The 113,061-nt window shown below is 67.6% G+C and carries 108 protein-coding genes, 4 tRNA genes and 1 pseudogene (2 of these 113 only partly in view); 67 read left to right on the top strand and 46 right to left on the bottom strand.

What is annotated here, in order from left to right:
- Positions 1 to 1,663 carry the 5' portion of an AfsR/SARP family transcriptional regulator gene (locus SL003B_RS10095; RefSeq protein WP_013652737.1) on the bottom strand. Its footprint begins 338 nt before the window's first position, so 1,663 of the gene's 2,001 nt are visible here — the first part of the coding sequence; its start codon is at positions 1,661 to 1,663; its stop codon lies off the left edge, out of view.
- Between the two features lie 215 nt (positions 1,664 to 1,878).
- Here SL003B_RS10095 and SL003B_RS10090 point away from each other — a divergent pair, with 215 nt between their 5' ends.
- Positions 1,879 to 2,109, top strand: coding sequence for a hypothetical protein (locus SL003B_RS10090; RefSeq protein ID WP_013652736.1), 231 nt, complete (start codon positions 1,879 to 1,881; stop codon positions 2,107 to 2,109).
- 288 nt (positions 2,110 to 2,397) lie between these two features.
- On the opposite strand, the gene SL003B_RS10085 is transcribed toward SL003B_RS10090, so the two are convergent.
- Both SL003B_RS10085 and SL003B_RS10080 read right to left on the bottom strand, forming a co-directional pair.
- Positions 2,398 to 2,474: transfer RNA gene (locus tag SL003B_RS10085), tRNA-Arg, on the bottom strand.
- A gap of 52 nt (positions 2,475 to 2,526) precedes the next feature.
- A complete protein-coding gene (locus SL003B_RS10080) occupies positions 2,527 to 2,832 on the bottom strand; it encodes an ETC complex I subunit (RefSeq protein WP_013652735.1) in 306 nt (101 codons plus the stop codon).
- A 313-nt stretch (positions 2,833 to 3,145) separates the two neighbouring features.
- Here SL003B_RS10080 and SL003B_RS10075 point away from each other — a divergent pair, with 313 nt between their 5' ends.
- The gene (locus tag SL003B_RS10075) at positions 3,146 to 3,370 is read left to right on the top strand and encodes a hypothetical protein (RefSeq protein ID WP_013652734.1); all 225 of its coding nucleotides are present in this window, start codon (positions 3,146 to 3,148) and stop codon (positions 3,368 to 3,370) included.
- A 50-nt stretch (positions 3,371 to 3,420) separates the two neighbouring features.
- A complete protein-coding gene (locus tag SL003B_RS10070; protein ID WP_013652733.1) occupies positions 3,421 to 3,942 on the top strand; it encodes a hypothetical protein in 522 nt (173 codons plus the stop codon).
- Here the strand turns inward: SL003B_RS10070 and SL003B_RS10065 are convergent.
- Entirely contained in the window at positions 3,902 to 4,603 is a 702-nt protein-coding gene (locus SL003B_RS10065; protein WP_013652732.1) for a hypothetical protein, read from the bottom strand. The two genes, SL003B_RS10070 and SL003B_RS10065, sit on opposite strands and share 41 nt — an antisense overlap.
- Before the next feature lie 133 nt (positions 4,604 to 4,736).
- Positions 4,737 to 4,813: transfer RNA gene (locus SL003B_RS10060), tRNA-Pro, on the bottom strand.
- A 338-nt stretch (positions 4,814 to 5,151) separates the two neighbouring features.
- Here SL003B_RS10060 and SL003B_RS10055 point away from each other — a divergent pair.
- The gene (locus SL003B_RS10055) at positions 5,152 to 6,444 is read left to right on the top strand and encodes a hemolysin family protein (RefSeq protein ID WP_013652730.1); all 1,293 of its coding nucleotides are present in this window, start codon (positions 5,152 to 5,154) and stop codon (positions 6,442 to 6,444) included.
- A gap of 54 nt (positions 6,445 to 6,498) precedes the next feature.
- Here SL003B_RS10055 and SL003B_RS10050 read toward each other — a convergent pair whose 3' ends face one another.
- The 3 genes from SL003B_RS10050 to SL003B_RS10040 form a co-directional block, all read right to left on the bottom strand.
- Positions 6,499 to 6,972: a DUF192 domain-containing protein gene (locus tag SL003B_RS10050; RefSeq protein ID WP_013652729.1), complete on the bottom strand. Its 474-nt coding sequence runs from the start codon at positions 6,970 to 6,972 to the stop codon at positions 6,499 to 6,501.
- A 104-nt stretch (positions 6,973 to 7,076) separates the two neighbouring features.
- Positions 7,077 to 7,658, bottom strand: coding sequence for a cold-shock protein (locus tag SL003B_RS10045; RefSeq protein WP_013652728.1), 582 nt, complete (start codon positions 7,656 to 7,658; stop codon positions 7,077 to 7,079).
- Between the two features lie 145 nt (positions 7,659 to 7,803).
- The gene (locus tag SL003B_RS10040) at positions 7,804 to 8,574 is read right to left on the bottom strand and encodes an SIR2 family NAD-dependent protein deacylase (protein WP_013652727.1); all 771 of its coding nucleotides are present in this window, start codon (positions 8,572 to 8,574) and stop codon (positions 7,804 to 7,806) included.
- 76 nt (positions 8,575 to 8,650) lie between these two features.
- On the opposite strand from SL003B_RS10040, the gene SL003B_RS10035 reads away from it, so the two are divergent.
- Both SL003B_RS10035 and SL003B_RS10030 read left to right on the top strand, forming a co-directional pair.
- A complete protein-coding gene (locus SL003B_RS10035) occupies positions 8,651 to 9,091 on the top strand; it encodes a VOC family protein (protein WP_041375483.1) in 441 nt (146 codons plus the stop codon).
- A 130-nt stretch (positions 9,092 to 9,221) separates the two neighbouring features.
- Positions 9,222 to 9,297, top strand: a tRNA-Glu gene (locus SL003B_RS10030).
- A gap of 102 nt (positions 9,298 to 9,399) precedes the next feature.
- Here the strand turns inward: SL003B_RS10030 and hpaR are convergent.
- Complete coding sequence (hpaR, locus tag SL003B_RS10025; protein WP_013652725.1) at positions 9,400 to 9,924, bottom strand: homoprotocatechuate degradation operon regulator HpaR; 525 nt, start codon at positions 9,922 to 9,924, stop codon at positions 9,400 to 9,402.
- Between the two features lie 120 nt (positions 9,925 to 10,044).
- Between hpaR and SL003B_RS10020 the strand changes: the two genes are divergently transcribed.
- The 7 genes from SL003B_RS10020 to SL003B_RS09990 all read left to right on the top strand — a co-directional run bounded on the left by SL003B_RS10020 (position 10,045) and on the right by SL003B_RS09990 (position 17,359).
- Entirely contained in the window at positions 10,045 to 10,434 is a 390-nt protein-coding gene (locus SL003B_RS10020; RefSeq protein WP_013652724.1) for a 5-carboxymethyl-2-hydroxymuconate Delta-isomerase, read from the top strand.
- Positions 10,435 to 10,443: 9 nt separating this feature from the next.
- Positions 10,444 to 11,964, top strand: a complete 1,521-nt coding sequence (gene hpaE / locus SL003B_RS10015) for a 5-carboxymethyl-2-hydroxymuconate semialdehyde dehydrogenase (RefSeq protein WP_013652723.1) — start codon at positions 10,444 to 10,446, stop codon at positions 11,962 to 11,964.
- Positions 11,965 to 11,991: 27 nt separating this feature from the next.
- Positions 11,992 to 12,846 (top strand): 3,4-dihydroxyphenylacetate 2,3-dioxygenase, encoded by an 855-nt coding sequence (hpaD, locus tag SL003B_RS10010; protein ID WP_013652722.1) that lies wholly within the window; start codon positions 11,992 to 11,994, stop codon positions 12,844 to 12,846.
- Between the two features lie 32 nt (positions 12,847 to 12,878).
- Positions 12,879 to 13,859, top strand: a complete 981-nt coding sequence (hpaD, locus tag SL003B_RS10005) for a 3,4-dihydroxyphenylacetate 2,3-dioxygenase (RefSeq protein ID WP_013652721.1) — start codon at positions 12,879 to 12,881, stop codon at positions 13,857 to 13,859.
- A 31-nt stretch (positions 13,860 to 13,890) separates the two neighbouring features.
- Positions 13,891 to 14,769 (top strand): fumarylacetoacetate hydrolase family protein, encoded by an 879-nt coding sequence (locus tag SL003B_RS10000; RefSeq protein WP_041376012.1) that lies wholly within the window; start codon positions 13,891 to 13,893, stop codon positions 14,767 to 14,769.
- A complete protein-coding gene (gene hpaH / locus SL003B_RS09995) occupies positions 14,766 to 15,581 on the top strand; it encodes a 2-oxo-hept-4-ene-1,7-dioate hydratase (RefSeq protein ID WP_013652719.1) in 816 nt (271 codons plus the stop codon). Before SL003B_RS10000 ends, hpaH begins: the two co-directional genes overlap by 4 nt.
- Before the next feature lie 221 nt (positions 15,582 to 15,802).
- Positions 15,803 to 17,359 (top strand): caspase family protein, encoded by a 1,557-nt coding sequence (locus SL003B_RS09990; RefSeq protein WP_041375482.1) that lies wholly within the window; start codon positions 15,803 to 15,805, stop codon positions 17,357 to 17,359.
- Positions 17,360 to 17,699: 340 nt separating this feature from the next.
- Here SL003B_RS09990 and SL003B_RS09985 read toward each other — a convergent pair whose 3' ends face one another.
- Both SL003B_RS09985 and SL003B_RS09980 read right to left on the bottom strand, forming a co-directional pair.
- Positions 17,700 to 19,655 carry an adenylate/guanylate cyclase domain-containing protein gene (locus SL003B_RS09985; protein WP_049792571.1) on the bottom strand — a complete coding sequence of 652 codons (1,956 nt, stop codon included), beginning with the start codon at positions 19,653 to 19,655 and terminating at the stop codon, positions 17,700 to 17,702.
- Entirely contained in the window at positions 19,652 to 20,338 is a 687-nt protein-coding gene (locus SL003B_RS09980; protein ID WP_242390362.1) for a hypothetical protein, read from the bottom strand. The genes SL003B_RS09985 and SL003B_RS09980 overlap by 4 nt, the downstream gene beginning before the upstream one ends.
- A 291-nt stretch (positions 20,339 to 20,629) precedes the next feature.
- Between SL003B_RS09980 and SL003B_RS09975 the strand changes: the two genes are divergently transcribed.
- From SL003B_RS09975 to SL003B_RS09905, 15 genes are all read left to right on the top strand, one after another.
- Entirely contained in the window at positions 20,630 to 21,481 is an 852-nt protein-coding gene (locus SL003B_RS09975) for a GNAT family N-acetyltransferase (RefSeq protein ID WP_013652715.1), read from the top strand.
- A gap of 227 nt (positions 21,482 to 21,708) precedes the next feature.
- On the top strand, positions 21,709 to 23,463 hold the full coding sequence (gene atzF / locus SL003B_RS09970; protein WP_041375481.1) for an allophanate hydrolase: 1,755 nt from the start codon (positions 21,709 to 21,711) through the stop codon (positions 23,461 to 23,463).
- A gap of 23 nt (positions 23,464 to 23,486) precedes the next feature.
- A complete protein-coding gene (locus SL003B_RS09965) occupies positions 23,487 to 24,455 on the top strand; it encodes an isopenicillin N synthase family dioxygenase (protein WP_013652713.1) in 969 nt (322 codons plus the stop codon).
- Between the two features lie 531 nt (positions 24,456 to 24,986).
- Entirely contained in the window at positions 24,987 to 26,099 is a 1,113-nt protein-coding gene (locus SL003B_RS09960; RefSeq protein ID WP_013652712.1) for a BMP family ABC transporter substrate-binding protein, read from the top strand.
- A 175-nt stretch (positions 26,100 to 26,274) separates the two neighbouring features.
- On the top strand, positions 26,275 to 27,387 hold the full coding sequence (locus SL003B_RS09955) for an ABC transporter permease (protein ID WP_013652711.1): 1,113 nt from the start codon (positions 26,275 to 26,277) through the stop codon (positions 27,385 to 27,387).
- On the top strand, positions 27,387 to 28,310 hold the full coding sequence (locus SL003B_RS09950; RefSeq protein WP_013652710.1) for an ABC transporter permease: 924 nt from the start codon (positions 27,387 to 27,389) through the stop codon (positions 28,308 to 28,310). The genes SL003B_RS09955 and SL003B_RS09950 overlap by 1 nt, the downstream gene beginning before the upstream one ends.
- An 18-nt stretch (positions 28,311 to 28,328) precedes the next feature.
- A complete protein-coding gene (locus tag SL003B_RS09945) occupies positions 28,329 to 29,348 on the top strand; it encodes a formamidase (RefSeq protein WP_013652709.1) in 1,020 nt (339 codons plus the stop codon).
- A gap of 6 nt (positions 29,349 to 29,354) precedes the next feature.
- A complete protein-coding gene (gene biuH, locus SL003B_RS09940) occupies positions 29,355 to 30,086 on the top strand; it encodes a biuret amidohydrolase (protein ID WP_013652708.1) in 732 nt (243 codons plus the stop codon).
- Positions 30,087 to 30,088: 2 nt separating this feature from the next.
- Positions 30,089 to 31,642, top strand: coding sequence for an ABC transporter ATP-binding protein (locus tag SL003B_RS09935; RefSeq protein WP_013652707.1), 1,554 nt, complete (start codon positions 30,089 to 30,091; stop codon positions 31,640 to 31,642).
- Complete coding sequence (locus SL003B_RS09930; RefSeq protein WP_013652706.1) at positions 31,639 to 32,313, top strand: cysteine hydrolase family protein; 675 nt, start codon at positions 31,639 to 31,641, stop codon at positions 32,311 to 32,313. Before SL003B_RS09935 ends, SL003B_RS09930 begins: the two co-directional genes overlap by 4 nt.
- Entirely contained in the window at positions 32,310 to 32,498 is a 189-nt protein-coding gene (locus SL003B_RS09925) for a DUF4089 domain-containing protein (protein ID WP_049792570.1), read from the top strand. Before SL003B_RS09930 ends, SL003B_RS09925 begins: the two co-directional genes overlap by 4 nt.
- The gene (locus SL003B_RS09920) at positions 32,495 to 33,904 is read left to right on the top strand and encodes an AtzE family amidohydrolase (RefSeq protein WP_013652705.1); all 1,410 of its coding nucleotides are present in this window, start codon (positions 32,495 to 32,497) and stop codon (positions 33,902 to 33,904) included. The genes SL003B_RS09925 and SL003B_RS09920 overlap by 4 nt, the downstream gene beginning before the upstream one ends.
- 16 nt (positions 33,905 to 33,920) lie before the next feature.
- Entirely contained in the window at positions 33,921 to 34,679 is a 759-nt protein-coding gene (locus tag SL003B_RS09915) for a 5-formyltetrahydrofolate cyclo-ligase (RefSeq protein WP_013652704.1), read from the top strand.
- 38 nt (positions 34,680 to 34,717) lie between these two features.
- Positions 34,718 to 35,101, top strand: coding sequence for an oxalurate catabolism protein HpxZ (hpxZ, locus tag SL003B_RS09910; protein WP_041375480.1), 384 nt, complete (start codon positions 34,718 to 34,720; stop codon positions 35,099 to 35,101).
- Between the two features lie 85 nt (positions 35,102 to 35,186).
- On the top strand, positions 35,187 to 35,861 hold the full coding sequence (locus SL003B_RS09905) for a GntR family transcriptional regulator (protein ID WP_049792659.1): 675 nt from the start codon (positions 35,187 to 35,189) through the stop codon (positions 35,859 to 35,861).
- A gap of 171 nt (positions 35,862 to 36,032) precedes the next feature.
- Here SL003B_RS09905 and SL003B_RS24110 read toward each other — a convergent pair whose 3' ends face one another.
- The gene (locus SL003B_RS24110) at positions 36,033 to 36,500 is read right to left on the bottom strand and encodes an SH3 domain-containing protein (protein WP_422613604.1); all 468 of its coding nucleotides are present in this window, start codon (positions 36,498 to 36,500) and stop codon (positions 36,033 to 36,035) included.
- Between the two features lie 496 nt (positions 36,501 to 36,996).
- On the opposite strand from SL003B_RS24110, the gene SL003B_RS09900 reads away from it, so the two are divergent.
- The 11 genes and pseudogenes from SL003B_RS09900 (at position 36,997) to SL003B_RS09850 (ending at position 50,666) form a co-directional block, all read left to right on the top strand.
- Positions 36,997 to 39,042, top strand: a complete 2,046-nt coding sequence (locus SL003B_RS09900) for a M3 family metallopeptidase (protein ID WP_013652700.1) — start codon at positions 36,997 to 36,999, stop codon at positions 39,040 to 39,042.
- A gap of 277 nt (positions 39,043 to 39,319) precedes the next feature.
- Complete coding sequence (locus SL003B_RS09895; protein ID WP_013652699.1) at positions 39,320 to 39,718, top strand: DUF423 domain-containing protein; 399 nt, start codon at positions 39,320 to 39,322, stop codon at positions 39,716 to 39,718.
- Positions 39,719 to 39,814: 96 nt separating this feature from the next.
- The gene (locus tag SL003B_RS09890) at positions 39,815 to 41,221 is read left to right on the top strand and encodes a cytochrome P450 (RefSeq protein ID WP_013652698.1); all 1,407 of its coding nucleotides are present in this window, start codon (positions 39,815 to 39,817) and stop codon (positions 41,219 to 41,221) included.
- Between the two features lie 36 nt (positions 41,222 to 41,257).
- A complete protein-coding gene (locus SL003B_RS09885) occupies positions 41,258 to 42,307 on the top strand; it encodes a lysophospholipid acyltransferase family protein (protein WP_158306631.1) in 1,050 nt (349 codons plus the stop codon).
- A gap of 176 nt (positions 42,308 to 42,483) precedes the next feature.
- Positions 42,484 to 43,737, top strand: coding sequence for a sarcosine oxidase subunit beta family protein (locus SL003B_RS09880; protein WP_013652696.1), 1,254 nt, complete (start codon positions 42,484 to 42,486; stop codon positions 43,735 to 43,737).
- A gap of 11 nt (positions 43,738 to 43,748) precedes the next feature.
- Positions 43,749 to 44,054 (top strand): sarcosine oxidase subunit delta, encoded by a 306-nt coding sequence (locus SL003B_RS09875; protein ID WP_013652695.1) that lies wholly within the window; start codon positions 43,749 to 43,751, stop codon positions 44,052 to 44,054.
- A complete protein-coding gene (locus SL003B_RS09870; RefSeq protein WP_013652694.1) occupies positions 44,051 to 47,071 on the top strand; it encodes a sarcosine oxidase subunit alpha family protein in 3,021 nt (1,006 codons plus the stop codon). The genes SL003B_RS09875 and SL003B_RS09870 overlap by 4 nt, the downstream gene beginning before the upstream one ends.
- Before the next feature lie 161 nt (positions 47,072 to 47,232).
- A complete protein-coding gene (locus SL003B_RS23820; protein ID WP_277914627.1) occupies positions 47,233 to 47,640 on the top strand; it encodes a sarcosine oxidase subunit gamma in 408 nt (135 codons plus the stop codon).
- A gap of 5 nt (positions 47,641 to 47,645) precedes the next feature.
- A pseudogene (locus SL003B_RS09860) lies at positions 47,646 to 47,873 on the top strand (transposase); the annotation flags it as partial.
- A gap of 205 nt (positions 47,874 to 48,078) precedes the next feature.
- Positions 48,079 to 49,746 (top strand): hypothetical protein, encoded by a 1,668-nt coding sequence (locus SL003B_RS09855; RefSeq protein ID WP_148259286.1) that lies wholly within the window; start codon positions 48,079 to 48,081, stop codon positions 49,744 to 49,746.
- A gap of 17 nt (positions 49,747 to 49,763) precedes the next feature.
- Complete coding sequence (locus tag SL003B_RS09850; RefSeq protein ID WP_013652690.1) at positions 49,764 to 50,666, top strand: hypothetical protein; 903 nt, start codon at positions 49,764 to 49,766, stop codon at positions 50,664 to 50,666.
- A gap of 160 nt (positions 50,667 to 50,826) precedes the next feature.
- Here SL003B_RS09850 and SL003B_RS09845 read toward each other — a convergent pair whose 3' ends face one another.
- Complete coding sequence (locus tag SL003B_RS09845) at positions 50,827 to 52,266, bottom strand: inorganic phosphate transporter (protein ID WP_083812168.1); 1,440 nt, start codon at positions 52,264 to 52,266, stop codon at positions 50,827 to 50,829.
- Between the two features lie 164 nt (positions 52,267 to 52,430).
- Positions 52,431 to 52,952: an NUDIX hydrolase gene (locus tag SL003B_RS09840; RefSeq protein ID WP_013652688.1), complete on the bottom strand. Its 522-nt coding sequence runs from the start codon at positions 52,950 to 52,952 to the stop codon at positions 52,431 to 52,433.
- Between the two features lie 306 nt (positions 52,953 to 53,258).
- On the opposite strand from SL003B_RS09840, the gene SL003B_RS09835 reads away from it, so the two are divergent.
- From SL003B_RS09835 to SL003B_RS09825, 3 genes are all read left to right on the top strand, one after another.
- A complete protein-coding gene (locus tag SL003B_RS09835; protein ID WP_013652687.1) occupies positions 53,259 to 54,083 on the top strand; it encodes an enoyl-CoA hydratase in 825 nt (274 codons plus the stop codon).
- A gap of 35 nt (positions 54,084 to 54,118) precedes the next feature.
- Positions 54,119 to 54,661, top strand: a complete 543-nt coding sequence (locus tag SL003B_RS09830) for a CoA-binding protein (RefSeq protein ID WP_013652686.1) — start codon at positions 54,119 to 54,121, stop codon at positions 54,659 to 54,661.
- A gap of 124 nt (positions 54,662 to 54,785) precedes the next feature.
- The gene (locus SL003B_RS09825; protein WP_013652685.1) at positions 54,786 to 56,075 is read left to right on the top strand and encodes an O-acetylhomoserine aminocarboxypropyltransferase; all 1,290 of its coding nucleotides are present in this window, start codon (positions 54,786 to 54,788) and stop codon (positions 56,073 to 56,075) included.
- A gap of 13 nt (positions 56,076 to 56,088) precedes the next feature.
- Here SL003B_RS09825 and SL003B_RS09820 read toward each other — a convergent pair whose 3' ends face one another.
- The gene (locus tag SL003B_RS09820) at positions 56,089 to 57,198 is read right to left on the bottom strand and encodes a COX15/CtaA family protein (protein ID WP_013652684.1); all 1,110 of its coding nucleotides are present in this window, start codon (positions 57,196 to 57,198) and stop codon (positions 56,089 to 56,091) included.
- A gap of 136 nt (positions 57,199 to 57,334) precedes the next feature.
- On the opposite strand from SL003B_RS09820, the gene SL003B_RS09815 reads away from it, so the two are divergent.
- Positions 57,335 to 57,550: a DUF2842 domain-containing protein gene (locus tag SL003B_RS09815; protein WP_013652683.1), complete on the top strand. Its 216-nt coding sequence runs from the start codon at positions 57,335 to 57,337 to the stop codon at positions 57,548 to 57,550.
- On the opposite strand, the gene SL003B_RS09810 is transcribed toward SL003B_RS09815, so the two are convergent.
- Entirely contained in the window at positions 57,510 to 58,610 is a 1,101-nt protein-coding gene (locus SL003B_RS09810) for a polysaccharide deacetylase family protein (protein ID WP_013652682.1), read from the bottom strand. The genes SL003B_RS09815 and SL003B_RS09810 overlap by 41 nt on opposite strands.
- 112 nt (positions 58,611 to 58,722) lie before the next feature.
- Here SL003B_RS09810 and SL003B_RS09805 point away from each other — a divergent pair, with 112 nt between their 5' ends.
- Positions 58,723 to 59,967, top strand: coding sequence for a GNAT family N-acetyltransferase (locus SL003B_RS09805; protein WP_041375477.1), 1,245 nt, complete (start codon positions 58,723 to 58,725; stop codon positions 59,965 to 59,967).
- 115 nt (positions 59,968 to 60,082) lie between these two features.
- On the opposite strand, the gene SL003B_RS09800 is transcribed toward SL003B_RS09805, so the two are convergent.
- Positions 60,083 to 62,284, bottom strand: coding sequence for a GumC family protein (locus tag SL003B_RS09800; RefSeq protein ID WP_242390361.1), 2,202 nt, complete (start codon positions 62,282 to 62,284; stop codon positions 60,083 to 60,085).
- Between the two features lie 206 nt (positions 62,285 to 62,490).
- Between SL003B_RS09800 and SL003B_RS09795 the strand changes: the two genes are divergently transcribed.
- The 5 genes from SL003B_RS09795 to SL003B_RS09775 all read left to right on the top strand — a co-directional run bounded on the left by SL003B_RS09795 (position 62,491) and on the right by SL003B_RS09775 (position 67,342).
- The gene (locus SL003B_RS09795; protein ID WP_083812076.1) at positions 62,491 to 63,048 is read left to right on the top strand and encodes a polysaccharide biosynthesis/export family protein; all 558 of its coding nucleotides are present in this window, start codon (positions 62,491 to 62,493) and stop codon (positions 63,046 to 63,048) included.
- Positions 63,049 to 63,152: 104 nt separating this feature from the next.
- Positions 63,153 to 64,382 (top strand): glycosyltransferase family 4 protein, encoded by a 1,230-nt coding sequence (locus SL003B_RS09790; RefSeq protein ID WP_013652678.1) that lies wholly within the window; start codon positions 63,153 to 63,155, stop codon positions 64,380 to 64,382.
- Positions 64,382 to 65,971 (top strand): undecaprenyl-phosphate glucose phosphotransferase, encoded by a 1,590-nt coding sequence (locus tag SL003B_RS09785; RefSeq protein WP_013652677.1) that lies wholly within the window; start codon positions 64,382 to 64,384, stop codon positions 65,969 to 65,971. Before SL003B_RS09790 ends, SL003B_RS09785 begins: the two co-directional genes overlap by 1 nt.
- On the top strand, positions 65,968 to 67,275 hold the full coding sequence (locus SL003B_RS22760; protein ID WP_013652676.1) for an O-antigen ligase family protein: 1,308 nt from the start codon (positions 65,968 to 65,970) through the stop codon (positions 67,273 to 67,275). Before SL003B_RS09785 ends, SL003B_RS22760 begins: the two co-directional genes overlap by 4 nt.
- Positions 67,266 to 67,342 (top strand) — tRNA-Pro (locus SL003B_RS09775). Before SL003B_RS22760 ends, SL003B_RS09775 begins: the two co-directional genes overlap by 10 nt.
- A gap of 64 nt (positions 67,343 to 67,406) precedes the next feature.
- Here SL003B_RS09775 and SL003B_RS09770 read toward each other — a convergent pair.
- The 6 genes from SL003B_RS09770 to SL003B_RS09745 all read right to left on the bottom strand — a co-directional run bounded on the left by SL003B_RS09770 (position 67,407) and on the right by SL003B_RS09745 (position 71,826).
- Entirely contained in the window at positions 67,407 to 68,039 is a 633-nt protein-coding gene (locus tag SL003B_RS09770) for a MerR family transcriptional regulator (protein ID WP_013652675.1), read from the bottom strand.
- A 21-nt stretch (positions 68,040 to 68,060) separates the two neighbouring features.
- Positions 68,061 to 68,375, bottom strand: a complete 315-nt coding sequence (locus tag SL003B_RS09765; protein ID WP_013652674.1) for an integration host factor subunit alpha — start codon at positions 68,373 to 68,375, stop codon at positions 68,061 to 68,063.
- Positions 68,376 to 68,525: 150 nt separating this feature from the next.
- A complete protein-coding gene (locus SL003B_RS09760) occupies positions 68,526 to 69,503 on the bottom strand; it encodes a beta-ketoacyl-ACP synthase III (RefSeq protein WP_013652673.1) in 978 nt (325 codons plus the stop codon).
- Complete coding sequence (gene plsX / locus SL003B_RS09755; RefSeq protein ID WP_013652672.1) at positions 69,500 to 70,564, bottom strand: phosphate acyltransferase PlsX; 1,065 nt, start codon at positions 70,562 to 70,564, stop codon at positions 69,500 to 69,502. The genes SL003B_RS09760 and plsX overlap by 4 nt, the downstream gene beginning before the upstream one ends.
- 160 nt (positions 70,565 to 70,724) lie before the next feature.
- Complete coding sequence (locus tag SL003B_RS09750) at positions 70,725 to 71,276, bottom strand: YceD family protein (RefSeq protein WP_013652671.1); 552 nt, start codon at positions 71,274 to 71,276, stop codon at positions 70,725 to 70,727.
- Entirely contained in the window at positions 71,269 to 71,826 is a 558-nt protein-coding gene (locus SL003B_RS09745) for a ubiquinol-cytochrome C chaperone family protein (RefSeq protein ID WP_013652670.1), read from the bottom strand. Before SL003B_RS09745 ends, SL003B_RS09750 begins: the two co-directional genes overlap by 8 nt.
- A 132-nt stretch (positions 71,827 to 71,958) precedes the next feature.
- On the opposite strand from SL003B_RS09745, the gene SL003B_RS09740 reads away from it, so the two are divergent.
- Positions 71,959 to 72,396 carry an outer membrane protein assembly factor BamE gene (locus SL003B_RS09740; RefSeq protein ID WP_013652669.1) on the top strand — a complete coding sequence of 146 codons (438 nt, stop codon included), beginning with the start codon at positions 71,959 to 71,961 and terminating at the stop codon, positions 72,394 to 72,396.
- A gap of 254 nt (positions 72,397 to 72,650) precedes the next feature.
- On the opposite strand, the gene SL003B_RS09735 is transcribed toward SL003B_RS09740, so the two are convergent.
- The 16 genes from SL003B_RS09735 to SL003B_RS09660 all read right to left on the bottom strand — a co-directional run bounded on the left by SL003B_RS09735 (position 72,651) and on the right by SL003B_RS09660 (position 88,314).
- Entirely contained in the window at positions 72,651 to 74,783 is a 2,133-nt protein-coding gene (locus SL003B_RS09735; protein WP_013652668.1) for a sodium-translocating pyrophosphatase, read from the bottom strand.
- A 188-nt stretch (positions 74,784 to 74,971) separates the two neighbouring features.
- Positions 74,972 to 76,198: an MFS transporter gene (locus SL003B_RS09730; protein ID WP_013652667.1), complete on the bottom strand. Its 1,227-nt coding sequence runs from the start codon at positions 76,196 to 76,198 to the stop codon at positions 74,972 to 74,974.
- Between the two features lie 67 nt (positions 76,199 to 76,265).
- Positions 76,266 to 77,264, bottom strand: a complete 999-nt coding sequence (thiL, locus tag SL003B_RS09725) for a thiamine-phosphate kinase (RefSeq protein WP_013652666.1) — start codon at positions 77,262 to 77,264, stop codon at positions 76,266 to 76,268.
- Positions 77,265 to 77,266: 2 nt separating this feature from the next.
- Entirely contained in the window at positions 77,267 to 77,782 is a 516-nt protein-coding gene (nusB, locus tag SL003B_RS09720) for a transcription antitermination factor NusB (protein WP_013652665.1), read from the bottom strand.
- A gap of 6 nt (positions 77,783 to 77,788) precedes the next feature.
- Entirely contained in the window at positions 77,789 to 78,238 is a 450-nt protein-coding gene (gene ribH, locus SL003B_RS09715) for a 6,7-dimethyl-8-ribityllumazine synthase (RefSeq protein WP_013652664.1), read from the bottom strand.
- 88 nt (positions 78,239 to 78,326) lie between these two features.
- Positions 78,327 to 78,932 (bottom strand): riboflavin synthase, encoded by a 606-nt coding sequence (locus SL003B_RS09710; protein WP_013652663.1) that lies wholly within the window; start codon positions 78,930 to 78,932, stop codon positions 78,327 to 78,329.
- Between the two features lies 1 nt (position 78,933).
- Positions 78,934 to 80,100, bottom strand: a complete 1,167-nt coding sequence (gene ribD, locus SL003B_RS09705; RefSeq protein WP_013652662.1) for a bifunctional diaminohydroxyphosphoribosylaminopyrimidine deaminase/5-amino-6-(5-phosphoribosylamino)uracil reductase RibD — start codon at positions 80,098 to 80,100, stop codon at positions 78,934 to 78,936.
- Positions 80,097 to 80,573, bottom strand: a complete 477-nt coding sequence (gene nrdR, locus SL003B_RS09700; protein ID WP_013652661.1) for a transcriptional regulator NrdR — start codon at positions 80,571 to 80,573, stop codon at positions 80,097 to 80,099. The genes ribD and nrdR overlap by 4 nt, the downstream gene beginning before the upstream one ends.
- Before the next feature lie 30 nt (positions 80,574 to 80,603).
- On the bottom strand, positions 80,604 to 81,911 hold the full coding sequence (glyA, locus tag SL003B_RS09695) for a serine hydroxymethyltransferase (RefSeq protein WP_041376001.1): 1,308 nt from the start codon (positions 81,909 to 81,911) through the stop codon (positions 80,604 to 80,606).
- Between the two features lie 207 nt (positions 81,912 to 82,118).
- Positions 82,119 to 82,319: a DUF6898 family protein gene (locus SL003B_RS09690; RefSeq protein WP_041375475.1), complete on the bottom strand. Its 201-nt coding sequence runs from the start codon at positions 82,317 to 82,319 to the stop codon at positions 82,119 to 82,121.
- Positions 82,320 to 82,466: 147 nt separating this feature from the next.
- Positions 82,467 to 83,771, bottom strand: a complete 1,305-nt coding sequence (locus SL003B_RS09685) for a L,D-transpeptidase family protein (protein ID WP_242390360.1) — start codon at positions 83,769 to 83,771, stop codon at positions 82,467 to 82,469.
- 293 nt (positions 83,772 to 84,064) lie between these two features.
- Positions 84,065 to 84,577, bottom strand: a complete 513-nt coding sequence (gene ldtR, locus SL003B_RS09680; RefSeq protein ID WP_013652657.1) for a transcriptional regulator LdtR — start codon at positions 84,575 to 84,577, stop codon at positions 84,065 to 84,067.
- A 154-nt stretch (positions 84,578 to 84,731) separates the two neighbouring features.
- Positions 84,732 to 85,622: a 3-hydroxyisobutyrate dehydrogenase gene (gene mmsB, locus SL003B_RS09675; RefSeq protein ID WP_013652656.1), complete on the bottom strand. Its 891-nt coding sequence runs from the start codon at positions 85,620 to 85,622 to the stop codon at positions 84,732 to 84,734.
- Positions 85,623 to 85,687: 65 nt separating this feature from the next.
- The gene (locus SL003B_RS09670; RefSeq protein ID WP_013652655.1) at positions 85,688 to 86,101 is read right to left on the bottom strand and encodes a DUF6163 family protein; all 414 of its coding nucleotides are present in this window, start codon (positions 86,099 to 86,101) and stop codon (positions 85,688 to 85,690) included.
- Complete coding sequence (locus SL003B_RS09665; protein ID WP_013652654.1) at positions 86,098 to 87,147, bottom strand: enoyl-CoA hydratase/isomerase family protein; 1,050 nt, start codon at positions 87,145 to 87,147, stop codon at positions 86,098 to 86,100. Before SL003B_RS09665 ends, SL003B_RS09670 begins: the two co-directional genes overlap by 4 nt.
- A gap of 27 nt (positions 87,148 to 87,174) precedes the next feature.
- Positions 87,175 to 88,314 carry an isobutyryl-CoA dehydrogenase gene (locus tag SL003B_RS09660; protein ID WP_013652653.1) on the bottom strand — a complete coding sequence of 380 codons (1,140 nt, stop codon included), beginning with the start codon at positions 88,312 to 88,314 and terminating at the stop codon, positions 87,175 to 87,177.
- Between the two features lie 299 nt (positions 88,315 to 88,613).
- Here SL003B_RS09660 and hemB point away from each other — a divergent pair, with 299 nt between their 5' ends.
- The 5 genes from hemB (at position 88,614) to SL003B_RS09635 (ending at position 94,175) form a co-directional block, all read left to right on the top strand.
- Positions 88,614 to 89,609 carry a porphobilinogen synthase gene (gene hemB, locus SL003B_RS09655; protein ID WP_193371741.1) on the top strand — a complete coding sequence of 332 codons (996 nt, stop codon included), beginning with the start codon at positions 88,614 to 88,616 and terminating at the stop codon, positions 89,607 to 89,609.
- 44 nt (positions 89,610 to 89,653) lie between these two features.
- Positions 89,654 to 90,895: a threonine ammonia-lyase gene (locus tag SL003B_RS09650; protein WP_013652651.1), complete on the top strand. Its 1,242-nt coding sequence runs from the start codon at positions 89,654 to 89,656 to the stop codon at positions 90,893 to 90,895.
- 59 nt (positions 90,896 to 90,954) lie between these two features.
- Positions 90,955 to 91,443, top strand: a complete 489-nt coding sequence (locus SL003B_RS09645; protein WP_013652650.1) for an RDD family protein — start codon at positions 90,955 to 90,957, stop codon at positions 91,441 to 91,443.
- A gap of 128 nt (positions 91,444 to 91,571) precedes the next feature.
- Positions 91,572 to 93,401, top strand: a complete 1,830-nt coding sequence (locus SL003B_RS09640) for an SLC13 family permease (protein WP_013652649.1) — start codon at positions 91,572 to 91,574, stop codon at positions 93,399 to 93,401.
- Between the two features lie 30 nt (positions 93,402 to 93,431).
- Complete coding sequence (locus SL003B_RS09635; protein ID WP_013652648.1) at positions 93,432 to 94,175, top strand: arginyltransferase; 744 nt, start codon at positions 93,432 to 93,434, stop codon at positions 94,173 to 94,175.
- Between the two features lie 103 nt (positions 94,176 to 94,278).
- Here SL003B_RS09635 and SL003B_RS23715 read toward each other — a convergent pair whose 3' ends face one another.
- The 3 genes from SL003B_RS23715 to SL003B_RS09620 all read right to left on the bottom strand — a co-directional run bounded on the left by SL003B_RS23715 (position 94,279) and on the right by SL003B_RS09620 (position 96,509).
- Positions 94,279 to 95,148, bottom strand: a complete 870-nt coding sequence (locus SL003B_RS23715; protein ID WP_013652647.1) for a hypothetical protein — start codon at positions 95,146 to 95,148, stop codon at positions 94,279 to 94,281.
- A gap of 108 nt (positions 95,149 to 95,256) precedes the next feature.
- Positions 95,257 to 95,925: a uracil-DNA glycosylase gene (locus SL003B_RS09625; protein WP_013652646.1), complete on the bottom strand. Its 669-nt coding sequence runs from the start codon at positions 95,923 to 95,925 to the stop codon at positions 95,257 to 95,259.
- Positions 95,922 to 96,509, bottom strand: a complete 588-nt coding sequence (locus SL003B_RS09620; protein WP_013652645.1) for a LabA-like NYN domain-containing protein — start codon at positions 96,507 to 96,509, stop codon at positions 95,922 to 95,924. Before SL003B_RS09620 ends, SL003B_RS09625 begins: the two co-directional genes overlap by 4 nt.
- Positions 96,510 to 96,865: 356 nt before the next feature.
- Between SL003B_RS09620 and rpoZ the strand changes: the two genes are divergently transcribed.
- From rpoZ to SL003B_RS09565, 11 genes are all read left to right on the top strand, one after another.
- Entirely contained in the window at positions 96,866 to 97,264 is a 399-nt protein-coding gene (rpoZ, locus tag SL003B_RS09615; RefSeq protein ID WP_013652644.1) for a DNA-directed RNA polymerase subunit omega, read from the top strand.
- A 73-nt stretch (positions 97,265 to 97,337) separates the two neighbouring features.
- Positions 97,338 to 99,545, top strand: a complete 2,208-nt coding sequence (locus tag SL003B_RS09610) for a RelA/SpoT family protein (RefSeq protein ID WP_013652643.1) — start codon at positions 97,338 to 97,340, stop codon at positions 99,543 to 99,545.
- 28 nt (positions 99,546 to 99,573) lie between these two features.
- Positions 99,574 to 100,155: an orotate phosphoribosyltransferase gene (gene pyrE / locus SL003B_RS09605; RefSeq protein WP_013652642.1), complete on the top strand. Its 582-nt coding sequence runs from the start codon at positions 99,574 to 99,576 to the stop codon at positions 100,153 to 100,155.
- A gap of 40 nt (positions 100,156 to 100,195) precedes the next feature.
- Positions 100,196 to 100,786: a DUF2062 domain-containing protein gene (locus SL003B_RS09600; RefSeq protein ID WP_013652641.1), complete on the top strand. Its 591-nt coding sequence runs from the start codon at positions 100,196 to 100,198 to the stop codon at positions 100,784 to 100,786.
- Between the two features lie 46 nt (positions 100,787 to 100,832).
- Positions 100,833 to 101,282 (top strand): holo-ACP synthase, encoded by a 450-nt coding sequence (gene acpS / locus SL003B_RS09595; RefSeq protein WP_013652640.1) that lies wholly within the window; start codon positions 100,833 to 100,835, stop codon positions 101,280 to 101,282.
- 100 nt (positions 101,283 to 101,382) lie between these two features.
- Positions 101,383 to 102,135, top strand: a complete 753-nt coding sequence (gene lepB, locus SL003B_RS09590; protein ID WP_041375474.1) for a signal peptidase I — start codon at positions 101,383 to 101,385, stop codon at positions 102,133 to 102,135.
- 21 nt (positions 102,136 to 102,156) lie between these two features.
- The gene (gene rnc, locus SL003B_RS09585) at positions 102,157 to 102,861 is read left to right on the top strand and encodes a ribonuclease III (RefSeq protein ID WP_013652638.1); all 705 of its coding nucleotides are present in this window, start codon (positions 102,157 to 102,159) and stop codon (positions 102,859 to 102,861) included.
- Positions 102,862 to 102,868: 7 nt separating this feature from the next.
- Positions 102,869 to 103,825 carry a GTPase Era gene (gene era, locus SL003B_RS09580; protein WP_013652637.1) on the top strand — a complete coding sequence of 319 codons (957 nt, stop codon included), beginning with the start codon at positions 102,869 to 102,871 and terminating at the stop codon, positions 103,823 to 103,825.
- A gap of 39 nt (positions 103,826 to 103,864) precedes the next feature.
- Positions 103,865 to 104,626 (top strand): DNA repair protein RecO, encoded by a 762-nt coding sequence (gene recO / locus SL003B_RS09575; RefSeq protein WP_013652636.1) that lies wholly within the window; start codon positions 103,865 to 103,867, stop codon positions 104,624 to 104,626.
- Between the two features lie 88 nt (positions 104,627 to 104,714).
- Positions 104,715 to 106,964, top strand: coding sequence for a DNA topoisomerase IV subunit A (gene parC / locus SL003B_RS09570; RefSeq protein WP_041375473.1), 2,250 nt, complete (start codon positions 104,715 to 104,717; stop codon positions 106,962 to 106,964).
- A 124-nt stretch (positions 106,965 to 107,088) separates the two neighbouring features.
- Positions 107,089 to 107,538, top strand: coding sequence for an acyl-CoA thioesterase (locus SL003B_RS09565; protein WP_013652634.1), 450 nt, complete (start codon positions 107,089 to 107,091; stop codon positions 107,536 to 107,538).
- Positions 107,539 to 107,604: 66 nt separating this feature from the next.
- Here the strand turns inward: SL003B_RS09565 and smpB are convergent, their stop codons facing one another.
- Complete coding sequence (gene smpB / locus SL003B_RS09560) at positions 107,605 to 108,084, bottom strand: SsrA-binding protein SmpB (protein ID WP_013652633.1); 480 nt, start codon at positions 108,082 to 108,084, stop codon at positions 107,605 to 107,607.
- A 59-nt stretch (positions 108,085 to 108,143) separates the two neighbouring features.
- Positions 108,144 to 109,022 carry a 4-hydroxy-tetrahydrodipicolinate synthase gene (gene dapA / locus SL003B_RS09555; protein WP_013652632.1) on the bottom strand — a complete coding sequence of 293 codons (879 nt, stop codon included), beginning with the start codon at positions 109,020 to 109,022 and terminating at the stop codon, positions 108,144 to 108,146.
- 293 nt (positions 109,023 to 109,315) lie between these two features.
- Between dapA and SL003B_RS09550 the strand changes: the two genes are divergently transcribed.
- Positions 109,316 to 110,242, top strand: a complete 927-nt coding sequence (locus tag SL003B_RS09550; protein WP_148259284.1) for an alpha/beta fold hydrolase — start codon at positions 109,316 to 109,318, stop codon at positions 110,240 to 110,242.
- 195 nt (positions 110,243 to 110,437) lie between these two features.
- On the opposite strand, the gene SL003B_RS09545 is transcribed toward SL003B_RS09550, so the two are convergent.
- Positions 110,438 to 111,628, bottom strand: a complete 1,191-nt coding sequence (locus tag SL003B_RS09545; RefSeq protein ID WP_013652630.1) for a porin — start codon at positions 111,626 to 111,628, stop codon at positions 110,438 to 110,440.
- 484 nt (positions 111,629 to 112,112) lie between these two features.
- Positions 112,113 to 113,061 carry the final stretch of a penicillin-binding protein 1C gene (gene pbpC / locus SL003B_RS09540; protein WP_422613603.1) on the bottom strand. The gene runs 1,136 nt beyond the window's last position, so the window shows 949 of its 2,085 coding nt (coding positions 1,137–2,085); its start codon lies off the right edge, out of view; its stop codon occupies positions 112,113 to 112,115.

The raw sequence follows: 113,061 nt of genomic DNA, 5'->3' as shown, positions 1-113,061 counted from the left end.
GAGGCACCGTGTTGAGCAGGCGGAAGGCCCGCTCGGCGTGGCTGCGCGCCGCGCGGACGTCGCCGAGATAGGCCATCGCCTCGGCGGCGGACATGACGTTCATCGGATCCAGCGGATTGAGCTTGAGCGCCTGGTCGAAAGCCCGCCGGGCGTCGTCATGATGTCCGCACTGCAGCGACAACCAGCCGAACATGCGATGGTTGATGACCTGCCAGGGGTCGAGCAGAACGGCCTTCTCCGCCTGCGCCAGCACACCGCGCAGGTCGATCGCCTCGACGCCGGCGGTCGGATAGAAACGCAGCTGCTTGAGGGTGATCGACGCCTTGCCGGCATAGATCAGACTGAAGCTGGAAAAGCTCTCCTCCAGTTCGCTGAGGATCGAGAACGCCTTCTCGTCCGCCTGGCGGTTGAACTCCCAGATCAGCGCCTCGGCCTGGCACCAGCGCGCGAACGGCGTCCGGCCGGGGCGCTGGCGCAACCGTCCGATGATATGCGAATGCACCCGACTGACGGTCCGGAACACCGCCTCCGCGCGATCGTCCGCATCGCGGATCGTTTCCAGATCGACGACCTCGTTGAAGGCGATCTGGCCGGACGAGCGGTTTTCGAGCTGAACGTAGATGCGGTTGATCATCCGGTCCTTGCGGAAGCGCAGGATGAAGCTGCCGAGCTCGCCGCCCTCGACGCGGGTCGGCGCCGGCGTTTCGTCGTCGCCCCAGTAAGCCGCCTCGTAGAGCTCGAAGCACCGGTAGGCGGACAAGCCCGCGATGACCTCGTCGCGCAGCGAATGGGCGCGGTAGTCGTAGTCCTTGCCGTAGGTCAAATTAGCGATCGAGATCACCGGCAGGACGATGTCGCGCCGCAGGCTGGGCAGGTCGACCTCCGCCGATCCCATCAGCGCCTCGGAGGCGCGCGTCGGCGCACGGACCGCGGCGCCGGCCCCGTCGTTCTCGACCAGCTGGCGGATTTCCGCGCTCGGCTCTATGTCGAGATGCGCCTTGAGCTCGCGTACGCAGTCCCGGTACTGGCGCAGCGCGCGTTCCTTCAACCCCTGGTCGATATACAGGCGGATAAGGGTCTTGTGAGCGAACTCGTGGGTCGGATCCAGCGCCAGCAGGAAGCGGGCCAGGGCCTCGCGCTGGTCGATGCCGGCCCGCGACCCGAGATCCTCCAGGATACGGATCGCCCAGTCGCCGAGATCGGATCGGACGCGATCCTGTTCGACGGACAGCCACTCGGCGAAGACCGGGTCGAGCGCATCGAATCCGTACAGGAAATCGCCTTCCCACAACCGCGCCGCGGCACGGATCGTCGCCGGATCGGCGTCACCGAGTCCGCGCGACAGCGCCTCGAGGTCGGTCGTCATGGTGTCGGGACGCAGCGAAAGGCTGGTCGGCGACGCCTCGACCAGCCGCATGCCGATTTCGTCCTCCGCCCGGCGGATGTGGCGCAGGGCCTGGCGCAGGGAGACCGCCGCCTTGGCCCGATCGGCGTCGCTCCACAGCAGCGCGCCGAGTTCACCGCGCGTTTCCGTCTGGCCCGGTCGGCGCACAAGATAGCCGAGCAGGGCCAGCGCCTTGCGCGTCTTCAGCGCGACCGGCGTACCGTCCGCTCGGATCAGCCGCGGTTGCCCCAAAGTCTGGAAGTAAAGCCTGTCCCCCATTGAGCTATCCGTTCAGGAGCATCGCCCCGCCCCAGTCATCGAAAACCGCCATCGGGCCGCACACACTCGGCGCTTCTCGTCAACCGTAGCCGGCAGGTCCGAGTCACTTCCACCGTATCACGCAAGTTTCACGCGGCAAAACCATCATCGCCGTGCAGGATGCAGTTTGGCGGCGTGCTCCTCGCTGCCACCCAGGGAAAGACGGTAGGAACCTCATGTCGAAAGTTGCCGAAGTGAAAAGTCCCGACGCCCTCGACAGCGAACTCGCGACCGATTCGCTCAAGCGGATGATCTATTTCACCCGTCGCGAGGCGGAAAAGGACGGACGTACCTTCTGTGCCTATCTTCTCGATCTGGCCATGAGCGCGCTCGACGAGGATTCCGAGGCGATCAACGCCGCACTGAAGGCCAAGCTGACCCCACTCGGCGGCAAGATCGCCAACTGACGGCGCGTCCCGCCCGATGGCATCGGTCGAGGTTCGGAATTGACGAAGGCGTCCGACCTGCCGATCCGTTGAACTCTCACGCGAGCCGCGAAAGCCGGTGCGCATCCGCGCCCCGGCTTTTTCTGTCGCATGGTGCCGACGATGTCCGCAGCGGGATCGAGACGCTCCGGCTTCCGCCTGCCTGCTCCCGCTCATCGGACCCACGCTCGGGCCAAGCAGCCGCGTCGGCGCGATCCCCGCAACGCTTCACGGATCGAGCGAAAATCTCGCCCCAACCCCTTGAAGGAATGGCGACCCCGGCAGGATTCGAACCTGCGACCATCGGCTTAGAAGGCCGGTGCTCTATCCAGCTGAGCTACGGGGCCGGCTATCCCGGATCGGCACGGCGCGACCGCCGCACCGGACCGGCATACGCCGTCAGTGCGTCCAGGGCGCGCTGCGGTCGAAGCGGAAATTGTCCGAATAGGAGGCGCCGCGCACCTTGCGCTCCTTTGCCGGCTCGACCCGGTAGGGGATGGCGTTGCGGCGGGCATAGGCCACCGCATCCTCGCAGCTGTCGAAATAGAGCCGGATCTGCTGCTTCATGTCGGCCGACGAGGTATAGCCCATCAGGGGCTCCACCGAACGGGCGATCTCCGGTTCGTAGTCGAGCACCCAGCGCTGGGTCTTCGCCTTGCCGGACTGCATGGCCGTCTTGGCCGGTCGATAGATGCGCGCAACCATTCCCGCATTTCCCGCTGACACGCCGCGCGGCCGGAGCGCCTCCGGACCGTTTGGATCCGAACCGTTTTTCCCGTCTTTGAGCCGGAAGTCAACAAGGCTTCGCCGCCCTGCGACGCTTTCGTGTCCCGATGACAGCGCAGTCTGGTCCCGACCGTACCTCCTCAGCGCTCGCCCTTTCGACCGCCGGCGAACACCGTACGAATTGCAACCTGCCCGCGCACCCAGGATTGCTGTCGCTGCGGCAGGCTTGCCGCTATTCTTGCGCGGCCGATAACCTGTCGTCGGTCGAATGCGCGCGAGAAGACCCCTAAGAATGCATCCGTCATCCGTCTCCCGGTACCTGCCTGAACACGCCTGCCCCTCCGATACCCGGCTCAGCCGGCTCCGACGCGAGGTCGAGGTCCATCAGCTGACCGACATGTGGGACATGATCCTGACGGTCGACTTCCAGGTCTGCGACGCGCGCAACCTGCCGCGCGCGACTCGGGACGAATTCTGCGATATCGTCGAACTGCTGGTGAGGGCGTTCACGCGCTGAGCACCGGCACTCGAACGGCCTGGAACCGTCCGCAAGTCCAGGTGAAAGGGATGAATTTGGCCACGCTGCTGAAGCCCCCGCAGGTGTTCACGGAGATCGGCCCGGCTGCAATCGAGCGCGGGCTTGCCGATCCGTTCCTGTCAGCGTTCTACGAAGCCATGCGCTCGTCCGGTGGCGTCGCCGACGCCCGCCTGCGCGCCCACATGCCCTATCTCAGCCTGTGTTCGGACACGACCGCCAGCGACGCCGCGCCGCCGATCTTCTATGTCGGACGCCACGCCTCCCAGAGGCGCCTGTTCGGCGAGGACTGGGCGCTGCAGAGCCGCGACGTGCTGCGCACCCCCGATCCGGACCTGGAGGCGGCTGCCGCGCGAGGCTATCAGGTCGCCCTGTCCGGGCAGCCGTATTACGGCTACGCCCGCACAAGCGTGACGCTCGCCGACGGCATCTATGACGTCGCCTTCGAGCGCCTGATCCTGGCGCTGCGCCCCGTTCCCGGAGCCCAGCGCCGTTTTTGCGCCTATTTCGGTGTCATTCAGGACCTTCGACGGCGATCGTCGCTGCCAGGGTGATCAGATCCGCCCGGGTCGAGTAGACCAGCCAGTCGTCGGGCCGGATGTGGGACGGGGCCGCGATCCAGTGCGTGCCGCGCGGCACGAAGCGCCGGTAGCCGACCCGCAGGCCGAAGCCCTTGAGCGCATTGGCCGCCGCCATCAGGCCGTAGAGATAGTCCGGCGACCATTTCGCCAGCGCGACCAGGAAGCCGATCTGGGTCAGCGTCTCGGCCAGGCCCCTGCCCCGGAAATCCTTCCGCAGCCAGAGATTGCCGTGATAGGCGATCCGCCCGTGCATGAAGAAGGCATCGCGGGCGTGGTCCGTGCCCAGTTCCGCCTCCGCCGCCGGATCGACGAACAGGCGCCGCTGCTGCTGGCGCCAGTGCTCCGCGAGCGTGCGGTCGCGCAGGTCCTCGACCTTGGCCGCCTGCACCGAGACGACCGCACCAGCCTCGTCGCGCGCGCCGATCCAGAATGCCTGCGCTCCATGCAGGTCGAAGAACCGGCTGGAGAAGTCCTCCATCAGGTAGCGGTCCTGCGTCGTCGCAACCGCCGCCTCGAAGGCGGCGAAATCGGCGCTTTCGCGTAGCGTCAGGCCGCACGCGCGCACGCGGCCTTCCAGTCGTGCGATCGCGCGGACCACATCGAGCGTTGTTTCCTCCGTGACATCGGCAAGCATGTGCAACTTCCCCCTTCGACAGATGCGCACCATCGCGCAGGGGATGCACTGTGAAGAGCCGTACCGGACGGGAAAAGGCCACGGTGACCGGGAGCCCGCGGAAGATGGACGGAAAAAGGCGGGTCTGTGGAAATGGTCGGGGCAGCAAGATTCGAACTTGCGACCCTCTGCTCCCAAAGCAGATGCGCTACCAGGCTGCGCTATGCCCCGACTCCTGAAGTTCTGCGGTTTATCCGGCTTTCCGGCCCGAGGCAAGGGCGAACAAGGACCGAAGCTCCGGCACGCGGGGCCCAGTGGCGCGCGCACCGCCGCGCCACCGGCCGATCCGCAGAGGCCGACCCGCGTCCTGCCACAGTTGCCCGGTCGACACGGAAAGCGTATGACACTGATCGATAAACATAGCGACCCGTCCCGGGATCCGCGCGCGGGCGGTGCAGGAGCGGTCCTGGGCGTTCCTGGATGTTGCGAACGCAGGCGCCCAACCATCGCTCGTTTGCCGCAGAACCGGACCACAAGCGAGCCCGAACAGCTTGGACCCTTCGGCAGTCATGCTCCTCGAGATTGCCATCGTCATTGGCCTGACGCTCATCAACGGCCTGCTGGCCATGTCGGAACTGGCCGTCGTCTCGGCCCGTCCGGCGCGCCTGAAGGCCGCGGCCGACCGGGGATCGCGGGGAACGGAGGTCGCCGTGCGCCTTGCCGGCGAACCGGGACGGTTCCTGTCCACCGTGCAGATCGGCATCACGCTCGTCGGGGTTCTGTCGGGGGCCTTCTCCGGCGCGACCCTTGGAATCCGCCTGTCGCATGTCCTGCAGGCCCAGGGCCTTGGCCAGACGCTCGCCGACGGTCTCGGCGTCGGCCTGGTCGTCGTTGTCATCACGTATCTGTCGCTGATCGTCGGCGAATTGGTCCCGAAACAGATCGCGCTGCGCAACGCCGAGGCGATGGCAGCGCGTGTTGCACCGGCCATGCTGTTCATCTCCCGGGTCGCCGCTCCGCTGGTCTGGTTCCTGGACGTGTCCGGCAAGCTCGTGCTGGGACTGCTCGGACAAAGGGGCGAAGCCGGGGAGCGGGTTACCGAGGAGGAGGTCCGGACCATCATCGCCGAGGCGAAGAGCGCCGGCGTTCTGGAAACCGCCGAGCACGACATGATCTCCGGGGTGATGCGCTTCGCCGACCGCACGGCCCGCGCGCTGATGACGCCGCGCCGGGAGGTGGAGATCCTCGACCTGTCGGAGTCCATGGACGCGATGCGGGCGCAGATCCGGCAATGCAGGCGCGCCCGCCTGCCGGCTCGCGACGGTGAAGCGGACGACATCATCGGTGCCGTCCTCGTCCGGGACCTGATCGAAGCCTTCGCACGCGAGGAGGCTCCCGACTTGAGGGCATTCGTTCGTCCGGCCCCGGTCGTGATTGACACCGCCAAGGCACTCGATGTGCTCAAGCGCCTGCGCGAATCCACTTTGCACATGGCGATCGTCTTCGACGAGTACGGCCATTTCGAGGGGATCGTCACCTCGGGGGACATCCTGGAATCGATCACCGGAGAATTCCAGGACGAGGACGACACCGACGAACCGGCCTTCGTCCGCCGGGCAGAAGGATCGTATCTCGTCGCCGGCTGGATGCCGATCGACGAGGCGGGCGACATGCTCGGACTTCCAGTGGACAAGGACCCTGCCTATGAAACCATGGCCGGTCTGGTCCTGAGCGAACTCAATCGCTTGCCCGAAACGGGAGAGGTGTTCGACTATCGTGGCTGGCGCATCGAGGTGATCGACCTCGACGGGCGGCGCATCGACAAGCTGCTGGTCAGCCGGTTGCCTCCGTCTCCATCCTGAGCCGCTCTGCGTGCCTGTCGTCGCCCGGCAACGGGCACCCGTCGACCCCGCGGATCATGGCATAACGCGAATGCTCGACGCGACGACCCGGTCCCCGGGCGCAAAGCCCAGGCGCGCCGAGGTGCCGGCCAGCACCTCCAGCACGTAGCGCGCCGGCCCGTTCGAGCCGACCACCTTCTCCGACAGCGGTACGGTGTTCTCGGCGATGTGGACGATGCGGCCGTCCGCGCCGATGAAGATCATGTCGAGCGAGAGATAGGTGTTCTTCATCCAGAAATGCTTCTCGCCCGTGTCCTCGAACACGAACAGCATGCCGGCATCGGCCGCCATCTCGCGCCGGTCCATCAGGCCGCGGGCGCGCGACGCGCTGTCGGCGGCCACCTCGACCTCGAAGCGATGCGGGCCGGACGCCGTCTCCACGCTCAGCCGCTCGCGCGGCAACTCCGACGCCTGCGCGGACGCGACGGCGACGGCAAGGACGAGCAGAAGGACGCGGAAAGGGATCGCGAGGACGGAAGGCAGAGGCATAGGCGGCTCCAGCAGGACCGGCATGGCCGGTCGGTCGACGGAGAAACGGTCCCTCCGATCCGCCGGATGTCAGCGGACCGGTGAACTGTGCCGCAACACAGGGGTCAATGCGAGGACGGAATGTGCGCGCCGGTCCCCGCAGGGCGGATCTCGGCGGCCATGCGGCCCTTGGGTCCGGTTCCGAAGCGCACCAGCACGTCCTGCCCCGGCCGGAGCTCGGTAATGCCGAAGCGGCGCAGCGTCTCCATGTGGATGAAGATGTCCTCGGTGCCCTCGCCCTGGGTCAGGAAGCCGAAGCCCTTGACCCGGTTGAACCATTTCACCGTGGCCTTCTCGAAGCCACCTTCCGCCACGACCTGCACATGGGTGCGCGACGGCGGCAGCTGGGAGGGATGCACGGCGGTCGATTCGTCCATCGACAGGATGCGGAACGCCTGCAGGCCGCGCGGCTTGTCGAGCACCTCGCAGACCACCCGGGCGCCCTCGTAGGCGGTCTGGAAACCGTCCCTGCGCAGGCAGGTGACATGCAGGAGGATGTCCGGCAGGCCGTTGTCTGGAACGATGAAGCCGTAGCCTTTCGCTATGTCAAACCATTTGATGGTTCCCGCGATCTCGATCAGGTCGACGGCGACATCGTCGGCCATCGCCTCGATCGTGCGGGGATCCTGAGCGGTCTTTCCCCCCATAGTCCAAAGCCCCATCTGAATCCGCATCACTCAGCGCGGGCCGCCGCAGACGACTCGAATCCGCACTGATTCTTAGTAAAAGGATAACACCGCATCTTCGCTCCACCAGAGGAAATCGTGCAACAAACCACAGACGTTTCTTGATTTACGTTCCGCCGGCCTGCGCCAGCGCCCGGAACGTCTCGGCGATCGGGGTGCGAATGACCACGCTCGCCAGCCGGTCGAGCGGCGTCGGATCGCGGTTGACGATCGCCAGCTCGGCGCCGGCGCGCGCCGCAGCCAAAGGCAGGTCCGCTGCCGGATGCACGACCAGGGACGAGCCGATCACGACGAACAGGTCGGCCGCCGCAGCAGCGGCGAAAGCGCGCGCCGTTTCGTCTTCCGGCATGGCCTGGCCGAAGCTGACCACCGCCGCCTTGAGCAGGCCGTCACAGACCCGACAACGGGGGCTGCGGCCGGCGGCGGCCTCTGCCTCCTGCTCCCGCAGCTCGGCCGGCGCGCCGCAGTCGAGACAGCGGGCATGGGTAGCGTTGCCGTGCAGTTCGATGAGCCGGTCGGCGGGCAGCCCAGCACGGCCGTGCAGCCCATCGATGTTCTGCGTCACCACCGTATCGATGAGCCCGGCGCACGCGAGCCGCGCCAGCGCCAGATGGGCGCAGTTCGGCTCGGCGCGCTCGAAGTCTGCGAGCATGACGAAGCGCCGGCGCCAGTCCTCCAGCCGGTCGGCCTCGCTGGCGACGAAATCCCGGTATTGAATCGGCCGCATCCTGGACCATATGCCGCCGGGCGAACGGAAATCCGGAATTCCCGACTCCGTCGAGATGCCGGCGCCGGTCAACACCACGACGCGTCCAGCGTCCGGCCCGAACAGCGCCGCGAGCTCGGTCCTAGCCTCATCGAGGGTTTCGATTTCCATCCGCACCGCCTTTACAACCGCCCTGCTGTCCGGCCAGCATCGGCGCCCTTTCACGCCTCAAGGACAGGGACATGCCATGAGATACCTGCACACGATGGTCCGCGTCACCGACATCGACGAATCGCTCGACTTCTACTGCAACAAGATGGGCATGGAGGAAGTCCGCCGCATGGACAGCGAGGCCGGCCGCTTCACGCTCATCTTCCTGGCCGCGCCAAAGGACAAGGACAGCGGCATCAAGACGCGCGCGCCGCTGCTCGAACTCACCTACAACTGGGATCCGGAGGTCTACACCGGCGGGCGCAACTTCGGCCACCTCGCCTTCGAGGTCGACAACATCTACGATTTCTGTGCCGCACTGCAGGAAAAGGGCGTCACGATCAACCGCCCGCCGCGCGACGGCAACATGGCCTTCGTGAAGTCGCCCGACAACATTTCCATCGAGCTGCTGCAGAAGGGCGAGCCCCTCGCCCCGGCCGAGCCCTGGGCCTCGATGCCCAACACCGGCACCTGGTAGGCGCCCGGCACGACCACGCACGGCCACAGGCCCGGCCGGTCCGGGCCTGTGGACATCGTGTCGATTCCCCTCTTGCAGCCTCATCCAATTCTGCCTATAAGCCTCCCCACGACGCAGCCGCGTCGTTTGCGCGCCCATCGTCTAGCGGTCTAGGACGTCGCCCTTTCACGGCGAAAACAGGGGTTCGAGTCCCCTTGGGCGTGCCACTCCCCCACTCGGAAATGCTCCACAAGACGATACCGATCGAAATCGGCACAGGCGGGATCCTTGCGGCCCTCGCGCGACGTCCTGCAGCCGGCGCGCGCCGCTCACGCCTCACCTGAATCCGGGTCCGGCGGCCCGGAACTGCGCGTCAGCGCGTCCAGCATCTCCAGCAGGCGGTCTATCTGATCCTTGCCGTAGCGCGCCTCAAGGCCGGCGTAGATGCGTCGGCTTTCGGGCGCGATCTCGTTGATCAGCGCCAGGCCCGGCGGCTCGATCCGGATCAGCGTGCGCCGCCCGTCCTCGGTATCCTTGCGGGTGGCGATCAGCCGGCGGCGCTCGAGCAGACGGATCATACGCGTCAGACTGGGGGCGAGGATCAGCGCGCGGGCGGCAAGCTGCGAGGCGTCCAGTTCCCCCGCCTCCGCGAGCACGCGGATTACCCGCCACTGCTGCTCGGTCACATCGTGGCGGGCGAGCATCGGCCGGAAATGTGCCATCACGCTTTCTCGCGCGCGCAACAGGGCGATCGGCAGCGACCGGCGCGTGTCGCGCGGCAACAGCGCATCGCGCTCGCCGCCGTCCCGGCCGGCGTCCGCTCCGCCTGCCACCTCGTTCCCTCGCTCGCTCATCCCCCCTCCCCGGATCGCCGTTTCGCTCTGCGCGTGGAATCGCAGCGTCTCACCATATAAAACATTTGACAGGGCCGTAGCGATTATTTAACATGTTAATTATAAAGGGAGGAAACGAAGGTGCCCCATCTGACGGTCGAGTATTCCGGCAATCTCGACGGCCATCTCGACATGGCCGCGTTCTGCCGCGCGTTGCGCCAGGCGATCCTGGATACCGGGCTGTTCGAACTGGGCGCGGTGCGCGTGCGCGCGCTGCGCGCCGAGCATTTCGCGATCGCCGACCTGCTGCCCGAGAACGCCTTCGTCGACATGTCGTTCAGGGTCGGCACCGGTCGCAGCGAGGCGGACCGCAAGGCTGCCGGCGACCGGATCTTCCGGGTCGCCGAAGATTTCTGCGCCGGCCTGCTGGCCAGTCCGCATTTCGCCCTTTCCCTCGAGATCCGGGAGATCAACTCGAGCTTTTCCTGGAAGAGAAACGCCATGCACCCGCGCCTGCGCGATCAGGCATAAGGACGATCGATGACCCAGTTTACCGACAACCTCGCCAGGGCCGAGGCCTATCTGGAGCGATTCCGCAGGGACGGAGTCCTGAACCACATTGCCGGCGAGGCCGTGCCGGCCGCTTCGGGCAAGACTTTCGACAGCCTGTCTCCGATCGACCGCAAGCCGCTCGCCCGGGTCGCCCAGGGCGGCGCCGAGGACGTCGACCGCGCCGCCAGGGCGGCCAAGGCCGCGTTCAGGGACTGGGCGGCCATGCCCGGCGCCGAACGGCGCAAGCTGCTGCACAAGATCGCCGACGCCATCGTCGCCCGCGCAGAGGAGATCGCCTTCGTCGAATGCATGGACACGGGTCAGGCGCTGCGCTTCATGTCCAAGGCTGCCCTGCGCGGCGCCGAGAATTTCCGCTTCTTCGCCGACAAGGCGCCGGAGGCGCGCGACGGCCGGGCCCTGCGCGCGCCCAACCAGATGAACATCACCGGCCGCACCCCGATCGGCCCGGTCGGCGTCATCACGCCGTGGAACACGCCGTTCATGCTGTCGACCTGGAAGATCGCGCCGGCGCTCGCCGCCGGCTGCACGGTCGTGCACAAGCCGGCGGAATTCTCGCCGCTGACCGCCCGCCTGCTGGTCGAGATCGCCGAGGAGGCCGGCCTGCCGAAGGGCGTTTGGAACCTCGTCAACGGCTTCGGCGAGGACGCCGGCAAGACGCTGACCGAACACCCCGACATCAAGGCGATCGCCTTCGTCGGCGAGAGCCGCACCGGTTCGATGATCATGGCCCAGGGTGCGCCGACGCTGAAGCGTATCCATTTCGAACTCGGCGGCAAGAACCCGGTCGTCGTCTTCGCCGATGCCGATCTGGAGCGGGCCGCCGATGCCGCCGTCTTCATGATCTATTCGCTCAACGGCGAGCGCTGCACGTCGTCCTCGCGCCTGCTGGTCGAGGCGTCGATCTATGACGACTTCACCGCCAGGGTCGCCGAGAAGGCCGCCCGCATCAGGGTCGGCCATCCGCTCGATCCGGACACGGTCGTCGGTCCGCTGATCCACCCGGTGCACGAGAAGAAGGTGCTGTCCTATTTCGACATCGCCCGCCAGGACGGCGCCACCATCGCGGCCGGCGGCGAGAAGCTCGGCGGTGACCTCGCCGAGGGCTGCTATGTCGCCCCGACCCTGTTCACCAACGCCACCCAGACGATGCGCATCGCCCGCGAGGAGATCTTTGGGCCGGTCCTCACCGCCATCCCCTTCGCCGACGAGGCGGAGGCGCTGGCGATCGCCAACGACGTCGACTACGGCCTGACCGGCTACGTCTGGACATCCGACGTCACCCGCGCCTTCCGCTTCTCGGAGGGCCTGGAGGCGGGCATGATCTGGGTGAACTCGGAGAACGTGCGCCACCTGCCGACCCCCTTCGGCGGCATGAAGGCCTCCGGCGTCGGCCGCGACGGCGGCGACTGGTCGTTCGAATTCTACATGGAAACCAAGAATATCGCCTTCGCGACCGCACCCCACACGATCCCCAGGCTGGGCGGCTGAACGCGACGGAGCAAGGGAGGAAACGGGATGGGCAAGATCGTTCTGGCCGCAAAGGTCACCCATGTGCCGACGATGCTCCTGTCGGAGCAGCCGGGCCGACTCCACGGCAAGCGCCAGCAGGCCATCGACGGCCACCGGGAGATCGCCCGCCGCGCCCGGGCGCTCGGCGCCGACACGGTCGTCGTGCTCGACACCCACTGGCTGGTCAATGCCGGCTATCACGTCAACGCCAACACCCGCTTCAAGGGCGTCTACACCAGCCACGAGTTCCCGCAGTTCATCCAGGGCCTCGAATACGACTACGAGGGCAATCCCGCGCTCGGCGACCTGATCGCCGCAAAGGCGATGGCCAGGGGCGTCTACACCCTGTCGCACCGGATCGACTCGCTCGACCTCGAGTACGGCACCCTGGTGCCGCTGCGCTACATGACGCCGGACGCCGACCTGAAGGTCGTCTCCGTTTCCGCCTGGTGCTCGGTGCATTCGGTCGAATCCTCGCGCAAGCTTGGCGAGGCGATCCGCGAGGCGATCGAGGCAAGCGACAGCAACGTCCTGCTGCTCGCCTCCGGCTCCCTGTCGCACCGGATCTGGGACAACGACCTCTACGAGGCCAATAACGGCACCTTCACCATCTCCTCCGAGTTCAACCACCAGGTCGACCTGCGCGTGCTCGAGCTGTGGCAGACCGGCCAAATCGACACCTTCCTGAAGATGCTGCCCGACTATGCCGAGCATTGCTCCGGCGAGGGCGGAATGCACGACACCATCATGCTGTTTGGCGCGCTCGGCTGGGACGCCTACCAGGGCAAGGGCGAACTGATCGGCGAATATTTCCCGAGTTCGGGCACCGGCCAGGCCAATGTCGTCTTTCCTGTCGGCTGACGCGTGACGATCCACTTCCAGCGAGACCACAGATGCCCATTCCCGCTCCCAACCTCTATCCACCCTTCAACATCGTGCGGCTCAGCCACGTCGAGTTCGTGGTCCGCGATCTCGCCGCCAGCCGCGCGTTCTACGTCGACACCCTCGGCCTGCAGGTGACCGACGAGAGCAAGGACGAGATCTATCTGCGCGCCATGGAGGAACGCGGCCACCACTGCATCATCCTGAAGCAGGGCGACCAGCCGCGCGCCGACCACCTCGGCTTCAAGCTGTTCGACGAGAGCGACCTCGACAAGGCGGAAGCCTTCTTCAGGGGACGGGGCCTGCCGGTGTCCTGGGTCGAGCGGCCGTTCCAGTCGCGCACCCTGCGCACCTGCGACCCGTTCGGCATTCCGCTCGAATTCTACACCCGCATGGACCGGCTGCCGCCGATCCACCAGAAATACGCCCTCTACCGGGGCGTCAAGCCGCTCAGGATCGACCATTTCAACTGCTTCACGCCGAGCGTCGACGACAGCGTCGCCTTCTACAACGAGATCGGCTTCCGGGTCACCGAATACACCGAGGACGAGGTGACCAAGCGCCTGTGGGCGGCCTGGACCCACCGCAAGGGCGGCGTGCACGACATCGCTTTCACCAACGGCCTGGGCCCCCGCCTGCACCACACCGCCTTCTGGGTGCCGACCCCGCTCAACATCATCGACCTGCTCGACCTGATGTCGACCACCGGCTATGTCGGCAACATCGAGCGCGGCCCGGGCCGCCACGGCATCTCGAATGCCTTCTTCCTGTACATCCGCGATCCCGACGGCCATCGCATCGAGATCTACTGCTCGGATTACCAGACCGTCGACCCGGATCTGGAGCCGATCAAGTGGGATCTCAAGGATCCGCAGCGTCAGACCCTGTGGGGCGCCCCGGCGCCGCGCTCCTGGTTCGAGGAAGGTAGCCTGTTCACCGGCGTGGAGCCCGTCCCCGCGACGCTCGACGCCCAGCCGATCGTCGCGCCGTGACCCGCGCCGCGACCCTTGCATGGAAGGCGTCATGACCGCTCTCACCCGTTTCGTCGGCTTCGTCCACGCCGGCGCCGAGAAATACGGCCTGCTCAGGGACGACGGCATCGTCGACCTGTCGGCGCGCCACGCCGCCCGCTGGCCGACGCTCAGGACCGTCATCGCCGACGGTGCCCTCGCCCGCCTCGCCGACGCCGCGACCGGCCTTGCCGCCGACGTCGATCCCGCCGCCGTCGCCTATGCCCTGCCGGTGCCGGATCCCGGCAAGATCCTGTGCGTCGGCGTCAACTATCCGGACCGCAACGCCGAATACAAGGACGGCCAGGAGGCGCCGCCGAACCCGTCGCTGTTCGTGCGCTTCCCGTCCTCCTTCGTCGGCCACGACGTGCCGATCGTGCGCCCGCCGGAAAGCCCGCAACTCGACTACGAGGGCGAGATCGTCATCGTCATCGGCAAGCCCGGCCGGCGCATTCCCGAGACCGACGCCCTGTCGCACATCGCCGGCCTCAGCCTCGCCAACGAGGGCACCATCCGCGACTGGGTCCGCCACGCCAAGTTCAACGTCACCCAGGGCAAGAACTTCGACCGTACCGGCTCGATCGGCCCTTGGTTCGTGCCCTTCGCCGACGAGGCCCAGATCGCCGACATCGCGCTTCAGACGCGTGTCAACGGCGAGTTGCGCCAGTCCGACCGCACCAGCCGGATGATCTTCTCGTTCCGCAGGATCGTCTCCTACATCTCGACTTTCACCACGCTGCTGCCGGGCGACACGATCCTGACCGGCACGCCGACCGGGGCGGGAGCGCGTTTCGACCCGCCGGTCTGGCTGAAGCCGGGCGACGTCGTCGAGGTCAGCGCCGACGGCCTCGGCACGCTGCGCAACCGGGTCGAGGACGAGGTACTGCCATGACCACCGTGACCCTGAGCGCACCGGACATCGCCGCTGCCGCCGCCGCCCTCGACGAGGCCGAGCGCAGCCGCGTGCAGACCGGCCTGCTGTCGCTGAAGCATCCCGGCATGACCATGGACGACGCCTATGCCGTCCAGGACGCCTGGGTGCGCCGGAAGATCGATAGCGGCCGCAAGCCGGTCGGCTGGAAGATCGGCCTTACCTCCAAGGCGATGCAATACGCCCTCGGCATCGACATTCCCGATTCCGGCGTGCTGTTCGACGACATGGCCTTCGACGACGGCGCGGTGATCGCCGAGGACCGTTTCATCCAGCCGCGCGTCGAGGCCGAGATCGCCTTCGTCATGAAGGCCCCGCTCACGGGACCGGGCGTGACCGTCTTCGACGTCCTCAACGCCACCGACTTCGTCACCCCGGCGCTGGAGATCCTCGACACCCGCATCCTGCGCAAGGACCCCGCGACCGGCAGGGCGCGCACCATCGTCGACACCATCTCCGACAACGCCGCCAACGCCGGCTATGTGCTCGGCGGACGCGCGATGCGCCCCGACGCCGTCGACATGCGCTGGATGGGCGCCATCGTGTCCAGGAATGCCGAGGTCGAGGAGACCGGCCTCGGCGCCGGCGTGCTCAACCACCCGGCGCGCGGCATCGCCTGGCTGGCCAACCGGCTGGCTGGCTATGGCATGGCGATCGAGGCCGGCCAGGTCGTGCTCGCCGGCTCGTTCATCCGCCCGATCGAGGCGCCGTCCGGCTCGACCATCGTCGCCGACTACGGCCCCTACGGCACGGTCAGCTGCCACTTCGCCTGATCTTCCTTGCTCCCACCGCAGCAAACTCGGGGCGGTCCGGCAACGGGCCGCCTCCTTTCTTTGCGCGCGCCCACGTCCGCGAAAGCGCGGCTTTGCCTCAATTTGTGATCTGGATTACAGAAAACGGAAGGGATTCCCTGTCAAATTGACGTATAAAGGGACATTGCCCTTTCGTTCAATTTCTCCTCGCGTCGGCGAGCGACTGTTGAGAGGATCGGAACATGTTTGGAAGAGCGATAGCCGTGGCAGCGATCCTGATCGCAGGCACCGCGCCTGCCCTCGCCAAGCGGGTTGCCCTCGTCATGGGCAACAGCGCCTATGAAAACGCTGTGCAGCTGCCCAACCCGGCCAACGACGCCCGAGCCATGACCACCAAGCTGCGCGATCTCGGCTTCGAGGTGGTCTCGGGCTACGACCTCGACTACACCGCCATGCGCCGCACCGTCGCCCAGTTCGCCAAGGAGGCCCGCGGCGCCGACGTCGCCCTGTTCTTCTACGCCGGCCACGGCATGCAGGTGCAGGGGCAGAACTATCTCATCCCCGTGGATGCCAGATTCTCTGACGAGACTGCGCTCGATTTCGAGACCATCTCGGCCGACTTCATCCTGCGCCAGATGTCCAACAACGTGAAGGTGCGCATGGTGTTCCTCGACGCCTGCCGGGACAACCCGCTCGCCCGCACGCTGGCGCGCAGCATGAGCCCGACGCGCTCCGCGGCAATCGGCGTCGGCCTGGCCGAGATCAAGATCGAGGAGACCGGCGGCGAAGGCTCGGTGATCGCCTTCGCCACCAGCCCCGGCGACGTCGCCCTCGACGGCGAGGGTTCCAACTCGCCCTTCACGACCGCCCTCTTGCGCCACATCGACGCCCCCGACACACCGATCCAGAACGTCATGACCCGCGTCACCGGCGACGTCTACCGCGAGACCGGGCAGCGCCAGCGGCCCTGGGTCAACGCCTCCCTGATCGGCGAGGTCTACCTGAACAAGACCGCCTCGACCGCCGCCGCAGACGGGGCCCAGGTCGCGGCGCTCGGCGCCCAGCCGACTTCCGAAACGCCGGCCGCGACGCCGACTCCGGTCAACGTGATCGCCTGGGAGCGTGAGAAGGCCACCTGGGATGCAGCCCAGAAGGGCGGCACTGTCGCCGACTACGAGGCCTATCTCGCCTCCTACCCTAACGGCAACTTCGCCGACTTCGCCCGCAATTCGATCGCGCGGCTGCAGGCGGGCGAGCCGAAGGGCGGCATGACCCGTCAGCAGGGAGCAGCCGACAAGGTCGCCGCCGTGGCCGTGAGCGCCGATGCCCCCGTTTCCGACCCTGACGCCGGTTCCGAAGCCACCGAGGCGGCCCTCGGCTGGTCCAAGGCGACCCGGGTCGAGGTCCAGGCCCGCCTCAACCTCGCCGGCTACAACGTCGGCCGTCCGGACGGCGCCTTCGGCCAGAACACGCGTTCCGGCATCCGCGCCTGGCAGACGGCCAACGGCCTGCCCGCGACCGGCTGGTTCAACGCCGCCCAGCACGCCCTTCTGACCAGCCAGACCCAGGCGCAATATCTCGCCTATGTCGCCGAGCTTCAGCGCCAGCAGGCTGCCGCCGCGGCGACCCGCAGCGCGGCCCGCACGCCCCAGCCGGCCGCCGCTCCCGAGCCGCAGCGCCGCGCGCCCCAACGCGCCGTTCCGGCCGAGGACACCGGCGGCGGGGTCGGCGGCGCTGCCGGTGCGGCGTTCCTCGGCGGCGTGGTCGGTGGCATCATCGGCGGCGCCATCGGTCGCTGACGCCCGGTCGAGGCGACACCTGCAAGGCCGGCGTCCGCGCCGGCCTTGCGCGTGACGACAAGCCCCCTTCCGCCGTCCTTCAGGCACGCGCAGGGCACAGCCCGGTTACACGCTCCGCCGTCACCCCGGACGAGCAGCGCGAGACCCGGGACCGACACGTTTGCAGAGCGGTGGATTTTGCTCGGCGGCGGCACGCAAGCATGTCCGTCCCCGCGGCAAGCCGATCTGCTGGTCACCTTGATTGCCGCTTCGCTAAGTGCGGGACGAAAAGGGTGGAGGTTGGCCTCGGCCCCGCGCAGGCGCCGACCTTTGTCGCGTGGCGCGATGCCGGTATGGGCAGTCAGCTTGCGCGCCCGGCCGACCGCCCCGGGGAACCGATGGCGTCCTCGAAGTCCTCGGCTTCGATCGCCTCAAGCGCCCTGGCCGCGCCGTCGATCCACACGCGCGGATCGTCGAGGGTAAGAACCGTCGTTTCGGCACTGAGGCCGCGCAGGCGACCCTGCCACAGCGGCACCATCCGCGTCTCCGGCGGCAGCGCCGCAGCCACCGGACCGCTGAATGCCAGACGCACGCCCGCGTCCTTGGCGATCGCCTCGATCCGGCTCGCGGTGTTGACCGTCGTACCCATGACCGTGAACGAGCGCCGGATCTCGCCGCCGATGTCCCCGACCAGAGCCGGGCCAGCATTGAGCGCGATGCGCAGATCGAGATCCGCCTGCCCCGTGCGCCGGCGCAGGTCCGGGATCAGGGCGAGGATCTTGAGCGCGCAGCCGACGGCCTGCTGTTCCGGCTCGGCCACGTCGTTGGGAGCGTTCCACACCGCCATGATGGCATCGCCGATGTACTTGTCGATATAGCCCTCGTCGCGGGTGATCGCCGCGCCGATCGCGCCGAAGCAGGCGTTGACGACCGAGACCACCTCGCGGTCCGCCAGCTTCTCGGACATCTTGGTGAAGCCGATGATGTCGATGAAGGCCACCACCACGTGGCGGGTCTCGCCGCCGAGGTCCGACAGCCGCTCCTGCTCGGCCATCCGCCTGATCACGTCCGGCGCCAGGTAGTGGCCGAACAAGCGCACCAGTTCGCGCTCGCGCCGCTTGAGCACGGCGACCTGGGCGATGCCGGCGACGACAAGCGCGCCGAGGCCCGCGACCGGAACCGCTGCCGGCGGCAGGAAGCGCCCGCCGGCGAGACCGGCAAGGGCAAGGCCGAGACCGGCAGCGACCAGCAGGATGCCCACGACCGGCAGGCTCGGCAGGGGCAGGTTCAGCCCGGCCAGCGCGCCGGCAACGGCAAAGGCCAGCGTCAGCCCGATCACGACGGCGAACGGCACGTCGATCGCGATCCGCCCGCTCATGGGCGCACCGATCAGGTCGGCCAGGATGTAGACGCCGGCCGTAGCGCCGCGCAGCGGCGGTCGGCCGGCCGGACCGGCAACCGCGCCAACGGCGTCGCGCACCGGCAGGAACCGGTCGAGATAGAGGTGCTCGTCCTCGTTCGCCAGCGTGCTGCCGAACAGCACGACGCGCCCGCGCGCGAAGGTCTCCAGCCCGGCACGGCCTTCCGGCGTCGTCATCATGTCGAGCACGTCGACCAGAGACAGATAGGGCGTGACCGATCCGAGTCGCGCCGACGGCAGCGGCATGTAGGGTCGGTCGATCGTCGCACCAGCCTTGTCGAGCAGCGCGTCGACGAAGGCGCCCGACTGGCCGAGCGGCGCCGTCGGCCTGTGCCGGCGCACCACCCCGTCGCTGTCGGTCACGATCTCGGTCGAGCGGATGCCATCGGTGCCGCCCGCAGCGGTGATCGACCGGTGCGGCACACCGCTCGACGTGCGGGCAACGAACACCCGGCCGCGGTTGTCATAGAGGAACTGCAGGAACGGCCGGTCGTAGCCGCGCAGCCGCGCCTCTCCGGTCTGCGGATCGGAGAAGGCGTCGGCGCTGAAGGCAAAGACGAAATCCAGGCCGATCGCGGTCGCGCCGGCCTCGAACAGCGCGCGGCCGGCCTTGGCGAAGGCCTGCGACATGAACACCCGGGGAATGGTCTCCAGCCGCTTGGAGGTCAGCGACGCCTGATCGAGCCCGACCACCGCGACCGGGAAGTCGGCCTCGACCGGAGGATCGAGCGCGATGGCGCGCACCTGCAGCAGCCGATCGGTAACCCAGCCTTCCCAGATCGCTCCGACCGCCCCGAGGCCGGCCGCGAAGCCGGCCAGGGCGGCCAGGATCACCATCGCTGCCTTGAGCCGCCGGCGGTCGCCGCCAGGCTCCGCGCTCCGCGCGGCTGCGCTCATTTCACCACGACGACCGCGGTGTTGCGTCCGACCTGCAACGGATCGACCGTGAACTGGCGCAGTTCGACGGTGCCGTCGCTTGCCTTGCCCTTCAGGAATATCTCGACCGGAACCTCCTCGCCTTCCGCGCTCCAGGCCGGCATTTCCGCCAGCACGCGGTCGTCCATCGGAAATTCGTGCGGCGGCCCGCCGGCGAAGGAAACCAGCACGGTGTCGAAGCGCGCCTTGAGGTCGTCGTCGAAACGCAGCATCAGCGAGGCGGCGACCTTGTTCTCCGGAACAATGCCGCGCATCGTCACAGCAAGGCCCTTGCTGTCGCTCGCGGCGGCCTTCTGGCCGAGGCAGTTGCCGGGCCGCAATTCCCTTTCCTCGCCGTTCTCGACCGTCAGGCCGTCGCCCGTCGCGGAGACCGTTCCGCCGGTGATACGTACCTCGCGACAGGTCGCGTAGTCGAGCAGGTCGACATGGCCCGTCTCCCCGAGCGTGACGACATCTCCCGGATAGAGTTCGGAGAAGGCCGCGAAGGTGACATTCTCCGAACGGTCGAGCACCATGGCGACCGGGTCGGCCTGAGCCGCCACCAGTCCCAGCGCCAGACCGATCGCGGCGCCTGCCGTGGTCTTGACGAGGTCGCATGCCATCCGCCGGCCACGCCCCTCCTGTCCTTTCACACGCATAGACATGCCATGCTCCTGTTGCTTCCGGTTGATTGCGGGAGCCGCCCGGCTCCGCCTTGTCCGATTGTTGCGACTATATCGCGAACATAGAGAGAAATAGAATCGGAACTGTGGCGAGGGTCACAGGCCGCGCGATTGCCGGCCGGCGGCGGACGCGGCAATGACGCTGCGGCAGACACGGCAAAGATGCGGCGGTTGTGCGGCGGCAATTGACGGCGGCCGGAAGCCGGCCCTATCACCGAAGGCAGACACCGCGCGGACCGGCCGCACGCCGGACCCCAGCACCAGGAGTGCACTATGGACGCCGGCTTCCGAATCGCCCCCATGTCGGCCGACGATCTGCGGCTCGCCCTCGACTGGGCCGCAAACGAAGGCTGGAACCCGGGCCGGGACGACGCGGAAGCGTTTATGGCCGCCGACCCGGGCGGCTTCCTCATGGGCTTTCTCGGCGACGAACCGATCACCTCGATCTCCGTGGTCGCCTACGGCGACGCCTTCGGCTTCCTCGGCTGCTACATCTGCGCTCCCGGCCACCGCGGCAAGGGTTACGGCTGGGCCACCTGGCAGGCGGGCATGGCACGTCTCGGCACGCGCGCCGTCGGCCTCGACGGCGTCGTCGCCCAGCAGGACGCCTACCGCAAGTCCGGCTTCGCGCTCGCCCATCGCAACATCCGCTACGGCGGCCTGTCGACCGCCGACACGCCGGTCGACCCGCGCGTGGTGCGCGCCGGTCAGGGTCTGTTTGCCTCCCTGCGCAACTACGACCGCGCCGTCTTCCAGGCCCCGCGCGAAGCCTTCCTGAAGGCCTGGCTCGACCCGATGGCGCCGAGCCGGCGCGCCTTCGCCCTGGTCGAGGACGGCACCCTCACCGGCTACGGCACGATCCGCGCCTGCCTCGACGGCTTCAAGATCGGCCCACTGTTCGCCGACACCGAGGCCGGCGCCGACCTGCTGTTCCGCGCGCTGGCCGGTCAGGTCAGGGGCAGCGAGATCTATCTCGACCCGCCGGAGCCGAACGCCGCCGCGATCGCGCTCGCCGAGCGCTACGACCTGTCGCCGGTGTTCGAGACCGCGCGCATGTACAAGGATCCCGCCCCCGAGGTGCCGCTCGCCCGCGTCTTCGGCATCACGAGCTTCGAACTGGGCTGACGATCCGGCCGCTTCGGCGCCAAGGTGCCGTGATTTTGTGCAGGGCCTGTTTTCAGGTCCTTCTCGCCGTCAGGTCAAGTAGGCCTTGTTTTCCCGCAGTTTTCGCGGAGAGACCGGAACATTTTCACCGGCAGAGCCGCTGGCACGGGCATTGCTTTGTGTTCCACATGGCGATTGCATACAATCCGGCCGATCCCTTCACCGCCCCCGCACCACGGACCATCCCGATGCCCAAGACCGCGATCGCCGCCCTGCACGAAGCCTATGCCTCCGGCCTGACGCCCGAGGACATGGTCGACCGCATTCTCGACCGCATCGCCGCGCTCGACGATCCCGGCATCTTCCTTCATGTCGCCGGCCGCGACGACCTGCTCGACCAGTTCGCCGCCATCGGCGCCCGTGACCTCACGCTCAAGCCGCTGTGGGGCGTGCCCTTCGCGGTCAAGGACAACATCGACGTCGCCGGCATGCCGACCACCGCCGCCTGCCCGGACTATCTCTATCACCCCGCCGAAGACGCCACCGTCGTCGCGCGGCTGAAGGCGGCCGGCGCCATCGTCGTCGGCAAGACCAACCTCGACCAGTTCGCCACCGGCCTGGTCGGCGTGCGCAGCCCCTACCCGATCCCGAGGAACGCCGTCGATCCGGCCCTCGTGCCGGGCGGCTCCAGTTCCGGCTCGGCGGTCGCCGTCGCGCAGGGCATCGTCACCTTCTCGCTTGGCACCGACACCGCCGGTTCAGGGCGCGTGCCGGCCGCGCTCAACGATCTTGTCGGCCTGAAACCCTCGCTCGGCTCCCTGTCGGCAACAGGCGTCGTGCCCGCCTGCCGCACCCTCGACACCGTCTCGATCTTCGCCCACACGGTCGAGGACGCCTATGCCGCCTTCGCGGTCGCCGCCGCCCACGATCCCGCCGACGCCTATTCGCGCCACCGCCCGGCCGGCCCGCTCGCCGCCTGGCCGGCCCGGCTGGCGGTCGGCGTGCCGCGCGCCGACCAGCGCCGTTTCTTCGGCGACGCCGTCCAGGCCGACAGCTACACCGCCACCCTTGCCGACATCGCCGCCCGCGGCGCGGAAATCGTCGAGATCGACTTCGAGCCCTTCTACGAGACCGCCGCCCTGCTCTACGAGGGCGCCTGGGTCGCCGAGCGCTATGCGGCGATCCGCACCATCATGGAGACCCGCCCCGAGATCCTGCATCCGACCACGCGCCTGATCATCGGCGGCGCGGCGAAGCTGAGCGCCGCCGACGCCTTCGCCGGCCTGTACCGGCTGGAGGCGCTCAAGCGCCAGGTCGAGCCGGTGCTCGCCGCCCTCGACTGCCTGTGCGTGCCGACCATCCCCTGCTTCGTCAGCCTGGACGAGATCGCCGCCGATCCGGTGACGCCCAACAGCCGGCTCGGCACCTACACCAATTTCGTCAACCTGCTCGATCTGTGCGGCATCGCCGTGCCAGTCGCACGGCGCCGCGACGGCCGCCCGGGCAACGTCACCCTGCTCGCGGCGGCCGGCCGCGACGGCTTCCTGGCCGGCCTCGCCCGGGCCATTGCCCGCGACCCGCGCCATCCCGACGCAGCCGCCCCCGTGACGCTGGCCGTCGCCGGCGCCCACATGCGCGGCATGCCGCTCAACGGCCAGCTCGAGGCGCTCGGCGCGCGCTTCCTCGCCGAGGCAACGACCGCGCCGGACTACCGGCTCTATGCGCTCGCCGGCCAGGACGTGCCCAAGCCCGGCCTGCTGCGCGTCGGGCCGGGCGCCGGCGCGGCGATCGCGCTGGAACTCTGGCAGCTGACGCCTGCCGCCTTCGGCGCCTTCGTCGCCGCCCTGCCCGCGCCCATGGCGATCGGCACCCTGCGCCTCGCCGACGGGCGCGCCGTCAAGGGCTTCCTGGTCGAGGCCGAAGCGACCCGCGGCACCGACGACATCACCGAATTCGGCGGCTGGCGCGCCTTCGTCGACCGCCTCGCCCCGACCGACCGCTGACCCGCACCGAAAAGGACCGCCCCATGAGCACCGAACGACTGCCGATCATCGACCTCACGCCGCTGCTGGAGCAGCGCCCCGGCGGCCTTGAGCAGGTCGCCTCGGACCTCGGCCATGCGGCGCGCGACATCGGCTTCTTCTATGTCACCGGCCACGGCATCGACCCGGCGCTGATCGAGGCGACCTTTGCGGCCGCGCGCACGCTGTTCGCTCAGCCGCTCGAGACCAAGATGGAGCTGACCAGGGACTTCTTCCGCACCAACCGCGGCTACGTGCCGATGAAGGGCGAGAACCTCGACCCGAGCAAGCCGTCCGACCTGAAGGAAGCCTTCAACATCGGCCTCGACCTTCGTGCCGACGACCCGCGCATCCTGGCTGGAGAGCCGTTCCGCGCCGTCAACCAGTGGCCGGCGCTGCCCGGCTGGCGCGACACCGTGCTTGCCTATTTCAACGCCGTCTGGCGACTCGGTCGCCAGATGCACCGGGCCATCGCCGTCGACCTCGGCGCGGCGCCCGACTTCTTCGAGGACAAGCTCGACGCGCCGCTCGCCACCCTGCGCCTGCTGCACTATCCGCCCCAGCCGCCGAGCGCCGAGGAAGGCCAGATCGGCGCCGGCACGCATACCGACTACGGCAACATCACCATTCTGCTGCCCGACGACGTCGGCGGCCTGGAGGTCCAGCGCCGCGACGGCACCTGGATCGCCGCGCCGACCATCCCCGGCGCCTTCGTCTGCAACATCGGCGACTGCCTGATGCGCTGGACCAACGACGTCTACGTCTCGACCCCGCACCGCGTGGTCAACCGCGGCGGGCGCGAGCGCTATTCCATCGCCTTCTTCCTCGACCCGAACCCGGACGCCGAGGTCGCCTGCATGCCGAGCTGCCAGGGTCCGGACACCCCGGCGCGCTACCCGCCGGTGCCCGGCGCCGACTATCTGAAGATGAAGCTCGACGCCAGCTACGAACCGGTCAGGCGCAAGAGCGCCTGAGGGCGGCGCGTCACGCAATCGCACGACAAACAGGCGGCAGCAATGCCGCCTCAGCGTGCCGACACACCCGCAGCCTCACCGCTGTCATTCCGGCCAAGCGGAGCCCGAGCCGGAACCGGAGAGCCACGGTGTCGATGGCTTCAACAATGGAGACCGAGAGGCCCCGGCTCGCCGATCCCGCATCTGCGCTTCGCTGCGTGCGGGATGACTCGCTTGGAGGGGTGTCGGCAGTCTGAGGCGGCGGCAATGCCGCCTATTTTTTTGGCATTCTCTGTTTGATTGTATGCAATTTAAGCGTCGAACGATGCCCCTGCCGCTGTTCCGTTCGCCCCGAACTCCAATCCACGAAGAATATTCCTTTTAAATCAGTAACTTGGATCGTATCTCCGCCGATAGCGCGTCGACACTTCAAGCTGGCACACCGGTTGCAAGATCGTGATCCGAGGCCGCCGCGTCGAGCGGATCGCCCCGCGAGATGCACTGCCACCAGATGCACTGGCAATGGTCTTCGGACCCGCAAAGGAGCGCACCATGTCGAAATTCGAACTCTCCCGCCGTTCCCTCCTTCAAGGCTCGGCTGCCGGCATCCTCGGCCTGGCCGCCGGCGGCATGCCCCGCCTCGCCTCCGCCGCCGGACTGACCGTCGGCATCGTCTATGTCGGCCCGCGCGACGACTTCGGCTGGAACCAGGCCCACGCGGTCGCCGCCACCGCGCTGAAGGAGGTTCCCGGCGTCACCGTGGTCGAGGAGGAGAACGTGGCGGAGACGATCGCGGTCTCCAAGTCGATCGAGTCGATGATCAACCTCGACGGCGCCAACCTGATCTTCGCCACCTCCTTCGGCTACTACAAGCCGTTCGTGCTCGATCTTGCCGCCAAGTACCCGGATGTCCAGTTCCGCCACGCTGCGCCGCTGTGGAGCGAGGCCGATCCGAAGAACGCCGGCAGCTACTTCGGCTACCTCGACCAGGCCCACTATGTCGACGGCATCGCCGCCGGCCTGTGCACGACCACCAACAAGCTCGGCTTCGTCGCCGCCAAGCCGATCGGCATGGTGCTGCGCAACATCAACTCGTTCCTGCTCGGCGCCCGCAAGGTCAACCCGAACGCCACCGTCCAGGTGATCTTCACCGGAGAGTGGTCGATGCCGGTGCGCGAGGCGGAAGCCGCCAACGCCCTGATCGACGCCGGCTGCGACGTGCTGACCTGCCATGTCGACGGCCCGAAGGTGGTGATCGAGACCGCGGAAGCCCGTGGCATCAAGTGCTGCGGCCACAATGCCTCGCAGGCACCGCTGGCGCCGAAGGGCTTCATCACCGGCGCCGAATACAAGTGGGCGACCATCTACAAGATGTTCTCCGCCGACCTGGCCGAGGGCAAGACGCTGCCGAATTTCTCTGGCGGCGGCTTCGACGTCGACTTCGTCCAGAACACTCCCTACGGCGCCGGCGCGACGCCGGAAGCGATCGCCGCCGCCGACGCCGCCCGCGAGGAGGTCAAGGCCGGCAAGCCGATCTTCGTCGGCCCGATCAACAAGCAGGACGGCACGCCGCTGCTCGCCGCCGGCGCCTCGTTCGACAACTACGAGCCCGCGCTCGACCAGACCGACTTCCTGATCGAGGGCGTCGTCGGATCGATAACCTGAGGTCGCCGACGGGCATCGCCCCGGCCCGCCTTGCCCCTCGGGAGAGGCGGGCGCGAAGCTCCGGGTGAGCAACCGGGGGCCGGCGGAGCATTCCGGCGCCCCCTCGCTCCCCCTCCCCGACGAGAGGAGATTTCCCGGCCCCTGCCGGGACCCATCGCAACCACCGGAGAGCGACATGCTCGACACCGCGCACCCATCAACGCTGGCGACGTCGTCCGGCACTGTTTCCGAGGCGCTCGACCGCCTCCGCCGGTCGTCCGAATACGTCGTCATGCCGTTCCTGGCGCTCCTCGTCTCTGCTGCCCTGTTTTCCGCCTTCCTGCTGGCGCTTGGAAAATCGCCGGCCGAATTCTTCTCCCTGGTCTGGCGCGGCGGCTTCGGCACCGGTTTTTCCTGGCAGAACACGCTTGTGCGATCGGCTCCGCTCGTCTTCACCGCGCTCTGCGTCGCCATCCCGGCCCGCCTCGGCCTCGTCGTCATCGGCGGCGAAGGCGCGCTCGTCCTCGGCGGCTTTGCCGCCGCCACCATCGCCATTCCGCTGGTCGGCGCCGTCCCGGCCCCTGCCCTGCTCACGGTCATGGCCCTGGCCTCCGTGCTCGCCGGCGGGCTCTGGATCGCCATCGTCGGCGCCCTGCGCCACTACCGGGGCGTCAACGAGACCATCTCGTCCCTGCTGCTGTTCTACATCGCCGTGTCGATCCTCAATTTCTTCGTAGAGGGCGCGCTGCGCGATCCCTCCGACCCGAACAAGCCCTCGACCATGCCGATCGGCAAGGACAACATGATCGGCGCGATGCCCGGCACCGACGTGCATTGGGGCCTGGCCGCCGGCATCGCGCTCTGCCTGGCCCTCTACGTGCTGATGAACCGCACCACCTTCGGCTTCGCCGCGCGCATCGCCGGCGGCAACCTGCGCGCGGCCAAGGCGCAGGGCCTGCCGGTCGGCAGGCTGATGGTCGTCTCCTGCGCCATCGCCGGCGCCTGTGCCGGGCTGGCCGGCTTCTTCGAGGTCGCCGCCATCCACGGCAAGGCCAATGCCTCGCTGATCGCCGGCTACGGCTTTACCGGCATCCTGGTGTCGTTCCTCGCCCGCCACAATCCGCTGGTGATCGTGCCGGTGGCGATCTTCCTTGGCGGCCTGGCCGCCTCCGGCGGCCTCGTCCAGCGCCGCATGGACCTGCCCGACGCGACCGTTCTGGTCCTCCAGGGTCTGATCTTCGTGGTGCTCCTGGTCAGCGAGACCTTCTACGGCCGCCTGCCGTTCTTCCGCGGCAAGGGAGCCGCCTGATGAGCGACGAAACCGGCCTCGCCACCGTCCTGCTCGCCATGTTCGCCGGCGCGATCCGGGTGTCCACCCCGTTCCTGTTCGTCAGCCTCGGCGAGACGCTGACCGAGAAATCCGGCCGCATCAACCTCGGCCTCGAAGGCACACTCGTCTTCGGCGCCATGTCCGGCTACGCCATCTCCTACCACACCGGCTCGCCCTGGCTCGGGGTGCTGGTCGCAGGCTTCGCCGGCTCCCTGTTCGGTGCCCTGCACGGCTTCCTGTGCAAGCTGCAGAAGGTCAACGACATCGCCATCGGCATCGCGCTGATGCTGTTCGGCACCGGCCTCGCCTTCTTCTTCGGCAAGGCCTACATCCAGCCGCAGGCCCCGCGCCTGCCGTCGATCTCCTTCGGCGCCTGGAGCGACACTCCGGCCGTGCGTCAGGCGCTGGAAATCAACCCGCTGTTCCTGCTCGGCGTCGTGCTCGCGCTCGTGCTGTGGTGGGCACTTCGGAACACCCGCTGGGGTCTGGTCGTGCGCACCACCGGCGACAGCGCGCCTGCCGCCCTCGCCCTCGGCATCGACGTCAACCGGGTCCGCCTGCTGTCGACCATGGCCGGCGGCTTCTGTGCCGGCATCGGCGGCTCGTTCCTGTCGCTCTACTATCCCGGCAGCTGGACGGAAGGCCTGTCCTCCGGCCAGGGCCTGATGGCGGTCGCCCTGGTCATCTTCGCGCGCTGGAATCCGCTCTACTGCTTCGCCGCCGCCCTGCTGTTCGGCGCCGCCGGCGCACTCGGTCCGGCGCTGCAGTCGATCGGCATCTCGCGCGGCTACCACTTCTTCAATGCCGCCCCCTACATCATGACGCTGCTGATCATGATCGCCAGCGTCTCGCCCAGGCGTTCCCTCAAGGGTGCGCCCGGGGAACTCTCCATCACCAAGTGAGGAAAGGACGCTAAGCCCATGAGCGGACTCGGTGGTCTCAACAAGTCTCCCAACGGTGTCGTCCTCGGCATGGTGCAATTGCAGCTCCCGAATGTGGTGACGAAACAGGATCTGGCGGCGCAGACGCAGGTCATCGTCGACATGGTCGGCAAGGCCCGGCGCAACATGGCCTCGATGGACCTGGTGGTGTTCCCGGAATATGCCCTGCACGGGCTGTCCATGGACACCAACCCGGACATCATGTGCACGCTCGACGGCCCGGAAGTCGGCGCTTTCAAGCAGGCCTGCGTCGACAACGACATCTGGGGCTGCTTCTCGATCATGGAGCTGAACCCCGGCGGCATGCCCTACAACTCCGGTCTCGTCATCGACAACACGGGCGAACTGAAGCTCTACTATCGCAAGCTCCACCCCTGGGTGCCGGTCGAACCGTGGGAGCCGGGCGATCTCGGCATCCCGGTCATCGACGGCCCGAAGGGCTGCAAGCTGGCGCTGATCATCTGCCATGACGGCATGTTTCCGGAAATGGCCCGCGAATGCGCCTACAAGGGCGCAGAGATCATGATCCGCACCGCCGGCTACACCGCGCCGATCCGCGAGAGCTGGAAGTTCACCAACCAGTCCAACGCCTTCTGCAACCTGATGGTGACCGCCAACGTCTGCATGTGCGGCAGCGACGGCACCTTCGACAGCATGGGCGAAGGCATGATCGTCAATTTCGACGGCACCATTCTCGCCCACGGCACGTCCGGACGGCCGAACGAGATCATCACCGCGGAGGTCCGCCCCGACCTCGTGCGCGAGGCGCGTATCCACTGGGGCGTGGAGAACAACATCTACCAGTTCGGCCACCGCGGCTACGTCGCCGTCAAGGGCGGCGCCCGGGACTGCCCCTACACCTACATGTCCGACCTCGTCGCCGGGACCTACCGCCTGCCTTGGGAGGACGCGGTCGTCCACGTCGACGGCACCTCCTGCGGCTTCCCCGCGCCGACACGGGCTTACGGCGAAAAGGCCGTCAAGGATGCGGCGGAGTAGGCGGATATGAGTGTCGTCGACATCAGAACCGGCAGGGACGTCACCAGCCGCGTGGGTCCGGTCAAGGCCGATCCCTATCCGTGGCCGTTCGACGGAGACCTCCGGCCCGACAACACCGCGCTGATCGTCATCGACATGCAGACGGACTTCTGCGGCCAGGGCGGCTATGTCGACGCCATGGGCTACGACCTGTCGCTCACCCGCGCACCGATCGAGCCGATCGGGCGGGTGCTCGCCGCCATGCGCGCGCAGGGCTATCACGTCCTGCACACCCGCGAGGGGCATCGGCCAGACCTGGCGGACCTGCCGGCCAACAAGCGCTGGCGCTCGCGGAGAATCGGCGCCGGCATCGGCGATCCGGGTCCCTGCGGCCGGATTCTGGTGCGCGGCGAGCCCGGCTGGGAGATCATCCCCGAACTCGCCCCCCTGCCCGGCGAACCGGTCATCGACAAGCCCGGCAAGGGATCCTTCTGCGCCACCGACCTGGAACTGATCCTGGCCACCCGCGGCATCCGCAACCTGGTTCTGACCGGCATCACCACCGACGTCTGCGTCCACACCACCATGCGCGAGGCCAACGACCGCGGCTTCGAATGCCTGCTGCTGGAGGACTGTTGCGGCGCCACCGACCACGGCAACCACCTCGCCGCGCTGAAGATGATCAGGATGCAGGGCGGCGTGTTCGGCGCGGTGGCGACCAGTGACGCGCTGCTTGCCGCGCTGGACGCAGGAGAGTGACAATGATCCGGCGGGAATCCGGCACCAATCCGGCGGCGATTCGCACCGCCATCGGCGTCGAGACGGTCGGCATGACCAAGGTCTTCGGCTCGCTCGTCGCCCTCGACGACGTCTCGATCCGCGTCCCGGCCGGCTCCTTCCACGCCCTGCTGGGCGAGAACGGCGCCGGCAAGTCGACGCTGGTCAAGTGCATGATGGGCTTCTACCAGCCGACCAGCGGCGCCGTGATGGTCGCAGGCAAGGAAGTCGATATCCCCAGCCCGCGCGCCGCCCACGCGCTCGGCATCGGCATGGTCTACCAGCACTTCACCCTGGTCCCGTCGCTGACGGCGGCGGAAAACCTCGTCATTTCAAGGGCCGACGTGCCGGCGGTGATCGACTGGCGCAAGGAGCGCGCCGCCCTCGAAGCATTTCTCGAGACGACGCCGTTCCGCGTGCCGCTGGATATCCCCGTCTCCGGCCTTGCCGCCGGCGAGAAGCAGAAGCTGGAGATCCTCAAGCAGCTCTATCTCGACCAGCGCTTCCTCATCCTCGACGAGCCGACCTCCGTGCTCACGCCCGACGAGGCCGACGAGGTCCTCGGCCTGCTGCGCGGCATGACCCGCGACGGCGCCCTGACCGTGCTGATGATCACCCACAAGTTCCGCGAAGTCACCGCCTATGCCGACGACGTCACCGTGTTGCGCCGGGGCAGCCTGGCTGGCGCCGGGCGCGTCTCGGACCTCTCTGTAGCCGACATGAGCCACATGATGATCGGCGACACGAAATTGCGCAAGCGCGCGGAAAGAAAGGCTTTTCCGGACGCGTCCCTGAAGCTGGAGGTAGCCGGCCTGTTCGCCGAGGACGACGCCGAACTGCCCGCGCTGGAGGCCGTCAACCTCAAGGTCCGCAGGGGCGAGATCCTCGGCATCGCCGGCGTTTCCGGCAACGGCCAGTCGGAATTGATCGAGGTCCTGTCCGGCCAGCGCCAGCCTTCGGACGGGCGCATCTTCATCGACGGCAAGCCCTACGAGCCCCAGCGCAACCAGATGGACGCCTTCAAGGTTTTCGGCTTCTCCGAAGAGCCGCTGCGGAACGTCGCCGTGCCGCGCATGAGCGTCGCCGAGAACATGGCGTTCCGGACCTTCGACAAGCGGCCGATCTCGCCCTTCAGGGGCTGGCTTTCGCCGGCCCCGATGCGGCGCAAGGCCAGGGACCTGATCGCTGCCTACCGCGTCAAGACGCCCTCCACCGAGGAGCCGATCGAGAACCTGTCGGGCGGCAACGTCCAGCGCGCCATCCTGGCCCGGGAACTGTCCGGAGAGGTCGACGTCCTGATCGTCGCAAACCCCTGCTTCGGTCTGGATTTCGCATCCGTCGCCGAGATCCGCGCGCAGATCATGGACCAGCGCAACCGCGGCGCCGCAGTGCTGCTGGTCTCCGAAGACCTCGATGAGATCCTGGAACTTGCCGACACGGTCGCGGTCATGTCGGAAGGGCGAATCACCCATGTCTCGCCGATCGGCGACACCGACCGCGCCACCATCGGCCATGCCATGGCGGGACACCACGGATGATCACGGTCAAGGCGCAGCCCTTCGATTTCGCGTTCGATCCGGCGTCGGTCGCGCTCATCGTCATCGACATGCAGCGCGACTTCATCGAACCCGGCGGCTTCGGCGAAACGCTCGGCAACGACGTGTCGCATCTGCAGCGCGCCGTGCAGCCGACGGCCGACCTGCTCGCCCTGTTTCGCACCCGGGGCTGGCCGGTCATCCACACCCGCGAGGACCATCTGCCGGACCTGTCCGATTGTCCGCCGTCCAAGCGCAACCGCGGCGCACCATCCCTGCGTATCGGCGACAACGGTCCCATGGGGCGCATTCTCGTGCGCGGCGAACCGGGTGCCGAGATCGTTCCCGCCTGCGCGCCGTGCGCCGGCGAAATCGTTGTCGACAAACCCGGCAAGGGCGCCTTCCATGCCACCGACCTCGGAGCGATCCTCGCCGGTCTCGGCACGAGGAGCCTCGTCTTCGCCGGCGTGACCACGGAGGTCTGCGTGCAGACCACCATGCGCGAGGCCAACGACCGCGGCTTCGACTGCCTGCTGATCGAGGACGCGACGGAGAGCTATTTCCCCGCCTTCAAGGCGGCTACGCTGGACATGATCCGCGCACAGGGCGGCATCGTCGGCTGGACGACGCCCCTTGCCCGCCTTGTCCAGGCCTTGGAAGGAGAACCGACGTGACCGAACTGCCGTTCGACGAACGGGCGCATGTCGCCCATATGGAGAAGGTCATGGGCCTGTCCATCGACGACGCCTGGCGGCCGATCGTCGAGGCGCACATGGCCGCGACCGCCCGCGCCGCCGCGCTGGTGCTGTCCCTGCCGCTCGACGACCACGTCGAACCGGCTCCGGTGTTCGTGCCATGACCGCGCCCGCCGCCGAGACCGGCGCCTGGACGGCCACGCAAACCGCAGCGGCGGTGCGCTCCGGCGCGGTCCGTGCGCGTGAGGTCGCAGAGGCTGCCCTCGTCCGCGTCGAGCGGCTGAACCCCAAGGTGAATGCCTTCACCGACATCGCCGCGCCGAGAGCCCTGGCGGAGGCGGACAAGGTCGATGCCGCACTCAGCGCCGGCGCCGACCTGCCGCTTGCCGGCGTGCCCTTCGCGGTCAAGAATCTGTTCGACATCGCCGGCCTGCCGACCCGCGCCGGCTCAAAGATCAACCTGGACAATCCGCCCGCCGCCTCCGACGCCTTCCTGATCGAGCGCCTGACCGAGGCCGGCGCTGTTCTGCTCGGCGGCCTGCACATGGGCGAATACGCCTATGATTTCACCGGCGAGAACGCCCACGACGGCAATTGCCGCAACCCGCATGACCTCACCCGCATGACCGGCGGCTCGTCGAGCGGCTCGGCCGCCGCCGTCGCCAGCGGCATGGTGCCGGCGAGCCTCGGCTCGGACACCAATGGCTCGATCCGCGTGCCATCGTCCTTCTGCGGCCTGTTCGGCCTGAAGCCGACCTTCGGCCGTCTGTCGCGCAGGGGCACCTACCCCTTTGTCGCCAGCCTTGACCACCTTGGGCCGTTCGCACGCTCGGTCGAGGATCTCGCCCTGCTGTTCGATGTTCTCCAGGGCGCCGACCCGGCCGATCCCGCTCAGGCGGCGCGACCCGCCCTTGCCTGCTCCGACGACCTCGGCAAGGGGATCGACGGTCTCAGGGTCGCCGCTGCCGGCGGCTATTTCCGCCAGAACGGCGAGCCGCAGGCGTTTGCCGCGGTCGACCGCGTCGCCGCTGCCCTCGGCGCCGGGGCGATGGTGGAGGTTCCGGAGGCAGCCCGGGCGCGCGCCGCGGCCTATGTGATCACGACGGCGGAATCCGCCGCGCTGCACCTGCCGCGCCTGCGCGGCCGGCCGGAGGACTTCGACCCCGAGACCCGCGACCGATTCCTGTCGGGCGCCATGGTGCCGGCGGTCTGGGTGCAGCAGGCCCAGCGCCTGCGCGCCTGGTTCCGGGCGCAGATGGCGGCGCTGTTCGAACGCATCGACATCCTGCTTGCGCCGGCAACGCCCTTCCCGGCACTGCCTTCGGGCACCAGGACCATCACCCTCGGCGGCGAGGCCATGCCGGCCCGGCCCAACATCGGCCTGTTCACCCAGCCGATCTCCTTCATCGGCCTACCCGTCGTCGCCGTGCCGGTCTGGCTCGACGGCGAAACCCTGCCGATCGGCGTTCAAGTCGTCGCGCCGCCCTGGCGCGAGGATCTCGCCCTTCGCGCCGCCTTCCACCTGCAGTCGACCGGCGTCTGCGCCGCGCCGGTTGCGGCCATTCCCTGAACCGCAGGAGACGCTCATGACGCACGCACGCTGGGCGGGCCGGAACACGGACAAGGACGTCGTCCGCGACGAAGTCTGGACCGCCCTCGTCGACAACGAGGTCAATGTCGGCCCCGTGAACAGCCGGATCCCCAACTTCGCCGGCGCCGACGTCGCGGCCCTTAATCTGTCGCGCCTCGCCCAGTGGCAGGAAGCCAGGGTCGTGAAGTGCAACCCGGACCCACCGCAGATCCCGGTGCGCCTGCGCGCGCTCTATGACGGCAAGATCGTCTACGCGCCGGTGCCCGAACTGGTGAAGGGCTTTCCCTTCGTCCGCCTCGACCCGGACAAGCTGGACAGCAAGGGCGTCCAGTTCGAATTGGCCGCGACATCGCAAGGCTATCTGGAATACGGCGATCCCTGCGAGTTCGAGGACATGGAACCGCTCGATTTCATCGTCGTCGGCTGCGTGGCGGTGACCCGCAACGGCGGCCGCACCGGCAAGGGCGGCGGCTTCGCCGACCTCGAACTCGGCATCTTCCGCGAACTCGGCAAGGTCAAGGCCGACGCGCCGATCACCACCACCGTGCATTCGACCCAGGTGGTGGACAACGACCGGGTGATCATGCTCGACCATGACAGCGCGCTTCATTTCATTGCCACGGAAAAGGAACTGATCGACACCGCGACGCCCTATCCGCAGCCGACCGGCGTCGCCTGGGACTTCGTCCAGGAGGACCAGTACCGGGATATCCCCTTCCTCGAAACCCTGAGGTCGCGCATCACCGGCGCCTGAACAAGAGGCTGAACGAAAGGCCGAGAGGCGAAAGGCACATGGAGATAGATAGTCCGGCGGTGAAGGCCGAGGTCGAAGCGGTCTTCGCCGAATACGAAAAGGCGTTGACGACCAACGATGTTGCCACGCTCGACCGGTTGTTCCTCGATGCCCCGACGACGATCCGCTACGGCGGTGGCGAGAACCTGTACGGCTATGGCGAGATCGCCGCGTTCCGTGCCGGCCGTTCGCCAGCGGGACTCGCACGCCGACTGGCGCGTACGGTGATCACCGCCTACGGGCGCGATTTCGCCACCGCCTCGACCCTGTTCTACCGCGACGGCGCCCCCGGCAAGGTCGGCCGACAGATGCAGACCTGGGTGCGCACCGGGGACGGCTGGAAAGTGGTCGCAGCCCATGTCAGCGTCATCGACGATGTCTGAGCCGGATGTGACGACGGCGGTTGCCGCCACGCGCCGCGTCGGCTATCGGCGAAAAACGGCCCCTGACGACAGAAAGACCCGCGCCATGCCGGAGCGAACCGAGGACACAACGGCCCGCGTGCCCCGCACCCGGACGGAAGACATCCGCCTCCAGCTTGCCGACGAAATCGTCAGGGGCGAGCTCGCTCCCGGCACGCAGCTGGACGAAATGGGCCTCGCTACCCGCTTCAGGGTATCGCGCACGCCGATCCGCGAGGCCCTGCGCCTGCTGGAGACGAGCGGCCTCGTCGAACTGAAGCCCCATCGCGGCTGCTTCGTCGCCAGCCTGTCGGCCGAGAAGCTGGAAGAGCTGTTCGTCGCCATGGCGGAACTCGAAGCGGTCTGTGCCGGCCTTGCCGCCGTCAACATGACCCCGGACGAGCGCAAGGCCCTGGAAGTGCTGCTCGACGCCATGGCCGAACCGATGCGGGCGGGCGACCCGCAACGCTATCACGAACTCAACGAGCGCTTTCACAACGCCATCTATGACGGCAGTCACAACGGCCATCTGGCGGGCCTCACCCTGGCCACGCGCATCCGCCTGGCGCCGTTCCGCCGTGCCCAGTTCCGAACCCTCGGTCGCCTCGCCCGCTCGCAGGAGGAACACGCCCGCATCGTCGATGCCATCCTGCGCGGCGACCGGAAGGGCGCCACCGACGTGATGCGCGCCCATATCGACACGGTCCGGATCTCGTTCGAGACCTATGTCCACCAACGCTAGCGTCCGGTCCGCCCCCCAGGCAACGCGGGGCCGGATCCGGACAAACGGCATCCGGACAAATGGAAAAGGGCGGACAGATGCCTGCCCGCCCGACTCCTTCAACTCGGCTCACGTTACCCTGCGCCCTCGACGGGATGCCGCCGGAGCGCCGGCACCGTGATTGGAGAGACCTCAGCCTCCCCCCTTGGTGCTCGGAGGCGGCGGCACCCAATGCCCGCCAGCCGCTCCGCCGGCCGGAGGCCACGTACTCGGCTGTTTGCCTGAACCGGGACCAGGGGCAGGTCCGGGTCCACCACCGCCACCTGGTGGCGGTGGTGGAGGAGGCGGCGGTCCGGGCCGCGGCCGCGGACGATGGTCGGGACGATAGCCGGGCCGGTAACCGGGATGATAGCCCGGATCGTAATAGCGCGGACCGCGATAGATCGGTGGCGGATAGTAGACCGGCGGCGGCAGGATCACCGCCGGAGGCGGCGGCGGCCGGCGGTAGCCGCTGGCCCCTGCGACATACCGAGCGCTGACGTAACCGCGCCGTCCCGCGTACCAGACGGCACACCAGGATGTGCAGCTGTCGACCTCCACGAGCGCCCCGCGCGGAATGACCAGGATCACGCCATACCCGGTGCCCGGACCGGTGCGCATGTTCACGTCGGCGGTGACCTGGCCGGTCCAGGCCAAAGCGGCGCCGGACAGCAACATGCCGGCGGCAAGCCACGCAGAAAAGACGAACTTCCTCATTGGGCGACCTTTCCCAGGATGCCTATGCCGCACGCTAGCAGAGCTGCCACCAGCCGAGTTTGACACCGGTCAAACCGCCGCGTCGCAGATCGGTTCCCCACGTCGACCGCACGACGCTAGAAACGCAATCCGGCTGAATTGTGTCGCCCGCCCGCGCGTTTCCGGCGGCTGTAATCGCTGCCGGGCATCATTGCTCATCCAGCCATCGCTCATCCAGCCATTCCAGGGGCAGGCGGAACCTGACGTTCTGTGCGTGGGCACTCGTCGGCGCGGTCGCGCTCCTGCCGGGATGGGTGTCCCATCAGGTCGTGTTCGGCATGACGCGAAGTATTTGGCATCCGGCACGACTTGTCCCATATGTGGGACCATCGACCGCTTCAACCGCACTTCAGGATCTCCCATGTCCGACAATCCGCTGCTCACCCCGTGGTCCACGCCCTTCGGCCTGCCGCCCTTCGCCGAGATCCGGGCCGAGCATTTCCGCGAGGCGTTCGAGACCGCAATGCGCGAGGCGCGGGCCGAGATCGACGCCATCGCCGCTCAGGCGGAACCGCCGAGCTTCGACAACACGGTCGCCGCACTCGAGCGGTCGGGCAAGGCGCTGACCAGGGTCGCGCGCACCTTCTTCAACCTGACCGGCGCCGACACCAACCCGCAACTGCAGGATATAGAACGCGAAATCGCGCCGAAACTGGCACGCCACAGCTCCGAGACGCTGCTCAACGGCGCGCTTTTCCGGCGCATCGCCGCTCTTTGGGACGCGCGCGAGGGGCTTGGTCTCGATGCGGAACAGGCGCGGGTGCTGGAGCGCTATCACCTGATGTTCCAGCGCGCCGGTGCGGGCCTCGACGACGCCGGCAAGGCGCGCATGGCGGAGATTTCCCAGCGCCTGGCGACCCTCGGCACGCAGTTTTCGCAAAACGTGCTGAAGGACGAGGCGGAGTACAGGCTGGTCCTGGAGACCGAGGCCGATCGCGCCGGCCTGCCTGATTTCCTGCTCGCGGCGGCAGCCGCGGCGGCCAGGGAGCGGGGATTGGACGGCAAGCACGTCATCACCCTGTCGCGCTCGTCGATCGAGCCCTTCCTGCAGTTTTCCACCAACCGCGCCTTGCGCGAGGAGGCGTTCAGGGCCTGGGCGAGCCGCGGCGAAACCGGCGGCGAGACTGACAATCGCGCCATTGTGGCCGAGACCATCGCGCTGCGGGCGGAGAAGGCGCGCCTGCTCGGCTACGAGACGTATGCCCACTACAAGCTCGACGACGCCATGGCCAAGACCCCGGACGCGGTGCGCGACCTGCTGGTCAAGGTGTGGGATCCGGCGGTGACGCGGGCCGCCGCGGAGCGCGACCGGCTGGCCGATATGGCCCGCAGCGAGGGCGAGAACGCGCCGATCGCGTCGTGGGATTGGCGCCACTATGCCGAGAAAGTCCGCAGGCGTGACCACGATCTCGACGAGGCGGAGCTGAAGCCCTACCTGCAGTTGGACCGGATGATCGACGCCGCGTTCGACACCGCGCACCGGCTTTTCGGACTTTCCTTCAAGGAGCTCAATGGCTTGCCGGTCTATCACCCGGACGTGCGGGTGTTTGAGGTAAGCGACCGGGCCGGCCGGCACGTCGGCCTGTTCCTGGGCGACTACTACGCCCGGCCGTCCAAGCGCTCGGGCGCCTGGATGAGCGCATTTCGCGCCCAGGAAAAACTCGACGGGGATATCGCACCGATCATCGTCAACGTGATGAACTTCGCCAGGGGCGCCGACGGCGAGGCGACGCTGCTCACCTTCGACGACGCCAGCACGCTGTTCCACGAGTTCGGCCACGCCCTGCACGGCCTCCTGTCGGACGTGACTTATCCCGTGATTTCAGGCACTTCGGTCGCCCGGGACTTCGTCGAACTGCCGTCCCAGCTGTACGAGCACTGGCTGTCGCAGCCGGCCGTGCTGTCGCGTTTCGCGGTCCATTACAGGACCGGCGAGCCGATGCCCAAGGCCCTGCTCGACAAGCTGCTGGCGGCGGAAAACTTCAACCAGGGATTCGCGACTGTTGAATATGCCGCCTGCGCGCTGGTCGATCTGGAGATGCATCTGCTCACCGAAACCGAGGGGCTGGACGTGTCGGCCTTCGAGAGGGAGACGCTGGAGCGGATCGGCATGCCGGGGGAAATCATCATGCGCCACCGAGTGCCGCATTTCGCCCATGCGTTTGCCGGCGAAGGATATTCCGCGGGCTATTACAGCTACATGTGGTCGGAAGTGATGGATGCCGACGCCTTCGGCGCGTTCGAGGAGGCGGGGGATATCTTCGATCCCGAGACAGCCGAACGGCTCCACCGCCACATCTATTCGGCCGGCGGCCGCCCGGACCCGGAAGAGGCCTACAAAGCCTTCCGCGGCCGGGCGCCGACCATCGACGCGCTCCTGGAAAAGCGCGGTCTGAAGGTCGCCTGAGTCTTCATCTCGAGTGACATGAAACGGCCCTAGCCATCAGGTTTATCGGCCATTTTAATGTCCACGCCTTGCCCTGCGACGCCGTGTCTGGCGAGCAGGAATCGACTCTCTACCCGGCTCCGGATATGGCTTTTCGAAGCGCCGTTGCGCAGCCTGAGCGACCCTGTCCGGACTCTGTCCTACATGTGTCCGGAGTCGCTCCGGGATCCCGCCGGCCTTGCACGATCGCGTCCCCCTCGCGCCCGGAGCGGCGCACCGACCCCTTTCCGGAGCCGCCATGAGCCACCACCTCCCCCTCGTTCCCGACCGGACCGCTCCGCTGTTCCGCGTCGCTCTCGTCGCCGGCGGTCTCGCCGGCATGGCCGGGGTGATGCTGGCCGCGCTTGCCTCCCATGCCGACACGACCGGCATGATGCGACCGGCCGCCGACATGCTGCTGGTCCACGCACCCGCCCTGCTGGCGCTCGGTGTCATGGCGCAGGTGCGCCGGGTGCCGCTGCTGCCGGTCGCCTTCGCGCTGATCGTCGCCGGGCTGGCACTGTTTTGCGGCGACCTGATCAGTCGGGCCGTCCAGGACACCCGCCTGTTTGCGATGGCGGCGCCGACCGGCGGCATGTTGATGATCGTCGGCTGGGCCGCGGTGGCGCTGTCGGCCTCGATCGTGCGCGGTCGCTGACCGGATCCGTTCGAAGGGGCATGCATTCGGCGCGCCGGATTGCTAAGAAGATCGTCGCCGCCGCCCGTCGCGGGGCGCTCAACGGGGGATAGTGCCGTGGACCAGTCTGTCGCAGCCGTCGTCGCCGAGAGGGAGCCGGACTACGTTCCGCCCCATCCCTACCGGCACGAGACGATGCCGTCGGTCATCGAACTGATGGGGCTGGCGCGCAAGAACTTCCTGTCGATCTGGAGCAAGGGCAACTTCTCCTCGCGGCTGATGAGCCAGCAGGTGCTGCGCCGCCTGCTCGTCGTCTGCAACAGCCCGGACGTGGTCCAAGAGGCGTTCCAGACCAACCATGCGGTGCTGCAGCGCAAGAGCCCGCAGATGCGCCATGCGCTTGAACCGCTGATCGGCGACGGCCTGTTCATCTCCGATAGCGACATCTGGCGGCGCCGGCGCAAGGTGGTGGCGCCGATCATCCACGGCTCGCGTGTGCCGGGCTTCGCCCCGATCATGGTCGACACGATCGAGGAGAAGCGCGCCGAATGGGCGGCGCGCGGCGCCGGCGGCGAGGTCGACGCGCTGGCCGAGATGGCGCATCTGACCGCGGAAATCATCTGCCGCACAATCTTCGGCCGCAACCTCGGCCGCAACTATGCCAGCGAGATCGTCGAGGGCTTTTCCGACTACCAGCGCTACATCGACCAGGTCGACCTGCCGGCGATGCTCGGCCTGCCCGAGTGGCTACCACGCTTCCGCCGTCCGGCGGTGCACCGCTCGGTCAAGCGCATCCTCGGCGTGCTCGACGAGATCATCGACAGCTACCAGGCGATGAAGGACAGCGGCGAGGTCTCGGTCATCGGCGGCCTGCTCGAGGCGCGCGACGAGGACGGCGCGCCGCTTAGCCGTGAGGCGATCCGCAACGAGGCGGCGGTGATCTTCATGGCCGGCCACGAGACGACCGCCAACACGCTCGCCTGGGCCTGGTTCCTGCTGTCGCAGGCGCCGCGGGTGCGCGAGCGGCTGCACGCCGAACTCGACAGCGTGCTCGGCGACGCGCCGCCGAGCTTCGCCGACGTCGCCCGCCTGCCCTACACCAAAGCCGTGATCGAGGAGACGCTGAGGCTCTACCCGCCGGTGCCGATCCTCGCCCGCGAGGCGATGGCGGACACCACGGTCGGCGGCAAGAGGATCCCGAAGGGCACGATCCTGATGGTGGTGCCCTGGCTGCTGCACCGCAATCCGACCCTGTGGCCGGACGCCGACGCCTTCCGTCCCGAACGCTTCCTGGAGGGCGAAGGCACGCGGCCGTCGAAATACGGCTACGTGCCGTTCAGCATCGGCCCGAGGATCTGCGCCGGCCTGCAGTTCGGCCTGACCGAATCGATCCTGAGCCTTGCGATCCTCGCCCGCGCCTTCGACCTGCGGCTGAAGCCGGGCGCCGACATCCAGCCGGTGTGCCGGCTGACCCTGCGTCCCGGCGACGCGCTGCCGATGACGCTTCACCCGCGCACCGCCTGACCGAGCATGGACGCCCTCAACAAGACAGCCGGTGCCGTGTCCCCCAAACCGGCCGCGCTCGACGACATCCCGTTCGACGCCACGCGCGCGCCCGCACCGGTGCCGCCGCCACTCTCCTGGCTGCTGTCCACCGACCCATGGAGGCGCAAGACCTTCGTCAGCCACTGGCTCCTGGATCCCTTGAGCGGCGCCCTCAGCCATCTGTTCCATCACGCCCTGCGCCTGCTGCCGGCTGCGGCCTGCTCCGGCTTCGGCGCGACGCTGGCGCCGCTGGCACAGCGCCGCTACGCCCACCGCGTCTTCGCCAAACGCATCCGCAGCAACATGGCACTGCTGAGGCCCGACCTCGCCGCCGACGAGACGGCCCTCGACGCGGTCCTCGCCCGCTGGTGGACCAGCGTCGGGCGTGCCTATGCGGAGTATTCGAGCGTCGAGCGGATGCAGGCGGCGGGCCTGATCGCCATCGAGGGCCGGTCCCATCTCGATGCCGCACTGGCGAGCCGCCGACCGCTGGTCTGCGCCTCCGTGCATGTCGGCTGCTGGGAGGGGCTGATGGCAACCCTGCCCCATGCGCTCGGCCGACCGGTGACCGGCCCGTTCCAGCCTGAGCCCAACCGCTTCACCAACGCGCTCATCCATGCCCTGCGCAAACGGCGCGGCCAGCACCTGTTCCCCGCGGGCGTGCGCAGCGCCGGATACCTCTATCGCGTGCTGACGTCGGGGGCTGCGGACGGCCTGTTCTTCGTCGACGAGGTACGCGCGCTGCAGATCCACCTGCCCGCTTTCGGCCGGCCCCTGCCGGAAACCGGCAACGCGGTCAAACTCGCCAAGTTCGCCCGCGCCGCCGATGCGCTGATCCTGCCGGTCTACCTGGCGCGGACCGAGGGCGCCCGCTTCGCCATGACCTTCCTGCCGGCCTTCGAGCCGGTCTCGGACGCCGAGACCGTCGCCCGGCTCGACGCCGTGTTCGAACGCGTTATCCTCGACCATATCGACCAGTGGTACATGTTGCACGAGTTGCGGCCGGCGAAGGGACCCGCGATCACCGCGCCCCGACGCGCAGCGGCGCCGGAGGCGGTCGGTTAGACGGGCGCGGCTCGCCGCAACGGCGTGTCGGATTCAGACCAATCGAGGACCGAAACCCGTCACGCCGGCCGCGCCGCAGCGGAGAAGATGCGGGGCGCGCCGGGGCGACTGCGGTCCGGGGCGGGTTCGCATGCTCACACGGCCGGCATGACCGACCGACGGGGAGTGATCAGTCGATGGCGCGCTATTCGTTTCTGGAACTGGCCAAGAACGCCTTCACCGCGCACCGCAACTGGGGCCGGCAGTGGCGCGCGCCGGAGCCGAAGCCCGCCTACGACGTCGTCATCATCGGCGGCGGCGGCCATGGCCTGGCGACGGCCTATTACCTGGCCAGGGAACACGGCATCCGCAACGTCGCGGTGGTCGAGAAGGGCTGGCTCGGCGGCGGCAACACCGGCCGCAACACCACCATCGTGCGCTCCAACTACCTGTGGGAGGAAAGCGCCCGGCTCTACCAGCACGCCCTTAACCTGTGGGACGGGCTGTCGCAGGAACTGAACTACAACGTCATGTATTCCAAGCGCGGCGTCATGATGCTCGCCCACACGGTGCACGACGTGCAGGTGTTCAAGCGCCACATCCACGCCAACCGGCTGGCCGGCGTCGAGAACGAATGGCTGAGCGCGGAGGAGGCCAAGGCGTTCTGCCCGCCGCTAAACATCTCGAACACCATCCGCTATCCGGTCGTCGGCGCCGCGCTGCAGCGGGTCGGCGGCACGGCGCGCCACGACGCAGTCGCCTGGGGCTATGCGCGCGCAGCCGACGCGCTCGGCGTCGACATCCTGCAGAACTGCCTGGTGACCGGCATCCGCCGCGGGCCGGACGGCGCGGTGACCGGCGTCGACACCTCAAGGGGCTTCATCGGCGCCAAGAAGATCGGCTGCGTCGCCGCCGGCAACACCTCGGCGGTGATGGCCATGGCCGGGCTGAAGCTGCCGCTGGAATCCAACCCGCTGCAGGCGCTGGTGTCGGAGCCGGTCAAGCCGGCGTTTCCCTGCGTGGTGATGTCCAACACCATCCACGCCTACATTTCCCAGTCGGACAAGGGCGAGCTGGTGATCGGCGCCGGCACCGACCAGTTCGTGTCCTATTCCCAGGCCGGCGGCCTCCACATCACCACCCACACGATCGACGCCATCTGCGAGCTGTTCCCGATGTTCCGGCGCATGCGCATGCTGAGGAACTGGGGCGGCATCGTCGACAACACGCCGGACCGCTCGCCGATCATCGGCAAGACGCCGGTGCCGGGCCTGTTCGTCAACTGCGGCTGGGGCACCGGCGGCTTCAAGGCGACGCCCGGCTCCGGCCACGTCTTCGCCCACACGCTCGCGACCGGCGAGCCGCATCCGATCGCCGCGCCCTTCTCGCTCGACCGGTTCCGCACCGGCCGGCTGATCGACGAGGCGGCGGCCGCCGCCGTGGCCCACTGAGGGAAGCGCCCATGCTGCTGATCCATTGCCCCTATTGCGGCGTCGAGCGACCCGAGATCGAATTCCGCTACGGCGGCGAGGCCCATATCGCCCGACCCGCAGATCCCTCGGCGCTGTCGGACGAGGACTGGGCACAGTTCCTCTACATGCGCTCCAACACGCGCGGCCTGCTGGCCGAACGCTGGCGCCACGCCCACGGCTGCGGCCGGTTCTTCAACGCCGTGCGCGACACGGTGAGCGACCGGTTCATCCGCACCTACAAGGCCGACGAGCCGAAGCCCGACCTCGACGCGCTGGCGGCGGAGGCGGCCCGATGAGCGCGATTTCCGGCACGACGCAGCCCTTCCGCACCAGGAGCGGCGGGCGCATCGACCGCGGCCGGCCGCTGCGCTTCCGCTTCGACGGCACGGCCTATCAGGGCCACGCCGGCGACACGCTGGCCTCCGCGCTGCTGGCCAACGGCGTCCACCTCGTCGGCCGCTCGTTCAAGTACCATCGGCCGCGCGGCATCCTGAGCGCCGGATCGGAGGAGCCGAACGCGCTGGTCGGCGTCTGCCGCCGCGGCGACCAGACGCCCAACCTGCGCGCGACCCAGGTCGAGCTGTACGAGGGTCTGGCGGCGATCAGCCAGAACCGCTTCCCGTCGCTCGGCTTCGACGTCGGCGCGGTCAACGACTGGCTATCGCCGCTGTTTCCGGCCGGTTTCTACTACAAGACCTTCATGTGGCCGAGGCGCTTCTGGGACCGCGTCTACGAGCCGATGATTCGCGCCGCCGCCGGCCTCGGCAAGGCGCCGAAGACCCCGGACGCCGACCGCTACGCCAATCTCTACGCCCATTGCGACGTGCTGGTGATCGGCGCCGGGCCGGCGGGGCTGGCCGCCGCGCTGGCGGCGAGCGACAGCGGCGCGCGGGTGATCCTGTGCGACGAGCAGGCCGAGTTCGGCGGTTCCCTGCTGGCCGAAACGGCCGGCACCATCGAGGGCAAGGCGCCGGCCGACTGGGTGCGCGACACGGTGGCGACGCTGGCGGCGCGCGGCGGCGTGACGCTGCTGGCGCGCACCACTGCCTTCGGCTATTTCGCCCAGAACTTCGTCGCCCTGGCCGAACGCGTCACCGACCACCTGGCCGATCCCGATCCGGCGCTGCCGCGCGAGCGGCTGTGGCAGGTGCGCGCCAGGGAGGTGGTGATCGCGGCCGGCGCGCTGGAGCGGCCGCTGGTGTTTCCCGACAACGACCGGCCCGGCATCCTGCTCGCCGAGGCCGGGCGAACCTATCTCAACCGCTATGGCGTCAGGCCCGGCCGGAGCGTCCTGGTCGCCACCGCCTGCGACAGCGCCTGGACGGCGGCTTTCGACCTCGCCGACGCCGGCGTGTCGGTCGCCGCCATCGCCGACCTCCGCGCCGCGCCCCCGGAGGCGCTGGTCGCGGCGGCGCGCGAGCGCGGCCTGCGCGTCGAGACCGCCTGCGTGGTCACCGGCACCCGGGGACGGCTGCGCGTGTCGGGCGCCCTGCTCGGCCGGCTGCGCGCCGACGGCACGGTTGCCGCCGCCGGCGAACTCGCCTGCGATGCGCTGCTGATGTCGGGCGGCTGGACGCCGACGGTGAGCCTGCATTCGCAGTCGCGCGGCAAGGTCGCGTGGGACGATGCCGCCGGCGCCTTCCTGCCCGGAGCGTCGGCGCAGCGGGCGCGCTCGGCCGGCGCCTGCCGCGGCGTCTTCGGTCTGGCCGCGACGCTCGACGACGGCTATGCCGCCGGCGAGCAGGCGGCCGAGGCGGCGACCGGCGCGGCGCCGCGGACGAAGCCGATCCGCGCCGCCGGCGCCCATGCCGGCACCGGCGGCACCCTGGGCGCCCTGCCCCACGACCGCGACGCCGGCCGCGTCAAGGCCTTCGTCGACTTCCAGAACGACGTCACCGCCAAGGACGTGCGGCTGGCGGTGCGCGAGGGGCTGCACTCGATCGAGCACATCAAGCGCTACACCACCACCGGCATGGCGACCGACCAGGGCCGGCTGTCCAACCTCAACGCGCTGGCGATCGCCGCCGAGGCGCTCGGCCGGCCGATCCCCGAGGTCGGCCTGACCACCTTCCGTCTGCCCTACACGCCGACGACCTTCGGCACCTTCGCCGGCGCCTCGCGCGGCATCCTGTTCGACCCCGAGCGCCGGACGCCGTCGCACGCGCGCGCCGAGGCCGCGGGCGCGGTGTTCGAGGACGTCGGCCAGTGGAAGCGGGCGCGCTACTTCCCGCAAGAAGGCGAGGACATGCCCGCTGCGGTGGCGCGCGAATGCGCCACCGTGCGCCGAGCCGTCGGCGTGTTCGACGCCTCGACGCTGGGCAAGATCGAGGTCGTCGGTCCGGACGCCGCGACCTTCCTGGAGCGGATGTACACCAACCCGTTCAAGGGCCTGAAGCCCGGTCGCTGCCGCTACGCGCTGATGCTGAACGAGGCCGGCTTCGTCATCGACGACGGCGTCGTCGGCCGCCTCGCCGACGACCGCTTCCACGTCACGACGACGACCGGCGGCGCCGCGCGCGTGTTCGCCGCGATGGAGGACTACCGGCAGACCGAATGGCCCGACCTCGACGTCTGGATCACCTCGACCACCGAGCAGTGGGCGGTGATCGCCGTGCAGGGGCCGCTGGCGCGCGAGACGATCGCCCCCTTCGTCGCCGGCATCGACCTTGCCCCCGACGCCCTGCCGCACATGAGCGTGGCGGCCGGGCGCTTTTCCGGCCTGCCCTGCCGGCTGTTCCGCGTCTCCTTCACCGGCGAGCTCGGCTTCGAGGTCAACGTGCCCGCGCGCCACGGCGCGGCGGTTTGGGACGCGCTGTGCCACGCGGCGGAACGGCGCGGCGGCTGCGCCTACGGCACCGAGGCGATGCACGTGCTGCGCGCCGAGAAGGGCTACATCATCGTCGGCCAGGAGACCGACGGCACGGTGACGCCGGCCGACCTCGGCCTCGAGTGGGCGATCGGCAAGGCCAAGCCCGACTTCGTCGGCAAGCGCTCGCTCGCCCGCCCCGACCTCGCCGCCGCCGGCCGCAAGCAGCTGGTCGGGCTGCTGACCGAAGACCCGGCCCGGGTGCTGGAGGAAGGCGCGCAGGTGACCCTCGAGGCGGAGCCGGCCAGGGGCACGCCGGCGCGCGGCCACGTCACCTCCGCCTACTGGAGCCCGGCCGCCGGCCGCTCGATCGCGCTGGCGCTGGTCGAGGACGGCCGCGCGCGCACCGGCGAGACGCTGCACGTGCCGATGCCGGCCGGCGCGCTCCGCGTGAGGGTGGTCGAGCCGGTGTTCCACGACCCGCAGGGAGAACAACTCCATGGCTGACGCCGCGATGGCCGACATTCATCTGCCCGATGCCGGCGAGGCGCCGGTGGTCAGCCTGTCGGCGGTGTCCGTGCTGCGCGCCGACGCGCTGACGCGCTTTTCCTTCCGCGGCCCACGGGCCGCGCGCGCCGCGGCCTCGGCCGCCTTCGGCGTCGCGCTGCCTGACGGCCCCGCTCGCCTCGGCGGCAGCGGGCACGCGCGCCGCACTCTGGCTCGGCCCCGACGAGTGGCTGCTGCTGGCCGGCGAAGACGACGGCGCGGCGGTCGAGGCCGCGCTTGCCGCCGCCCTCGCCGGCCTGCCGCACGCGCTGGTCGACGTCTCGCACCGCCAGGACGGCCTGATCGTCACCGGCGCGCGCGCCGCCTGGCTGTTGAACGCGGGCGTGCCGATCGACCTCGACCCGGCCGCCTTCCCGCCCGGCACGGCGACCCGCACGCTGTTCCACAAGGCCGAGATCGTGCTGTGGCGCACCGACGAGGACGTCTTTGTGCTGGAAGCCTGGCGCACGTTCCTGCCCTACGTCGAGGGCCTGCTCGCCGACGCCGCGCTGGAGCTTTCGGCGCGGTGACGGGGATGGCCTGTGATCTGGCCATGTTTCTGCGCTGCATCGAACTTCCTGAGGTCATGGCCGACTGGTCGTTGACCAGCCTTCGACGAAAGCCGATCAAGATTGGAGCCCGCGTCGTACTCCACGCCCGTGCCATCATATTCCAACCGGCCAAGTCCGCGGTCCCAGGCCCGATGGTGCGCGCCCTCCTCGCCACGATCCGCCGACTGCGCGCGCCACTGACATGCGCGTGACCGCGATCCAGACCCAACAGAACGAACGCGGCTCGACAGGTCTGTCCGACGCGCCGGAAAACCTCGCCGCTGGGCCAGAACGGCACGGATTCTCGGCATGAGCCGCCTGCCTCCGGGCATTTCTGCAACACCGGAGGCCTCAGAGGCAAACCGAACTTGATCTCCGGGCCTGATCAAGCGATCTTGGCGTCAAACGCCATTCTCCTTGGCTCATATCAAATTCTATCGAACCTTGCTGCAAAGGCGACAAAAGATCCCGTTTTATCAATCCGTTTCGAAAACTTACTGGTTGACAAGAGTGGACCGGAGGGCACCCTTCGCGCAACCTCGGCGTGGCACTACGACCCCACAAGGACAGGAGCCCGCCATGCCTTCATCGACAGGGACGCCACCGAGATCGTTTCTGACCGCACTCTCGCTTGCTGCCGCCCTGTTTGCAGGCGGGTCGCTTCGTGCCGAGGAACTTCCCGGACGGTTGATCGTGGGCCCGCGCGCCTATCACGCGCCAGGCGAAGGGCCGCACGCCTTCGCAAGCAGTCTGCCGGGCTACCAGGAAACCGGCCGTGACCCCGTGCCGGCCGAAGTCGCGGCGCTGGGGCTGACCGCTGGCGCACGCGCAGACCGCAGCACGCTGAACTTTGGCTGGTGGCCATTTCTGGTGCTTCGTGACGGCCGACCCGTCGCCGTTGCCCCCGACCGGGATTCGGGCCTTGCGCTTGATCTCTTTCCCGACAGCGACATACAGGGCGGCACGCAGGAAGATCCGGAGGTCACGCATCTGGCCTATCGCCGGACCGGCGACAGGATCACGGTCGAGGGACGCAGGTTTCTGTCCAGGAAGGCGACGATCGAGCATGACGGCATGCGCGTTCCCGGCTATGCGCTTGAGGAGGTCACGGGCGAGATCAGCTCTGGGCCGCAGGAGGGGTGCTTCCGCCTGCGCACCGAAACGACCCGCCTGATCTATCGCGAGGGCATGACTCAGCCGGTGGCACACCACCGCGACAACCAGCCGTTTTCAAACCTGACCGTCTGCCTGTCGGTCGTCGAGACCTCGGAACTGCCCGACGGAGTGCAAGCCCACCGCCTGCTGGCCCGGATATCGGGCGAGAAGGGGCTGACGCCGCGCCGCGCGTCCGATCACCATGGACAACAGTGGCAGGGCTATCTGATCGGGTTCTCTCCGGCCGTCGCCGGAGCGATCCCCGGGGACGGCCATCTCGTCGCGCGGGGCGATGCGGATTTTCGCGGGCACGAGCTTGTCGCCCGCGTGAACCGCTTCGCCGCCGAGATCGAACGCGGCATCGACGCCCATCGCTTCGATCTGGCCGAAGGTCAGATCGCCAGCCTCAACGCCCTGCTGGCTGACCTGGATGCCGCGGGGATCGCCTGGCACTGGGCAAGGCGGCCGACCGCGGCCGGGGTCGAACGCTATCGCGCGCTCGTCGAGGCCACGGAGCTTTACCGGCTTGCCCATCTCGACACCCAGGCGCGCGTGAACGACGTGCGCCAGCAACTCGAGATGCTGCGCTCTACCTTCTCCGGCAATGTGGTGAAGGCGATGCTGCGCTCGACCATCGACTGGATGAATGTCGTGCCCACGGATCCGCTTTCCGGGCTGTCAGGCTATTCCGACCTGTCGGGTGCGCTGATGCTGCCGCAGACCCTGATGGCGTGGCGCGAGAATGCGGCCCGGGACGGGTCGATCCTAGCCAGCCAGATCGCAGCGATCCGCCAGTTCGAGGCGCTGGAAGCGGCTCTGGAGACCCGGATGGACGAGATCGTGGCCGCACGCCGCGCGCTGTTCGAGCGCATCCATGCGAATGACGAGGAACGCGCGCTGGTGCTGGATGCGGCCCTGCGCGCGCGGTGAACAGAGGAGGCGCAGACATGCACCGCACGCTTCTTTCTGGCCTTTGCGCCCCCGGTCTTGCCCTGTGCCTGGGCGGCGCGGCGGCTTTCGGCCAGCCGCTGGATCCGGGCTACCGGATCGGGATCGCCGCAGGCGAGGTCACCGTCACGCTGAATGGCGAGAGCGTTTTCGAGGTCCGGCAGGATCCGCTCGACCCGGTCTTTTCCCTGCGCGGGTTGCGCGACGTCACCGGCAACGGCCATGCCGATCTGGCAGTGATCTGGCGCAGCGGGCGCAGCACCGCGCGCTTCGTTCTGTTGGAACTGCAGCCCGGGGGAGTTGCCATCCTTCACGAGGAAACCGGCATGACAGAGGCGATCCTCGGGACATATGGCGCGCTGACCGACGACCAACTCGGGGCGCTGGCGACTCTGGCGCCGCGCCATGAGGGGCTTTCGCTCGATGCGCTGGCGACTGCCCGTGAAATGCAGGTGGCGACCGCACCGGGCCGCTGGGTCTTCCGTCCGGGCAACTGGAACGAGGGCAGCGCCGCCGAACTGGGCTGGGCGCGGAAGTCCCCGGACGATGACAGCCTTTCGGAGATCCGCTTTCGCTGTCCGGACACTGGCGACGACATCTGGGTTCTCGTCGACCGCCGACACGGCACAATGGACGAGGTGCAGGGGCAGGTTGAGATCATCGCCGACGGCCGGACAATGCCTCTTGCCCTTGCGCCGCAACTGGATGACGAAACCGGGAACTGGTATCCGATCGGCATGCTGCCGCGCAGCAGCGACCTCTTCACCCGGCTGTCCGAGGCCGGAACCGTCGAGATGGCCTATGGCGCGGAGGTCGTGACGCTGATTGTGGACGGCCCCGACCCGGAGGATAAGGCCGCGCTGGCGATGTTCAGCATGCGCTGTGGCCTCGCCGCGCCTTGAAAGGCAGTACGCGGGTGAACCGCGCCGGGTTTGCCGGAGGCCGTTTCGTTTGCCTGTCCACTCAACCTTCCTAGCCTACGCATGACATGATCATGTCGGTCGGCCCTCGACGCCTGCTCTGTTGACGGCGCCGTCCGATCCCCGTCCCCCCCCCCGCGCCTCACCCGAGCAGCAGGCGCAGGACGAAATAGAGGCCGCCGGACAGGAGGGCGGCGGCGGGGACGGTGATCACCCAGGCGGCGACGATGGTGGTGAAATGTACCCGGCGCACCAGCTTGCGCCGCTTCTGCTCCTCGCGGTTGCGCACCGGGCGCATCCGGCCCTTGCGGCCGGGTTGGCGGGAATTGACATGCGCGAGGCGGCGCACGGACTTCTCCGTGTACCATTCGCGGAAGAAGCCAACGCCGAACACCGCGCCGACCGCGATGTGGGTCGAGCTGACCGGCAGGCCGAGGGCGGAGGCGAGGATCACCGTGACGGCGGCCGACAGCGCGACGCAATAGGCGCGCATCGGGTTGAGCCTGGTAATCTGTTCGCCGACCATGCGCACCAGCCGCGGTCCGAACAGCACCAGACCGATCGAGATGCCGAGCGCGCCGACCGCCATCACCCACAGCGGGATCGACACCCGGGCGGCGACCGAGCCGAGCTCGGCGGTGTGGACGATCGCGGCAAGCGGGCCGACCGCGTTGGCCACGTCGTTGGCGCCATGGGCGAAGGACAGCAGCGCGGCGGAGAACACCAGCGGCAGCGAGAACAGCTTGCGTAGCGACTGATTGCGGTTCTCCAGCCCGTCCGACTGGCGCAGGATCAGCGGCCGCACCGCCGCCCAGGCGAGCGCGCCGGCGCCAAGGCCGAGGCCGAGCGCTGTGGCGAGATCGATGCGCACCAGCCGGGCGAGGCCCTTCATGGCCAGATAGGCGGTGAACGCGCCGGCCATGACCGCGATCAGCACCGGCACCCACAGGCGGGCGGCGGCGATCTTGTCGGGCTGGTAGACGATGAAGGTCTTGATGAAGGCGAGCACGGCGGCGGCGATGACGCCGCCGAGCAGCGGCGAGACGACCCAGCTCAGAGCGATGCCGCCCATGGTCGGCCAGTTGACCGCCCCGACGCCGGCCGCGGCAATGCCCGCGCCCATGACGCCGCCGACGATGGAATGGGTCGTCGACACCGGCGCGCGGAGCCAGGTGGCGAGGTTGATCCACAGGGCGGAGGAGACCAGCGCGGCCATCATGGCGGCGGTGAACACGGCCGGGTCGGCCACGGCACCCGGATCGATGATGCCGCGCGAGATCGTGCCGACGACGTCGCCGCCGGCGATCAGCGCGCCGGCGCTCTCGAACACCGCGGCGATGACGAGCGCGCTCGCCATGGTCATGGCACGCGCGCCGACGGCCGGGCCGACGTTGTTGGCGACGTCGTTGGCGCCGATGTTGAGCGCCATGTAGGCGCCGATGCCGGCCGCCGCGACGATCACCAGCCCACCCGGGCTGCCCGTGACATAGGAGGCGGCGACCAGGATGCAGACGACGATGAACAGGAAGGCGAGGCCCGGCGCAGCCAGCCGCCGCCCGAGGCTGACGGTCGCCTCCTCCATGTAGGTGATCTTGTCGAGATCCTTGTCGAGGGTCGACTTGCGTGCGGTCTTGGCCAAGTGGTCCCGCCCTGCGGCGCCTCCGGTCCGGGTGCGCCGCAGGGCGGATCAGGGGGCGCCGGCGGCGACCGCCCTGATCCGGGGCGCGTGATGTGCGAGTGCCGCGATCAGGCGGTCTGCCTGGCGGCCATGTCGTGCTTCAGCAGGCGCAGCACGGCGGCGAGCCCCTCCTCGGAGCAGCGGCCGATGGCCTCGTCGATCGGCAGCCACAGCGCGGTCCGCTGGCCCGCCTCGGGAAAGTCGTCCTTCTGCGCCTCGGCGCGCAGCAGGAAGACGAGAACGTCGGTGCGCACCCGGAAGTCGTGATTGAAGCCCTTGGTCGAGCGGAAACGCGCATAGGGCTTCTTCGATACCTTGCCGACCACCCCGGCCTCCTCGAAGGCCTCGATGCCGGCGGTGCGATGCGCCTTGCGGTGCAGGATCGGCCAGCCCTTAGGCAGGATCCAGCGCCCGCTCGACTTCGACGACACCAGCAGCACCTCCAGGACGCCGTTGCGGAACCGGTAGCACAGCGCGGCGATCTGCAGGCGCGCCGGCCGGCGGAACAGGCGCTCGACCGAGCGCCAGGCCCGGTTGAGGGGATGCGACAACGACATGACCGTATCCGCGACCGACAAGGTTTGCTTCACGACAAGGCTCTTCGACTTTGCCAGGATAGTGGGGCCAGGATAGTGGGGGAGGATGTGCCGACCGTGACACCGCTTTCGAGTTCACATGAAAGCGCCCTTGCCCTCAAAATGTTCATTTGCTCCCCCCTGTCAAGCAGCCCCCGCGTCATCCTGCCGCAAAAGGCACGAAAAACCGTTAATCGCCGGCATGCGACCTCCCAGGCCGGCGGACGGGCGGCGCAAACGCCCTGCCCGCCGGCCGTCCAGAGGCCGGCTATCGCACGCCGTCGGCGATCCGCTATAAGGGAGCAAACAGGGAGGTCTAAGATGTCCGAATCCGTTTCCGCCGCAAGGGTCGAACCGAAGCCGCCGCTGGCGAGCCTGCTGCACAACGGCGTGCTGCGCCTGGTCATGCAGCGCCCCGAGCGCATGAATTCGCTGTCGGAGGAGATGATGGCGGCGCTGGCGGCGGCGTTTGCCGAGGCGGCCGAGGACCCGGGCGTGCGCGTCATCCTGCTCGCCGGCGAGGGCCGCGCCTTCTGCGCGGGCCACGACCTGAAGGAGATGACCGCCGCGCGCGCCCATCCCGACCGCGGTCGCGGCTACTACGAGGACATGATGCGCCGCTGCGCGGCGCTGATGCTGCAGATCGTCCATCACCCCAAGCCGGTGATCGCGGTGGTCACCGGCGTCGCCACCGCCGCCGGCTGCCAGTTGGTCGCCTCCTGCGACCTGGCGATCGCCACCGACACGGCCACCTTCTGCACGCCGGGCGTCAACATCGGCCTGTTCTGTTCCACGCCCATGGTGGCGCTGTCGCGCACCGTCGCGCGCAAGCAGGCGATGGAAATGCTGCTGACCGGCGAGAGCATCGACGCGGCGACCGCCAAGGACTTCGGCCTGATCAACCGCATCGTGCCCGCCGACTACCTGGAACAGGTGGTGCAGAAATACGCCGAGACGATCGCCTCCAAGTCGCCGCTGACGCTGAAGATCGGCAAGGAATCCTTCTACCGCCAGCTGGAGATGCCGCTCGCCGAGGCCTATGCCTATGCCTCCCGGGTGATGGTCGACAACATGCTCGCCCGCGACGCCGAGGAAGGCATCAATGCCTTCCTGCAGAAGCGCAAGCCGGAGTGGACGGGACGCTAGCCCCGCCGCCGCCCTGCCCCATGGAAGGCCCCGCCGTGAATCACGACGCCTATTCCGACGACTACATCCGCACCATCCTCGACGAGGTGAAGACCGTCGCCATGGTCGGCGCCAGCGCCAACGCCGTGCGGCCGTCCTATTTCGTGCTGAAATACCTGCTGTCGAAGGGCTACGAGGTATGGCCGATCAACCCCGGCCATGCCGGCGGCGAGATCCTCGGCCAGCGGGTCTACGCCTCGCTCAAAGACCTGCCGGGCACGCCCGACATGGTCGACATCTTCCGCAATTCCGCCGCCGCCGGCCTGGTGGTCGACGAGATCCTGGCCGAGCCGATGCGGCCGAAGGCGATCTGGATGCAGCTCACCGTGCGCAACGACGCGGCCGCACGCAAGGCCGAGGCGGCCGGTATCAAGGTGGTCATGGACCGCTGCCCGAAGATCGAATACGGCCGGCTGTCCGGCGAGATCGGCTGGGCGGGGGTGAATTCGCGCACCCTGTCGGCCCGGCGCCCGACGCTGAAGGCCGGCTTCCAGCACCGCGGACTCGGCGGCGACCGGAAAATCGATCCCATGGACTAGGCCTTTCGGCAATCGGCGGCCCACCCGCTGGCCCACAAAAGAACCGCTTTTCTTTGACCGGGCTTCGGCCTTCAGCCACACTCCGCCCCACCCGACACCATACCAGACCCTGGGGAGGACAGACATGAGCGAAGGCAATCCGGGTTTTGCGACCCTGGCGATCCACGCGGGCGCGCAGCCCGATCCCTCGACCGGCGCGCGCGTGACACCGATCTACCAGACGACGTCGTTCGTCTTCGACGATGTCGATCACGCCGCCTCGCTGTTCGGGCTGCAGGCCTTCGGCAACATCTACACCCGCATCACCAATCCGACGACGGCGGTGCTGGAGGAGCGCGTCGCCGCGCTGGAAGGCGGCACGGCGGCGCTCGCGGTCGCCTCGGGCCATTCGGCGCAGCTGCTCGCCTTCCACACGCTGATGACGCCGGGCGACACCATCGTCGCCTCCAGGAAGCTCTACGGCGGCTCGATCAACCAGCTCAACCACTCGTTCAAGAGCTTCGGCTGGAACGTCAAGTGGGCCGATCCGGCCGACCTGTCCAGCTTCGAGGCGGCGATCGACGGCACCACACGGGCGATCTTCATCGAGAGCCTGGCCAACCCGGGCGGCATCGTCACCGACATCGGCGGCATCGCGGCGATCGCCAAGAAGCACGGCATCCCGCTCATCGTCGACAACACGCTGGCCACGCCCTACCTGTGCCGGCCGATCGAGCACGGCGCCGACATCGTGCTGCATTCGCTGACCAAGTTCATGGGCGGCCATGGCAATTCCATGGGCGGCGTCATCGTCGACGGCGGCAGCTTCGACTGGTCGGCGAGCGGCCGCTACCCGCTGCTGTCAACGCCGCGCCCCGAGTACCAGGGCATCGTCCTGCACGAGACCTTCGGCAACTTCGCCTTCGCCATCGCCTGCCGGGTGCTCGGCCTGCGCGACCTCGGGCCGGCGATCTCGCCGTTCAATTCCTTCATGATCCTGACCGGCATCGAGACGCTGCCGCTGCGCATGCAGCGCCACAGCGACAACGCGCTCAAGGTGGCGCTGCACCTGTCGGGCCATCCGAAGGTGAGTTGGGTGTCCTATGCGGCGCTGCCGTCCGACCCCTGCCACGCGCTGCAGCAGAAATACTGCCCCAAGGGCGCCGGCGCGGTGTTCACCTTCGGCGTCGAGGGCGGCTACGAGGCAGGCGTCGCGCTGGTCTCCAACGTGCAGCTGTTCTCGCACCTGGCCAACATCGGCGACACCCGCAGCCTGATCATCCATCCCGCCTCGACCACCCACCGCCAGCTGAGCGACGAGCAGAAGACGGCGGCCGGCGCGGGCCCGGACGTGGTGCGGCTGTCGATCGGCCTGGAGGATCCGGAGGACCTGATCGCGGATCTCGACCAGGCGCTCGAAAGCCTGCCAGCCTGAGCGGACGGATCTCCTACCCGGCGGCGGCAGCGCCGCCGGGCACCGGCCCCTTGAGCACGACCAGTACCTCGACGGCAGCGCCGAGCACCAGAACGGCGGTCGCCTGGTGCAGCAGGGCGAGATCGAGCGGCACCTGCGCCAGCAGGGTCAGGATGCCGAGCACGAGCTGGGCGAGGACGAGCCCGCCGAGCGCCATGGCGGCTCCGCGCAGCGGGGCGTGGGCCGAGCGGGTCAGCACGCTCCAGGCAAAGACGAGCACCGCCGCGACCAGGACATAGGCCGCCACCCGGTGCTGGAACTGCACCGTCATGACGTTCTCGAAAAAGTTCTTCCACGCCGGCTCCATGGCCAGCAGGCCGGCCGGCACGATCTGTCCGTCCATCAGCGGCCAAGTGTTGAAGGTCAGCCCGGCGTTGAGCCCGGCGACCAGGCCGCCGAGGAAGATCTGCACCAGCACCAGCGCCAGCACGGCCTTCGCGAAGGGCGTGCTGGCGCGGTCGGCATCCGGGGCCGTCCTGCGCGCCGGCACCAGGCGCCGGGCCAGCCAGAACAGATAGGCGAAGATCACGCAGGCGAGCGTCAGGTGCACGGCGAGCCGGTACTGGCTGACGTCGGTGCGCTCGACCAGGCCCGATGCGACCATCCACCAGCCGACCGCCCCCTGCAGGCCGCCGAGGAAGAGGCCGAGCACGAGCCGCGGCTTGAGCCAGGGCTCGACCCGCCCCTGCAGCCAGAACAGGGCGAGCGGCACGAAATAGGCGATGCCGATGAAACGGCCGAGCTGGCGATGCGCCCATTCCCACCAGAAGATGAACTTGAACTCGTCCATGCTCATGCCCTTGTTGATGAGCTGGTACTGCGGGATCTGGCGGTACTTGTCGAACTCCTCCTGCCACTCCGCCTCGTTGAGCGGCGGGATCATGCCGTGGATCGGCTTCCACTCGGTGATCGACAGGCCCGATTCCGTCAGCCGCGTGGCGCCGCCGACGACCACCATGGCCAGGATCAACAGGCAGATGCCATAGAGCCACCAGCGGATCAGCGCCCGGTTGCGGGCCAGCGCCCGGTCGGCGGGCGGGACGGTCACGGCGGCGGGCGGGACGGCGGTGGACGGGATAGGCATGGCAGGATCCGGTATTTGACCTTTGACCGGCTGAGATATAGGTCCACCGGTGTCACGGCAAGTCGGCCGGCGCCTTTCGATCCGCCTTTGCGACATTGCGACGCTGACGCAACCGCAACGGGATGAGGAACATCGGATGAGACCGTCGCTGCGCAAGTTCGTCGGAATGGTCGTGCTGGTCACCTTCGTCGTGGTCTATGCGCTGGTGGCGATGGTGATCGGAGACATGACCCTTCAACAGGCATCGACCTGGGTGCGTCTGGCCTATTTCGCCGTCGCCGGACTGCTGTGGGTGATCCCGGCCGGGGCGATCATCTGGTGGATGGAAAGGCCCCGCAGGCCAGGCTCCTGAGACCGAGGCCGGCCTGCAGCCGCTTGGCGGTGCGGTAGAGGGCAAAGGGGGCGCCGGTCAGATACTGGTCGACCATGTAGGCGTCCTGGAAATAGCCGTTCAGCGACACTCGCGGCAGCAGCATCAGGTCGCGCGCGTGGACCGACTTCAGCACGCCCGGCACCGTCGTCACCGCGGCCTGGAAGCCGAGTTCGGAGGCGAGCGCCGCCTCACGCGGGCCCGCCGCCTTGTCGTTGCCGTAGGGATAGGCGAAATAGCGCGGCTTGCGGCCGAGTTCCTGCTCCAGCCTGCGGATACCGGCCGCCATGTCGGCGCGCGCGGCGGTCTCGTCGAGCTGGGCGAGCGCGTAGTGGCCGTGGGTGTGGGCGCCGATGGTAACCAGCGGATCGCCGGCGAGGCGGCGCAGCTCGTCCCAGTCCATCATCAACTCGTCGGCGAGCGCGGCGAGGTCGAGGCCATGGCGTTCGCACAGGTGGCGAACGATGGCGCGCTGCTCGTCCTCACTGACCTCGTGCGTCAGCCAGTGCGTCAGCCGGCAGAAGCAGGCCTCCTTCTCCGCGTCGCTGGCGCAGGCGATGCCGTCACCCGCTCCGGTGCCGACCAGATCGAGAGAGCGGTTCGCCGCGATCAGCCGTTCCAGCGCCACCCACCACAATTCGGTGCTGCGGTCGATCAAGCCGCTGGTGACGAAGACCGTGAACGGGGCGCCGAGCTCCTTGAGCACCGGATGGGCGACGGTGAGGTTGTCGCGGTAGCCGTCGTCGAAGGTCAGCACCGCATAGCGCTGGTCGCCGTAGCCGGTCTTCAGCAGGTCGACGGCCTCGCCGAGCGGCACGATCCGGTAGCCCTGGTCGCGCACGCGGGCGACGACCGTTTTCAGGAAATCCGGGCAGATCTCGAGGTGGCGGTTCGGTTGAAACCCCTCCGGCCGGGGCGCACAGACGCGATGCAGCATGAAGACGATGCCGCACCCTTGCGTGAAGGGCGCCATCGCCCGGCTGAGGCCGCTCCGCTGCAGCAGCCTGAAGCCGTTCTCGAAGAGTCTCCGTCGATTGCCCATCGTGCGCGAACGCGCTCCGTTCGTATCCACCCGAGACCCTAGGCACCCTTTCTTTAGATATTGTTGCAATCCTCGCGCGACGATGCATTTCGACCGTATCGACAGGCGAACGATGACCCTCACGGCAGCCAGCAGCGGACATGCGACCGAGACCGGCCCGGCGGCGGGTACCGGCCCGTCCGCTTCCCTGGCCGCGCCCGCATCCATCCCGCCGCAGGCGCGCAGCGCCAGGGTACTGATGGTCGACACGCTTCAGGCGGCCGAGGTGCCGTGGCGGCTGATCGAGCGCGACGGCCTGCTGGCGCATTACCACCGCTTCGGCTGGGCGCGTGCCTGGCTTGCGCATATCGGCGCGCGGGCGGGAGAGGCCGCCCGCATCGCGGTCGGCCTCGTCGACGGCGAGCCAGCCTTCGTCTGGCCGTTCGCGCTCAGCCGCGCCCATGGCGTGACGACGCTGACCTGGCTCGGCCAGAGCCATGCCAACCAGAACACCGGGATCTGGACGCGGCGCGCCTATGCCGAGCTGTCGGCCGATACGCTGCATGGCGCGCTGATCGATGCCGCTCGTGCCGCCGGCGCCGACCGGCTGGCGCTCCACAACATTCCAGCCGTCTGGGAAGGCCGGCCCCATCCGCTCGCCGCGGACAACGGCAACCCGAGTCCGAGCCCGGTGTTTCGCGGTCCGCTGGACCGTCCGTTCGAGGCGCTGTTCGCCGACACCCACAGCAAGGCATCGCGCAAGAAGCTGCTGCGCAAGAGAAAGGCGCTGGAAGAGGCCGGCGACTACGCGGTGAAGCGGGCGCAGACGGCGCAGGAGATCGAGACCGGCCTCGCCGCCTTCTTCGAGCAGCGCGCGGTGCGCGCGCGAGAGACCGGGATCCCCAACGCCTTTTCCGGCGCGCCGGCACAGGCCTTCCTGCGCGCGCTGCTGAGCGAGCCGGACGGCGACGGCGGGCCGCTGCTCGACCTGCGCTACCTGGAAGCGGGGGGGCGGATCAGGGCGACCTATCTCGGCGGCATTGGTCAGGGCGCCTATTACGGCTATGCCAACAGCATCGCCCACGACGAGCTGACCGCCTTAAGTCCCGGCGTCGTGCTGCTGACGGAGATCGTGCGCAACTGTTGCGCCGATCCCGCCATCGCCGTGCTCGACCTGGGGCTCGGAGAGGAACGTTACAAGCTGGCCTGGACGGCCGCGCAGGACCTCGTCGACCGGGAAGAGGCGCTGACGGCAGCCGGCCGGATCGTCACGGCCGCAGACCGGCTGCGGCTGGCCGCCAAGCGCACGATCCGCACCTCCCCTGCCCTGTGGTCGCTGGTGCGCAAGGCGCGCCGAATCCGCGCCCGCCTGGGCTGACGCCCGCAGCCGTCACGCCAGATCCCGAGGAACCCGACCGATCCGGGACGCATGTCCTGAAGCGCCGCACCGGCTCAAACCGAGTGCGATGAAGCGTGCCGATCGCACTCCGTCATCAAGCCGCGACGCCGCGCGCCGAGCGACGCGTCGAACGACGCACCGGGCCGCGCTCTCCGGAGTGCGTGCGCACGATCACCTCGGCGCCGGTGTTGCGCGACAACAGCCGGGCGGCGCTGCGCAGGCCCGGCGTCTCCGTCTCGTCCTGCGACACCACGATGACACGATCCGCATATTCGAGAATGCGGGCGCTGGCGAGCGAGCCGTCGATGGTGCCAAGATCCACAACGACAGTCCCGTAGGTCGCGTCGATAGCATCGAGGACCCGGCTGAAGCGGCCGTCGGCGACCATGGCGTCGGCAAGCGCGAAGCGGCCCGCCTCGATGATATGGGCGCGCGAACCGGCGTCGCGGTAGATCACCGAGGAGAACGACGCCTTGCCGGCGACGAGATCGGAAAAGCCCGCGGCCGCGCCGGGATCCTCGTTTTCCGGAAAGACCTCCATCAACAGAGCCATGTCGCCCCGGTCGGCCGCCGCGCGCACCAGATCGAAGGCCAGGTCGTGCGAGATCTGTGCGTCGTCGACGCTGAGCACGACGATGCGGCGGGCCTGCTCGGATTTCTGCCCGTCCTCGGCTGCCGGGCCGTACGCTTCCTCCCGACGGCCCAAACCGCTTGGCGCCGACCGGCGCGGCGATGCGGCCGCCGCCGGATGCGCAGCAGCGCGCACCCGCTCGGTGCGCGGGTCGGCGGGGGGCATGTCGGAGGGGCCGCAGGCGTCCGCGGCGACCGGCTGGGCTGCGACGGCAGCCTCCGCCACGGGGGCCGGCGCGACCGCGATCGCCTCACCATGCCCGTAATCGATCGGCTGCAGGGCATTGCCGGACAGGAACTCGCGCATCACGACGAAGGCGCAGCCGAGCACGAAGGTCGCCAGGGCGGCGATGATCGTGAACAGCGCCACCTTGGGCGCATAAGGCTCGATCGGCACGCTGGCGCGCGAGATCACGCGCGCATCGGCAGGAAGGGTCTGGGCGCTGCGGCGGGTGTCGGCCTCGCGGTAGCTGGCAAGCAGCGTGTCGAGCTGGGTCGCCTTGGCCTCCGCCTCGCGCTCCAGTTCGCGCAGGCGCACCTGGTCGGTGTTGGTACGCGCCGCCGCGACCTTGAGTTCGCTCAGGCGATCGCGCAGCGCCTCGGCCTGCTGGCGGGCGACCTTGGCATCGTTCTCGAGCCCGATCAGGATCTTGCGCGCCTCGGACCGGATCTGGGTATCGTAGTCGGCCAGCTGCGAGTTGAGCGCGCGGATCTGCGGGTGGTTCGAGAGCATCGTCGTCGACAGTTCGGCGATGCGCGACTGGATCGCTACCTGGCGCTCGCGAAGCCGCTGGATCAGCGGCGAGTTGAGCACGTCGCTTGCCGTTTCGAACGATCCGCCGGAATTGAGCAGGCCGCGGATCAGGCGTGCCTTGGCCGTCGCCTCCGCCTCGCTCGCCTGGGCGGACGACTGCTGCGTGCTGATTTCCGCCAGCTGCTGCTGGTTCAAGGTCCGATTGTCGCTGCCCATCATCAGGTCGGCATGGGCGCGAAAGTCCTCGACCGCCTTGCGCGCGTCCTGGACCTCCTTGCGCAGGCGCTCGATCTGTGGCTCCAGGGATGCGGCGGTGAACTCCGTCGTCTCGCGCTTCGCCTTGCTCTGCATCGCCAGATATTCGTCGAGGATGGTGTTGGCGACCGCCGCGGCGAGCTGCGGATCCTCGGCGGAATACTCGACCGCGATCACCCGCGACCCGTCCAGGCGATAGACGTCCAGATGCTTGTAATAATGCTTGAGCACCCGCTCCTCGGGCGAGACGCGCGCGGGATCGCTCCTCAGGCCGAGCAGGACGAGGGCATCGGTGAGGATGGAGCGCGTCCGAGCGGCATCGAATTCGGGTATCGAAACGAGATCCAGCCGCTGCGCGACGCGCCGCGCCAGATCGGCGGACGTGAGCAACTGGACCTGGCTGGCGACGCCTTCGGTATCCAGCAGTGCGCGCTCGTCCTCGACGCCGCGCGACGCTCCCGGATAGATCGCGTCGGTACTCTCGATCAGCACCTTGGCCTCGCCCTTGTACTTCTCGGGTACGAACTGAAGCAGCAGGAACACGGTGGCCGCGACGACGAGCACCAGCGGCAGAAGCCAGCGTAGCGATCCCCTTATCGCACGCAGCAACCCGGACAGGTCCAATGCCAGATCTTGCGGCTGATAAACGTCACGCATCGAACCCATCACACCTACTCCGAACAAATCCGGAGAGAACTATGGCCTATTATGGTAAGCGTTGTGTTAAGCGGCAATCGGCCAGGAATTTTTGAAAATTAACCTTTGTAAATGTTTCATGAATGGAAGTTTGTACATCCGAAAGTCGTTCACGCCGTGTTAACCACGTTTTGCGACTGTGGCGGCAGGAAGGTCAGGAGTCGTCGATGCCCACCCGGTTGCTTGTCATTATTGCCATGTCCCTGGCGCTGGCCGGATGCAGCGGATACAAGCGTCCTCCGACCGCCTTCCACGAGATCCTGACCCAGCCCTACCGGCTCGATTCAAGCGATCGCCTGCGCATCATCGTGTTCGGACAGGACGACCTATCCAATACCTATGTCGTTGATCAGGCAGGCTATATTTCGATGCCGCTGGTCGGCAGCCTGGCCGCCCGGGGCAAGACCCAGCAGGAACTCGCCGCCGACATCGCGACCGCATTGCGGCGTGGCTACCTGCGCGATCCGGACGTCTCGGTGGAAGTCGACCAGTACCGTCCGATCTTTGTCATGGGCGAAGTGCAGAACGCCGGCCAGTATCCTTACGTCGCCGGCATGACGGTGCAGAACGCCATCGCCACCGCCGGCGGCTTCGGCGCGCGCGCCGAGCAGGGCAGCGCCGACATCACCCGCCAGATCAACGGCGAAATCCTAAACGGCCGTGTCCCTATCACGGACCCGATCCGTCCCGGCGACACGATTTACGTACGCGAGCGCTTCTTCTAAGGGCGGCGGCGGATTAACCGGGGACTCATCCTCGTCGCGTAAGGTCTCAGCATCAGCCTCACGGGCCAAAAGAAGCCCGGAGGCCGAAGCAGGGAGCTTACAGAATGAGCACGAGCCCATTGCGGATCGTTCATTGCGTCCGCTCGCCCATCGGCGGGATCTTTCGGCATATTCACGACCTGGCGATCGCCCAGTCGCAGGCCGGCCATGCCGTCGGCGTGATCTGCGACTCTTCCTCCGGCAGCGACTTCGACAACGCTTTCGTCGACCGGCTGCGACCGCACCTAGCGCTCGGCGTCGCGCGCTTTCCCATGCAGCGCAGCCTGGCGCTGCAGGACCTCGCGGCGGCTTTCCGCCTCTACCGCTATGTCAAGGACCTGAAGCCTGACATCGTGCACGGTCATGGCGCCAAGGGTGGCGCCTACATGCGCGCCATCGGCACGCTCCTGCGCCTGCAGGGCCGCGACGTGACACGCATCTACTGCCCGCACGGCGGCAGCCTGCATTACGATCCCAACCGGCTCGAGGGCCGCGTCTATCATGCACTGGAGCGGCTCCAGGCGCATTTCACCGACGGCCTGATCTTCGTTTCCGACTACGAATACGCCGCCTACGAGACCAAGGTCGGCCACCCGAGGATCCCGGCGCGGGTGGTCTACAACGGCCTGCAGCCGAGCGAGTTCATGCCCGTGCAGCCGGACGAGGACGCGCGCGACTTCCTCTACATCGGCATGCTGCGCGACCTGAAGGGGCCGGACCTGTTCATCGAGGCGCTCTACAACCTCCGGCTCAGGACCGGACAGGCACCGAGCGCGCATATCGTCGGCGAGGGACCCGACCGGGCGAAATACGAGCAGAAGGTGAAGGACCTAGGACTGACCGGCGCCGTCACCTTCCACGGCGCCTTGCCAGCCCGCCAGGCCTTCAGGATGGGACGCTGCGTGGTCGTGCCGTCGCGGGCGGAAGCCATGCCCTACATCGTGCTGGAGACGGTCGCCGCCCAGGTGCCGCTGATCGCCACCCGCGTCGGCGGCATCCCGGAGATCTTCGGCCGTTATGCCTCGCGCCTCGTCGAGGCCGGCGACGTCGACAAGCTGACCGCGGCTATGGAGGGCGCCCTCGCCGACCCCCAGGCCATGCGCAGCTTCGCCAAGAGCCTGCGCACCTGCCTCGCCGAGACCTTCTCGGTCGACCTCATGTCCGACCGCATCACCGCCTTGTACCGGCAGCTGCGCGGCCAGGACATCGCGGGGAGCGAGGTCACGGCCCAGCCAGCGGCCAGCGCAGGCATGCCGGACCCGCAAACCGTTTACGCCAGCTCGAGCAACCCGTGATGGCCACACTCGCCCAGTCGTCCATTTCCCCCGCGCCGCCTCCCGAAGCCGAAGACGCGGCCAGCCTGCGCCGACGCCTGGCGGAGGAATTGCGTCGAGGCACCGAAGGTCCCGGCGCCTCCTCCGGCGCACCCAAGGCCGACCTGTCGCCCGAGGCGACCGCCATTGCCGACAGTCTGCGTACGGACGGCGTGTCGCTGCCGGTGCTGGAGGGCTCGGTACGCCTGATCGACGGCGCCCTCGTGCTGGCCACCGGCCTCGCCGCCCTGGCCGCCACCGTGGGCCTCGACGGCCTGTCTCCCCTCTCGGGCGGCCTGCTCGCAGCCTCGGTCCTGTTCGCACTGGCCTTCTTCCAGGCCTTCGACTGCTACCAGGTGTCGGTCATGCGCGCCGTGTTCGCCCAGGTCGGACGCATCGCCAGCGGCTGGACGCTGGTGTTCGCCATGGTCGCCATCGCCCTCGTCACCACCCCGCTCGGCGAGAGCATCGCCAGTCCCTGGCTCGGCCTGTGGTATGCTGGCGGCCTCGTCACCCTCGCCGCCGCGCGCCTGCTGGTCTCCCGCCGGATCCGCACCTGGATGGCGCAGGGCCGGCTGGAGCGGCGGGCGGTGATCGTCGGCGGCGGTTCGGCAGCAGCCGACCTGATCCACGAGCTCGAATCCCAGCCCGACAACGACATCCGCATCTGCGGCATCTTCGACGACCGCGCCAGCGACCGCTCGCCGCCCGTCGTCGCCGGCTATCCCAAGCTCGGCAACATCGACGCCCTGGTCGAATTCGCCCGGCTCGCCCGCATCGACATGCTGATCGTCTGCATTCCGGTGCGGGCCGAACAGCGGGTGCTGGAACTGCTGCGCAAGCTGTGGGTGCTGCCGATCGACATCCGCCTGTCGGCGCATACCGACAAGCTGCGCTTCCGCAGCCGCGCCTCGTCCTTCATCGGCACGGTGCCGTTCATCGACGTGGTCGAGAAACCGATCACCAACTGGGACATGGTCGCCAAGCGGGTGTTCGACATCGTCTTCGCCAGCGCGGCGCTGGTCGCCCTGTCGCCCGTCATGCTGGCGACCGCACTCGCCATCAAGCTCGACAGCCGCGGCCCGGTGCTGTTCCGCCAGAAGCGCTACGGCTTCAACAACGAGATCATCGAGGTGCTGAAGTTCCGCTCGATGTATCACGAGATGGCCGACCCGGACGCCAAGCGCGTCGTCACCAAGGGCGATCCGCGGGTCACCCGCGTCGGCCGGTTCATCCGCCGCGCCTCCATCGACGAACTGCCGCAGCTGTTCAACGTGCTGAGCGGCGAACTGTCCCTGGTCGGGCCTCGGCCGCACGCGGTCAACGCGCACACCGACAACAAGACCTGGGACGAGGTGGTCTACGGCTACTACGCCCGCCACAAGGTCAAGCCCGGCGTCACCGGCTGGGCGCAGATCAACGGCTGGCGCGGCGAGGTCGACACGCCGGAGAAGATCCAGAAGCGCGTCGAATGCGACCTCTACTACATCGAGAACTGGTCGATCCCGTTCGACCTCTACATTCTCGTCATGACGCCGATCCGCCTGCTCAACACGGAGAACGCGTATTGAGCACCCTGATCGCAGGCGCCGGTCGGCCGATCCCAGCCCGGCAGGGCCTGCTGGTCAGCGCCGGCAGCCTCGGCGACGCGGCGCTGTGGCTCGCCGCCTTCCTCGGCGGCTTCGTCATCCGCGAGCCGGCGCCCTACGAACTCTACATGGCCGGCCTGCTCGTCGTATGGCTCGCCTGCGGCCTGAAGCTGCGTCCGCAATTCGGCCCGCTGATCGTCATGATGATGCTGTTCATCGCCGGCGGCATCGCCTCGGTGCCCTTCGCCCGCGATCTGCCGACGGCGATCATCTACATGGCCGTCTCGGCCTTCCTGGCCGCCACCGCGATCTTCTATGCCGCGATCCTGGCGGAGCGGCCGGAGCGCACGCGCGTCATCGAAAGAGCCTATATCGCCAGCGCGACGCTGTCGGCGCTGATCGGCATCGTCGGTTATTTTCACCTGCTGCCGGGCAGCGACTTCTTCACCCTCTACGGCCGCGCGCGCGGCACCTTCGAGGATCCGAACGTGTTCGGCCCGTTCCTGGTGCTGCCGGCCGTGCTCCTGATCCAGCGCCTGCTCGGCAGCCCGTTCGCCCGCAACCTCTCGGCGCTGATGCTGCTGCCGATCCTGGTGCTCGGCGTGTTCCTCAGCTTCTCGCGCGGCGCCTGGGCGATGCTCGCCATCGCCGCACTCGTGCTTTACCTGTTGCAGCTGGTGAGCGAGCGCCGGCCTGCCGCCCGCCTGCGCCTGGTCCTGATCGGCGTCGCCGGCGTCGTCGCGGTCGCAGGGCTGCTGGCGGTCGCGCTGTCGATCGAAAGCGTCGCCGACATGTTCCAGCAGCGCGCCAAGCTGGTGCAGGACTACGACGGCGCCCGGCTCGGCCGCTTCGCCCGCTACTCGCTCGGCTTCGGCATGGTGATGGAACATCCGCTCGGCCTCGGCCCGCTGGAGTTCAACAAGTACTTCCCCGAGGACGAGCACAACGTCTACCTGAAGGCCTTCACCACCTACGGCTGGCTCGGCGGCACGACCTATCTGTTCCTGGTGGTGTGGACGCTCGCCGCCTTCGTGCCGGTACTGTTCAAGGCGCGCCCCTGGACGCCCTTCGCCCGCTGCGTCTTCGCCGTGCTGCTGGCGCACATGATCATGAGCGCGATCATCGACACCGACCACTGGCGCCATTTCTACATGCTTTACGGCCTTGCCTGGGGCCTGATCGCCGCCGACAGGATGAGTCTCGCCAACAGATCTGTGGACCGGCACGCACGGCAAACCTTGCGCCCGGCAATCGAACCGGATAAGAGGGGCGCAGTCGGGCAGTAGCGCAGCCTGGTAGCGCACTTGACTGGGGGTCAAGGGGTCGTCGGTTCAAATCCGGCCTGCCCGACCAAAACTCCCCAAACGCTTGAAATAACGTGCTTTTAAATGGTCGGAGCGTCTCGCTTCCGGTGCGCTCAGCGTGCCTGGTCGAGCAGGCGCTTGCACTCGAGCAGCTCGAACAGCGTCGCCTGCAGCCGGCGGATGTCATCCTTCGACAAGGTGCCCGGCTCGCTCGCCTGTTCCGCCTTTTCCCCCCTCAAACGGTCGATGAACCGGAAGCCCTTTCCATGCGCCGGGGCCGCAGCGCGGGTCTGGCCTTCGGCCAGAACGCCCCTCGGCAAGGCTTCCGGCTCCTGGACCGGAGCATCCTGCGAACCGGGGTCGTGATCCTGGTACTGCGGCTCGACAACGGCCGGACGGCGTGCGGCGGGTGCCGGCGCCGCGTCCGCCTCCAGCAGCTTATGGGCGACGGCGACGGGCATGGCGTCCTCGCGCCAGATCTGCATGACGAAGCGCGGCCCCTGGTCCTTCAGGATGCGCTGCACGCCCTTGATGGTGTAGCCCTCGCCGTAGAGCAGATGGCGGATGCCACGCAGCAGCTCAACGTCGTCAGGCCGGTAGTAGCGCCGGCCGCCGCCGCGCTTGAGCGGCTTGATCTGGGTGAACCGGGTTTCCCAGAACCGCAGAACATGCTGCGGCAGGTCGAGCTCCTCAGCAACCTCGCTGATCGTCCGGAAGGCGTCGGGGCTTTTTTCCAGGGAGCTCATACTCGGGTTTTACGGTGGCGGTCAGTCGGCATCGGGAGACGTCAGGGACTCGTTGATCCTCTGCTTGAGGATGTTGCTCGGCTTGAAGACCATGACCCTGCGCGGTGAGATCGGCACTTCCTCGCCCGTCTTGGGATTGCGTCCGATGCGCTCGCCCTTGGAGCGGACGACGAAGGATCCGAAGGAGGACAGCTTGACCGATTCCCCGGTGACGAGACAATCCGAGATCTCGGACAGCACCCGTTCGACCAGCTCGGACGATTCGGTGCGGGACAGTCCGACCTTCTGATAGACCGCCTCGCAGAGGTCGGCCCGCGTGATTGTCCTGCTCCCCATGGCCCCTCCTTGGCCAAGATCATCGATCTGGCTGATTTTGCAATGGAACTTACCGCACGGGGCTACGGTATTGCGTCCTCACAGGCCGGTCAACCTGAACTATGGGTCAAACGGCGATCACGAGGATCTCGCGCCCGCAGTGTGTCGGATTCACCACCGCAGCAGCGCCGAGCCCCAGGTGAAGCCACCGCCCATGGCTTCGAGCAGAACCAGGTCGCCGGTCTTGACGCGCCCGTCGCGCACCGCGCTGTCGAGCGCGAGCGGGATCGAGGCCGCGGAGGTGTTGCCGTGCAGGTCGACGGTGGTGACGACCTTCTCCGGCGCGATGCCGAGCTTCTTGGCGCTGGCGTCGATGATGCGCTTGTTGGCCTGATGGGGAACGAACCAGTCCAGGTCGTCGGCGGACGTGCCGGTGGCGGCGAAGGCGTCCTCGATCACGTCGGTGATCATGCCGACCGCGTGCTTGAACACCTCGCGGCCCTCCATGCGCAGGTGACCGACCGTCTGGGTCGACGACGGCCCGCCGTCGACGTACAGCTTGCACTTGTTGCGGCCGTCGGAGCGCAAATGCGTCGTCAGCACGCCTCGGTCACCGAGAGTGCCGCTGCCTTCCCGAGCCTCCAGGACGACCGCCCCCGCCCCGTCGCCGAACAGGACGCAGGTGGTCCGATCGTTCCAGTCGAGGATGCGCGAGAAGGTCTCGGCACCGATGACCAGTGCCCGCTTAGACTGACCGCAGCGCATGAAAGCGTCGGCCGTCGCCAGCGCATAGACGAACCCGGAGCACACGGCGTGAATGTCGAAGGCCATACCGTGGTAGATGCCAAGGTCGGCCTGCACGCTCACCGCCGTGGCGGGAAAGGTGTTGTCGGGCGTGGCGGTCGCCAGAATGATCGTGTCGATGTCCTGGGCGTCGACCCCCGCGTGCCGGAGCGCGCGCTGCGCCGCCTTGATCGCCAGGTGGGAGGTGAATTCGCCGTCCGCCGCGATATGGCGCTGGCGGATGCCGGTGCGCTGGACGATCCATTCGTCGGTGGTGTCCACCATCCGGGCGAGATCGTCGTTGGTCAGGCACTTTTCGGGGAGGTAGCTGCCGCAGCCAAGAACGGTTGAACGGATGACGCTCACGACTCACCTTCGGTTTGGTCTGCAGGCGTGGCGAACCGCCCGCGATGATAGTGGATCAGATCCTGGGCGATCTTGTGCAGAAGTTCGTTGCGGACCATGTCGTAGGCGAGTCCGATGGCGCTGGCAAAGCCCTCCGCGTCGGTGCCGCCGTGGCTCTTGATGACGATGCCGTTGAGCCCGAGAAACACGCCGCCGTTGACCTTGCGCGGGTCCATCTTCTCGCGCAACCGGTCGAAGGCGCTCCTGGCGAGCAGATAGCCCAGCCGGGCCATGAGCGTGCGCTGCATCGCCGAGCGCAGGTAGCCGCCAATCTGCTTGGCGGTGCCTTCCGCGGTCTTGAGCGCGATGTTGCCCGCGAAGCCCTCGGTGACGACCACGTCGACGGTGCCCTTGCCGAGGTCATCGCCCTCGACGAAGCCCGCGTAGGTGAAGGAGCGCAGGGGCGTCTCCTTGAGCAGCCGGCCGGCGGTGCGCACCTCCTCCAGGCCCTTGACCTCCTCCACGCCGATATTGAGCAGGCCGACGGTCGGCTTCTCGATACCGAACAGGGCACGCGCCATGGCGCCGCCCAGAATGGCGAAATCGATCAGCTGCTGGGCATCCGCACCGATGGTCGCGCCGACATCGAGCACCACGGACTCGCCGCGCGTCGTCGGCCAGATCGCCGCGATCGCCGGGCGCTCGATATTGGCCATGGTGCGCAGGCAGAACTTGGACATGGCCATCAGCGCGCCGGTGTTGCCGGCTGACACGGCGACGTCGGCGTCGCCCGTCTTCACAGCCTCGATGGACCGCCACATGCTCGAGCGCCAGCGCCCCTGTTTGAGCGCCTGGCTCGGCTTGGCATCCATGGCGACGGAGACGTCGCAATGATGGAAGGTCGAGGCATCGCGCACGCGCGGATATTTCTCGAGCAGCGGCAGGACCACCTTTTCGTGGCCGAACAGGAGGAAGCGCGTGTCGGGATGGCGCAGCAGCGCGATTTCGGCGCCGGGAAGGACGACCTCGGCGCCCGAATCGCCGCCCATGACGTCCAGCGAGATATGTATGGGTTTCGCCATCTATCGGTTCTTGCAATCCATCCGCGCGGCCTCAGGCGCGCAAGCCGGCCGGTCCGGCTAGAGGGAGAACGCCCGGCCGCCTCAGGCGGCCACAGCGGTGGCGAACATAACCGTTTCGCGCCACGAGACAACCGTTTTCGCAGGTCCGGTCCACCACGACCTAGTCCTTGTTCGGCCGCTTCAGCTTTTCCAGCACCTTGAACGGCGACGGGCGCTCCGCCTCGCTGGCCTCCTCGTCCGGCTCCGGGGACTCGAGTTCCGCCCCCGGCCGGCGCGGGAACGGATCGAGCGTCAGTGCCAGATGCTCGCAGATCAGCGCGCCGAGGTCGATGATCCCGTGCTCGATTAGATCCGGAGGTTCGGGCGCTTCCAGATCGATCTCGATCTCTCCCTCTTCGTCGGGCTCGCCGTCACCGGCATCCGGCAGGTAGGCACGTTCGAGCCTCTCGTCGATCCCGGCCTCGAACGGTTCGAGCGTGACGACGCAGACCTGCACGACGCGCGCGCGCAAGCGTCCGCTGACGAAGACCCCGGCCTTGCGCCAGGGCCTTATCTCCAGTTCGGCGGTCAGAGCCGGCAGGGCCTCGAGACCGTAGGCCTCGGCGATCCTGGCACGCTGCGACTCGGTCGGCGCGAGCACCAGGGACTGGCTGCGATTGCCGAGCTTGGCGACGTCGAAACGGTGGCTGTAGGGGAAACCGGCGTCAGTCATGAGTCTCCTGCTCCGGATGATGGGGGATCGGATCGGGCCAGGCCACCTCGCCGCGCCTCAGCGCCTCGACGGGCTGCTGCGCCAGCACCTGGGCGACGGCCATGGCATAGGCTGCCAACGCCCGGGCGGCGGCGGGACTGGACGCCTCGGGAAACACGTTGCGGTCGATCGCGGCAGCGAGCGCGCCAAGCTCTCCGTCGTCCAGGGCCGTGCCATAGGCGGCCGCGCGACCGTAAAACGCCTCGGCCATCTTCTTCACCTTCCTGGGCACGCCGACGTCGCTAACGCCCATCTCGCGCAGCGACCCGTCCATGTCCCGGAAAAACAGGTCGAACACCTTCTGGGCGAACTCGGCCACCTCCCTGCCCTCGCCCTGCAGCCGGCGGAACACCAGGATGGCATGCAGCACGATCATGTCGAACCGGCCGTCGACCGTGTCGGGCACGCCGATGGGCGAATAGAATCCCGGCTGCCGCGCTTGAGCCACGATCGCCCCGTACAGCGCGTATTCGGAGGTCGGCCGGCGGCGGCGGAAAAGGCTGAAAACCATGCGATGCCTCGGTGCGGGTGTGCGCGAGCGGTGTTGCCTTGTGCCCTATCGCAGGTTAGGGACTTTGCCAAGGAACGAAATCCGATACGCGCCGTGCGGTAAAGCCGGTTCAGATGGGACAGGAAACAGTCAATGAAGATGAAGGCACATGCGGTGATGGTCCCGGTCGTCCTCGGCCTGACGCTCGGCGGCTGCTTCACGCAAAGCTACAACCACGGCCACGCGATCTCGCAGGACATGCTCGACCAGATCCAGGTCGGCTCGAGCCGGGAGAACGTGGAACTGGTGCTCGGCTCGCCTTCGACGACCTCGAACATCAGCGGCGACGCCTACTACTACATCTCGCAGGTCGCGCAGACGACTGCCTTCATGGGTTCCAAGATCGTCGAGCAGCGGGTGGTAGCGGTCTATTTCGATGAGGAAGGCTACGTCCGCGACATCGGCCACTACGGCCTGCAGGACGGCAAGGTGTTCGACTTCATCAAGCGCACGACCCGCACCGGCGGCGCGGACTACGGCTTCCTGACCCAGATCCTGCGCGGCGCCACGCGGCCGGGCCTCGGCCTGTAGCCTCTGGCCCCGGCAGGGAATACGCGCCGCGCAAAGCGAACGCCCAAACGAACGCGAGCCCCGCGATCCCGCGGAGGCCCAGCTTGTTCACAAACCTCCAGACGCGTCATCCTGCACGCAGCGAAGCGCATATGCGGGATCGGCGAGCCGGGGGCCTCCGGTCTCCTTCATCGACACCGGAGAGGCTGCGGCTGCGTCAACAAGCGAAGGCCCCCGCGATCCTGCGGGGGCCTTCGCCGTTTTCCGTCGGACGATCAGTGCGCCAGTACCGCGAGCAGCAGCAGCGCGACGATGTTGGTGATCTTGATCATCGGATTGACGGCGGGGCCAGCGGTGTCCTTGTAGGGATCGCCGACCGTGTCGCCGGTGACCGACGCCTTGTGCGCCTCCGAGCCCTTCATGTGGACCACGCCGTCCTTGTCGGTGAAGCCGTCCTCGAAGCTCTTCTTGGCGTTGTCCCAGGCACCGCCGCCGGCGGTCATGGAAATGGCCACGAAGAGGCCGGTGACGATGACACCGAGCAGCATGGCGCCGACCGCCGCGAAGCCCTCGGATTTTCCGGCGATCGCGTAGATGGCGAAATAGGCCACGATCGGCGACAACACCGGCAACAACGAGGGCACGATCATCTCGCGGATTGCGGCCTTGGTCAGCATGTCCACGGCGCGACCGTAATCCGGCTTTTCCGTACCCTGCATGATACCCGGCTTCTCGCGGAACTGCCGGCGCACTTCCTCCACGACCGAACCGGCCGCACGGCCGACCGCGGTCATGGACATGCCGCCGAACAGATACGGCAGCAGGCCGCCGAAGAGGAGGCCGACCACCACGTAGGGGTTGGAGAGCGAGAAGTCGACCGAAACGCCGTCGAAGTAGCTACCCGGCGTGGCATTGGCCGCGAAGAACTTGAGGTCCTCCGTGTAGGCTGCGAAGAGCACCAGCGCACCGAGGCCCGCAGAGCCGATGGCATAGCCCTTGGTCACCGCCTTGGTGGTGTTGCCGACGGCGTCGAGCGCGTCGGTGGTCACCCGCACTTCCTTCGGCAGACCGGCCATTTCGGCGATGCCGCCGGCATTGTCGGTGACCGGGCCGAAGGCGTCGAGCGCGACGACCATGCCTGCCAGCGCCAACATCGTTGTCACCGCGATGGCGATGCCGAACAGGCCGGCCAGATTGAAGGCCGCCAGAATGCCGCCGATGATGATGATCGCCGGCAGGGCGGTCGCCTCGAGCGAAACGGCCAGGCCCTGAATGACGTTGGTGCCGTGGCCGGAAACCGAGGCCTGGGCGATCGAGACCACCGGGCGGAAGCCCGTGCCGGTGTAGTATTCCGTCACCCAGATGATGAGCCCGGTCACGACCAGCCCGACGATGCCGCAGTAGAACAGGCTCGCTCCGGTGAAGGTCAGGCCGCCCGATGTGGTGAATTGCGATCCGAGGCCGAGCCAGAACCAGGTGATCAGGAACAGCGCCACTGCCGACAGCACCGCTGTCGCCACGAAGCCCTTGTAGAGGGCGCCCATGATCGAGTTGTTCGCGCCAAGCTTGACGAAGAACGTGCCGACGATCGAGGTCACGACACAGGCAGCGCCGATCACCAGCGGCAGCAGCATCAGTTTGGATGCCGCATCGCCGACGAAGAAGATCGACGCCAGCACCATGGTGGCGACGACGGTCACGGCATAGGTCTCGAACAGGTCGGCAGCCATGCCCGCACAATCGCCGACGTTGTCGCCGACATTGTCCGCGATGGTCGCCGGGTTGCGCGGATCGTCCTCGGGAATGCCGGCCTCGACCTTGCCGACGAGGTCACCGCCGACGTCGGCCCCCTTGGTGAAGATGCCGCCGCCCAGACGGGCGAAGATAGAGATCAGCGACGCACCGAATCCGAGCGCGACGAGGGCGTCGATGACGACGCGGTCGCTCGGGCTGTAGCCCATGGCTCCAGTGAGAATGGCGAAATAGACCGAGACGCCGAGCAGCGCGAGGCCGGCGACCAGAAGGCCGGTGATAGCGCCCGACTTAAACGCAATGCCGAGACCGGCCGCCAGGCTCTGGCTCGCCGCCTGGGCGGTGCGTACGTTGGCCCGGACCGAGACCATCATGCCGATGAAGCCGGCAGCCCCCGACAGCACGGCTCCGATCAGGAAACCGATGGCGGCACTGCCCGACAGCAACCACCAGGCCAGGAAAAAGACCACGACGCCGACGGCGGCGATGGTGGTGTACTGGCGCATCAGATACGCCTGCGCGCCTTCCTGGATCGCCCCCGCGATCTCGCGCATGCGGGCGGATCCTGCATCGGCCGTCATGACGGACTGGATCGCCCAGACCCCGTAGCCGATGGACAGGAACCCGCAAACGATTACGACAACTAACTCGGTCATAGAACCTCCCAAATGATGCGCAGCCCGGTCTTTTTCTTATTGGGCCAAGTGCTGCAGTGCGGTCTGCACCGTAATATGGAAACAACGCGAAACCAAACCGCACGGTAGCAGCAAGAACGCAGGGGTGGTCAAGGGAGTCTTTTCACAAACGCACAGGGTCGAAAGCGCACTGGCTGCGGCCACCGCGGCTAGGGCGCGCCTTCCCGGCGGTCGTACAGCGCGAGCCAGCCGATCAGCGCAAGACAGACGGCAGAGACCGGGAACACGAGGAGATTGACCGTGCCCCAGCCGAAATTGTGAAGGAGGTGACCGGATGAGAACGAGGCGAAGGCGACGAAGCCGAAGACCAGGAAGTCGTTGAACGCCTGGACCGTGTTGCGTTCCTGCGGCCGGTAGGCGCGCGACAGCATTGCCGTCGCGCCGATGAAGCCGAAGTTCCAGCCCAGGCCGAGCAGCACGAGTGCCACCCAGAAGTGCATGACTTCGACGCCCATCAACGCGACCACCGCGCAGCCGGCAAGCAAGGCCAGGCCGACGATCACAATCCGCGCCGCGCCGTAGCGGGCGATCAACGATCCGGTGAAGAAACTCGGCCCGAACATGGCCAGCACGTGCCACTGGATCGCCAGCGCGGCATCGGTCTGCGTCAGGCCGCAGCCGATCATGGCCAGTGGCGTGGCCGTCATCACCAGGCTCATGAGCGCGTAGGAACACACGCCGCACGCCGCCGCGACGATGAATACCGGCTGGCGCACGATCACCGACAGCGGCCGGCCGATCGCCGCACCGGACGCGGCGCGTGCCGGCGGCGGCACGCGCAGGAAGAACAGCACCACCAGCGCGGCAAGGGACAGGCCTGCCAGCGCCAGATACGTGCCGGCGAACAGGATCGGCGCGAACAAGTCCTTGGTCGCGATCACAGTCTGCGGGCCGACGATGCCGGCCAGCACGCCGCCGGCAAGAACCCAGGAGATCGCCTTGGGCTTGAATGTCTCGCTCGCGGTGTCGGCCGCCGCGAAGCGGAACTGTTGAACGAAAGCGCCGACAAAGCCGGTGCCGGCACAGCCGAGGATGAACAGGGGAAAATTGCCGTCCAGGACCGCGTAGGCGGAAAGCAGGGCCGCGGCGATGCCGAAAGCGGAGGCGCCCATGAAACCGGCGCGCCGGCCATAGCGGCGCATGATCGCACCCGCCGGCAGGGTGCCGATCGCGGTGCCGAGGACCATGAAGGAAACCGGCAGCGTCGCAAGCGACTTGTCGGCACCGAGCAGGCTGTTGCCGACAAGCGACGCCGTCGCGATCACGATCGAAGCCGAGGCGCCGCCGAGCGCCTGGGCAAGCGCCAGCAGCACGGCGTTGCGTTTGGCAAGCCGGTTGTCCACGAATTCCGCACCGGCGCCGCCGACTGCACTCATTGACCTATCCTCGATCTCCCTCCTGCGGGCGAGCCGTCCTACTGGACTGCCGCGACGGGTGGAGCAGCTAGAAGTGACGGAAGCCGCCCCCGTCCGAAACCTGGACGGGCCGTCCGCCCTGCGTGAACGTCAGCCGACCGCCACCTTCGGCAACCTCGCCGATGCAACTGACCGCAACGCCGGCGTCGGCCGCGGCGGCGACAAATCCGTCGCAGGCCTGCGGCGGAACGCAGGCGAGGATCTCGTAGTCGTCTCCGCCGGTCAGGCAGGCGAGCCCGAGACCGGGATCCTGCGCTCGCACCCCGCGGGCGGCCGGCGAGAACGGCACGAGATCGACGTCGATGACGCCGTCGACACGGGATTCCCGGCAGACGTGACCGGCATCGGCGGCAAGGCCGTCGGAGACGTCGATCGAGGCGCTGGCGTGATCGAGGATGGCGGCGGCAAGTGCCGTGCGCGGCTCGGGCCACAGATAGCGGCGCAGCAGGTGTTCCCGCTCCTGCGCGGCAAGTCCGAGTCGGTCGGCAAGCCCGGGATCCAAGCGCAGGCGCAGGCCGAGGGCCGCGTCGCCGATCGTGCCGGTGACGAAGATCCGGTCTCCGGGCCTGGCGCCGTTGCGCCGCACCGTCCGCCCGGCAGGCACCTCGCCGATCGCGGTGACCGACACCACAAGGCCTGCTCCCGAGCGGATCGTGTCTCCGCCATAGAGGGACAGGCCGAAGCGCGCCTGGTCGGCGGCAAGGCCGGCCGAAAAGGCCGCAAGCCAGTCCTCGGTCCAGTCGTCTTGCAGCGCCAGTCCGAGCAGGTAGGCCCGAGGCCGGGCGCCCTTTGCGGCAAGGTCGGACAGGTTCACCCGCAGCGCCTTGGCGGCGATGCTGTCGGGCGGATCACCCGGAAAGAAATGGACCCCGGCGGCGAGCATGTCCTTGGTCAGGACCAGATCGGTGCCCGGTGACGGCGTGAGCGCGGCTGCGTCGTCGGTCAGGGCAAGACAGCCCGGATCGGTGGCAAGCGGCGCGAAATAGCGCGCGATCAGGTCGAATTCATGCGGCCTGTCGGCGACCATCGTCAGCCCTCGCCGGTACCGTCCTTGGCCGCGAACTCGCCCGTGCGCAATTCATGCGCGAGACGGTCGAGCACACCGTTGACCAGACGCGGTTCGTCCTCGGCGTAGAAGGCCTTTGCGACGTCGATGTATTCGGAGATGATGACGCGGGCCGGAACGTCGCGTCGACGCAGCAACTCGTAGGCGCCCGCACGCAGGATCGCGCGCAGCAGGCTGTCGATCCGCCGCAGCGGCCAGTCCTCGACCAGTGCGGTGTGGATGAACGGATCGAGCTTTCGCTGTTCCTCCACCACACCCTTGACGACGTCCTTGAACCAGAGTTCGTCGGCCTCGCGGTACTGCGCGCCGTCGAGCTCCTTGCCGAGCCGGAAGGCTGTGAATTCATTGACGACATCGGTCAGCGAAGCACCGCCTATGTCCATCTGGTAGAGCGCCTGGACGGCGCCGAGCCGGGCCGCGCCGCGCTTGTTCGCCGGACGGGCGTCTCGGCCCCCTTCATGTGCGACCTTGTCGGTCATGTCCGTTCAGACTCCAAGCCTTTCCCGCAGGCGGATCATGTCGAGCGCCGCCTTGGCCGCAAAACCGCCTTTGTCCTTCTGGTCGGGACGGGCCCTGGCCCAGGCCTGGTCGCCGTTCTCGACCGTCAGAATGCCGTTGCCGAGCGCGAGGTCGGCATCGATCACCAGGTTCATCACCGCGCGCGCCGACTCGTTGGCGACGATGTCGTAGTGCGAGGTCTCGCCCCGGATCACGCAGCCGAGCAACACGAAGCCGTCATAGATCACGCCCTCGTTCTCCATGGCGGTCAGTACCATCGAGAGCGCAGCCGGGATCTCCAGAACTCCCGGCACGAACAGCCGTTCGTAGGTGGCGCCGGCATCTTCCAGCACACGGGACGCGCCCTGGAACAGCGCGTCGGCGATGTCGGCGTAGAAGCGGGCTTCGATGATCAGAACGTGCGGCGCGGAGCTCATGGGATCGGTCGTCTTTCTTCGAGAGGGCCGGGTCAGGAACCACGCCCGTCCGGATTTGTCCAGTGCTTATGCCGGCGGAGCCGGGCGGTCAGGCATGGTACTCGGCGAGGCGCGCAGCATAGCGCGCCATCATGTCAACTTCAAGGTTCACGCGGTCGCCCGCGTGCCGTTCCGCCCAGGTCGTGACTTGCAGCGTATGGGGGATGAGGAACACCGAGAAGCTGTCGCCCTCAACCTCATTGACCGTCAGCGAGGTGCCGTCCAAAGCGACCGAGCCCTTGCGGGCGATGAACCGGGCGAGGCCGGCGGGGGCCTCGAAGCGGAAATAGACCGACTCCGGATGGTCGCGCCGCTCCAGAATTGTGGCCGTACCATCGACATGGCCGAGCACCAGATGCCCGCCCAGTTCGGCGCCGAGCATCAGCGACCGCTCCAGATTGAGCCGCATGCCCGCCGTCCAGTCGCTGACCGTGGTCAGGCGCAAGGTCTCGGCGCCCGATTCGACCTCGAACCAGTTGACGCCGCCGGTGCGGCCCTTGGCGGTCACCGTGTGGCAGGGACCGCCGCAGGCGATCGAGGCGCCGATGTCGATCGTGTCGGGATCGTAAGCCGTTGCGATTCTCGTGCGCCTCCCGGCCGGAATGGACTCGACGCGAAGGATCGTTCCGACGTCGGTGACGATACCGGTGAACATGTCAGGCCTCCTTTCGGCGGTAGCGGACATAATGGTCCTCGCCCCAGATCCCGGTCTCCACCACATGAAACCGGCCTGTGCCCGCCAACGCGTCGGCTCCCTCCGCGCCGAACGGCAGGACGCCGCCGGCGCCGAGCGACGCCGGCCCATGGACCAGCCAGGCCTCATCGACCATGTCGGCGCGCAGGAACGCTGCGGCGACCCGGGAGCCGCCTTCGACCATCACGCGGGTGATGCCGCGGGCGGACAGCGCGGTCAGCGCGACGAGCGGATCGATCCCCTCCGGTCCGGCCGGAACGCGGATAATGAGGACGCCGGCACGGGCGAGAGCGCCGAGCCGGTCCGGGTCGGCGGCGTTGGCGACGACGGCCCACACGGGGACCTCGGCGGCGCTGCGCACCAGCCGGCTGCCGAGCGGCAGGCGCGCGTTCGGATCGAGGACGACGCGCACGGGCGAGCGGCCCTCAAGGCCGGGAAGCCGGCAGGTCAGTTGCGGATCGTCGGCAAGGACGGTGCCGACGCCGACGAGGATGCCGTCGCTCCGTGCCCGGATGCCGTGGGCGAAACGCTTGGAAAGCGAGCCGGTGATGGCGATCTGCCCCGCGCCGAGCCGACCGATGAAGCCGTCCGCCGACAGCGCCAGCTTGAGCGTGACGGCCGGTCGCTGGGCCAGAACGCGCAGGCTGTGGCCAAGGTGCAGGTCGCGGCACGCGACCGCCTCGACGCCGACCGTCACCGCGATTCCGGCGTCCCTCAGCATGCCGATTCCGCGTCCTGAAACCCTCCTATTGGGGTCCGCAATCCCTATCACAACCCTCCGGACTCCCGCCGACACGAGCGCGGCCGAACACGGCGGCGTGCGGCCGTGGTGGGAACAGGGTTCGAGCGTCACGTAGCAGGTCGCGCCGCGCGCCCTGTCGCCGGCCTGACGCAGGGCGTTGACCTCGGCATGCGGACCGCCGGGAGGCGAGGTCACGCCGCGGCCGACCACGACAGGCGCGCCGCCCGTGTCTGCGACGATCAGCGCGCCGACGGAGGGGTTCGGCCACACCCGGCCGAGGCCGCGACGCGCAAGCGCGACGGCGGCGGCCATGTAGCGGCGGTCGATGTCGCAGACGACGCCCGCCACAGCCGCACCGGATGCCTCCGCACTGCCGGCGCCGGTCACGTTTCCTCCAGCGCCTCGTCGGCCGGGCCACTCAGTTCGCCGAGCAGTGCCTCGAAGTCCTTCGCCTCGCGGAAGTTCTTGTAGACGGAGGCGAAGCGGACATAGGCAACGTCGTCGATGGCTTTCAGGCCTTCCATGACATGAGTGCCGATCGTTTCCGACGTCACCTCGCCCTCGCCGGAGCTTTCCAACTGGCGGACGATGCCGCTGACCATGCGTTCGATGCGCTCCGGGTCGACCGGACGCTTGCGCACCGCGATCTGGACCGAGTGTATCAGCTTGTCGCGGTCGAACGGCACCCGCCGGCCGGAGCGCTTGACGACCATCAGCTCGCGCAGCTGCACGCGCTCGAAGGTCGTGAAGCGACCGCCGCAGGTGGAACAGACCCGCCTGCGCCGGATCGCCGTGTTGTCTTCCGTAGGCCGCGAATCCTTGACCTGGGTCTCGTCGCCGCCGCAGAACGGGCACCGCATGTAGCCTGCTCCTTCGCCTCCCCTGCGGGGTCAGGCCGGGTAGATCGGGAACCGTGCGGTCAAGGCCTCGACCTTGGCCTTGACGGCGGCTTCGACCGCGGCGTTGCCCTCCTCGCTGTTGGCAGCCTTCAGGCCGTCGAGCACCTCGGTGATCAGCAGGCCGATCTCGCGGAATTCGGCCAGACCGAAGCCGCGCGTGGTGCCGGCCGGCGTGCCGAGGCGGACGCCGGAGGTGACGAACGGCTTTTCCGGGTCGAACGGGATGCCATTCTTGTTGCAGGTGATATTGGCCCGACCAAGCGCCGCCTCAGCCTTCTTGCCGGTGGCGTTCTTCGGACGCAGGTCGACCAGCATGAGATGATTGTCAGTGCCGCCGGAGACGATGTCCAGCCCCTGCTCCTTCAGGGTCTGGGCCAGCGCCTTGGCATTGGCGACGACATCAGCGGCATAGGTCTTGAAGGCGGGCTGCAGCGCCTCGCCGAAAGCGACCGCCTTTGCGGCGATGACATGCATCAGCGGGCCGCCCTGCAGCCCGGGGAACACCGCCGAATTGACCTTCTTGGCAAGGTCCTCGTCGTTGGTCAGGATCATGCCGCCGCGCGGGCCGCGGAGCGACTTGTGTGTCGTCGTGGTCACGACGTGGGCGTGGGGGATCGGCGAGGGATGCACGCCGCCGGCGACGAGACCGGCGATATGAGCCATGTCGACCATCAGCCAGGCGCCGACCGCGTCGGCGATCTCGCGGAACCTTTTCCAGTCCCAGATGCGCGAATAGGCCGTGCCGCCGGCGATGATCAGCTTCGGCTTGTGGACATGGGCGAGACGCTCGATCTCGTCCATGTCGAGCAGGTGATCGTCCTTGCGCACGCCGTAGGAGACGACGTTGAACCACTTGCCGGACATGTTGACCGACGAACCGTGGGTCAGGTGACCGCCGGAATTCAGATCGAGGCCCATGAAGGTGTCGCCCGGCTGCAGCAGGGCGAGGAACACCGCCTGGTTCATCTGCGAGCCGGAGTTTGGCTGGACATTGGCGAAAGCGCAGCCGAACAGCGTCTTGGCCCGCTCGATGGCGAGATTCTCGACGATGTCGACATACTGGCAGCCGCCATAGTAGCGCCGGCCGGGATAGCCTTCGGCATACTTGTTGGTCAGGACCGAGCCCTGCGCCTCAAGCACCGCCTTGGAGACGATGTTTTCGGACGCGATCAGTTCGATCTCGTGCTGCTGGCGTCCGGTTTCCTTCCGGATGGCGTCGAAGACGTCCGGATCGGCCTCGGCGAGGCCGCGGGTGAAGAAACCGGAAAAGGTCGACTGGCCGGCCGAGATATCCGTCATCGACATGGCATGGTCCTTCTTGGCGATTGTCGCGTGGTCCAAGGGGCACGTCCGATCCGGTCGCATGCCGCACGCGGCGACGATTCCGGGACGTCCCGATTTCGAGGGTCAGCACTTAACATAGAGAACCGGGCGAACCAAGTGCCAGCGCGCCGCATGCGCGGCAGGTGTCCCGCCTTGCCCAACCCGGAGGGCACCAAGGGCCCGTCATGGCTCGCCAAGGTCCGCCAGGCGGCGGTTCAGCTTGCGCAGCGCCAGCGCCTTGAGATCGGCGGCTGCCGCGCTGGACGGCCCCATCACCGAGACCTCGACGCCGGTCGCCGCATCGATGGCCGTCACCTTCACCTGCCGGCCCACCGGCAGGAACTCCAGATAGACCTCGCCGTCCGGCCTCCCCTGCCCGCTCATCCGTCCCTCGTACCTGCCAAGCGCTGCCATACTGAGCCCGACTCCGGACGTCGGCGCAAGTCCCCGACGCCTCCACCGCTGCCGAGCGCAACGAAAAAGGGACCGGACTCGGTCCGATCCCTCGATACTTCGTGCCGACCGGCGACCTCAGCGATAGGCCGGCAGCAGATCCGCGACCTCGTTGGCATAGAGGCCGTCGCGGTTGTAGATGTCGTCGCGGAAGTGGACGATGCCCTCGTCGGTCGACCAGGCGGTCACGTAGGTCATGTACAGCGGCACCTGCGTCTTCAGCTTGACGTCCTCGCGCACACCCATGCGGATGGTCTCGTCCACGCGGGCCCGGCTCCAGTCCGGCGTGGTCGATTCCAGCATCCAGGTGACGAGTTCGCGCACGTTCTGCACCCGCACACAGCCCGACGAATGGAACCGGTAGTCGCTGCCGAACAGCGACTTGGACGGCGTGTCGTGCAGGTAGACCTGGTGCTGGTTGTGGAAGTTGATGCGCACGCTGCCCAGCGAATTGATGTCGCCCGGCTCCTGACGGAACTGGTACTGGGTCGCCTCGTCGGTGTTCCAGTCGATCTGCTGCCAGCTGAGCTCGTTGTTCTTCCAGTCGAAGATGCGGATCTTGTTCTTCGCCAGGTACTCCGGATCCTCCTTCATCTTCGGGATCAGGTCCTTGCGGATGATGGAGACCGGCACGGTCCAGTAGGGATTGAAGTTCAGCTCGTAGATCTTGCTGTTCAGGATCGGCGTCTGGCGATCGATCTTGCCGACCACCGCGGTGTGGCGCGAGCGCACGCGGCCGTTCTCGACCGCCTCGATCTCGGCCGCCGGGATATTGACCATGACATAACGATCGCCGAGGAAGCCCGACATGGAGCGCAACCGGACGAGGTTGGTCTCGAGTTGCTGCAGGCGGACCTCCGCCGGCACGTTGAGGGCAACGACCGTGGTCTGGCCCACCACGCCGTCGGGGATCAGCCCGTGACGGACCTGAAAGCGGCGTACGGCGGCATCAACGTAGGAATCGAAGGTATCGGACAGGCCGGCTGTCTGCTCCAGATCGCCGGAGGCAATCAGGCGGCGGCGAAGAGCGACGACGCTCGCGTCCTGGGCGCCGATGCGCAAGCCGTGGCGGCTGGACTGCACCTTGCCCCAGCCGCCCTGCTGGACGATGAACTGGTAGCGGTTGATCGCCGCGGCGAGATAGTCCGCGGTCTCGGGCGACAGGGTCGGCTTGGACGACTTGATCGCTTCGAGGCTTTCCATCGTGGCGTCGAAACGGTCTTCCCATTCGATGCGCTGGTTGTACTGGCGCAGGGCCTCGAGCGGCGAGGCCGTCACCGATTGGACGCCGGCTCCGATTCCGAACCCGGCGAGCGCCAGGGCCACAGCCGCCTTCGCGGAAGTCAGGCTCTTTTCTCGAACGACACGATTGCGCAAAACCACCAGTTCAACTCCTTCGACCCGCCCGCTCCGCCGGGGAATGCCATTCGATACCACGCCCATGCTTAACAAACTGCAGCGTCGGGCGTTCCCGATGCGCCGGCCTGCGTCCGACGCGGCATCACGCACCGCCACACACGCGCACGCGGCGCAGAGCGACGGCACCTTTCATCGGGGAAATAGTCAGGCGTTTATGGCTTAAACATGTCCGGGCGCAGCCAATCCTGCGCTGCACAAACAGAAAACGCCGCCTCGGGCGGAGGCGGCGTTTTCGCGCGAAGCGGCCTGCGGCCGGCTCAGAGCCGGTACAGGATCTGGTCGGTCCAGAAGCGTTCCAGCCGTCGCAGCGACTTGTTGAGCTGAGCGAAGTCGTCGGCGCCGATCTCGCCGACCTGCTCGACCGACAGGATGTGGCGTTCGTAGAGGTCGTTGACGATGCGCGCGACTTCCTGGCCCTTGGCCGTCAGGCTGACGCGCACCGAACGGCGGTCCATGCGCGAGCGCTGGTGATGGATATAGCCGGTCTCGACGAGCTTCTTGAGATTGTAGGAGACGTTCGAGCCGAGATAGTAGCCGCGGGTACGCAGCTCGCCAGCCGTCAGTTCGGCGTCGCCGATGTTGAACAGCAGCAGGGCCTGCACGCTGTTCACGTCGGACCGGCCCATGCGGTCGAACTCGTCCTTGATAACATCAAGCAGACGTCGGTGGAGTCTTTCGACGAGAGTCAGCGCTTCGAGGTACAACGGCTTGATGTCCGCGTCCTCCTCGGCCTGAACCACTACATCGACAGCCCTGGTTGCTGTGATCATTAGTTTGCGCCTCTTTTTCTACCAGTCTTCGGGTGGATATTTTCCCACCTTGAGACCGATCCTACAGAGGCGTTTCTAAAATCCGCTTAAGAGACACGCTGAATTATCTCTTAAAAATTCGACGAGAGGTTGCAGCACACCGTTAAGTCTTCGGTTACGACTGACCACGCAGGAAGCGGACGATCCCGGAGAAGTCCACATCCGCATTGCCGGCGTTGCAGAACAGGTTGTAGAGCGTCGACGCCTGTGCGCCGAGCGGCGTCGAGGCGCCGCTGGACTGGGCCGCCTCCTGGGCGAGCTTCAGGTCCTTCAACATCATCTGCGCTGCGAAGCCGGGCTGGTAGTCGCGGTTGGCCGGCGAGCTCGGCACCGGACCGGGCACCGGACAGTAGGTCGTCAGCGACCAGCACTGGCCCGAGGCGGTGGACGAGATGTCGAACAGCTTCTGGGCGTCGAGGCCGAGGCGCTCGGCCAGCACGAAGGCCTCGCTGACTGCGATCATCGAAATGCCGAGGATCATGTTGTTGCAGATCTTGGCGGCCTGGCCGGTTCCCGAGCCGCCGGCATGGACGATCGTCTTGCCCATGGCCTGAAGGAAGGGTCTGGCGCGCTCGAAGGCCTCGGCCTCGCCGCCGACCATGAAGGTGAGCGTGCCGGCCGTCGCACCGCCCACCCCGCCGGACACCGGCGCGTCGATCATCGCCATGCCGGCTTCGGCGGCGGCGTGGGCGACCGCGCGGGCGCTGTCGACGTCGATAGTGGAACTGTCGATCAGCAGCGTGCCCGGCCGGGCGTTTTCCAGGATCCCGTCGGGTCCGGTGTAGACGGCGCGCACATGCTTGCCGGCGGGCAGCATGGTCACCACCACGTCGGCCCTGTAGACCGCCTCGGCGACGTTGTCGGCAGGCGTGCCGCCGACCTCCTTCAGACGGTCACGCGCAGCCTGGGACAGGTCGAAGCCGGTGACGGCATGACCCGCCGAGATCAGATTGGCCGCCATCGGCCCACCCATGTTGCCGAGACCGACAAATCCGATTGACGCCATGACAGGTTCCTCCCGAACGCGCCGGAGCCGTGAGCGGCCCTGCGGCTGACTGTGCTTGCCCGTTGTCAGGTCGACCTGTTCTCCCGCTCCATCAGGTAGAGGAGCAGCAGATAGATCGCGATGGTGATCATGTAGAACGAAATCTCGTAGGGCCGGCGGCCGAAGACGTCGGCAAAGGCCGTGTGCATGACGATCTGGCTGAGCGCACGAAACAGCCACATGACGGTGCCCCAAGACACCGCCAGCCACAGGCCGATCGCCGCGACCAGGTCGAGCACGGCGAAGAACACTGTCGCCGTCTGCCATTCGACCGGCATGTCCCAGAACCAAACGCCGCGCCAGGGCATGAAGCCGACGATGCGCGCCCAGTGGATGATGCCGCCGCCGAGCAGCAGCAGCGCAATGAGGCGCAGGTACCAGATGAGAATGCCGCCCCAGGGCGGGCGGTTCTTGATCAGGTCCTGGAAGGTGACGATCATGGCGGGCCTTCTCGGGCAAGGACGAGGTCGCCGCAGGCGGGCTCCTCGAAATACGCCGCGAGCGCCGCGCTGTCCACCGCGTCGAAGGACGAGGGCCGCCAGCGGGGAGCATTGTCCTTGTCAATCAGCACCGCGCGGACGCCCTCGTAGAAGTCGTGTTCCCTGAGGATGCGGTTGACGATCCGGAACTCAAGCCTCATGCAGCCGGCGAAATCGAGATTCCGGCCGCGCCGCATCTGCTCGAAGGCGATGGCGACGCTGGTCGGCGAGCGGGCAGCCAAGGTCTTCAGGGTCGCCACGGCGAAATCGGAGCCGGAGGCCTGCAGGGCAGCGAGGATGCCCGCGAGGCTGTCGCGGGAAAAGGCCGCCTCCATCTCCTCCGCGGTGTCGAGGATCGGCGCCGGGCCGGGATCCGCGGCGAAGGGCGCGAGCGCCGCGTCGACGTCCGCCGCCTCCGCGAGCGCCGTCTCGATGGCGTCGAGGTCGGCCGCGTGCACCGCATGGGTCAGCACGCCGGACCACAGCGCGTCGGCCTGCTTCATGCGTCCGGCGGTCAGCGCGCACCAGATGCCGCTGGCGCGCGGCATGCGCGGCAGGACGTAGGTGCCGCCGACGTCGGGGAAGAAGCCGATACCGGTCTCCGGCATGGCGAAGGTCAGCCGCTCGGTGCCAAGGCGGTGGCTGCCGTGCACCGAGATGCCGACGCCGCCGCCCATGACGATGCCGTCGATCAGGGAGACATAGGGCTTGGAGAACGCCTTGATCTGCGCGTTGAGGCGATATTCCTCGGCGAAGAAGTCGACCTGGTGCGGGTCGCCAGCCTTGCCCATCTCGTAGATCCTGCGGATGTCGCCGCCGGCGCAGAAGGCCTTCCCGCCGGCGCCGCGCACGACGACATGGGCGATGCTGTCGTCACGGGCCCAGGCATCGAGCCGCTCGGCCATCGCCCGCACCATGGCGAGCGTCAGCGCGTTGAGCGCCGCCGACCGGTTCAGGGTGATGAAGCCGGCTCGGCCCCGAATCTCGAAAAGCACCTCGTCGGTCACGGTCTCGCTCCGTCGTGTCTTCGGTGGTCAGCGGCCGATCAGGTCGCGGGCGACGATCAGGCGCATGATCTCGTTGGTGCCTTCCAGGATCTGGTGCACGCGCACGTCGCGCAGGAAACGCTCGATCGGATAGTCGCGCAGGTAGCCGTAGCCGCCATGCATCTGCAGGGCCTCGTTGACCACCGTGAAGCCGACGTCCGTGGCCAGCCGCTTGGCCATGGCGGCGGTGCGCGTCGCCTCCGGCGCCTTCGCATCGACAAGCACGGCGGCCTTGTGCAGCAGCAGGCGAGCGGCCTCCAGTTCGGTCGCCATGTCGGCGAGGCGGAACTGCAGCGCCTGGAACTCGGCGAGCGCGCGACCGAACTGGCGGCGCTCCTTCATGTAGGCGACGGCGCGCTCGAGGCAGGTCTGGGCGGCGCCAAGCGAGCAGGCGCCGATGTTGAGCCGGCCACCGTCGAGGCCGGCCATGGCGATCCTGAAACCCTCGCCTTCCGTCCCGACCAGATTGGCCTTGGGCACGCGGCAATCCTCGAAATTGACCTGCGCGGTCGGCTGGCTCTTCCAGCCGAGCTTGACTTCCTGGGCGCCGAAAGAAAGCCCCGGCGTGCCCTTCTCCACCACCAGACAGGAAATGCCCTTCGGGCCCTCGCCGCCGGTGCGCGCCATGACGACATAGACGTCGGAGGTGCCGCCGCCGGAGATGAACGCCTTGGAGCCGTTGAGGACGTAGTGATCGCCGTCGGCCACCGCCCGGGTGCGCAGGGAGGCCGCATCCGATCCCGACCCCGGTTCGGTCAGGCAATAGCTGGCGAAGGTCGTCATGGCGCAAAGGTCCGGCAGGTATTTCCGCCGCAACTCGTCGCTGCCATAGGTATCGATCATCCACGCCGCCATGTTGTGGATCGAGATGTAGGCGGCGGTCGACGTGCAGCCCTTGGACAGTTCCTCGAAGATCAGAGCCGCGTCCAGTCGAGACAGGCCCGAACCGCCGACGTCGTCGCGCACGTAGATGCCGCCGAAGCCGAGCGCAGCCGCCTTGCGCAGCGTGTCGACGGGGAAGTGACTCTTCTCGTCCCATTCGCGCGCATGGGGTTCCATCTCGTCGCGCGCGAAATCCGCCGCAACCTGTTGAAAGGCGCGCTGTTCCTCGCTCAGCGAAAACTCCACGACCGACCTCCCTGACCCGCTTCTTTGGCCGGGCTTCCCGGCCAGCCGCCCCGGCAGTCCGGCATCCGCTCCTCGCACCGGACCTGACCGTCGCGGATCGGATTAACGCGTTTTGACGTTAACGTCAATTTACGAGGTATTCTATCATCCTTTCGCGGTATTGCGACCATCCGTCCCGCAGGCTGGCGTCCGGCCGCCGCTGTTGCTAGAGTCGCGCCGCGATTTCTCTTGCAGATCAACACGATCAGGACAATGCCATGCGCCCGCCATCCCGCAGCCCGCTCGTCACGCCGCAAACCATGGACGACCTGCTCGGCGGGCGGCGCATGCGCCGCAACCGGCGCGCCGACTGGTCGCGGCGCCTCGTGCGCGAGACGACGCTCGAGGTCGACGACCTGATCTGGCCGATGTTCCTGGTCGACGGCACCGGCGTGCGCCAGGCGGTTCCGTCGATGCCGGGCGTCGAGCGCCTGTCGGTCGACGAGGCCGTGCGCGAGGCCGAATATGCGGCCAGTCTGTCGATCCCGGCTCTCGCCCTGTTTCCCTACACCGATCCGACGCTGCGCGACGCCACCGGCAGCGAGGCGCTCAATCCGCAGAATCTCGTCTGCCGCGCCTGCCGGGCGATCAAGGCGGCGGGGCTGAACATCGGCCTGATCACGGACGTGGCGCTCGACCCCTATACCAGCCACGGCCACGACGGGCTGATGAAGGGCGAGACGATTCTCAACGACGAGACGGTCGACCAGTTGTGCCGGCAGGCCCTCAACCAGGTCGAGGCTGGCGCCGACGTCATTGCGCCCTCCGATATGATGGACGGACGCGTCGGAGCGATCCGCCAGAGTCTCGACGGCGAAGGCCACCGCGACGTGCAGATCATGTCCTATGCCGCCAAGTACGCCTCCGCCTTCTACGGCCCGTTCCGCGACGCGGTCGGCACCAGCAAGACGCTCGTCGGCGACAAGCGCACCTACCAGATGGACCCGGCCAACACCGACGAGGCCCTGCGCGAGGTCGAACTCGACATCGAGGAAGGCGCCGACATGATCATGGTCAAGCCCGGCATGCCCTATCTCGACATCGTCTGGCGGGTGAAGGACGCCTTCCGAGTACCAACCTACGCCTACCAGGTCTCGGGCGAATACGCGATGATCAGCGCGGCGGCGGCCAACGGCTGGCTCGACGGCGAGCGGGCAATGTTGGAAAGCCTGATGGCCTTCAAGCGCGCGGGCGCCGATGGCGTGCTGACCTATTTCGCCCCGAAAGTGGCGGAACTGCTGAAGCGCGGCTGCTGACCACGGCGCCCGCACGCTCCCTCCGCACCGGCCAGAGGCCCGCCATGGCGCTGTCGTCCCTTCCGCCGATCAGCCTCGCCGACATCGAGGACGCCGCTCGTCTCATCGACGGGGCGGTGCTGCGCACGCCCTGCCTGCCGGCGCCCAAGCTATCGGCGCTGACCGGCGCCGACATCGTGGTCAAGTACGAGAACATGCAGGTCACGGGCGCGTTCAAGGAACGTGGCGCGCTGGTCAAGCTGCTGTCCCTGAGCGAGGCCGAGCGCCGGCGTGGGGTCATCGCCATGTCGGCCGGCAACCACGCCCAGGCCGTCGCCTGTCACGCCGGCCGGCTCGGCATTCCCGCCACCATCGTCATGCCGGAGCCGACGCCGTTCGTGAAGATAACCGCGACGCGCGACTACGGCGCCGAGGTCGTGCTTGCCGGTGACACGCTCGCCGAGGCGCGCGCCAGAGCGCAGGCGTTGGCCGACGAACGGGGCCTCGCCTGGGTACATCCCTACGACGATCTCCACGTCATCCGCGGCCAGGGCACCATTGCCCTGGAAATGCTCGCCGAGGCGCCCGACCTCGACACGCTGGTCGTGCCGATCGGCGGCGGCGGATTGATCTCCGGCATTGCCGTCGCGGCCAAGGCGCTGAAGCCGTCGCTGTCGGTGATCGGCGTCGAGGCGAAGCTTTATCCCTCCATGTGGGGAGCGATCCACGGCAAGGACGTCGCCTGCGGCGGCCCGACGATCGCCGAGGGCATCGCCGTCAAGGACGTCGGCACGCTCACGCGCGCAGTCGTCGAGCGGCTGGTCGACGACATCCTGCTCGCCGAAGAAAGCGCCATCGAGCGGGCGATCAACGCCTATCTGACGCTGCAGAAGACCCTGGCGGAGGGGGCCGGTGCCGCGGGCCTTGCCGCGCTGATCGGCGAGCCGGAACGCTTCCGCGGCCGCAGGGTCGGCCTGGTGCTGTGCGGCGGCAACATCGACCCGCGCCTGTTGTCATCGATCGTGATCCGGGAACTCGCCCGCGACGGGCGGCTGGTATCGGTCCGAATCGACACCCCGGACCGACCCGGCGTGCTCGGTGAGATCACCACGCTGATCGGTCGGATGGGTGGCAATGTCGTCGACGTCTCCCACCACCGCCTATTTCTCAACGTGCCGGCCAAGGGCGCCACGCTCGACGTCACCTTCGAGACCTTCGACGCCGCGCATGGCCGAAGGATCGTCGCCGCGCTGGAGGACAAGGGCTACGCTGTGCGCCTGATGGATGTCGCGGAGGCGATCGACTGAGGCCGATTGCGGCGTAGCCGCGCGCTTCCTACATGTGTCGCCGACCGAAGGAGACCGCCGTGACCTACGATACGAGCCTGGGCGAACCGCGACGCGACGCGTTCGATCCTCTCATCCGTCCCGAGTTGTTCGAGGGCGTGCGCACGAAGCGCGTGTTCGCCTTCTGCATCGACGTGCTGGCGATCGCCGTGCTGACCTTCGCGGCCGGCATCCTGGTGTTTTTCCTCGGCATCTTCACCCTCGGCCTCGCCTGGTTCTTCTATGCCTTCCTGTGGCAGGCGGTCGCGCTGATCTACACGGCCTTCACCCTCGGCGGCCGAAACGCGGCGACGCCTGGCATGCGTGCCATGGGCCTCGAAATGCGTCTGTGGTATGGTGCAAGGCCCTATCCGCTGCTCGCCGCCATGCATGCGCTTACGTTCTGGGTGTCGGTCACGCTGCTGACGCCGCTCGTGCTGCTCGTGTCGCTGTTGAGCGACCGCAAGCGGCTGCTGCACGACCTGATCCTCGGCACCCTGGTGGTAAACGCGCCGTCCGCGCGCAACTGATCGCCCGCCCGCAGCTGCGGGCGGTGCCGGATGGCCGGCAACGGCCGCCCCGCCGTGCTTTCGACGCCATTCATTTCCGCGCCGCGATGCACTATGGTGCGATGGCTTGAGGCCATTCGGACAAGTATATGCAACCAATCGATATTCCGATGGCGCTCACCTTTCTGGTGATCGCATCGACAATTGTTCTCTATGCTCTCGAGCGCTTTGCCATTGAGGTCGTTGCGCTCGGTTCCGTCGTCGCCCTTATGGCGATATTCACGCTCTTTCCCGACGGGATCCAGAAGCCGGTAGCCCCGACGGATTTCCTCCAGGGCTTCGCCAATCCTGCGCTCATCACGGTGATCTGCCTGCTGATCATCGGACAGGGACTGTTCCAGACCGACGCCCTCGACAAGCCGGCGCAGTTCATCGTGCGCCTGACACGGGGGCGCACGAGCCTCGCGATCGTTCCCCTGCTCGTCGGCGTCGGCGCCCTGAGCGCGTTCTTGAACAACACGCCGGTCGTGGTGATGTTCCTGCCGATCCTCAGTGCCGTGGCGGCGACGATGGGCATGTCGGCCTCGCGGGTGCTGATGCCACTGTCCTTCATCACCATCCTTGGCGGCATGACCACGCTGATCGGTTCCTCGACCAATCTGCTCGTCGCCGACGTCGCCGCCCAATCGACCGATCTCAGGCTGCAGTTCTTCTCCTTCACGCCGATCGCGTTGCTGGTCGGCAGCACCGGCATCCTGTACGTGCTGTTCGTCATGCCGCGTCTGCTCAAGCCGCGCCAGACCATGGCCGACGAGGTGAAGGGAACCTCCGGCAAGCAGTTCATCGCCCAGATCGAGATCACCTACGGCCATCCGCTGGTCGGCGCGGCCTCGGTGTCGGGCATGTTTCCCGCACTGAAGGACATGACCGTCCGCCTCGTCCAGCGCGGCGAGCAGCCGATCCTGCCCCCCTACGAGAACGTTGTCCTGTCGCCCGGCGACACCGTGATCGTGGCGGCCACCCGCAATGCGCTCGCCCGGGCCCTGTCGCAGCGCCAGCCGATCATGGCTCCGGACGGCGCCGCGCCCGGCGAGGGCAGCGAGCAGCACGCGCCGCTGCCCGGCTCCGTCACCCTGGCCGAAGCCGTCGTCGCGCCGGCCTCGCGGCTGATCGGACGCACGCTGGCGCAATCCGGCTTCCATGCCGAGACCGGATGCGTCGTCATGGGCATCCAGCGGCGCAGCCGCATGCCGCGCATGGCCATGAACGCCATCCGCCTCGAGGCCGGCGACGTCCTGCTGCTGGCCGCGCATCAGCGCGACATCGAGCGACTGCGCGGCAACCGCGATGTCCTGCTGCTCGACTGGTCGACGGCCGAGGTGCCGAGGCGCCGGTTCGCGCCGCGCGCTCTTGTCATCTTCACGCTGGTCGTCGCGGCTGCCGCCAGCGGCCTGGTTCCCATCGTTACCGCCGCCGTCGCCGGCACCTTCGCCATGGTCGTCAGCGGCTGCCTCAACGTGCGACAGGCACTGCGGGCGATCGACAGCCGGATCTTCATGCTGGTCGGGGCCTCCATCGCCGCCGCCACGGCGCTGGAGGGGACCGGCGGCGCCCTCTACATTGCCTCGTCGCTGGTCGATCTGCTCAACGGCCAGAGTCCGGCGATCGTGCTGTCGGCCTTGTTCTTCCTGGTCATGGTGCTGACCAATTTCCTGTCGAACAACGCCGCCGCCGTGCTGTTCACGCCGATTGCCGTCGGCATCGCCAACCAGAGCGGCCTGCCTCCTGAAGCCTTTGTCGTCTGCATCATCCTGGCCGCCAACTGTTCCTTCGCCACCCCGATCGGCTATCAGACCAACCTGATTGTCATGGGCCCGGGTCACTACCGGTTTTCCGACTTCATGTTGGCGGGAACGCCTCTCGCGCTCATTCTTTGGTTGACCTTCTCGGTCGTGGCGCCATGGTATTATGGGTTATAAAAGTTTGGACGCCCCAACCGGACAACGGACGTGACCCGCCACTCGATCGACCACCCGCAGTTCTACCTGACCGCACCCGCACCCTGCCCCTATCTGGACGGCAGGCAGGAAAGGAAGGTGTTCACGCATCTGGTCGGACATCAGGCGGTCGCCATGAACGACATCCTGACCCAGGGCGGCTTCCGGCGCAGCCAGAACATCGCCTACCGACCAGCCTGCGAAGGCTGCCGGGCCTGCGTGTCGATCCGCGTGCGCGTCGACGATTTCGAATGGACCCGGTCGTTCAGGCGCCAGTGGCGCCTCGGCGCCGGCCTGATCGGCGCTGAACTGCCGCCAGCTCCGTCGTCGGAGCAGTACGACCTGTTCAAGAGCTATCTGCAGGCTCGCCACGAGGCAGGCGGCATGGCGGAGATGAGCGTGCTCGACTATGCCATGATGGTCGAGGATACCCATGTCGCGACCATGGTGATCGAGTACCGTCGACGCGGGCCGGACAGTTTCCTCACCCGACGCGGTGACGGCCCCCTCGTGGCCGTGGCCCTGACCGACCGCATGGCGGACGGGCTGTCTATGGTCTATTCCTTCTACGATCCGCAGCGGCGAGACCTTAGCCTCGGCACCTTCATGATCCTCGACCACATCGAGCGCGCGCGGCGCATGCACCTGCCCTACGTCTACCTCGGCTACTGGGTCGATGGCTCGCCCAAGATGGCCTACAAGGAGCGGTTCCGCCCGCAGGAACACCTCGGCCCCGACGGCTGGTCGCTGGCCTGACTTGCTGGCCTGACTTGCTGGCCTGACTTGCGGGCCTCAGTCGCTCGCCCGAAGTCGCTGGTTCAAGACGCCTCCCGGCCCCGCACCGACCTCGAAGCGCCCGTCAAACCAAGGCCGGAAGGGCGTGGGAATGGATGTCCTCGGCGCCGGCGGCGCGGAGGATCCCTGCCGCGCGCTCCTCATGCGCGCCGTCCCTGGCCCGAACCCACAACAGCAGGCCGCCGCGCTGGAGGTGCTGCTCGATCGTCGCGGCATGGGCGTCGCCAAGCATCCCGGCAAGCAGGGCGCCGAAACCTGCCCCGATCCCGCTCGCGATGGCGACCGCGGCGATCGCTGCGGCCAGCGTGCCGCCCGTAGCCACAACAGCGGCAGCTCCGATCATGGCCGGGATGTAGATGAAGCCGCCGAGGATGGCGCCTTCGGCGTCGCCGACGGATTCGGTCGAGACATAGGCCATGGTCGGCACATCCGGCCTGTCCTCGATCTCGCGCACGGACACGACCTTGCCGGCGAATTTTTCGGCGACCGCCGCCTCGCTGGCGAGGATACTGAGGTCTGCCCGGTCGAAGCCGTTGGAGAGCAGATCGTCCACCGCCTGCTCGAGACGTTCCGCAGAATGGAACAGCCCGACCACCTCGGTACGGGTCTGATAGGCCACGGTCTCGCCGACACGGATCGCCGAACGCGGCAAGCCGTGCTGCTTGGTCGGCGCCACGCGCTCTAGGTCGACCCCGTCGGTGAGGCTGTCGAGCGCCGTCAGGATCCGGCCGTGCAGGTCGCCGTTTCCGCCGGGCATCCCTTCCTCGGTGGCGACAGCCGCCTCGGCGACGTCATAGGCCCAGCGCCGCAGGATCTCGATCTTCTGCTCGGAACGCAGGGAAGCGCTCTTCACCACGTCCTCGGGGCACGAAAACTGCGACGCCGCGTCGAGCAGCGCCTTCTCCACGTCGATCGGTCGGTCTAGTCCGCTCATCGTGCATCCTCCCTGCATGATCCGATTTTAGAGAGAGGACACATCGACGGCCTCTCTGCGTTGATCGCGATCAAGATTGCACGCAGCAGCAGGTCAACACCGCAAGATCTATGCGGTCTCGTCGAGGAAGCAGCGCATGTCGGCGAACACGGCGCGGAACATCTCGCGCGTCAGACGGCCAGTGTTGGTGTTGTAGCGGGAGCAATGGTAGCTGTCGAACAGAACCAGGGAGCGCGTGCCGAGGTCGTGCCTTCGACCATGGCCGAAGGCGAAGTCGGCACGCCGGATGTCGAGTGTCGACAGAAAGGTCTCGTGCGCAATGCGCCCGAGCGCCAGCACCGCGCGCAGGCCGGGATACGCGTCGAGGGTGGCAAACAGGAACGACCGACAATTAGCTATCTCGCTGCCGACCGGTTTGTTGGCCGGAGGTACGCAGCGCACGGCATTGGTGATCGCTGCGCCGACGAGCTCCAGCCCGTCGTCCGGGCGCGCCTCGTAACGGCCACGGGCGAAGCCGAAATCCAGCATGGTTTCATAGAGGAGATCGCCGGCATAGTCGCCGGTGAACGGCCGTCCGGTGCGGTTGGCGCCGCGCAGGCCGGGCGCGAGACCGACCACCAGCAGCCGGGGGTCCGGGGCGGCGAAGCTCGGCACCGGCGCATTGAACCAATTGGGAAAGGCACGCTGGTGTTCATGGCGGAACGCTACCAGCCGGGGACACCGGTCGCAGTCGAGCGGCGGATCGCAACGATCCGCCGCCGGCGTGTCCGAGATCAATAGTCCTCGTCCTCGTCGATGTCGCGCTCGCGCTCCGACGGGCGGGACGGTCGGTCGGCCGGATCGCGGCCGACCTTGGCCGCGAGCGTCGCCAGATCGATGAAATGGTCGGCCTGACGGCGCAGGTCGTCTGCGATCATCGGCGGCTGCGTCTGCAGGGTCGACACCACGCTGACCTTGCGCCCCTTGCGTTGCAGGGCTTCGACCAGCGAGCGGAAGTCGCCGTCGCCTGAGAACAGGACTATATGGTCGACATGATCGACGATCTGCATGGCGTCGACCGCCAGTTCGATGTCCATGTTGCCCTTGACCTTGCGGCGCCCGCTCGCGTCGACGAATTCCTTCACCGGCTTGGTGATGACCTTGTAGCCGTTGTAGTCGAGCCAATCGATCAGGGGACGAATGGACGAATACTCCTGATCTTCGATGATTGCCGTATAATAATATGCGCGCAGAAGGTAACCCTTCCCCTGGAATTCCTTGAGGAGCATTTTATAATCAATATCGAAACCGATTGCCTTTGCGGTCGAATAAAGATTCGCGCCATCAATAAACAAAGCGATCTTTTCCCGAGAATCAAACATACTGGCCCGCCTTTCTTTTTATTCGCCAATTTCCGAAACGAAACGGAAGCGTGAGTAGCGTTTCCGGTCTCGCGGCTGTTCTGCGAACAGTTTCAGCGCCGCTTCTTATTTACATGTTCATTTTTGTCTTACACCCGCGCGATCATGATTTTGTGCATTTTTAATGACCGCTTCGATGCCCCTACTACAAGCAGAGGCGTCGTCGCAATCGTAAACATAGAACCGGGCGCCGCGTCGTCTCGTTTTTTCACCCATAATTGCGCAGGCCTGTTCGCGCGGACACGACAAGGGTTGCGCCGTGCCTCGCGGACGCTTATACGCTGGCGGTTCGAGTTCCCTAGACATGGAGACGTCTCATGGCGCGCGTGACCGTCGAGGATTGCATCGACAAGGTCGAAAACCGGTTCGAGCTGGTGCTCCTGGCGGCCCACCGGGCGCGGATGATTTCCAGCGGATCGCCGCTGACCGTCGACCGCGATAACGACAAGAACCCGGTCGTCGCTCTGCGCGAGATCGCCGACCAGACGGTGAGCCCGGAAGATCTCAAGGAAGACCTGATCCACTCGCTGCAGAAATATGTCGAGGTCGACGAGCCCGAGCCGGAGGCCGTGCCGCTGGTTCCCTCCAGCCAGCAGTCCTCGACCCAGGTCAATGCCGTCGACGACGCGAATGTCGAATTCGACCGCATGTCCGAGGAAGACCTGCTGCGCGGCCTGGAAGGTCTTGTCCCGCCGGAGCGTTCGGACGACATTTGATGGGTGCAGCGGGCCCGTCGCATGACCGGGCGGGCCTGGCTGCCGTTCCCCTCCGTCCAGTCCGGCTCCGGCCATGATGCGTCAATACGAACTCGTCGAACGAGTCACCCGCTACAACCCGAATGCCGACGAGGCCTTGCTGAATAAGGCCTACGTCTATGCGATGCAGAAGCATGGCAGCCAGATGCGTGCATCTGGCGACCCCTATTTTTCCCATCCGCTGGAAGTCGCCGCGATCCTGACCGATCTGCGCCTCGACGAGGCCACCATCGCGGTTGCCCTGCTGCATGACACGATCGAAGATACCGATGCCACGCGCTCGGAAATCGACACCGTGTTCGGCGAAGAGATCGGAAAGCTGGTCGAAGGCCTCACGAAGATCAAGCGCCTCGACCTGGTGTCGCAGAAGGCCAAGCAGGCCGAGAATTTCCGCAAGCTGCTGCTGGCCATCGCCGACGACGTCCGCGTCCTCCTGGTCAAGCTTGCCGACCGCCTGCACAACATGCGCACGCTGCAGCACATGCCCGAGCACAAGCGCGGGCGGATCGCCGAGGAGACGATGGAGATCTATGCGCCGCTGGCCGGGCGCATGGGCATGCAGGACATGCGCGAGGAGCTTGAGGACATTGCTTTCCGCACGCTCAACCCCGAAGCTTTCGACACGATCGCCGAGCGGCTCGAGACGCTGCGCGCGCGCAACAAGGGCCTGATCGCCGAGATCGAGGAAACGCTGACGGCGCGGCTGGCCGAGCGCGGCATCGCCGCCATCGTCAAGGGCCGGGAGAAGCGTCCCTACTCGATCTTCCGCAAGATGCAGCAGAAGTCGCTCGGCTTCGAGCAGCTGTCGGACATCTACGGCTTCCGCGTTATCGTCGGCACGGTCGAAGCCTGCTACCGGGTGCTCGGCGTCATCCATACCACCTGGTCGACGGTTCCCGGTCGCTTCAAGGACTATATCTCGACGCCGAAGCAGAACGACTACCGCTCGATCCACACCACCATCGTCGGTCCGAGCCGCCAGCGCGTCGAGCTGCAGATCCGCACCCAGGCGATGGACCGTGTCGCCGAATACGGCATCGCGGCCCATGCGCTTTACAAGGACGGCGAGATGGGCGGCCGCAACATTGCCCGCCTGACTGAGGAAAGCCGGGCCTATGACTGGCTGCGGCGCACCATCGACCTGCTGTCGCAGGGGGACACCCCGGAAGAGTTCCTGGAAAATACCAAGCTCGAACTGTTCCACGATCAGGTGTTCTGCTTCACCCCCAAGGGCCGCCTGATCGCACTGCCGCGCGGAGCCACCCCGATCGACTTCGCCTATGCTGTTCACACCGGTATCGGCAACACCTGCGTCGGGTGCAAGATCAACGGCAAGATCATGCCGCTGGTGACGGAACTTCGCAACGGCGACGAGGTCGAGATCATCCGTTCCCAGGCACAGACGCCGCCGCCTGCCTGGGAATCGATCGCCGTCACCGGCAAGGCGCGCGCTGCGATCCGCCGGGCCACCCGCGAGTCGATCCGCCGCCAGTACGGCGCGCTCGGCGAGCACATCCTCCAGCGCGCCTTCGTACGCGCCAACAAGGTCTATTCGGAAGACCTCCTGGAAGGTTCGCTCGGCCTGCTCGATCAGTCGAGCGTATCCGATCTGCTGGCGGCCGTCGGACGCGGCGAGATCAGCGCCCAGCAGATCGTCAAGGCGGTGCACCCGGACTACCAGGACGAGCGCGCCGGCATCGTCAGGCCGGAGCCCGGCGAGGGCTGGTTCGATCTGGAAAAAGGGGCCGGCCTCAAGTTCCGCATTCCGGTCGCTCAGAGCGAAGACAGTGCCGTCCTACCGATCCGAGGCCTTTCCGGCGACATTCCGGTCACCTTCGCGCCCAACGGCGGCGCCGTGCCCGGCGACCGCATTGTCGGCATCCTGACGCCGTCCGAAGGCCTGACCATCTACCCGATCCAGTCACCGGCACTGAAAGAATTCGACGACCAGAGCGAACGCTGGATCGACGTGCGCTGGGACATCGACATTGACAACCCTGAGCGTTTTCCGGCGCGCATCAGCGTTTCGGCCTTGAACGAACCCGGCTCGCTTGCGACCATCGCCCAGATCATCGGCGATAACGGCGGCAACATCGACAATCTCAAAATGGTGCGCACGGCGCCAGACTTTCACCAGATGCTCATAGATCTGGAAGTATGGGATCTGAAGCATCTCAATCGCATCATCAACCAGCTCCGGGCCAAGCCGAACGTATCGAACGTGTCACGTGTGAACGGCTGAACCGGACGGGAAGGGGAACCAGGGATCCATGACGCGGGACGACGTCCTCTCCATCTTTCGCGACGCCGGGGCGATCCTGGAAGGCCATTTCATCCTGACCTCCGGCCTGCGCAGCCCGGTGTTCCTGCAGAAGGCCCGTGTGTTCATGTACCCGGACAAGACCGAGCGGCTGTGCAAGGCGCTTGCCGAGAAGATCCGCGCGTCCGGCGTCGGCCCGATCGACTTCGTCGTCTCGCCGGCCGTCGGCGGCCTCATTCCCGGCTACGAAACCGCGCGTCATCTCGGCGTTCCCGCCATGTGGGTGGAGCGCGAGGGCGGAAAGTTCCGCCTGCGCCGGTTCGAGATGCCCCGGGGCGCGCGGGTGCTGATCGTCGAGGACATCGTCACCACGGGCCTGTCCTGCCGCGAAACGGTCGAAGCCCTTAAGGACCTCGGCGCGACCGTGGTCGGCGTCGCCTGCCTGATCGACCGATCCGCCGGCGAAGCGGACGTCGCTGCGCCGCTGGTTGCCCTGACCGACTACAAGGTACCCGCTTACGAAGCGGACAATCTTCCGCCGGAATTGGCTGCCATTCCGGCCGTGAAGCCCGGCAGCCGGAACCTCGCCTGAACCCGGCCCCAGGGTCCAACGCCACGGAGCCAGGTCCTCCATGCTTTTCCAGCGCCGGAACAGGCCAAGCCGGATCGAACGCCTGAGGATCGCCGTCTGGCCACGCAACAGCTGGATGCGCTCCTTCCGCTATTATGCCAAGCGTGTCCTGCGCCTGAGCGCCAGCCCGAACGCGATCGCGCTCGGCTTTGCGGCGGGGGCCTTCGCCTCCTTCACGCCATTCATGGGCTTCCACTTCCTGATCGCGGCCGCCATCGCCTATGTGATCAGGGGCAATCTGCTCGCCTCCGCCCTCGGCACCGCCGTCGGCAATCCTCTCACCTTCCCGTTCATCTGGGCGACGACCTACAAGATCGGCAACATCATTCTCGGTGCGGATCGCCCGGCGGCCACGCCGCACGGGTTTTCAGGCGATTTCCACGACCACCTGTTCAGCAAGTCGTTCGATGCGCTCTGGCCGCTGATCAAGCCGATGCTGATCGGCGCGGTTCCGCTCGGCAGCGTCGTCGCCATCATCTTCTACGTCCTCGTCTATCAGGGCGTACGCGCCTACCAGGACCGGCGCCGGCGGCGGATGAGCGACATCCGAAATGGCGCGGCAACCCTGCCGACGCCTGGAGGGGAGCCCTGATGGTGCACCTCCGCAAGACGTCCGGCACCTGGATGGGACGGTCGGCATGATCATCGGCATCGGCAGCGACCTGGTCGATATCCGCCGCATCGAGAAGACCTTGGCGCGGTTCGGCGACCGCTTCACGCAGCGCGTGTTCACCGAGACGGAGCGCCGACGGTCGGACCGCCGTGCCGAGCGGGCCGCCTCCTACGCCAAACGCTTCGCCGCCAAGGAGGCCTGCTCGAAGGCGCTCGGCACCGGCATCCGGATGGGCATTGCCTGGCGCGAGATGGGCGTCGTCAACCAGCCTTCCGGGCGGCCGACCTTCGAACTGGCCGGCGGCGCTGCCGAACGGCTCGCGGCGATGACGCCGGACGGTTTCGTCGCCCGCATCGACCTGACGATCACCGACGACTATCCGCTCGCTCAGGCCTTCGTCGTGATTTCCGCATGGCCGAAGGACTGGCCAACGGCGCGGCAGGCGGATCGGCAGAGAGACGATACGGGCGATTGAACGCCGCCGCCGGCGCTGGCGCGTTGCCTCGCCTGCGCCGAACCGGTACAAGTCGCCGACGCCGGCACCAGACCCGCGGCGAATCCATGCGAAGGACAAGATGAGCGTGACGGACAACAAGAAGGCCAAGGAAGGCAGTCTCTACGAGACGGTCAAGGTGATCGTGCAGGCCCTCCTCCTGGCACTGATCGTCCGCACGCTGCTGTTCCAGCCGTTCAACATCCCGTCCGGATCGATGATGAACACGCTGCTCATCGGCGACTACCTGTTCGTCTCCAAATACAGCTACGGCTACAGCCGCTATTCGTTTCCCTTCGGCCTCGCGCCAATCTCCGGCCGCGTCTGGGCGACGGAACCCGAGCGCGGCGATGTCGCCGTGTTCAAGCTGCCGCGCGACAATTCGACCGACTATATCAAGCGCGTGATCGGCCTGCCCGGCGACGAGATCCAGATGATCGACGGCGTCGTCCACATCAACGGCGAGCCGGTCAAGCGCGAGCAGATCGACGACTTCATCGAGAGCGACGGCCGCGGCGGCCTGCGCCGCGTGCCGCGCTTCCGCGAGACGCTGCCGAACGGGGTGTCCTACGACACGCTGGATCTCACGCCGCGCGGCCAGGGCGACAACACCCGGGTCTACAAGGTTCCCGAAGGCCACTACTTCATGATGGGCGACAACCGGGACAACTCGACCGACAGCCGGGTGCTGAGCGCGGTCGGCTACGTGCCGTTCGAGAACCTGATCGGGCGCGCCGAGGTGATCTTCTTCTCGGTCGCCGACGGGGAACCGGCCTGGATGGTGTGGAAATGGCCATGGACCGTCCGCTGGGACCGGCTGTTCCAGACGTTGTAGGACCGGACGGACGAACGCGGCATGGCACGTTCTGGACGCGGCACGGCAGACACTCTGGAAGGCCGTCTTGGATACAGCTTCCAGGACAAGGCCCTGCTGATGCAGGCCCTGACCCATGCAAGCGCGCTGAACGCAGGCGGCGCGGCCAGGGGCAGCTATCAACGGCTCGAGTTCCTGGGCGACCGCGTGCTCGGACTTGCGGTCGCGACGATGCTGCACCGGCATTTTCCGCTGGCCGACGAAGGTGAACTGGCGCGCCGCCTGAACCACATGGTCAAGCGCGAGACCTGCGCCGACATTGCGCTCGAGCTCGACCTCGGTGAGGCCATGCGCATCAGCCAGAGCGAGGCGCAGACTGGCGGCCGGCGCAAGACCGCGCTGCTCGCCGACATCTGCGAGGCGGTGATCGCAGCAATCTACCTGGACGGCGGCTTTCCGGCCGCCGAAGATTTCGTGCGCCGACTGTGGGAGCCGCGTATGCTGGCGTGGTCGGGTCCGTTACGTGACGCCAAGACGACGCTGCAGGAATGGGCCCAATCCAAGGGCCTGCCCGCGCCGGGCTACCAGGTGACGACGCGCGAAGGCCCCGATCATGCGCCGGTGTTCGTCGTCGCCGTGACTGTGAGCGGTTATGCGCCGGGCGAAGGGCGTGGCGGCTCGAAACGCATCGCGGAACAGAACGCCGCGGAGGCGGTATTGCGCCGGGAAGGCGTGTGGACGGAGTAGGGAAACTGTGAGCAGTCCGCAACAAGACGATGCCGGAGCGACCGGCCCCGGAGCGACCGGCCCCGGAGCGGGCGCTACGCGCGCGGGCTTCATCGCGCTGATCGGCGCGCCCAATGCCGGCAAGTCGACTTTGCTGAACCAGTTGGTCGGCACCAAGGTCTCGATCGTCACCCACAAGGTGCAGACGACCCGGGCGATCGTGCGCGGCATTGCCATGCACGGCTCGGCCCAACTGGTGTTCGTCGACACGCCCGGAATCTTCCAGCCCAAGCGCCGTCTGGACCGGGCGATGGTCGACACCGCTTGGGGCGGCGCCCGCGACGCCGACGTGATCGCCCTGCTGATCGACGCCCGCAAGGGGCTGAGCGAGGAAGTGGAGACCATCCTCGACCGCCTCGCCGACCTGCGCGGCCCAAGGGTGCTGATCCTCAACAAGATCGACGTCGCCAGGCGCGAGAAGCTGCTGACCCTCGCCCAGGCGGCCAACGAGCGGGTCGCCTTCGAACGCACCTTCATGGTTTCTGCACTGACCGGCGACGGCGTCGCCGACATGCTCGACTATTTCGCCACCAAGGTGCCCGCCGGCCCCTGGCTCTATCCCGAGGACGAGGCCTCCGACCTGCCCCTGCGGCTGCTCGCCGCCGAGATCACCCGCGAGAAGCTGTTCGAGCGCCTGCACGAGGAGATCCCCTACGTGTCGACGGTCGAGACCGAGCTCTGGGAGGAGCGAAAGGACGGTTCGGTGCGTATCGAACAGACCATCTACGTCGAACGCGACAGCCAGAAGGCGATCGTGCTCGGCAAGCGCGGGGCGACGATCAAGGCGATCTCACAGGCCGCCCGCGCGGAACTGCTCGAGATCGTCGAGCGTCCCGTCCATCTGTTCCTGTTCGTCAAGGTGCGCGAAAACTGGGCCGACGATCCGGAGCGCTACCGGGAAATGGGGCTGGAGTTTCCCGGCTGAACGAGCCGGACCGTCGATGCGCGGGGAGCGAGCAGCGCAATGGAATGGTCCGAAGACGGCATCATCCTCGGCACGCGCAGCCACGGCGAGAGTGGCGTCGTGCTGGAACTGATGACGCGTAGGCGCGGGCGCCATCTCGGCCTGGTGCGCGGCGGCCGCTCCCGCCGCCAGCAGCCCGTCCTGCAACCCGGCAACCTGGTGCGCGCGACCTGGCGCGCGCGCATCGCCGACCAGCTCGGCGCCTTCACGGTCGAGCCGCTGCAGCTGCGCGCCGGGGCGCTGATGGACAGCGCCCTCGCCCTGCACGCCTTGCAGCATCTGGCGGGCCTGCTGCGCCTGTTGCCCGAGCGCGACGCGCACGAACGGCTGTACGATGCGCTGACCATCGTGCTCGACCACCTCGGCGAGGCCATGATCGCTGGCCCGCTGATCGTCCGCTTCGAACTGGAGCTTCTGAACGAACTGGGCTTCGGCCTCGACCTGACGCGCTGCGCGGCGACCGGCCAGCTGTGGGACCTCGCCTATGTATCGCCGAAGAGCGGGCGTGCGGTCAGCCGCGACGCCGGCGCCCCCTATCGCGACCAGCTGCTGCCCCTGCCCTCGTTCCTGGTCGAGGGCGAGCGCCAGCCGGGCAGCGAGATCACCTTCGCGGACATTTCCCAGGGCCTGCGCCTGACCGCCTTCTTCCTCGCCCGCCATGTCCTGGAGCCCCAGGGGCACGCACCGTCGCTGTCGCGCGAGGAACTGGTCAAGGCGCTCGAGCGCGGCTTTGGCCCAGTCGGGCTTGCCGGCTGCCCCTGAGCCACAGAGCCGGGGAAAAGGCGCGGAAACCCGGCGAATTCTACGCTCCGAGATTGTCTCTACCGACCCGACGCGATAGGCAGGAACCATGGGAAACGAGTTGATTCCGCCGGGCGGCATTGAGGGCGTGAACCTGCGCGAGGCGCTGGAAGAACGCTATCTCGCCTATGCCCTGTCGACGATCATGCACCGCGCGCTGCCGGACGTGCGCGACGGCCTGAAGCCCGTGCACCGGCGCCTGCTCTACGCGATGCGGTTGCTGAAGCTCGATCCCGGCGCCGGCTTCAAGAAATGCGCCCGCGTCGTCGGCGACGTGATCGGCAAATATCATCCGCACGGTGATCAGGCGGTCTACGAAGCGCTGGTTCGCCTCGCCCAGGATTTCGCGCAGCGCTATCCGCTGATCGACGGCCAGGGCAACTTCGGCAACATCGACGGCGACAGCGCCGCGGCCATGCGCTACACCGAGGCGCGCCTGACCGACATCGCCAGGCGTTTGCTCGACGGCCTCGACGAGGACGCCGTCGATTTCCGCGAGACCTACGATGGCGAGGACCGCGAGCCGATCGTGCTGCCAGGCGGCTTCCCGAACCTGCTCGCCAACGGCTCCTCCGGCATCGCAGTCGGCATGGCGACCTCGATCCCGCCGCACAACGCCTTCGAGCTGTGCGAGGCCGCCCAGCACCTGATCAGGAATCCGAACGCCGACACGCGTGCACTGCTGCAGTTCATCAAGGGCCCGGATTTCCCGACCGGCGGCCTGCTGGTCGACGATCCGGTGGGGCTTCTGGAGACCTACGAGACCGGCCGCGGCAGCTTCCGCGTACGCGCCCGCTGGGCGATCGAGGACCTCGGCCGCGGCCAGTGGGTGGTCGTGGTCACCGAAATCCCCTACCAGGTGCAGAAGTCGCGCCTGATCGAGAAGATCGCCGAGTTGCTGATGGCCCGCAAGCTGCCGCTTCTCGACGACATCCGCGACGAATCTGCGGAGGACGTGCGCATCGTGCTGGTTCCGCGTTCGCGCAACGTCGATGCCGCGCTGCTGATGGAGTCGCTGTTCAAGCTGACGGATCTGGAAAGCCGCTTCCCGCTGAACATGAACGTTCTGTCGCACGGCAAGGTGCCGATGGTGATGGGCGTCAGGCAGGTGCTGCGCGAGTGGCTGGACCACCGCAAGGCCGTGTTGATCCGCCGTTCGCAGCACCGCCTCGACCAGATCGAGCACCGCTTGGAGGTGCTGGATGGCTATCTCGTCGCCTATCTCAACCTCGACGAGGTGATCCGCATCATCCGCGAGGAGGACGAGCCCAAGGCCGAACTGATGCGCACCTTCGGTCTGACCGATGTGCAGGCCGAGGCCATTCTCAACATGCGCCTGCGCTCGCTGCGCAAGCTCGAGGAAATGGAGATCCGCAAGGAGCACGACAAGCTTTCGGCTGAACGCGACGAGTTGAAGGCGCTGCTCGGCTCCGAGGCGCGGCAATGGACCCGCATCGGCAAGGACATCGCCGAGGTCGGCAAGGCTTACGGGCCGGAAACCCCGCTCGGTCGTCGTCGCACCGGCTTCTCCGAAGCGCCCGGTCATGACGTCGAGGACCTTCAGCAGGCGATGATCGAGAAGGAACCGATCACCGTCGTCATCTCGGACAAGGGCTGGATCCGGGCCCTCAAGGGCCACCAGCAGGACCTGTCGTCCCTCGCCTTCAAGCAGGGCGACAAGCTCAAGCTCGCCTTCCACGCCGAGACCACCGACAAGATCCTGGTATTCTCGACCGGTGGCAAGTTCTTCACCCTCGGTGCCGATCGCCTGCCGGGCGGGCGCGGCCACGGCGAACCGATCCGCCTGATGGTCGACATGGAGGAAGGCCAAGACGTTGTCAGCGCCTTCGTGCACAAGCCCGGCCGCAAGCTGCTGGTCGCCAGCGACGAGGCACGCGGCTTCGTCGTGCCGGAGACCGACGTCGTCGCCAATACACGCAAGGGCAAGCAGGTGCTCAACCTGACCGCGCCCAACGAGGCGGTGTTGTGCATCGCCGCCGAGGGCGACCATGTCGCGGTGATCGGCCAGAACCGCAAGCTGCTGGTCTTCCCGCTCGCACAGGTGCCTGAAATGGGGCGCGGCCGCGGCGTGCGCCTGCAGCGCTATCGCGACGGCCACCTTGCCGATGCGGTCGTGTTCGACGGCGCCCAGGGGCTGACGTGGATCGACAGTTCGGGCCGCAGCTTCAACCGCTCGCTCGACGACCTCGCCGACTGGCGCGGCGACCGGGGCCAGGCCGGCCGCCTGCCGCCGACCGGCTTCCCCCGCTCCAACAGGTTCGGCACGCCGGGACTTTGACGGTGGCACGGCGCCGAAGTGGGTCGACGGCGCCGTAAATCTGGGGCACCATCCGGGTTCGACAACGAGCAGGCGCCGCCCGCATGAGACCCGTCCTTCCTTTCGACATATGCAAGAGCGCCCCGTGAACGCCCCGGCGAGGTCGCGGCCGCTGACCCGGGCTGACTTTTCGCTGTTCCGGCCCATCCCGACGCGCTGGCTCGATGTCGACATCTACGGTCACGTCAACAACGTCGTCTATCTGAGCTATTTCGACACCGCGGTGAACGGCTGGTACATCGAGCAGGGCCTGATGGACCCGGCCTCCTCAGAGCTGGTGTTCCTGGTCGTGGAGACTGGCTGCCAGTACTTCGCCGAACTGGCGTTTCCCGATCTCGTCCAGGCCGGCATCCGCGTCGCGGCGCTCGGCACGTCGTCCGTGCGCTACGACATCGCCCTGTTCCGCAACGACGACGCGACCGCCGCCGCGCAGGGACAGTTCGTCCATGTCCAGGTCGACCGCACGGATCGCCGCCCGCGGCCGATCGCGGGAGACCGGCGCGCCGCGTTCGAGGCACTGCTTCCCCGCCCCTGAGGCGCGGCACCGCAGAATGCCTGTTCTCAGGTCATTTCCACAGGTTTTCCACAGGCGATCCCCAGCTCAGCCCTGGTTTTTCAACAGCCGGGACTTTTCGCGCTGCCAGTCGCGCGCCTTTTCCGTCTCGCGCTTGTCGTGCAGCTTCTTGCCGCGTGCCAGCGCCAGTTCCAGCTTCGCCCGGCCCTGCTCGTTGAAATAGAGCTTCAGCGGGACGATCGTCTTGCCTTCCTTCTGCACGGCCGAGGCGAGCTTGCCGATCTGGCGCTTGTGCAGCAGCAGCCGGCGCGGCCGGCGCGGCTCGTGGTTGAAGCGGTTCGCCTGCAGGTATTCCGGAATGTAGGAATTGTAGAGCCAGAGCTCGCCGTTGTGCTCGGCGGCATAGGAGTCCTGGATGTTCGCCTTTCCCGTGCGCAGCGACTTCACCTCGGTGCCCTTCAGCTCTATCCCGGCTTCGAAGACCTCTTCGATCTCGTAGTTGAAGCGGGCCTTCCGGTTGTCCGCGACGACGGATCGACCGGCAGGCCCTCCGTTCTTGGCGGCCATGTCATGTCCTTTTCACGAGAGCACGCCGGCCTTGCCGGCCGGCGTCTCGTCTTGTGTGTTCAGTTGATCAGCCCGGCGCGCACCATTGCTTGGCGGATCTGGGCCTGGGTCTCGGCGGACACCGGGACCAGCGGCAGGCGCAGCTCGTTCTCGATCTTGCCGAGCAGCGACAGGGCGTATTTCACGCCGGTCGGGTTCGGTTCGATGAACAGCGCGTGATGCAGCGGCGTCAGCTTGTCCTGGATCGACAGCGCGGTGGCGTAGTCGCCGGACAGACAGGCCGCCTGGAACTGCGAGCACAGACGCGGCGCGACATTGGCCGTCACCGAGATGCAGCCCGATCCACCATGGGCGTTGAAGCCGAGCGCGGTGATGTCCTCGCCCGAGAGCTGCACGAAGTCCGACCCGCAGGCATGGCGCTGCAGGCTGGTGCGGGCCATGTTGGCGGTCGCATCCTTGACACCGGCGATGTTCCTGCAGGTCTTGAACAGGTCCGCCATGGTTTCCGGCGTCATGTCGATCACGGAGCGGCCCGGGATGTTGTAGATGAAGATCGGGATCCCGACCGCATCGTCGATGGCCCGGAAATGCGCCTTCAGTCCGGCCTGGTTCGGCTTGTTGTAATAGGGCGTGACGACCAGCAGGCCTTGGGCGCCGGCCTTCTCGGCGAACCGCGCCAGATCGATGGCTTCGGCGGTGTTGTTCGACCCGGCACCGGCCATGACCGGCACGCGTCCGGCCGCTGCCTCGATGCACAGTTCCACCACGCGCTTGTGCTCGTCATGGGTCAGCGTCGGGCTCTCGCCGGTGGTTCCCACCGGCACCAGGGCGTTGCTGCCTTCCTTGATCTGCCACTCGACGAAGTCCTGAAACCGTTTCTCATCGACCGCGCCATTCCGGAACGGAGTGATCAGCGCTGGAATCGATCCCTTGAACATTTCAGGTTTTCCTCTTGGACGTCATTCTATCGAGACGCGGTTCGCCTTGATTGGACCGGCACAATAATCGCCAACGGGATCGACGGCAATGGCGAAGGCACCGGCCCGAGCCGCGCGGCCAATCCGCCGACGAGGGACGTCGACAAGCCGATCGCCAAGGCGAGATCAGCGTCCTGGTCGCCGGTCGCGTGCGCGGGTCTGTCCAGTGGGGTTGCCGGAAGCGGGCCTGGAGTGAGACACAGATCGGTAAGGACGCGGCGCGGTCCGGCAAGACATGGGAGGAACGCAAGGAAATGCCCGCAGAATCAGATCAGCCCTACAACCTCGATGCTGCCTGTCACTGGACGCCGGTGCGCTGGCGCAGCGCGGACGGCCTGACGCTGGCAGCGCGCGACTGGCGGCCACTCCAACCCTGCCCCGATGCGCTTCCCGTGCTCTGCCTGTCCGGCCTGTCGCGCAATGCGCGCGACTTCGACGCCGTTGCCGCACGGCTCTGCGCCCAAGGGCGGCGGGTTGTGGCCATGGACTATCGCGGTCGCGGCGACAGCGAGCGCGATCCCGACTGGCGCAACTATTCGCTGCCGGTCGAAGGCCAAGATATCGATGCCGGCATTGCCACCCTCGGTCTGGACCGGTTCGCAATCCTCGGCACGTCGCGCGGCGGCCTGCACGCGATGGCAATGGCTGCACGGCATTCGCCCAGCCGGATCGCAGGCATCGTTCTGAACGACATCGGCCCGCACATCGAGTTCGAGGCGATCCAGCGCCTCGCGACCACGATCGGCAAGGACATGACCGCGCCGGATTGGTCCGCCATGGCAGATCGCCTGCGCGGCAAGCTCGCCGCCCAGTTCACCGCCTTGAGCGCTGCCGACTGGGAGCGACTCGCCCGGCAGATGTGTCGGCAAAGCGGGCCGGCGGTCGCGTTCGACTACGATCCGGCCCTCGGCAAGACGCTGGAGGGGCTCGACGAAGGCGCTCCGACGCCGGACCTGTGGCCGCTGTTCGAGGCTTTGATCCCGATTCCCCTGCTCGTTCTTCGGGGCGAGACCTCTGACATGTTCGGCGTGCAGACGCTGGCGGAGATGGCCGTCCGCCACCCGAACTGCGAGACGCTGGTCGTCCCCGGCGAGGGCCACGCGCCCCTGCTCTGGGACGCGGCAACGCAGGAACACATCGCTGCCTTCCTGGCAAGAGTCGATACTTCCCCAAGCTGTTAAAATTTTATTTCAAAGACTTGTCTCTATTTCCGGATGTTTCGCCGGAGGTGCCGAGCTCGACCCTGGTCGGACGCTTGACCCTGCCCCCTCGCGGCCGGCTGATATCAGGCGCGCGCGCTGCGTCAGCACCGACAACAGAAAAAGCCCCGCAGCGATGCTGCGGGGCTCTCCATTCGAGACGCTTTCGCGATCGAATTAGAAGTCGCGCTGGACGCGGAACACGGTGCGCATCTCGTCGTAGTCGGCCAGGCCGGACGGCGAGTAGGCAGCGTAACCGGTTTCAACACCGAACTGCAGGCCGGAGACCGGCTTCCAGACGAGGTTGCCGACGACGCCCCAACGGGTCCAGTCACGCAGACCGGTGCCGATGTTGAACTGGTCGACATCGATGTAGGACGCAGCGATGTTGGTCTGCCACTGCGGGGTCCAGTTGTGCTGGAACGAACCGATGACCGACCAGGCCTTGGCGGTACGGGTGCTCACGCCATTGTAGGCAGCATCCCAGGTCGCCGGACGGAAGCCGCCGAGGTCACCACCAGCGTAGGACAGAGCGCCATCGGCATAGGCAGCCTGGAAGGCGATCTTGTCGCCAGCGGCGAGCATCGGCAGGTTGACGGTCACGCCAGCGCCGACAGCCCAGCCAAGCTTGCCGTCAGCAGCAGCTTCCAGCGGACGGACTTCGTGCAGGGCAGCCATGATCTTGGCCGAGCCCCAGCCCTGATCGACGCGCAGGTTGGCGACGAGGTCGGGCATGCGGTGACCGGCCTGGCCGCTCACACCGGTGCCACGGACGCCGAGCGAACGGACGGAACCGTCTTCGACCGAGATCGAGGCCGACACGCCGTTGCCGAAGGCCGCGGTGTAGGCAGCAACCCACTGCGAGCCCTTGTCCGAGGAGTTCAGGTCGAACACAGCACCATACGAATGGGTCGAAGTGGTGATGTAGTCGTAGAACGAGTCGGCCTTACCGAAGGTGAAGTTGCCGAACTGGATGTAGGCGTTCCACAGGTTCACCGAAGCGTTGCCATGCGGCGAGTCGGAGGTGACCCTGGTGTCCAGGTAGGCGCGAACCAGACCGTATTCGGTGTTGGTGCGGGCGTCCATGCGGTAGTAGCCACGAGCACGGGTGTTCGTGTCGTTCAGGTTGCGCTGGCTCCAGTTGCTCGGAGCGTCGCCGTAGTCGTTGAAGTTGAAGTCAACGCGGACGCGGCCGAACACGCGCAGGCAGGTCTCGGTGCCCGGGATGTAGTAGAAGCCGGTGCCGAAAGCGTCGCAGACGCGGACGTAGTCGACGGGCTCCGGAGCCACCGGCAGGTCGGCAGCCTGGGCGCCGGTGACGGCAGCAGCGGCAGCAGCCGCGCCGAGCATGATGCTCTTAAGGTTCATTTCCTGACCTCCAAATCAGTCAATTGATGGTGATCTTCGTCGCCGGCTCTTGCCACAATCGAGGATCACCTTTCCCCGCGAATTGGTCTGACATTGCCACCGGCCGGAGGTTGGACGTCCTTGGACGGCAATTCAGCGCGGCCCGAGGACCGCTCGCAAAACGACCATACCCATCCGCCCCGCCGGTTCAACACCGAACCGATGCTGCACGACCGGTCGGTGCCGCTTTCAAAACCCGGTGTTGCACGAATGTCACGAGATGGGGGTCGTCCTTAAGGAGCGGGAAAGGATTTGGGCCGGAAAGCGGCAGCAAAATCCGCCATTTGGCGCCGCTTGCCGTCTGGACTCATATGCACGGGCATCCGCCGGGAGCGATTCTGCAGGCCTCCGCCCGGTTGCGCGCTGCCGCAGGGCGAGCCCCGAATCGCGGGCGGGTCGCGCCATCGGCTGCCCGGGTCCGCCGTCGAGGAAGCAAGGTCCGAACCTATCGAAGAATCACGTCGATCCGGTCGGTACGACCCCTGCCGTCGACCACCATGATCGTCGCATGGCCAGGACCGTCCGGCTGCCAGACGAACCTGGTCAGGAACGGTCCGCTGGCTACCGGTGTGCCGTTGGCAAACCAGGTATAAGGACCCGAGCCGCCCCGGACCTTGGCGACCAGAGCGGCTGATTTCTGCGCGGTGGCGCCGCCTACGAGCCCGAGGTCGACTTCCGCGCCGTCTGGCGGATGGGCGATCCGGACGTCGCCGCGGGTGGGCGTTGCGCCCTCGACCGACCGCACCCGCGCGTGGCGCAGCGGCGGCGGCAGGTTCGCGGTCGCCGCCAGCAGCACGCCCGGCGGCGGCGCGGGCAGCGCGACGCGTTGCGCGCCGAGACGGTGGAACGCCTCGAACAGGATCGGGGCGGCCGCCGACAGGCCGGTCATGCCGGGCACCGGGCTGCCGTCGGGCCGGCCGGTCCATACCCCGACGACATGGCGGCCGTCGAAGCCGAGCGCGAAGGCGTCGCGGTAACCGTAGGCGGTGCCGGTCTTGAAGGCGATGCCGCCGTCCGCCGCTGTGTCGGGGCGCGGCGCGCCGAGGAGAATATCCGAAACCTGCCAGGCCGCGGCCCGGTCCAGAACCGGGGCGGCAAGTCCCGGCACCGGCAGCGATTCGTCCCGGTCGTAGCGCAGCGGCCGGGCGGCGCCGCCGTGGCCGAGCGATGCATAAAGCCCTGTCAGCTCGCGCAAGGTCAGGCCGACGCCGCCGAGGCCGACGGCAAGGCCCGGAGTGAGGCCCGCCGGCAGGACCGGCCGGGCGCCGGCGCGGCGCAGCCGGCTGGTCAGCTGCGCCGGACCGACCGCATCGAGCAGCCGGACAGCCGGGATATTGAGCGACAGCTGCAGTGCCTCGCGCGCCGTCACCGTGCCCTGGAAGGCGCGGTCGAAG

The organism is Polymorphum gilvum SL003B-26A1 (assembly GCF_000192745.1).
Classification (GTDB): domain Bacteria; phylum Pseudomonadota; class Alphaproteobacteria; order Rhizobiales; family Stappiaceae; genus Polymorphum; species Polymorphum gilvum.
The sequence above is the reverse complement of the archived record's forward strand: the minus strand, read 5'-3'. Positions and strand labels throughout refer to the sequence as shown.

Excerpts from the sequence above, each read along its gene's own strand:
- mmsB (WP_013652656.1), bottom strand. The coding sequence starts at position 85,622 with ATGGCGTCAATCGGATTTGTCGGTCTCGGCAACATGGGTGGGCCGATG.
- recO (WP_013652636.1), top strand. The coding sequence starts at position 103,865 with ATGGAATGGTCCGAAGACGGCATCATCCTCGGCACGCGCAGCCACGGC.
- SL003B_RS10055 (WP_013652730.1), top strand. The coding sequence starts at position 5,152 with ATGCTCCTCGAGATTGCCATCGTCATTGGCCTGACGCTCATCAACGGC.
- biuH (WP_013652708.1), top strand. The coding sequence starts at position 29,355 with ATGAGTGTCGTCGACATCAGAACCGGCAGGGACGTCACCAGCCGCGTG.
- SL003B_RS09805 (WP_041375477.1), top strand. The coding sequence starts at position 58,723 with ATGACCCTCACGGCAGCCAGCAGCGGACATGCGACCGAGACCGGCCCG.
- SL003B_RS09745 (WP_013652670.1), bottom strand. The coding sequence starts at position 71,826 with ATGGTTTTCAGCCTTTTCCGCCGCCGCCGGCCGACCTCCGAATACGCG.
- SL003B_RS09895 (WP_013652699.1), top strand. The coding sequence starts at position 39,320 with ATGAGCCACCACCTCCCCCTCGTTCCCGACCGGACCGCTCCGCTGTTC.
- SL003B_RS09545 (WP_013652630.1), bottom strand. The coding sequence starts at position 111,628 with ATGAACCTTAAGAGCATCATGCTCGGCGCGGCTGCTGCCGCTGCTGCC.
- atzF (WP_041375481.1), top strand. The coding sequence starts at position 21,709 with ATGCCCAAGACCGCGATCGCCGCCCTGCACGAAGCCTATGCCTCCGGC.
- hpaD (WP_013652722.1), top strand. The coding sequence starts at position 11,992 with ATGGGCAAGATCGTTCTGGCCGCAAAGGTCACCCATGTGCCGACGATG.
- SL003B_RS09610 (WP_013652643.1), top strand. The coding sequence starts at position 97,338 with ATGATGCGTCAATACGAACTCGTCGAACGAGTCACCCGCTACAACCCG.
- SL003B_RS10075 (WP_013652734.1), top strand. The coding sequence starts at position 3,146 with ATGCATCCGTCATCCGTCTCCCGGTACCTGCCTGAACACGCCTGCCCC.
- SL003B_RS09815 (WP_013652683.1), top strand. The coding sequence starts at position 57,335 with ATGAGACCGTCGCTGCGCAAGTTCGTCGGAATGGTCGTGCTGGTCACC.
- SL003B_RS09820 (WP_013652684.1), bottom strand. The coding sequence starts at position 57,198 with ATGCCTATCCCGTCCACCGCCGTCCCGCCCGCCGCCGTGACCGTCCCG.
- lepB (WP_041375474.1), top strand. The coding sequence starts at position 101,383 with ATGAGCGTGACGGACAACAAGAAGGCCAAGGAAGGCAGTCTCTACGAG.
- SL003B_RS10080 (WP_013652735.1), bottom strand. The coding sequence starts at position 2,832 with ATGGTTGCGCGCATCTATCGACCGGCCAAGACGGCCATGCAGTCCGGC.
- SL003B_RS09810 (WP_013652682.1), bottom strand. The coding sequence starts at position 58,610 with ATGGGCAATCGACGGAGACTCTTCGAGAACGGCTTCAGGCTGCTGCAG.
- rnc (WP_013652638.1), top strand. The coding sequence starts at position 102,157 with ATGGCACGTTCTGGACGCGGCACGGCAGACACTCTGGAAGGCCGTCTT.
- SL003B_RS09990 (WP_041375482.1), top strand. The coding sequence starts at position 15,803 with ATGTTTGGAAGAGCGATAGCCGTGGCAGCGATCCTGATCGCAGGCACC.
- SL003B_RS09960 (WP_013652712.1), top strand. The coding sequence starts at position 24,987 with ATGTCGAAATTCGAACTCTCCCGCCGTTCCCTCCTTCAAGGCTCGGCT.
- ldtR (WP_013652657.1), bottom strand. The coding sequence starts at position 84,577 with ATGATCACAGCAACCAGGGCTGTCGATGTAGTGGTTCAGGCCGAGGAG.
- SL003B_RS09985 (WP_049792571.1), bottom strand. The coding sequence starts at position 19,655 with ATGAGCGCAGCCGCGCGGAGCGCGGAGCCTGGCGGCGACCGCCGGCGG.
- SL003B_RS09930 (WP_013652706.1), top strand. The coding sequence starts at position 31,639 with ATGATCACGGTCAAGGCGCAGCCCTTCGATTTCGCGTTCGATCCGGCG.
- hpaR (WP_013652725.1), bottom strand. The coding sequence starts at position 9,924 with ATGAGCGAGCGAGGGAACGAGGTGGCAGGCGGAGCGGACGCCGGCCGG.
- hpaH (WP_013652719.1), top strand. The coding sequence starts at position 14,766 with ATGACCACCGTGACCCTGAGCGCACCGGACATCGCCGCTGCCGCCGCC.
- SL003B_RS09945 (WP_013652709.1), top strand. The coding sequence starts at position 28,329 with ATGAGCGGACTCGGTGGTCTCAACAAGTCTCCCAACGGTGTCGTCCTC.
- pyrE (WP_013652642.1), top strand. The coding sequence starts at position 99,574 with ATGACGCGGGACGACGTCCTCTCCATCTTTCGCGACGCCGGGGCGATC.
- SL003B_RS09875 (WP_013652695.1), top strand. The coding sequence starts at position 43,749 with ATGCTGCTGATCCATTGCCCCTATTGCGGCGTCGAGCGACCCGAGATC.
- SL003B_RS09980 (WP_242390362.1), bottom strand. The coding sequence starts at position 20,338 with ATGTCTATGCGTGTGAAAGGACAGGAGGGGCGTGGCCGGCGGATGGCA.
- acpS (WP_013652640.1), top strand. The coding sequence starts at position 100,833 with ATGATCATCGGCATCGGCAGCGACCTGGTCGATATCCGCCGCATCGAG.
- SL003B_RS09870 (WP_013652694.1), top strand. The coding sequence starts at position 44,051 with ATGAGCGCGATTTCCGGCACGACGCAGCCCTTCCGCACCAGGAGCGGC.
- thiL (WP_013652666.1), bottom strand. The coding sequence starts at position 77,264 with ATGGTCGCCGACAGGCCGCATGAATTCGACCTGATCGCGCGCTATTTC.
- SL003B_RS10000 (WP_041376012.1), top strand. The coding sequence starts at position 13,891 with ATGACCGCTCTCACCCGTTTCGTCGGCTTCGTCCACGCCGGCGCCGAG.
- SL003B_RS09920 (WP_013652705.1), top strand. The coding sequence starts at position 32,495 with ATGACCGCGCCCGCCGCCGAGACCGGCGCCTGGACGGCCACGCAAACC.
- SL003B_RS09880 (WP_013652696.1), top strand. The coding sequence starts at position 42,484 with ATGGCGCGCTATTCGTTTCTGGAACTGGCCAAGAACGCCTTCACCGCG.
- SL003B_RS09650 (WP_013652651.1), top strand. The coding sequence starts at position 89,654 with ATGGCGCTGTCGTCCCTTCCGCCGATCAGCCTCGCCGACATCGAGGAC.
- SL003B_RS09935 (WP_013652707.1), top strand. The coding sequence starts at position 30,089 with ATGATCCGGCGGGAATCCGGCACCAATCCGGCGGCGATTCGCACCGCC.
- SL003B_RS09975 (WP_013652715.1), top strand. The coding sequence starts at position 20,630 with ATGGACGCCGGCTTCCGAATCGCCCCCATGTCGGCCGACGATCTGCGG.
- glyA (WP_041376001.1), bottom strand. The coding sequence starts at position 81,911 with ATGACGGATATCTCGGCCGGCCAGTCGACCTTTTCCGGTTTCTTCACC.
- SL003B_RS10090 (WP_013652736.1), top strand. The coding sequence starts at position 1,879 with ATGTCGAAAGTTGCCGAAGTGAAAAGTCCCGACGCCCTCGACAGCGAA.
- SL003B_RS09710 (WP_013652663.1), bottom strand. The coding sequence starts at position 78,932 with ATGTTCACCGGTATCGTCACCGACGTCGGAACGATCCTTCGCGTCGAG.
- SL003B_RS24110 (WP_422613604.1), bottom strand. The coding sequence starts at position 36,500 with ATGCGCACCGGTCCGGGCACCGGGTATGGCGTGATCCTGGTCATTCCG.
- SL003B_RS23715 (WP_013652647.1), bottom strand. The coding sequence starts at position 95,148 with ATGAGCGGACTAGACCGACCGATCGACGTGGAGAAGGCGCTGCTCGAC.
- SL003B_RS09670 (WP_013652655.1), bottom strand. The coding sequence starts at position 86,101 with ATGATCGTCACCTTCCAGGACCTGATCAAGAACCGCCCGCCCTGGGGC.
- SL003B_RS09825 (WP_013652685.1), top strand. The coding sequence starts at position 54,786 with ATGAGCGAAGGCAATCCGGGTTTTGCGACCCTGGCGATCCACGCGGGC.
- SL003B_RS09735 (WP_013652668.1), bottom strand. The coding sequence starts at position 74,783 with ATGACCGAGTTAGTTGTCGTAATCGTTTGCGGGTTCCTGTCCATCGGC.
- smpB (WP_013652633.1), bottom strand. The coding sequence starts at position 108,084 with ATGGCCGCCAAGAACGGAGGGCCTGCCGGTCGATCCGTCGTCGCGGAC.
- SL003B_RS09950 (WP_013652710.1), top strand. The coding sequence starts at position 27,387 with ATGAGCGACGAAACCGGCCTCGCCACCGTCCTGCTCGCCATGTTCGCC.
- SL003B_RS10035 (WP_041375483.1), top strand. The coding sequence starts at position 8,651 with ATGAGATACCTGCACACGATGGTCCGCGTCACCGACATCGACGAATCG.
- ribH (WP_013652664.1), bottom strand. The coding sequence starts at position 78,238 with ATGAGCTCCGCGCCGCACGTTCTGATCATCGAAGCCCGCTTCTACGCC.
- parC (WP_041375473.1), top strand. The coding sequence starts at position 104,715 with ATGGGAAACGAGTTGATTCCGCCGGGCGGCATTGAGGGCGTGAACCTG.
- SL003B_RS09800 (WP_242390361.1), bottom strand. The coding sequence starts at position 62,284 with ATGCGTGACGTTTATCAGCCGCAAGATCTGGCATTGGACCTGTCCGGG.
- SL003B_RS09640 (WP_013652649.1), top strand. The coding sequence starts at position 91,572 with ATGCAACCAATCGATATTCCGATGGCGCTCACCTTTCTGGTGATCGCA.
- hpxZ (WP_041375480.1), top strand. The coding sequence starts at position 34,718 with ATGGAGATAGATAGTCCGGCGGTGAAGGCCGAGGTCGAAGCGGTCTTC.
- SL003B_RS09900 (WP_013652700.1), top strand. The coding sequence starts at position 36,997 with ATGTCCGACAATCCGCTGCTCACCCCGTGGTCCACGCCCTTCGGCCTG.
- SL003B_RS09790 (WP_013652678.1), top strand. The coding sequence starts at position 63,153 with ATGAGCACGAGCCCATTGCGGATCGTTCATTGCGTCCGCTCGCCCATC.
- rpoZ (WP_013652644.1), top strand. The coding sequence starts at position 96,866 with ATGGCGCGCGTGACCGTCGAGGATTGCATCGACAAGGTCGAAAACCGG.
- SL003B_RS09600 (WP_013652641.1), top strand. The coding sequence starts at position 100,196 with ATGCTTTTCCAGCGCCGGAACAGGCCAAGCCGGATCGAACGCCTGAGG.
- SL003B_RS09795 (WP_083812076.1), top strand. The coding sequence starts at position 62,491 with ATGCCCACCCGGTTGCTTGTCATTATTGCCATGTCCCTGGCGCTGGCC.
- SL003B_RS09965 (WP_013652713.1), top strand. The coding sequence starts at position 23,487 with ATGAGCACCGAACGACTGCCGATCATCGACCTCACGCCGCTGCTGGAG.
- nusB (WP_013652665.1), bottom strand. The coding sequence starts at position 77,782 with ATGACCGACAAGGTCGCACATGAAGGGGGCCGAGACGCCCGTCCGGCG.
- SL003B_RS10050 (WP_013652729.1), bottom strand. The coding sequence starts at position 6,972 with ATGCCTCTGCCTTCCGTCCTCGCGATCCCTTTCCGCGTCCTTCTGCTC.
- hpaD (WP_013652721.1), top strand. The coding sequence starts at position 12,879 with ATGCCCATTCCCGCTCCCAACCTCTATCCACCCTTCAACATCGTGCGG.
- SL003B_RS09835 (WP_013652687.1), top strand. The coding sequence starts at position 53,259 with ATGTCCGAATCCGTTTCCGCCGCAAGGGTCGAACCGAAGCCGCCGCTG.
- SL003B_RS09845 (WP_083812168.1), bottom strand. The coding sequence starts at position 52,266 with ATGGAGGAGGCGACCGTCAGCCTCGGGCGGCGGCTGGCTGCGCCGGGC.
- hemB (WP_193371741.1), top strand. The coding sequence starts at position 88,614 with ATGGACGACCTGCTCGGCGGGCGGCGCATGCGCCGCAACCGGCGCGCC.
- nrdR (WP_013652661.1), bottom strand. The coding sequence starts at position 80,573 with ATGCGGTGCCCGTTCTGCGGCGGCGACGAGACCCAGGTCAAGGATTCG.
- SL003B_RS10040 (WP_013652727.1), bottom strand. The coding sequence starts at position 8,574 with ATGGAAATCGAAACCCTCGATGAGGCTAGGACCGAGCTCGCGGCGCTG.
- SL003B_RS10045 (WP_013652728.1), bottom strand. The coding sequence starts at position 7,658 with ATGGGGGGAAAGACCGCTCAGGATCCCCGCACGATCGAGGCGATGGCC.
- SL003B_RS09550 (WP_148259284.1), top strand. The coding sequence starts at position 109,316 with ATGCCCGCAGAATCAGATCAGCCCTACAACCTCGATGCTGCCTGTCAC.
- SL003B_RS09850 (WP_013652690.1), top strand. The coding sequence starts at position 49,764 with ATGCACCGCACGCTTCTTTCTGGCCTTTGCGCCCCCGGTCTTGCCCTG.
- SL003B_RS09770 (WP_013652675.1), bottom strand. The coding sequence starts at position 68,039 with ATGAGCTCCCTGGAAAAAAGCCCCGACGCCTTCCGGACGATCAGCGAG.
- SL003B_RS09905 (WP_049792659.1), top strand. The coding sequence starts at position 35,187 with ATGCCGGAGCGAACCGAGGACACAACGGCCCGCGTGCCCCGCACCCGG.
- SL003B_RS10070 (WP_013652733.1), top strand. The coding sequence starts at position 3,421 with ATGAATTTGGCCACGCTGCTGAAGCCCCCGCAGGTGTTCACGGAGATC.
- SL003B_RS09750 (WP_013652671.1), bottom strand. The coding sequence starts at position 71,276 with ATGACTGACGCCGGTTTCCCCTACAGCCACCGTTTCGACGTCGCCAAG.
- plsX (WP_013652672.1), bottom strand. The coding sequence starts at position 70,564 with ATGGCGAAACCCATACATATCTCGCTGGACGTCATGGGCGGCGATTCG.
- SL003B_RS09740 (WP_013652669.1), top strand. The coding sequence starts at position 71,959 with ATGAAGATGAAGGCACATGCGGTGATGGTCCCGGTCGTCCTCGGCCTG.
- SL003B_RS09765 (WP_013652674.1), bottom strand. The coding sequence starts at position 68,375 with ATGGGGAGCAGGACAATCACGCGGGCCGACCTCTGCGAGGCGGTCTAT.
- SL003B_RS09620 (WP_013652645.1), bottom strand. The coding sequence starts at position 96,509 with ATGTTTGATTCTCGGGAAAAGATCGCTTTGTTTATTGATGGCGCGAAT.
- SL003B_RS09785 (WP_013652677.1), top strand. The coding sequence starts at position 64,382 with ATGGCCACACTCGCCCAGTCGTCCATTTCCCCCGCGCCGCCTCCCGAA.
- SL003B_RS09915 (WP_013652704.1), top strand. The coding sequence starts at position 33,921 with ATGACGCACGCACGCTGGGCGGGCCGGAACACGGACAAGGACGTCGTC.
- SL003B_RS09730 (WP_013652667.1), bottom strand. The coding sequence starts at position 76,198 with ATGAGTGCAGTCGGCGGCGCCGGTGCGGAATTCGTGGACAACCGGCTT.
- SL003B_RS10065 (WP_013652732.1), bottom strand. The coding sequence starts at position 4,603 with ATGCTTGCCGATGTCACGGAGGAAACAACGCTCGATGTGGTCCGCGCG.
- hpaE (WP_013652723.1), top strand. The coding sequence starts at position 10,444 with ATGACCCAGTTTACCGACAACCTCGCCAGGGCCGAGGCCTATCTGGAG.
- dapA (WP_013652632.1), bottom strand. The coding sequence starts at position 109,022 with ATGTTCAAGGGATCGATTCCAGCGCTGATCACTCCGTTCCGGAATGGC.
- SL003B_RS09690 (WP_041375475.1), bottom strand. The coding sequence starts at position 82,319 with ATGAGCGGGCAGGGGAGGCCGGACGGCGAGGTCTATCTGGAGTTCCTG.
- SL003B_RS09955 (WP_013652711.1), top strand. The coding sequence starts at position 26,275 with ATGCTCGACACCGCGCACCCATCAACGCTGGCGACGTCGTCCGGCACT.